The sequence below is a fragment of the Streptomyces solitudinis genome (assembly GCF_036323765.1).
Lineage (GTDB): Bacteria > Actinomycetota > Actinomycetes > Streptomycetales > Streptomycetaceae > Streptomyces.
In genome coordinates this window covers 1-115343 of sequence record NZ_JAZDCW010000011.1, presented here as the reverse complement: position 1 = coordinate 115343, position 115343 = coordinate 1, and the positions used below count along the sequence as shown (strand labels likewise).

The window sequence follows — 115343 nt, the reverse complement described above, 5'->3', positions numbered from 1 at the left end:
GCCCTGCCGTCCCGGCCGTCACAGTCGGTCGCGGAGGTGGCGTGATGAACGCACAACGAGCACTCGGACGCTACGGCGAGGACCTGGCCGCCCGGCGGCTGCGGGAGGCCGGGATGGCGGTCCTGGAACGCAACTGGCGCTGCCGGGACGGCGAGATCGACATCGTCGCCCGGCACGGCGACGCCCTGGTGGTCTGCGAGGTCAAGACACGCAGCGCCGGAGCCTACGAACACCCGATGGCGGCCGTGACGCCCCGCAAGGCCGCCCGGCTGCGGCGGCTGGCCGCGTGCTGGCTCAGCGAACGGTGGCTGGTCCGCTACGGGCGGCCCCCGGCCGGCGGGGTGCGCATCGACGTGGTGGGTGTGCTGCTGCCCCGGCGCGGCGCCCCGCAGGTCCAGCACGTGCGCGGGGTGGCCTGAGATGGCCTTCGCCCGCACCTGCTCGGTCGCGCTCGTCGGGGTGGAGGGCGTGCCGGTCGAGGTCCAGGCCGACCTCGAACCCGGCGTCGCCACCTTCACCCTGATCGGGCTCCCCGACAAGTCCCTCGTCGAGAGCCGCGACCGGGTCCGCGCCGCGGTGGTCAACTCCGGGGTGGACTGGCCGCAGCGCAAGCTCACCGTCGGCCTCAGCCCGGCCTCCGTCCCCAAGAGCGGTTCCGGCTTCGACATCGCCGTGGCCAGCGCGGTGCTCGGCGCCGCGGAACGGATCGACCCGCGGCGGCTGAGCGGCGTCATGATGATCGGCGAACTGGGCCTGGACGGACGGGTGCGCCCGGTGCGCGGCGTGCTGCCCGCCGTGCTCGCCGCCGCCGACGCGGGCTACCGCCGGGTCATCGTCCCCGAGCAGACGGCCGCCGAGGCGCGGCTCGTGCCCGGCGTCGACGTCCTGGGCGTGCGCACCCTGCGCCAACTCATCGCCGTGCTCGCGGGCGAGCCGGAGCCCGAGGAACCGGCCGACGAGGCGGGCGGCGGCCCGGACCTGACGTCGCCCGGCCTCGCGCTGCCCGGCACCGCCCTCGCCGGGTCCGCCCGTACGGGCGTCCGTCCGGCCGATCTCGCGGAGGTGGCTGGCCAGGCGGCGGCCCGTCGCGCGCTGGAGGTGGCCGCCGCCGGGCGGCACCACCTGTTCCTCAAGGGCCCGCCCGGAGCGGGCAAGACCATGCTCGCCGAACGGCTGCCGGGGCTGCTGCCCCCGCTCACCCCGCAGGAGTCGCTGGAGGCCACCGCCGTGCACTCGGTGGCCGGGGCCCTGCCACCGGGGCAGCCCCTGGTCTCCCGGGCGCCCTACTGCGCCCCGCACCACTCCGCGAGCATGGCCTCGCTCGTCGGCGGCGGCACCGGACTGCCGCGCCCCGGCGCCGTCTCGATGGCCCACCACGGCGTTCTCTTCCTCGACGAGGCCGCCGAATGCAGCGGACGCGTGCTGGACGCCCTGCGGCAGCCGCTGGAGTCCGGGCAGGTGGTGGTGGCCAGGGCGCAGGGCATGATGCGCATGCCGGCCCGCATCCTCCTCGTCCTCGCCGCGAACCCGTGCCCCTGCGGCCGGCACGGGACGCCCGCGGGCGGATGCGAGTGCCGTCCCTCCTCCGTCCGCCGCTACCGCGCCCGGCTCTCCGGACCACTGCTGGACCGGGTGGACCTGCGGGTCACGGTGGAGCCCGTCGCCCGCGCGGAGCTGCTGGCCACCGGCCGGAACGCCGAGGACAGCGCCACCGTGGCCGCCCGGGTGCTGGCCGCCAGGGAACGGGCCGCCGCCCGCTACGCCGACACCCCCTGGCAGACGAACAGCGAGGTGCCGGGCCACGAACTGCGCACCCGCTGGCAGGTGACACCCGGAGCGCTCGTGCGGGCCGAGGCCGACATGGAACGGGGTCTGCTGACCGCGCGCGGGCTGGACCGGGTACTGCGGGTCGCCTGGACGGTCGCCGACCTGGCCGGACACGGCAGGCCGCACACGGAGGACGTCGACTGCGCGCTCCAGCTGCGCACCGGCGTCAGCCGCGGTGCCCGGAGCACCGGAGTCCCGGCGTGACACGGGCCGACGACGAGGAGCGGCTGGCCAGGGCCGCGCTCAGCCGGACGCTGGAGCCGGGCGACGAGCTGGGCGGGGGCTGGCTGGAGAGCCACGGGGCGGTGGCCACCGTGCGGGCGCTCGCCGAGGACCGCCCGCTGCCCGGGGCGGACCCGCAGCGCTGGGCCGGACTGCGGCTGCGGGCCGCCGCCGCCCGGCCCGGCGAGGACCTCGCCCGGGCAGCGGAGGCGGGCGGCCGGTTCCTGTGCCCGGGCGATGCGGAGTGGCCCGGACAGCTCGACGACCTGGGCCCGGCCCGGCCGGTGGGGCTGTGGGTGCGGGGCACTGCGTCGCTGCGGCTGGCGGCGCTGCGGTCCGTCGCCGTGGTCGGCGCCCGCGCCTGCACGGAGTACGGCGCCCACATGGCCTCCGTCCTCGGCGCCGGGCTGGCCGAACGCGGCTGGACGGTGGTCTCCGGCGCCGCCTACGGGGTGGACGGCGCCGCCCACCGCGGGGCACTCGCGGTGGGCGGAGCGACGGTGGCGGTGCTCGCCTGCGGGGTGGACGTGGCCTACCCGCCGGGCCACCGGGAGCTGATCGCACGCGTGGCCGAACAGGGCCTGTTGGTCGCCGAACTGGCACCGGGCGACCACCCGACACGGCCCCGGTTCCTGCTCCGCAACCGGGTCATCGCCGCCCTCACCCGCGGCACCGTCGTCGTGGAGGCCGAAACGCGCAGCGGTTCCCTGGTCACCGCCCGCTGGGCGACGCGGCTGGGGCGGCAGCCCATGGGCGTGCCGGGGCCGGTCACCTCCGGGCTCTCGGCGGGCGTGCACCGGATGCTGCGCGACGGCGCGGGGCTCGTGACGGATCCGGCCGACGTCGTCGAACTGGTCGGCCGCATGGGGGAGCTGGCCCCGGAACCGGCCACGCCCGTCCTGCCGCGCGATCTGCTGCACCCGGACACCGCCCGGGTCCTGGAGGCGCTTCCCGCCCGGCGCGCGGTGACCGTCGACTGGCTCGCCCGCGCCTCCGGCACGCCCCCGGAGCCCGTGCGAGCCCGGCTGCACGAGCTGCGCGCCCTCGGCTTCGTCGACTGCGTCCGAGGCCACTGGCAATTGTCAGCGGGGTCCCACTGACACCCCAACAGGTGATCTCTGGGTGCTTGACCTGGGGCGACGGAGTGAAAGGGTGAGGCCATGCGAGCGACACGGCAGATACCGCGGGGCGGCGCCGGGCGATGAGGCGGCGCCGGTGTCCCACCGGCGTGCGGTCTGAGGAACGTATCTGCGCATGCCGCGTCGAACGCTGATCGCGCACTGCGACTCCGCGGTCACGCTACGCTCGCCAGACTCTTCCCGCACGGTCCCCGCCCCCACCCGTCCGCTTCCGATTCACGCCCCCCTCGATCACGGCAGAACGGCTCCAGGTAACGCATGCCCCACCACACGTCCGGGTCCTCCCGCACGGCCACGGCGCTGCCGGCCGCGGCCGCAGCGGCGGTCCGCCCCGTCGTGCCCAGCTCACTGGACCAGCTGTGGCGCTCGTACAAGGACACGGGTGACGAGAGGCTGCGCGAGCAGCTCATCCTGCACTACTCGCCTCTGGTGAAGTACGTGGCGGGACGCGTGAGCGTGGGGCTGCCCGCCAGCGTGGAGCAGTCCGACTTCGTCTCCTCCGGGGTCTTCGGGCTCATCGACGCCATCGAGAAGTTCGACCCCGCCCGTGCCATCAAGTTCGAGACGTACGCCATCACCCGCATCCGCGGCGCGATGATCGACGAACTGCGGGCGCTGGACTGGATTCCGCGGTCGGTGCGGCAGAAGGCCCGTGCGGTCGAGCGCTCCTACGCCTCCCTGGAGGCGGCCCTGCGCCGCACGCCCAGCGAGGCGGAGGTCGCCGCCGAGATGGGCATCGCCGTCGAGGAGCTGCACGCCGTCTTCAGCCAGCTCTCCCTGGCCAACGTCGTCGCGCTGGAGGAGCTGCTGCACGCCGGCGGTGAGGGCGGGGACCGGCTGAGCCTCCTGGACACGCTGGAGGACACGGCCGCCGACAACCCGGTGGAGGTCGCCGAGGACCGTGAGCTGCGCCGGCTGCTGGCCCGTGCCGTCAACACGCTCCCGGAGCGGGAGAAGACCGTCGTGACCCTCTACTACTACGAGGGGCTGACCCTCGCGGAGATCGGCGAGGTCCTGGGCGTCACCGAGAGCAGGGTCAGCCAGATCCACACCAAGTCGGTGCTGCAACTGCGGGCGAAGCTCGCCGAGGTCGGCCGCTGAATCGTCCCTCCCGGCCCACTGCCGCGTTGATCGGACAGGCCGTATCGTGGGGGCCGTGCCCAGGATTCGAGCGGCCACCGTGGCCGAGCACCGGACGATGCAGCGCCGCGCCCTGCTGGAGGCGGCCCGCGCCCTGCTCTCCGAAGGCGGCACCGAGGCGCTGACGTTCCCGGCGCTCGCCGAGCGCACCGGGCTCGCCCGTTCCTCCGTCTACGAGTACTTCCGCTCCCGCGCGGCGGTCGTCGAGGAGCTGTGCGCCGTCGACTTCCCCGTGTGGGCCGCCGAGGTGGAGGCGGCGATGACCGCCGCCGCCACGCCCGAGGGCCGCGTCGAGGCGTACGTACGGCGGCAGCTCGCCCTCGTGGGGGACCGCCGGCACCGCGCGGTGGTGGCCATCTCGGCCGGGGAGCTGGACGAGGGCGCGCGGGAGAAGATCCGCGCCGCGCACGGCGGGCTCGTCGCGCTGACCGTCGAGGCGCTGGAGCAGCTCGGGCACCAGCAGCCCCGGCTGACGGCGATGCTCCTCCAGGGTGTCGTGGACGCCGCCGTCCGCCGCATCGAGCTGGGTGCCGCCGAGGACCCCGGGCACATCACCGAGGCGGCCGTCGCCATGGCCCTCCACGGAGTCCGCCGCACCCCGTGACCGCACGGCGGCCGGCAGCTCCCCGGGCCCGCCCGGCCCGCCCGTGCGGCGCGGGAGTCACGGGGCCGGGGAGCCGTCCGCGACGCCCCGCGGGGGCCGGTTTCCGGCGGCGCAGGCGGTGGGCGGCCCACAGCGCGGTGACGGCCAGGACGCCGGGCAGCGCCAGGCCGGCCGGGCCGGTGCGGGCGGCGGCCGGCTGCCACGCGGGGGAGACCACCGGGTCCGCCGCCTCCTGCCCCGCCGTCGCTGCTGCCGTCGCCACCGCCGTCTCCGCCGGTGCGGGCGGAGCGCCGCCCGGGGCCGCGGTGCCCGGGAGCGGGACGCCGAAGACGGGCAGCAGCACCGGCGGGCCGGTGGCGAGCAGCGACAGCGGGTCCAGGTACCGCTCCCCCTGGCGCAGGCCCCAGTGGAGGCAGGCGCGCGGCGGGCAGTGCGAGCCGCCGGGTGTCAGCGTGCCGACCACCGCGCCCGCCGCCACCCGTTCGCCCACGCGCACCGACGCCCGCACCGGCTCGTACGTGACCCGCAGGGGCGGGGGCCCCGTACCGGCCAGCTCCACGGAGACGACGCCGCGTCCGGCCACCGGCCCGGCGTGCACGACGCGCCCGGCCGCCACCGTCCGCACCGGCTGCCCGGGGCGCCCCGCCAGGTCCACGCCGCGGTGCCCGGCCGCCCAGCGCACCGGCGGCGGCGCGAAGCCCCGTGCCACCTCGGGCTCCGGCAGCGGCCACGGGGGCGGGGGAGCGGGGCTCGCGGACGCGGGCAGGGCGAGCGCCGCGGCCGCACACAGGGAGAGCAACATGCGCGCAGCGTGACACCGGTCCGCCGACGGCGGGCCGGGCCCGGCCCGAGCTGTGGATTACTCGCCGGTTGTGGAAAACCCGGCGTGTCGCTCACCGTGCGGCAGGTCCCGTACACTTCTGCTGGCGACCCGGTCACCGGGTCGACTTCGCACGCCCCGCCGTCCTCCTTGGACGGCAGCGCATCTCGGTCCTCGGCACCGCTCTTCACCTGCGAAGCGAAGGCGGTCGGCAGGCACGACGCGTCGGGGCGTCAGGAGCGCCGGCCATCCGGCCGGCGCGTTAACCGAGAAAAACCGAGGAGTACGGCCATGGCCGTCGTCACGATGCGGGAGCTGCTGGAGAGCGGCGTCCACTTCGGGCACCAGACCCGCCGCTGGAACCCGAAGATGAAGCGCTTCATCTTCACCGAGCGCAACGGCATCTACATCATCGACCTGCTCCAGTCGCTGTCGTACATCGACCGCGCCTACGAGTTCGTCAAGGAGACGGTCGCCCACGGCGGCACCGTCATGTTCGTCGGCACCAAGAAGCAGGCCCAGGAGGCCATCGCCGAGCAGGCCACGCGCGTGGGCATGCCCTACGTCAACCAGCGCTGGCTCGGCGGCATGCTGACCAACTTCTCCACCGTCCACAAGCGGCTCCAGCGCCTCAAGGAGCTTGAGCAGATCGACTTCGAGGACGTGGCCGCCTCCGGCCTCACCAAGAAGGAGCTGCTGGTCCTCTCCCGCGAGAAGGCGAAGCTGGAGAAGACCCTCGGCGGCATCCGCGACATGCAGAAGGTGCCCAGCGCCGTCTGGATCGTGGACACCAAGAAGGAGCACATCGCCGTCGGTGAGGCGCGCAAGCTCAACATCCCGGTCGTCGCGATCCTGGACACCAACTGCGACCCCGACGAGGTCGACTACAAGATCCCGGGCAACGACGACGCGATCCGCTCCGTCACCCTGCTCACCCGCGTGATCGCCGACGGTGTCGCCGAGGGCCTGATCGCCCGTTCCGGTGCCGCCGAGGGCAAGGGCGGCGAGCAGGCGGCCCCGGCCGCGGCCGAGCCGCTGCCGGAGTGGGAGCGCGAGCTGCTGGCGGGCGACAAGGCCGCCGAGGGTGCCGAGGCCAAGGCCGAGGAGAAGCCGGCTGAGGAGCAGGCCGCCCCCGTCGAGGAGCAGGACGCTCCCGCCGAGGCGCCGGCCGAGGCCGCAGCCGAGACCCCGGCCGAGCAGCAGGGCTGACGCACCGGTTCGACAGCGCACCGCCCGAGCGCACCGAACGCACGGCGGGAGCAGCGCGCCAGCGCCGCCCCGCCGTGCGTTCCGCACCCTTTCCGCCCGGTCGGACGGCGTGGGGCGCGGGTCACCGGGCACATCGGACACCACCTCATCGACTTTCCGGGAAGAGATTCACCCCATGGCGAACTACACCGCCGCTGACGTCAAGAAGCTCCGGGAGCTCACCGGCGCCGGCATGATGGACTGCAAGAAGGCGCTCGACGAGGCCGACGGCAACGTCGACAAGGCCGTCGAGATCCTGCGCGTCAAGGGCCAGAAGGGTGTCGCCAAGCGCGAGTCCCGTACCGCCGAGAACGGCGCGGTCGCGGCCCTCATCGCCGGTGACAAGTCCTCCGGCGTGCTGGTCGAGCTGAAGTGCGAGACGGACTTCGTGGCCAAGGGCGACAAGTTCCAGGCCGCCGTCGCCGCCATCGCCGAGCACATCGCCGCCACCTCCCCGGCCGACGCCGCCACCCTCCTCGCCTCCGAGATCGAGGGCGGCAAGACCGTCCAGGCGTTCGTGGACGAGAAGAACGCCGAGCTGGGCGAGAAGATCGTGCTCGACCGCTTCGCGCAGTTCTCGGGCGGCTTCGTCGCCACCTACCTGCACCGCACGAACCCCGACCTGCCGCCGCAGGTCGGTGTCCTGGTGCAGCTCGACCAGGAGAACGCCGAGGTCGCCAAGGACGTCGCGCAGCACATCGCCGCCTTCGCGCCCAAGTACGTCTCCCGCGAGGACGTCCCGGCCGAGACGGTGGAGAACGAGCGCCGCGTCGCCGAGGCCACGGCCAAGGAGGAGGGCAAGCCGGAGGCCGCCCTCCCCAAGATCGTCGAGGGCCGCGTGAACGGCTTCTTCAAGGAGAACTGCCTCCTGGACCAGCCCTTCGCCAAGGACAACAAGAAGTCCGTCCAGAAGGTCCTGGACGAGGCCGGCGTCACGCTGAAGCGCTTCGCCCGCATCCGCGTCGGCGCCTGAGCCATTCGTACGTCCCGACGCCACGGGACGGCGTGACACGGGCGGCCGCTGGGGTCCGGCCCCGATAGGGTCGGGCACACGGCAGCTGAGACCAGCCGCAGACGAGGAGGCCATTGCCGCAGGGAACCATCCGTTCCGCGGGCAATGGCCTTCCTCGTATGTGCACGAGGAGACCTTCATGAGCAGGACTGCAACCGATACCGACATCCCCCGCCGCTTTCTGCTGAAGCTCTCCGGTGAAGCCTTCTCGGGCGGCGGTGGCCTCGGCGTCGACCCCGACATCGTCCACAAGATCGCCCGCGAGATCGCGGCGGTCGTCCGCGACGGCGCGCAGATCGCCGTCGTCATCGGTGGCGGCAACTTCTTCCGCGGTGCCGAACTGCAGCAGCGCGGCATGGACCGGGCGCGCTCCGACTACATGGGCATGCTCGGCACCGTCATGAACTGCCTCGCCCTCCAGGACTTCCTGGAGAAGGAGGGCATCGACTCCCGCGTGCAGACGGCCATCACCATGGGGCAGGTCGCCGAGCCCTACATTCCCCTGCGCGCGATCCGGCACCTGGAGAAGGGCCGTGTCGTGATCTTCGGCGCCGGCATGGGCATGCCCTACTTCTCCACCGACACCACGGCGGCCCAGCGCGCGCTGGAGATCCACGCCGAGGCGATGCTCATGGGCAAGAACGGCGTGGACGGGATCTACGACTCCGACCCGGCGAAGAACCCCGACGCGGTACGGTTCGACGCGCTCACCTACGACGAGGTCATCACCCGGGACCTGAAGGTCGCGGACATGACCGCCATCACCCTGTGCCGGGACAACAAACTGCCGATCCTCGTCTTCGAACTCCTCGCCGAGGGCAATATCGCGCGTGCCGTCCAGGGTGAGAAGATCGGCACACTGGTCGGCAGCCAGAGCAGCCGCGGCTGACCGCGCACCGGTGGACACGGGCCTGCCGGTCAGACACCGTGCAGGCACCAGGGCACACCCGTGTACGGCCGTACCCGGGGCCACCGCCCGAATCCGCTCATTCATCGAACCAGGAGTCACGTGGTGATCGAAGAGACCCTCCTCGAAGCCGAGGAGAAGATGGAGAAGGCGGTCGTCGTCGCCAAGGAGGACTTCGCCGCGATCCGCACCGGCCGTGCGCACCCGGCGATGTTCAACAAGATCGTGGCCGACTACTACGGGGCGCCGACGCCGATCAACCAGCTCGCGTCGTTCTCGGTGCCCGAGGCCCGCATGGCCGTGGTGACGCCGTTCGACAAGAGCGCCCTGCGCAACATCGAGCAGGCCATCCGCGACTCCGACCTCGGCGTCAACCCGTCGAACGACGGCAGCATCATCCGGGTGGTGTTCCCCGAGCTGACCCAGGAGCGCCGTAAGGAGTACATCAAGGTCGCCAAGGGCAAGGCCGAGGACGCCAAGATCTCCATCCGCAGCGTCCGCCGCAAGGCCAAGGAGGCCATCGACAAGGCCGTCAAGGACGGCGAGGTCGGCGAGGACGAGGGCCGTCGCGCCGAGAAGGAACTCGACGACACCACGTCCCGGTACGTCGGGCAGGTGGACGAGCTGCTCAAGCACAAGGAAGCCGAGCTGCTCGAGGTCTGACGGGGTCTTCCAGATAAGGGCTGCAATTCAGTGAACGACTCACCCTGGGGCACGACCCCGTCCGCCGGACCGGGCTTCCACCCCGGCCCCGGGCCGGGTCCGTCGGCGGGTCCCGCGCATGGTGTCCGCGATACGGCGCAGACTCGGCTCATGCCCATCGTGCCCGACGCCGGCGGCGGCGACCAGGAGGAGAGCGGCGACCGCCCGGGCCACCGGCCCGGCGGCACCCCGTCCGGCGGTCTGCCGGACGGTCCGCCGCCCGGCGGCCCTTCCGTCCCCGAGCCCGCTTCGCCGCTGCCCGGCGCGAAGCGGGCCGGCCGTGACCTGCGCGCGGCGATAGGGGTCGGCCTCGGCCTCGGGGCCGTCATCCTGGCCGCGCTGTTCCTGCTGAAGGACGTCTTCGTCGCGGTCATCGTGCTCGCCGTCGTGGTGGGCCTGTGGGAGCTGACGTCCCGGCTGGCCGAACGCAAGGGCATCCGCGCCCCGCTCGTCCCGCTCGCGGTGGGCGGCGCGGCGATGGTGGTCGCCGGATACGCGGGAGGTGCGCGAGCCGCCTGGGTGGCCATGGCGCTGACCTGCCTCGCGGTCCTGGTGTGGCGGATGGCGCAGCCGCCGCACGACTACCTGAAGGACGTCACGGCGGGCGTCTTCGCCGCGTTCTACGTGCCCTTCCTCGCCACCTTCGTGGCCCTCATGCTCGCCGCGGACGACGGCCCGCAGCGCGTGCTGACGTTCCTCCTGCTGACCGTCGTGTCCGACACGGGCGCCTACGCCGTCGGCTGGCGCTTCGGCCGCCGCAAGCTCGCGCCGCGCATCAGCCCGGGGAAGACCCGTGAGGGCCTGCTCGGCGCGGTGGGCTTCGCCGTGGTCGCCGGTGCCCTGTGCATGGAACTGCTCATCGACGGCGGCACCTGGTGGCAGGGGCTGCTGCTGGGCCTGGCGGTGGCCGTGAGCGCCACCCTGGGCGACCTGGGCGAGTCCATGATCAAGCGCGACCTGGGCATCAAGGACATGGGCCGCCTGCTGCCGGGCCACGGCGGCATCATGGACCGCCTCGACTCGCTCCTGCCCACGGCCCCGGTCGTCTGGCTCCTCCTGGTCCTCTGCGTCGGCACGGGCTGACCCCGCCCGTACCGCCGCCAGCACCGGCAACGCGACGGCCCGCCCGGCGCGGCGGTGGGTCCTGCGAGACGCGTCACCCGCCCGTCCGCCGGTTCCTCACGACCCAGGACCGTCGCCCCTGCGGCAACAACAATCGGTCCGCTCTCAACCTCGGGCATGCCGGTCGTTGAGCAACTGTGAGACGCGCTGGGGTGAGACTCCCAGGACGTGCGCGATGTCCCTGCCGGTCAGGCCGTGCTCGTCGAGCGCTGCCGCTGTGCGCCGCAGCTCCGCCGCGGCCGTCACTTGGGCCTTGTGTGCGTCGGCGGTGGCCTGCGTCGATGCCTTGACGCGTCGGTTGAGCTCGTCGCCGAGGTCGATTCTGAGCGCGGCCCCGTGCTCGGCTCCAGGCACTCCGCCTGCCTCCATGAGGACGCGTCCGCGCTCGACCGCGCCATCCAGACGCCGTACGTAGCTGGGCTCCGCTCCGTCCATGTGCAGCACCCAGCCATCGCCCGATCGACGGGCGAGAATCCGGGGCAGTTCCACCATCCGACCAGCGTCCATAACAACTCCGTTTTGTGGGCGTGGAGTTGGCAGTCCAGGTTCCCTAGTCGACAACATCTACAGGGACTAGACGGACGGGGATAAGAGGGTGCTGCCCTGCGAACCCGTCATCGGCACGGGTCGGGGGCTGCCGGGGTGGGGTGACCGAGGTCCCATGCGGGTGGCCCGGGTGGGGCTGGGCGATCTGCGACACTGGGGGCATCATGCCTGCGCCTGGAGAACTGACGTTTGTCGCGCCGCGGGGGGCCAAGAAGCCGCCGCGGCACCTTGCCGACCTCGATCCCGCCGAGCGCCGGGAGGCGGTGGCCGGGATCGGGGAGAAGCCGTTCCGGGCCAAGCAGCTGTCCCAGCACTACTTCGGGCGGTACGCGCACGAACCGGCGCAGTGGACGGACATCCCCGCCGCCGCCCGGGAGCGGCTGGCGGCGGAGCTGCTGCCGGAGCTGATGAGCGTGGTGCGGCACGTCACCTGCGACGACGGCGCCACCCGCAAGACGCTGTGGCGGCTGCACGACGGGACGCTGGTCGAGTCGGTGCTGATGCGCTACCCGGACCGCGTCACCATGTGCGTCTCCTCGCAGGCCGGTTGCGGCATGAACTGCCCGTTCTGCGCGACGGGGCAGGCGGGCCTGGACCGCAACCTGTCGACGGCCGAGATCGTGCACCAGATCGTGGACGGCATGCGGGCGCTGCGGGATGGGGACGTGACCGGTGGCCCGGCCCGGCTGTCCAACATCGTCTTCATGGGCATGGGGGAGCCGCTCGCCAACTACAACCGGGTCGTCGGCGCGATCCGGCGGCTCACCGATCCGGCGCCGGACGGGCTCGGGCTGTCGCAGCGGGGCATCACGGTCTCGACGGTCGGCCTGGTGCCCGCCATGCGCCGGTTCTCCGCCGAGGGGTTCAAGTGCCGTCTCGCGGTCTCGCTGCACGCGCCGGACGACGAGCTGCGGGACACCCTCGTGCCGGTCAACACCCGCTGGAAGGTGCGCGAGGTGCTGGACGCCGCGTGGGAGTACGCGGCGGTCTCCGGCCGCAGGATCTCGATCGAGTACGCCCTCATCCGGGACATCAACGACCAGGCGTGGCGCGGTGACCTGCTGGGCCGTCTCCTCAAGGGCAAGCGGGTGCACGTCAACCTCATCCCGCTCAACCCGACGCCCGGTTCCAAGTGGACGGCGTCCCGGCCGGAGGACGAGCGGGCGTTCGTCCTCGCGCTGGAGGCGCACGGGGTGCCGGTGACCGTGCGGGACACCCGGGGCCAGGAGATCGACGGGGCCTGCGGGCAGCTCGCCGCCGGGGAGCGCTGACGGCGTCCGGGCCGGGGCGCCGTGGGCGCCCCGCCCGGCACTGGTATCGTCCGAACATACGAATAGCCACCATCCGACAGGGGAGCGCGCAGCGCTGAGAGTGCGGTTCGTCCGCAGACCCTCGAACCTCGCCCAGGTCATGCTGGGTAGGAAGTTCGGAAGCACTCTCGTGCCGCACGCCTGCGCCCGTATCCGGAGGCAGCACGATGATGCGCACCACGACCACGTTCCGGGGCGTCCTCGCCGCCGCGCTGGGCACCGCCCTGCTCGCGGGCTGCGGGTCCGGCGGCGGGGACGGCACGTCCGAGACGGTCACCCTCGTCACCCACAACTCGTTCGCCGTCTCCGAGGAGGTGCTGGCGCGGTTCACCGAGGAGACGGGCTACACGGTGGAGGTCGTGCGCGGCGGTGACGCCGGCGTCACGGTCAACAAGGCCGTCCTCAGCGCCGGCAACCCCGAGGGCGACGTCCTGTTCGGCGTGGACAACACCATGCTCTCCAAGGCCCTCGACGCCGACGTCTTCACCCCCTACGAGGCCGAGGGCCTCGCGGAGGTGGACGAGGCGGTCCGGCTGGACGACCGCCACCGGGTGACGCCGGTGGACACCGGCGACGTCTGCGTCAACTACGACCGGGCCTGGTTCGAGGAGCGCGGCACCGAGCCGCCGCAGACGCTGGACGACCTCACCGATCCGGTCTACCGGGACCTCCTCGTCGTGCAGAACCCGGCGACGTCCTCGCCGGGGCTGGCCTTCCTGCTCGCCACCGTCGGCGCCTACGGGGAGGACGGCTGGCAGGAGTACTGGAAGGACCTCAAGGCCAACGGCGCCGAGCAGGTCGACGGCTGGGAGCAGGCGTACAACGACCGCTTCTCCGGCTCGTCGGCCGGCCGGGACGGCGACCGCCCGCTGGTCGTCTCCTACGCCTCCAGCCCGCCGGCCGAGGTGTACTACGGCGGTGACGCGCGCCCGGAGCAGGCACCGACGGGCGTCGCCACCGGCACCTGCTTCCAGCAGACCGAGTTCGCCGGGCTGCTGCGGGGCGCGGACAACACCGAGGGCGGCGAGGCGCTGCTGGACTTCCTGATCAGCCCCGCCTTCCAGGAGGACGTCCCGCTCCAGATGTTCGTGCGCCCGGTGCGCGGCGACGCGGAGCTGCCGGAGGTCTTCACCCGGTACGGGGCCACGGTCGAGGAGCCGCACCGCGTCGCGTCCGAGCGCATCGACGAGAACCGGGAGCAGTGGATCGAGCAGTGGTCCGCGCTGATGAGGTAGCCCGCCCGGCGGGAGCGGCCCGCCCGGCGGTCCCCACGCGGGCGCGGGACGCCTCCGCGCGGCGCCGCGCGCTGGCCGTGCGGCTCGCGCTGATGGCCGTGCCCCTGGCCTTCTTCGCGGTGTTCTTCGGCTACCCCGTGGCCGCCATCGTCGCCCGCGGCCTGCGCGAGGACGGCCGCTGGGACCTCGGCGGCGCCGCCGAGGTGCTGGGCGACCCGGTGACGGGGCAGGTCCTGGCGTTCACCGTCGGGCAGGCCGCGGCGTCCACCGCGCTGACCCTGGCGCTCGCCCTGCCCGGTGCCTACGTCTTCGCGCGGCTCGACTTCCCCGGCAAGCAGCTCCTGCGGGCCGTGGTGACGGTGCCGTTCGTGCTGCCGACCGTCGTCGCCGGGTCGGCGTTCCTCGCGCTGCTCGGCCGGGGCGGGGTGCTGGAGAACGCGTGGGGGATCCGGCTGGACACCAGCGTGTGGGCGATCCTGCTGGCGCACGTCTTCTTCAACTACGCCGTCGTCGTGCGCACCGTCGGCGGCCTGTGGTCGCAGCTCGACCCCGGGCAGGAGGAGGCCGCCAGGATGCTCGGCGCCTCCCGGTTCACCGCCTGGCGCCGGGTCACGCTGCCCGCGCTGACGCCCGCCGTGGCCGCCGCCGCCCTGATGGTCTTCCTGTTCACCTTCACCTCCTTCGGCGTCGTGCAGATCCTCGGCGGCGCCCGCTACACCACGCTGGAGGTGGAGATCTACCGCCAGACGGCGCAGTTCCTGAACCTGCCGACCGCCGCCGTGCTCACCTGCCTCCAGTTCGCCGCCGTCCTCGCGCTGCTGGCCGTGCACGCGCGCACGGTGCGTCGGCGGGAGAGCGCGCTGCGCCTGGTGGACGCCGCGCGCACGGCGCGCAGGCCGCGCGGCGCGGGGCAGTGGGCGCTGCTCGGCTCGCAGCTCGCCGTCATCGCGGTGCTGCTCGTGGCGCCACTGGCCGTGCTGGTCGAGCGGTCCTTCGCCACGTCCGACGGCTACGCGCTGACGTTCTACCGCGCTCTGGCGCAGGTCCCCGACAGCTCCAGCACCTTCGCGGTGCCCGCGCTGCACGCCGTCGGCAACTCGCTCGCCTACGCCGCCGTCGCCACCGCCATCGCCGTCGTGGTCGGCGCCCTGGCCGCCGCGGCGCTGACCCGGCGGGCCGGGCGGCTGGTGCGCGGTTTCGACGCGCTGCTGATGCTGCCGCTGGGCACCTCGGCGGTCACCGTCGGCTTCGGGTTCCTCATCGCGCTGGACGAGCCGCCGCTCGACCTGCGCTCCGCCTGGCTGCTGGTGCCGCTGGCGCAGGCGCTCGTGGGCGTGCCGTTCGTGGTGCGCACGATGCTGCCCGTGCTGCGCGCCGTCGACGACCGGCTGCGGGAGGCCGCCGCCGTGCTCGGCGCCTCCCCGCTGCGGGCCTGGCGCGAGGTGGACCTGCCGCTGGTGCGCCGCGCGCTGGCCGTCGCCGCCGGGTTCGCCTTCGCCGTGTCGCTCGGCGAGTTCGGCGCGACCGTCTTCCTCGCCCGTGCCGACGCGCCGACCCTGCCGGTGGCCGTCGAACGGTTCCTCGGCCGGGCCGGTGAGCTGAACTACGGGCAGGCCATGGCGCTGAGCACCATCCTCATGCTCGTGTGCGCGGCCAGCCTGCTGGCGCTGGAGCGCGTGCGCACCGACCGCTTCGGAGAGTTCTAGATGGCGTCCCTGGACGTGGAGTCCCTCACCGTCCGCTTCGGCGAGCGTACCGTGCTCGACGCCGTCGGCCTCGCGGTGCGGCCGCACGAGACGGTGTGCGTGCTGGGTCCCAGCGGCAGCGGCAAGTCGACCCTGCTGCGTGCCGTGGCCGGGCTCCAGAGCGCGGAGTCGGGGCGGGTGCTGCTGGCGGGCGAGGACCTGTCCGGGGTGCCGCCGCACCGGCGCGGCCTGGGCCTGATGTTCCAGGACCACCAGCTCTTCCCGCAGCGGGACGTGGCGGGCAACGTGGCGTTCGGGCTGCGGGTGCGGGGCGTGGACCGGCGGCGGGCGGCGGCGCGGGTGTCCGAGCTGCTGGAACTGGTCGGGCTGCCCGGAGCCGGACGGCGGGCGGTGGCCTCGCTCTCCGGCGGGGAGCAGCAGCGGGTGGCGCTCGCCCGCGCGCTGGCGCCGCAGCCGCGGCTGCTCATGCTGGACGAGCCGCTGGGCCAGCTCGACCGGGGCCTGCGGGAGCGGCTGGTGGTGGAGCTGCGCCAGCTCTTCGACCGGCTCGGCACGACGGTGCTGGCCGTCACCCACGACCAGGGCGAGGCGTTCGCGCTGGCCGACCGGGTGGTGGTCATGTCCGACGGCCGCGTGGCGCAGAGCGGCACGCCCGTGGACGTGTGGGAGCGGCCCGCCTCCCCGTTCGTGGCGCGCTTCCTCGGCTTCGCCAACGTGGTGTCCGGCACCGTGCGGGGGAGCCGGGCGCGGACACCGTGGGGCGCGGTGCCGGTGCCGCCGGGCACGCCGCAGGGGCCGTGCGCGCTGCTCGTCCGCCCCACGGGGGTGCGCCTCGCGGGCGCCGGGGAGGTGGAGGGGCTGCGCGGCACGGTCGCGGCCCGCACCTTCCGCGGTGACCACGTCGTGGTGCTGCTCGACGTGGAACGGGGCCCGCGCCTGGAGGCCGCCTGCCCGCTGCGCGAGGCGCCCGCCACGGGCGCCTCCGTGACGGTGACGTTCGCCGAGGAGGACGTCGTCCGGCTGCCGCCCGGCGACGGGGAACGCTGAGCCGTCGCCGTCGCCGTCCGGGCCGCAGAGGACGGCAGCCGCTGGCCCTCACGGTGGCGGGGGCCGCCAGACACCCGCCCGCTCGCGCCGCCCGAGGTGGACGAAGCTCTCGGTGGAGCGGACGCCGGGCAGCGTCCTGACGCGCTGGGTGAGCAGGCGGAGCAGGTGCTCGTCGTCCGTGACGGCGATCTCCGCCAGGAGGTCGAACGGGCCCGCCGTGACCACGACGCTGCCGACCTCCGCCAGCTCGGCCAGCGCCTCGGCGACCGGTACGGGGTCACCCTCGACGGTGATCCCGACCGTGGCCTGCCGCAGCAGGCCGACGCCACGGGGGTCGGTGACGGCGGCGATCCGTATGGCGCCCTGGTCGAGCAGCTTCTGGACGCGCTGCCGCACGGCGGCCTCGGACAGGCCCACGGCCTTGCCGATGGCGGCGTACGGGCGGCGGCCGTCCTCCTGGAGCTGCTCGATGATCGCCAGGGAGACGGCGTCGGCCACCGCGCCGCCGTTCGTCCTCTTCCCCGCACGCACCCCGTCATTCTCAGCCACGGCCTCACTGTGCAGGAGGGGTGCTCCGTCACGCAAGCACGGAACGATGGAATCCATCGCTGACTGGGCTATTGGCAACTGAATCCACGGGTACCGAGTGGCGGCCCTGTTGATTGCGTGAGCGCGGCGGTTAGGGTGGATGTCTCACCCATCGCACACGAGGAAGCAGGAGGGTGCTGACGTGACCACCGAACCGCGCCGGCTGCGCAACTACATCGACGGTGAGTTCCGGGACGCCGCGGACGGGCGGACCACCGAGGTGCTCGATCCGGCGACGGGCGAGGCGTACGCCCAGGGGGCGCTGTCGTCCGCGGCCGACGTCGACGCGGCCATGGCCGCCGCCGCTGCCGCCTTCCCGGGCTGGCGGGACGCGACCCCCGGCACCCGGCAGCTCGCCCTGCTGCGGATCGCCGACGCCCTGGAGTCCCGTGCGGACGAGCTGCTCGCCGTCGAGTGCAAGGACACCGGCAAGCCGCTGGAGCTGACCCGGCAGGAGGAGCTGCCGATGATGCTCGACCAGATCCGGTTCTTCGCGGGCGCCGCCCGGATGCTGGAGGGCCGGTCCGCGGGCGAGTACATGGAGGGGATGACGTCCTTCGTCCGGCGGGAGCCGGTCGGCGTCTGCGCCCAGGTCGCGCCGTGGAACTACCCGATGATGATGGCCGTGTGGAAGTTCGCCCCGGCCATCGCCGCGGGCAACACGGTCGTGCTCAAGCCCGCCGACACCACCCCCGCCTCCGCCGTGTTCCTCGCCGAGGTGCTGGGCCAGATCCTGCCCAAAGGCGTGTTCAACGTCGTCTGCGGCGACCGGGACACCGGACGCCTCATGGTCGAGCACCCGACCCCGGCCATGGCCTCGATCACCGGTTCGGTGCGGGCGGGCGTCGAGGTGGCGACGAGCGCGGCCCGGGACGTCAAGCGCGTCCACCTGGAGCTGGGCGGCAAGGCACCGGTCGTCGTCTTCGGCGACGCGGACGTCCCCGCGGCCGTCGAGGGCATCCGGGACGCCGGTTTCTTCAACGCGGGACAGGACTGCACCGCCGCCACCCGGGTGCTCGTCCACGCGTCCGTGCACGACGAGTTCGTCGCCGCCCTCGCCAAGGCGGCCGCCGAGATCAAGACGGGCGACCTGTCCGACGAGGACTGCTTCTACGGGCCGCTCAACAACCCCGTCCACCTGGAGAAGGTGCAGGGCTTCATCGACCGGCTGCCCGCGCACGCCAAGGTGGAGACCGGCGGCGAGCGCGTCGGCGACCGGGGCTACTTCTTCGCTCCGACCGTCGTGTCCGGGCTGAGGCAGGACGACGAGATCATCCAGAACGAGGTGTTCGGGCCGGTCATCACGGTGCAGCGGTTCGCCGACGACGAGCAGGCCGTCGAGTGGGCCAACGGCGTCGAGTACGCCCTCGCCTCGTCCGTGTGGACGACCGACCACGCGCGCGCCATGCGGCTGTCGAAGACGCTGGACTTCGGCTGCGTGTGGATCAACACGCACATCCCGCTCGTCGCGGAGATGCCGCACGGCGGGTTCAAGAAGTCCGGTTACGGCAAGGACCTGTCCGCCTACGGCTTCGACGACTACACCCGCGTCAAGCACGTGATGACGGCCCTGTAGGGCCACCACGCGGGCGGCGGGGCGGCGGGGCGCCGGGAGGGCCGGGTGCGGGGCCGGCCGCCCCGCCGCCCCGACGCTCCGCCCGGCTCAGCGGGCGGACAGGTGGGCGGCGAGGTAGGCGTCGATCTCGCCGTTCAGCGCCGCCTTGGCGGGGGCCTCCAGGAACGACGCCTCCACCCCGTTCCGCGCCAGTGCCGCTATCCCGGCCGCGTCCAGGTCCAGCAGGCGGGCCGCGATCGCGTACTCGGTGTTCAGGTCGGTGCCGAACATCGGCGGGTCGTCACTCCCGATGGTGACGGGCACCCCGGCCCGTACCATCTCGCGCACCGGGTGCGCGGCCAGGTCGGGCACCGCACGCGTGGCGACGTTCGACGTCGGGCAGACCTCCAGCGCGATGCGCCGCTCGGCCAGGTACTCCAGCAGCCGGGGGTCCTGCGGCGCGCTCGTGCCGTGCCCGATCCGCTCGGCGCGCAGGTACGTCAGCGCGTCCCAGACCGAGCCGGGGCCTGTCGTCTCGCCCGCGTGCGGCACGCTGTGCAGCCCCTCGGCGACGGCGCGGTCGAAGTAGGGCTTGAACTGGGGCTTGGGCACCCCGATCTCCGGGCCGCCGAGGCCGAAGGACACCAGCCCCTCCGGCCGCAGACCGCAGGCCATCCGGGTGGTCTCCTCGGCCGCTTCGAGCCCCGCCTCACCGGGGATGTCGAAGCACCAGCGCAGCGACACGCCCAGCTCGGCGGCCGCCGCCTTCCGGGCGTCCTCGATGGCCTCCATGAACGCGATGTCGGGAATGCCGCGCCGCGTCGAGCTGAACGGGGTGACGGTCAGCTCCGCGTAGCGGATGTTCTGCCCGGCCATCTCCCGCGCGATCTCGTAGGTCAGCAGCCGAACGTCCTCGGCGTCGCGGACGAGGTCCACGACGGAGAGGTAGATCTCCAGGAAGTGCGCGAAGTCGCGGAAGGTGAAGAACTCGGCCAGCGCCGCCACGTCGGCGGGGACGGCGGAGTCGGGGTGCCGCGCCGCCAGTTCGGCGACGATGCGGGGCGAGGCGGAGCCGACGTGGTGCACGTGCAGCTCCACCTTGGGCAGCCCCGCGACGAAGCCGGTCAGGTCGGCGGCGTCCGTGAAGTGGGTGGACTCGGGCAGGTCGGGCAGGTCGGGCACGGGTGAACCTCCGGTGGCAGCGGCCCGTCGGGCGCCCGCCATCGTATGCGGGACGCCGCATACGATGGCGGGGGTATCCGACCGGGAGGGGTTCATGGCACAGGACGCAGCCGAGCAGGGGCCGGGGGACGGCGCGCCCCCGTCCGCCTGGGCGCCTCCCCAGGAGGCGGTGCGGCTGGACAAGCCCGCCGCAGTCCCGTCGTCCGCCCCGCCGTCGTCCGCCGAAGCGCCGCCCGCGTCGTCCCTCCCCGGTCCGCCGACCCCGGCCGTGCCCCGGCCCCAGGGCCCGCCGCCGGGGTCCGCGCCCGGCCCGGCGTCCGGCACGTCCGGCGTCCCCCCGGTGCCGCAGGCCCCCTCCCCGCCCCCGGCACCCCCGGTGCCGTTCCCCGGCCCGCCCTACGGCCACCCGGGCCCGCAGCCCGGTTACGGCTACGGCCACGGGCCCGGGTACGGCCACGCCGGGCAGCCGCCGTACGGCTACAACCCCGGCATGCCGTGGCAGCCGCCGGCCCCGCCGCCGAAGACGAGCGGCATCTGCACGGCCGCCATGGTGATCGGCATCATCGGCACCTCGCTGACCCTCACCATCTGGGGCTCCTTCGTCGCCATCCTGCTCGGCCCGCTCGCGCTGGGCCTCGGCATCACCGCCCGCCGCCGCGTCGCCCGCGGCGAGGCCCACGGGTCGGCTCAGGCGACCACCGGTTTCGTGCTGGGCATCGTGTGCACCGCGCTCTCCGCGCTCTTCGTGGCGATCCTGGTCATCGCCATCAGCGCCGAGTCCGCCGAGGACGACCCGGACATCTACTACGAGGACTACCCCTACGACGCCCGCGTCGTCGGCACCGCCCCCCTGACGCCGCCCGGCACGTAGCGCGGGGCGCCCCAGGCGCGCCCCGGCTCCGGCACGCCGGTCCGTGCCCCCGCGGGTGCGGATGTCGCCGGGGCGGCCCCGGCCGCCGCCCGCAGGTGATTCCCCTGATACCCGCTTCGGGGAGTCCGGCTTCAATCGGCGGCAACCGGCTGCGGAACGCCGTTCCGTGACCGGGATCAGGCACCCCTCGCGCAACCGACACAGCGCCGTGCCGACGCACGCCCCGGGCGCGGCCAGAAGGGATCTCAGGCATGTCGTCTCACCTCAGCCGGCGTCTGCGGGTACTGGGCGCAGCGGTCACCGGCTTCGTGGCCCTGGGCGCACTCGGCGCCGTCACGACCCCCGCCTCCGCCGCCACGCCGGTCTACAGCGAGGACTTCTCCGACGGGCTCGGCTCCTTCACCGCCACCGGCTCCGTCAGGACCGGTACGTACGGCGCCCGGTTGGGCGGCTCACCGTTCTCCGACCCGTCCATGACCTCCGCGCCCATCGACCTGGCCGGGTACGGCGGCGTCACGGTGTCGTACACCCGGGCGGCCGTCGGACTCGACCTCGGTGAGAGCTTCACCGTGGCCTACTCGGTCGGCGGCGGCTCGTTCACCACGCTGGAGTCGGGGCGCACCGCCACCGGCCCGGCGTCGTTCCGCCTGCCCGCGTCCGTCGACGGCCGCGCCGTGCGGCTGCGGTTCGCCCTGGACGCCAACAGCGCCCTGGAGACGCTGACCGTCGACGACGTGCTCGTCAACGCCGACAGCGGCGGGGACCCGGCCGACCCGCCGTCCGGTTCGCTGCCCCCGGTGGACGACGTCACCGCACCGGGACCGTACGCCGTGACCATCGACCGTTCCGCGGGCCCCGGCGGCGACGGGTGGCTGGCGTACCCGGCGGACGCGGGGCAGGGCGGCGTGGACCACCCCGTCTTCGTCTGGGGCCCGGGAGCCGGGTCCACGCCGGCCGACTACGAGGACATGCTGCGCCAGTGGGCCTCGCACGGGTTCGTCGTCTACAGCGAGGTCTCCTCCAGCCGCGGCGACTACATGGTCGAGGCCCTCGACTGGCTGGAGGACCAGAACGCCAGTCCGCGCAGCCCGCTGTACCAGGATCTCGACATCTCCGAGGTCGCCTTCGGCGGCCATTCCCGCGGGTCGATCGGAACGTTCGACGTGGCCGACGAGCGGCGGCTGGAGACCACGATCCACGTGGCCGGCGGCTCCTTCGACGGCAACGGCCCGGACAACCTCCGCAACCCGGCCCTCTACATCGGCGGTGACGAGGACTTCGCCACCGCGAACATGGAACGGGACTACACCACCACGGACGTGCCGGTGTGGTTCACCGTCCTCGACGACACCGACCACATCTACGCCACCCGCAACGGCCAGCACATCATCACCGCCTGGCTGCGGTGGCACCTGGCCGACGAGGAGTCCCGACGCACGGCGGACTTCCTGCGCTCCGGCTGCGCCTTCTGCGGCCTCGGCGACGTCCGGTACAAGAACTGGTGACCCCCGCACCCCGGTGACCTGACCCGCCGGAGCCGCCCCGCCCCCGGGCCGGGCGGCTCCACCCCGCCGCACGGCCGGGTCGCCGTGTCCGCGAGGGAAGGCGGTCACCGGCCCGGTGGGGCCCCGGCGGCTCCGCGGGGGCGGGTGGGGCGAGGGCCGGGCCGGGCGGCGGTGTGGAGGGCGAGCAGGAGCAGGCCGCCCAGGCAGCAGCTCCCCACCACGTCCAGCGGCCAGTGGTAGCCGCGTCGCACCAGGCCCGCGCCGACGCCCAGGACCAGCAGCGCGGCCACCGCCGCGACGCCGCACCGGGCGGGCCGGGAGCGCAGCCGGGACGCCAGCACCAGCGCGGCCGTGCCGTAGGCGACGACGGCCGTGGCGGTGTGCCCCGACGGGTAGTACCCGGTGCCGCCCGTCGGCCCGGGGCGGTCCAGCAGGGCCTTCAGCGGTGCCACGAGGAGCGGCACGGCGGCCATGGCGGCGCCCGCCGCCGCGAGCCGGGCGAGCCGACGGCCGTACGGCCGGGCGAGCACGAGCGCGGCCAGCAGCACGGGGACGGCCACGTACCAGTGGCCGAGGTCGGCGAAGAACTCGGCGGGGGAGGCCGTGGCGTCCGGCGCGGCCGGGTCGGGCTGCCGCCACGCCCGCGACAGGGCCTCGTCGGCGTCACGCAGCGGGCCGTGCGCGGCCACCTGCCAGGTGACCACGCCGAACAGCCCCGCCAGGAGGAGGGCGAGCACGCGCCGGAGTCCGGGCAGCGCGAACGGCCGTCCGGGAACAGGGGGGAGTGTTCCCGGACGGCCGTGGCGACCGGTCACCGCACGCCCCGGGGGGTATGGGGCGGGCGGCGGTCCGGTCGGAGGGCCCGTGCCGAAGCGCGGCCGGGCCCGTGCGGGCGGGCTGCGTCGTACATCCGCATCGCACCGCACCGTACGCCACGCCCACGCCCGCCGGGGCACCGGCGACCGAACGGCCATCGGCCTCCCACAACTCCTTCACCACTGTGGAGCGCCGGGGGCCGGTGGACACGCTCTCCGTCGCGGACGCCGCCCGGCAGCCCGACGTGGCCCCCTGCCACGTGGCCTTCGGACCTCAAGACCCGCGCCGGGTGCGAGCAGGGACGCTGCCCGGGGCTGGACGGCGAGGCGCCCTTGCTGCCCGGCTTCGCGCTGTGCCACGGTCTCGCCCATGGAACCCGCACAGTTCGGCGGCTACGTCCGCCGGGGGCCGGTGGACACGCTCTCCGTCGCGGACGCCGCCCGGCAGCTCGAAACGATCGTCCGCTACGTGGCCCAGACCCGGGACGACCTCGCCGAGCGCGAGAAGGACGGGGACCCGCCGGCCGTGGACGCGGAGAAGGCGCTGGCCTTCGTCCACGAGGCCAAGGCGCTGTCGCTGACCGACGCCACCGGGGAGACCCTCGCGGTGGTCATCTCCCCGGCCGTCCTGGAGGTACTGGAAGACGCCCTCGGGCTGCTCCAGGGAGCGCTGGACAGGCAGCGCGGCACCGCCGCCCCGGCGACCACCGAGGAACTGCGGAACGCGCTGAAGGGGCGGATGACCTCTTGAGCCAGGTCATGTGGGAACGGGCTGCCAAGAACGCCCTGACCCGGTACAGCAAAGACGACCCGGCCGGTGTCGACCAGGTCCTCGACAGCGTCAACCTGCTGCCGGGCGACCCCCGCCCCACAGGCGCACTGGACTGCGGCGGCGGCAAGTACCGCATCCACGCCGGCCGCTACCGCGTCTGGTACACGATCCGGCAGAACAAGCCGGTCGTCATCGCCGTCGACCTCGTCGGCCGCGCCCGCTGACCCGCCCGTCCACTTCGCCCGCATTCCGTCAGGAACGCCTCTCTCAGCACCGGTGAACAACGGCCCGGTGCCTTCCGTGCGCGGGGTCTGCCCGGCTGTCCCGCACGGGCACAGGCGGTGAACCCCAGCGGTGGGTGACCACCGCTGGGGTGCTGTGCCCGGCGTCCCGCCGTGAGCGCTCCCGGACGTCACGGCTCTCGCCACCGCGGACTGTCCACCGCGGGCGCGCCGCTGAAGGAACCCACGGGGACGATCCGTGGGCGGCGGGAGCCGCAGCGCCGCCGTGGGTCACGCCAGCTCGGCCAGCGCGTTCTCCAGGACGTCGAGGCCCTCGTTCAGCAGGTCCTCGCCGATGACCAGCGGCGGCAGGAAGCGCACGACGTTGCCGTAGGTGCCGCAGGTCAGGATCAGCAGACCGGCCTGGTGGCAGGCGGTGGCGAGCGCGGCGGTGAGCTGCGGGTCCGGGTCCTTGGTGCCCGGCCTGACCAGCTCGATCGCGATCATCGCGCCGCGGCCCCGGACGTCCCCGATCACCGGGTGGCGCTCCGCGAGCTTGCCCAGCCGCTCCTTCATGATCTCCTCGATGCGGCGGGCCCTGGCGTTCAGGTCCAGTTCGCGCATCGTCTCGATGGCGCCGAGCGCGGCGGCGCAGGCCACCGGGTTGCCGCCGTAGGTGCCGCCGAGGCCGCCCGCGTGCGCGGCGTCCATGATCTCCGCGCGCCCGGTGACGGCGGCCAGCGGCAGACCGCCCGCGATGCCCTTGGCGGTGGTGATGAGGTCGGGCACGATGCCCTCGTCCTCGCAGGCGAACCACTGGCCGGTGCGGCAGAATCCGGACTGGATCTCGTCCGCGACGAAGACGATGCCGTTCTCCCGGGCGAACTCCGCGATGCGCGGCAGGAACCCCTTGGCGGGTTCGATGAAGCCGCCCTCGCCGAGGACGGGCTCGATCACGACGGCCGCGACGTTCTCCGCGCCGACCTGCTTGGCGATCTGGTCGAGCGCCTGGGCGGCGGCCTCCTCGCCGCAGTGCTCCGGGCCGGTCGGCCAGCGGTAGCCGTAGGCGACCGGAACGCGGTAGACCTCGGGCGCGAACGGTCCGAAGCCGTTCTTGTAGGGCATGTTCTTCGCGGTCAGCGCCATGGTGAGGTTCGTGCGTCCGTGGTAGCCGTGGTCGAAGACGACGACCGCCTGGCGCCTGGTGTACGCCCGCGCGATCTTCACCGCGTTCTCGACGGCCTCCGCGCCCGAGTTGAACAGCGCGGACTTCTTGGCGTGGTCGCCGGGCGTGAGCTCCGCCAGTTCCTCGGCGACGGCCACGTAGCCCTCGTAGGGGGTCACCATGAAGCAGGTGTGCGTGAAGTCGGCGAGCTGGGCGACCGAGCGCCGCACCACGGCCTCGGCGCTGTTGCCGACCGAGGTCACGGCGATGCCCGAGCCGAAGTCGATGAGCGAGTTCCCGTCGACGTCCTCGACGACGCCGCCTCCCGCGCGCCGCACGTACACCGGGAGCACGTTGCCGACGCCGTCGGCCACCGCCGCCTGCTTGCGCGCGGCCAGCTCCTGGGACTTCGGGCCGGGGATCGCGGTGCGGACGCGCCGCTCCTGCGGGAGGGCCGGGCCGCCGGACGATGCGGCCGGGGTGGTAGCGGTCATGGCGCTCTCCTTGGGTGACGAAGCGGGCACGACGGCGACGGGGACCCGGAGGAACCGGGCAGAAGGTGTGCTCGCTCCTCGCAGGCTAGGGGCACCCCGACGGGCGGGACATGCACCGCTGAGGAAAATTCCGCCGGGTGTGTTGGCCACGGCGGACAGGTCCCGCGCGTCCCGCCTCCGCACCGGCCGAGGAGTGCCCGCGGCCGCCCGCCGCCGGGCGCCTCACCTGCGGCGCCGACGCCGGAGCGCGCGGCGCGGGGGAAGCGGCGCCCGGGATTCCGCGCCGTGCGGGCGGCGGGGTCTACATTGGGTGCGCGACACACCCGAGTGGGCCAAGTGCAGGGGGCGGGACGGCAGATGAACGCGGGCGGCAGCAACGAGTGGCAGGCCACCGGCGGACCGTCGGCCACCCCGGCGCCCCCGCCCGTCCCGCCGCCCCTTCCCCCGTACGCGCCGCCCGCCGCGCCGCCCGCCCCGCGCCAGCCGCCGGCCGCGCCGCTCACCCCGCTGGTCGCCTGGCTGCGCACCCCCCGGCCCGAGGCGCCGCCCGGTGTCTGGCGGCACGGGTTCCGGCCCCGGGCCGAGGAGGAACCGCAGGACCTGCCCGGACGCCAGCTCCTCGGCGGCGCCCTGCTCGCCCTGCTGTGCGCCCTGTCCGCCGGGTCCCTGATCGTGAACGGGTACCTCCCCTTCGTCGGCTGGGTGTACGCCGTCCTGCCGGAGCCGTGGCTGTACGGCGGCGGCTCGGCGTTCCTCGCGGCGCTCGTCTCCTACGCGGTGTACGCCCTGGTGCTCGGACCGGTGGTGTGGCTGGCCGGACGGCTGGGCCGCTGGCCGCAGGTGTGGCAGCGGCACGCCCCCGGACCGTGGCGGCGGGGCGGTGAGCGGGCCGCCGCCGTCCTCGCGCCCCTGCGCGCCGGCCGCCGGGCGCTGCTCGCGCTCCTGGCCGGAGCCCTGGTGTGGGTCCTCAGCTTCGCCGAGGGCGGCTGGACGTTCTGGCTCGCCCCGCTGGACTGGCTGACGCCGCGCAGCTGGCGGGAGCCGGAGCAGAGCACGCCCTACGTCGTCGCCTACAACACCTACTACGTCCTCTACACGCTCCTCCTGCTCGCCCTCACCGCGCGGGCCGGCGGCTTGCGCCTGCCGGGGCGCCGCCGGGCCGCCGCGCGGGAGCGGGCGCGGGGCGGCACCCAGCCGTGGGCCCCGGTGCCCGAGCGGGCCCCCGACGCGCGCCTGGACCAGTGGCCCGAACTGCGGGCCGCCGGGCTCACCGCGGCGGCGGACCGGCTCACCGGCGACGTGCACGCGGGACGGGCCACCGACCTGGACTACGTCCGGGTGGAACGCGTCTGGCGCCAGGTGCGCTCGCGCGCCGACGCGCTGCCCGCCTTCGCCCGCGCCGCCGAGGAGCAGGGCGCCGCCGCGTTCGCGCACCCCTCCGGGGCCCGCGACCTGTCCGTGCGCACGGCCGTCCACGACCTGCTCACCGGCCAGGTCCGCATCGGCGCGGCCCTGGAGGACCGGCGCAACCCCTACCGGCACCGCGGCTGCCCGCTGGCCCTGGACCCGTCCCTGCTGGCCACCTCGCTGGTCGCCGTCGGGCCGCCCGGCTCCGGCAAGACGGGCCGCGTCGTGCGCCCCGCCGTGGAGGCGCTGTGCCTCCAGGCCCTCGCCGGGCAGGCCGCCGTGGTCGCCGTCGGCACCGCGCGCGCGGCCCTCGCCCCCGACGACGCCTTCGACGTCGTCGTCCGGCTCGGGGACCCGCGCTCCACCCACGACCTCGACCCCTACGGCGGCACCACCGACCCCGACGAGGCCGCCGCCCTGCTGACCGAGGCGCTGCTCGGCCCGGAGGCCGCCGACGCCGCGGTGCGGCGCGCCGCCATGGCCGCGCTCGCCCAGCTCCTGGGCCCCCACCAGGCCGCGCACCGGCGCTTCCCGGCGCTGCGGGAGCTGCGTGACCTGCTCGACGGGGACCAGGTCGCCGTCGCCGCCCTGCGCGAGGCCCTCGACGCCGCCGGGGAGTTCGGGCAGCAGCGGGAACTGGACGCGCGAGCCCGGAACGCGGCCCGCCCCGACGACGTCGGCGCGCTGCTGGCCGACCGCATCGCGGTGCTCCTGCGCCCCGCCTTCGACGGCTTCTTCGGCTCGGGCGGCGCGGGCGGCCAGGGCGCCGGACGGGCCCGCACCCACGGGCCGCGCCCCTTCTCGCTGCGGGCGCTGGAACACCCGGTGCGGGTGCGGGTGGACCTGCCCGAGCGGGGGCACGCGGAAGCCTCGCGCATCCTGGCCCGCCTGGTGCTGGCGCAGTTCACCGCCGCCGTCGCCGCGCGGACCGACCGTTCCCTGTTCGCCTGCCTGGTCCTGGACGACGCCGAGCACACGATCACACCGGACGCGGTGCGCGGTCTGCGCCGGCTGCGTTCGGCGGGCGCGGGCGCCGTGCTGACCCTGCGCACCCTGGACGACGTGCCCGAGGCGCTGCGGGCCGCGCTGATCGGCACGGTGGGCTGCAAGGTCGCGCTGTCGGGGGTGACGACCTGGGACGGCGAGGTCTTCGCCAGGGCGTGGGGCCAGGACTGGGTGGAGACGGAGGACGTCACCCGCAATCCCGACTTCTCCGGCGGCACCCTGCGGCGCGGCGTGCGGGCGGTGCGGACGGCGTTCACCGGCGTGCGGGCCACCACCACCTCGGTGACCGTCCGCCGGGTGCAGCGGGAGCGCTGGTCGGCCTCCGACCTGGCGCACCGGGTGCCGCCGGGGCACGCGGTGCTGTCGCTGACCTCCGTCAGCGGCGAGGCGGGCCCGCCGCTGCTGACCCGCCTCGGCGGCTGACCTCCGTGGATGGCGGCCCCGGCGGCTGACCCCGGCGGGCCGCCGCCTGTACGCTGAGGCGGAATCGGACACCCTCCGCACTCCCGTACGGCTCACGACGACGCCCACCCCCCGCAGCCGGAAGCAGCCGACGCCGCCATGCAGCCCACCCTCGCCTCGCTCGTCCAGCACTCGGCCCTGAAGCTCACCGTGCTCGCCGGTGCGGACCGCCTCGACGTGCCGGTGCGCTGGGCGCAGGTCAGCGAGCTGACCGACCCGGTGCCGTACCTGGACGGCGGCGAACTGCTGCTCGTCACGGCGATGAAGCTGGACGCCGAGGACGCCGGGGCGATGCGCCACTACGTCGGCCGGCTGGCCGGGGCGGGCGTGGTCGGCCTCGGTTTCGCGGCCGGCGTCAACTACGAGCAGGTTCCGCGGGCCCTGGTGGACGCGTGCCGGGAGCGCGGCTTCCCGCTGCTGGAGGTGCCCCGGCGCACCCCGTTCATCGCCATCACCAAGGCGGTGTCCGCCGCCATCGCCGCCGAGCAGTACCGCTCGGTGACGGCGGGGTTCGAGGCCCAGCGGGAGCTGACCCGCGCGGCCCTGTCCGCCGAGGGGCCCACCGCGCTGCTGTCCCGGCTCGTGGCGCACGTCGGCGGCTGGGCCGCCCTGTTCGACGCCTCCGGCGCGCTGGTCGCCGCCGCCCCCGCCTGGGCCGCCCGCCGCGCGGCCCGCCTCACCGGCGACGTGGAGCGGCTGCGTGACCGGCCCGCGCCGGCCAGCGCCGTCGTCAGCGCCGAGGGGGAGGACCGGGTGGAGCTCCAGTCCGTCGGCACCGGACGGCGCATCCGCGCCGTGCTGGCCGTCGGCACCGGCGGGCCCCCCGGCACGGCGGAGCGCTACGCGGTCAACTCCGCCGTCGCCCTGCTCACCCTGACGACCGAGCGGTCCCGGGCGCTGCACGAGGCCGAACAGCGCCTGGGCGGCGCGGTGCTGCGGATGCTCATGTCGGGGGAGGCCGAGCACGCCCGCGCGGTGGCGGGTTCGCTGTACGGGGGGCTGCTGGACGCGCCGCTGCGCGTGGTGCTCGCCGAGGAGGTGCCGGGCGCGGAGCCCGCGCAGCCGGGCGGGCCGGGGGCGCTGGAGCTGCTGGCCGAGGCGGTGGAGGCGGGCGCGTCCCGCAGCGGGGAGGCGGTGCTCGCCGTGCCGGACGGCGTCCGGCTGGTGGTGCTGGCCGCGGACGGCGGCGCGGCGGTGCGGGCCGCCGCCGACCACGCCGCGGCGGCCGGGGACGGGGTGCTGGCCGCCGGTATCTCGGCGCCGACCGGCATCGCGGCGGCCGGGACCGCGTACAAGCAGGCCGCCCAGGCGCTGTCCGTAGCCCGGCGGCGCGGGGCCGCGGTGGTCGAGCACGAGGACATGGCGGCCGGTTCGGTGCTGCCGCTGCTCGCCGACGAGGCGGTGCGGGCCTTCGCCGACGGCGTCCTGCGTCCGCTGCGCGAGCACGACGCGAGCGGCCGGGGCGATCTGGTGGCCTCCCTGCGGGCCTGGCTCTCCCGGCACGGTCAGTGGGACGCGGCGGCGGCCGACCTGGGCGTGCACCGGCACACGCTGCGCTACCGGATGCGGCGGGTGGAGGAGATACTCGGCCGTTCGCTGGACGACCCGGATGTGCGGATGGAGCTGTGGCTCGCGCTCAAGGCCACCCACACGGGTGACGGAGTGCCGCTCCCGGGCGGCGGACGGCGGTGACGTCCGCCCCGCCGCCCGGGAGCCGTTCAGCGTGTCGTGCCCGTGGTCACGCGGAGCAGTACTGACCCGCCTTGCCGATCGACCGGTACATGCAGTCCGCGTTCTCCAGCAGGATCAGCATGGCCTCGCGGTTGCGGGCGGTCTCGCGCGGGATGACGCTGCCCGGCGGGTAGAAGCCGCCCCCGCTGCTGGAGCGCGGGTACATCTCGAAGGTGTACGAGAAGATGCCGTGGTCGGCCCACATCGTGTCGTTGATGCTGCCGTCGGTGATGTACAGGTCACTCGACTGCTGCGGCGTGTAGCCGTTGCTGCGCGCCATCTGCGTGCCGACCGCCGCGAACGCGTTCCGGGCGTCCTGGTTGAGCCCGGGCGCGGTGTCGTTGTAGGTGTAGCCGAAGGGCCACAGGATCAGCTCGCTGTAGGTGTGCCAGTCGATGTGCGCGGTGATCTGCTGCTGGCCGCCGACGACGCGGCTGCGGACGAAGTCGAGGAGGACGCGCGTCTCGGTCGCCGACGCCGGGCCGGTGCCCCGGTAGGTGTCGCTGGAGGGGCTGCCGGAGGAGCCGCCGCAGCAGCCCCACTTGTAGGGGAAGTTGCGGTTGAGGTCGGTGCCGGTGGCCCAGCTCGCGGGCTGGCGGTTCTTGCGCCACATCCGGAACTGGCCGGAGTCCATGTCGTAGACCTTGCCGTCCGGGTTGAGGACGGGCAGCACCCACAGTTCGCGCGAGTCGAGCATGCGGGTGACGCGCTGGTCGCGGCCGTACTGGGAGCCCAGCTCGCCCAGCGCGTAGATGGCCATCTCGGCCGTCAGGTGCTCGCGGGCGTGGATGTTGTGGGTGAACATCACCTCCGGCTCGTTCTCGTCGGCGCGCACGTTGGCGCTGACCTTGACGGCGACGATGTCGCGGCCCTGGTAGGACCGTCCGATGACGTGCTTGCTCATCAGGTTCGGGTACTGCCGGACGTAGCGGTCCACGGCGGCCATGGTCTCGGCGTAGCTGTGGTAGTCGGACGGCGCGGCGGCGCGCACGCCGCCGTCCTCGCCCTGCTGCCGGGCGTCCGGTCCGGACGGCGCGGGCAGTGCCGTGATGCGGTAACCGTGGGCGCGCAGCCGCGCGGCCTCGGCGGCGTCGGCCGTCACGACGACGGAGCGCTCGCGCACCTCGTCGATCGCGGTGCCCAGCCGGGTCACCTCGGTGCGCTGGACGGCGGTGGTCACGCCGCTGATCTCGTACTGCCGGTCGGCGTACTGCCGGTCGGCCTGCTGCCCGGCGGCTGCCTGCCGCTCCGCGGCGGTTCCGCTGCCGGCGGGCGAGGCCGTCGCCTGGGTGCCGAGCGGCACGGCCAGGGCGAGGGCGAGAAGGACGGCGGCGGATGTGGTCCGCCTGCCGGTTCGGTTGAGGCGCATCGAATCTCCTGGGGTGTCCAGATGAGACGGTGGGGGTAGCGCAGTGCGGGCGCCATCCTGTCCTGCTGACATGTCTTCGTCAATCACTCGGATGTGTCCCTGCCGAACCGGCGCGGCGCGGTCGGCCAGTACGCCGCGCCGGACAAGACACCTCCCGGCGTCCCGGCCCTACGGTGGGCGGAAACGCCCCACCCACGACCCTCGGAAGGCCGGTACTCGCAGTGACTGAAGCGACGTCCACGCACGCGTTCTGGCTCGCCGGCCGACAGGCGACCGGTGACGACACCCTTGAGGTGACCTGCCCCTTCGACGGCCGCACGGTGGGCCGGGCCAGCGTTCCCACGGACGCCCAGGTCGAGGAGGCGGTGGCCGCGGCCACCGCCGTGACCGACGCGTTCGCCGCCACCCCCGCGCACGTGCGGGCCGCGGCGCTCGACCACGTCGTGCGGCGGCTCGGCGAACGCGCCGAGGAGATCGCGCGACTCATCTCCGCCGAGAACGGCAAGCCGGTCAAGTGGGCCCGCGGTGAGGTCGGCCGCTGCGTCTCCGTCTTCCGCTGGGCGGCCGACGAGGCCCGCCGCTTCAACGGCGGCGAGGCACAGCGCCTGGACTCCGACGCGGGCGGCACCGGCCGCCTCGCCCTCACCCGGCGCTTCCCGCGCGGCCCCGTCCTCGGGATCGCGCCGTTCAACTTCCCGCTCAACCTGTGCGCGCACAAGGTCGCCCCGGCCATCGCCGTCGGCGCCCCGATCATCCTCAAGCCCGCCCCGGCCACCCCGCTCTCCGCGCTCCTGCTCGGCGAACTGCTGGCCGAGACGGAGCTGCCGGCCGGCTCCTGGTCGGTACTGCCCGTCCCGAACGAGAAGATGCCCGCCCTCGTGCGCGACGAGCGGCTGCCGGTCGTCTCCTTCACCGGCTCGGAGCCGGTGGGCTGGTCCATCCTGGACTCCGTGCCGCGCAAGCGCGTCACCCTGGAACTGGGCGGCAACGGCGCGGCCGTCGTCCTGGCCGACTACTCCTCCGACGCCGACCTGGACTGGGCGGCCCAGCGGATCGCCACCTTCTCCAACTACCAGGGCGGCCAGTCCTGCATCTCCGTGCAGCGGGTCATCGCCGACGCCGCCGTCTACGACCGGCTGGTGCCGCGCGTCGTCGCCGCCGTGGAAGCACTGCGCACCGGGGACCCCTCCGACGACGCCACCGACGTCGGTCCGCTGGTCAGCGAGGACGCCGCCCGGCGCGTCGAGACCTGGGTCCAGGAGGCCGTCGACGGCGGCGCCCGGCTGCTGACCGGCGGCAAGCGCGACGGCGCCACCTACGCGCCCACCGTCCTGGAGGGCGTCCCCGGCGGCACCCGGCTCGCCTGCGAGGAGGTCTTCGGCCCCGTCATGAGCCTCACCCGGGTGGAGGGCGAGGAGGCCGCCTTCGCCGCGGCGAACGACTCCCGGTACGGCCTCCAGGCGGGCGTCTTCACGCACGACGTGCAGGCCGCCTTCCGCGCCCACCGCGCTCTGGAGGTCGGCGGCGTGATCATCGGCGACGTCCCCTCCTACCGCGCCGACCAGATGCCCTACGGCGGCGCCAAGCAGTCCGGCGTCGGCCGCGAGGGCGTCCGCTTCGCGATGGAGGACTACACCTACGAGCGCGTCCTCGTCCTGACCGGCCTCCCGCTCTGACCAGCCGCCCGCCGCCTGCCCGGCACCGCCCGCCGCCGTCCGTCTCCGTCCGCCCCGCCCCCTGGGCAGGGCGGGCGGGTTCAGATGAGGTGCAGCCGGGCGAGGCGGGCCGGGCCGCGGAGGGTGACGTGGACGTCGTGGACTCCGGTCGGGCGGTGGGCGAGGACGGCGGTGCGCGTGGCGTACGCGTAGCGGTCGCCGGTGGGGCGGACGGCGACGGACGCCAGTTCGGTGCCGTCGGCCAGGCGCAGTTCCACCCGGGCCTCGGCGTCCCCGTCGAGCGCCGCCTCGACGGTGGCCGTGAGCGGACCCCTGGCGCCGAAGTCGCAGGCTGAGAAGACCAGGTGGCCCGGCCCGGTACCGCGCGGGGTGACGGCGTCGCCGTTCTCGCGGGTGAGGTCGACCAGCTCGGTTCCCGTCTGGGCGTCGAACGCGGCGGCGGGCAGGTCCCCCGGGTTGCGCCGCACGGGGTCCTCCCCGTCCACGCGCAGGGCGGTCACCGCGCGGATGTCGGTGCTGGAGGCGCCGACGTGGAACTCGTAGCGCCCGCCCGGCACCGTCCAGCGGCCGCGCACCACGTCGTAGTGGCCGAGCGCGGACAGCGGCACGCGGAAGACGAGTTCCGTGTGCTCGCCCCCGGACAGCTCCACGCGGCGGTGGGCCACCAGGGCGCGGTGCGGGCGGGGCACGGCGGCGTCGGCGGCCCGCGCGTAGAGCTGGACGACCTCGGCGCCCGGCATGCCCGCGGCGTGGGCCACGGTGCAGCGCACCTCCACGGTGTCGCCCCGCTGCGCGGCGGTGAGCCCGGTGTGGGAGAACTCCGCGTAGGACAGGCCGTGCCCGAACGGGTAGAGCGGCGTGCCGTCGAAGTACAGGTACGTGCTGCGGGAGCCGATGATGTCGTAGTCCGTGGGCTCCGGCAGGTCGGCGTCGCGCGCGTACCACGTCTGGGGCAGCCGTCCCGAGGGGCAGACGTCGCCGCACAGGACGCGGGCCAGCGCCGTGCCCGCCGCCTGGCCGCCGTGCGCCGTCCACAGCAGCGCGGGCAGCCGGTCGTGGGCCTCGCCGACGGCGTACGGGTAGGAGGAGACGAGCACCAGCGCCGTGCGCGGGTTGGCCTCCCGCGCGGCCCGCCACAGCCGCTCCTGCTGCGCGGGCAGCGCGAGCGTGCGGCGGTCCTCGGTCTCGCGGCCGTTGATGTGCGGGTCGTTGCCCGCGACCACGATGACGACATCGGCGCCGGCCGCCGCATGCGCCACCGCCCGCGCGCCGTCCTCGACGACCTCCAGCGCGAACGGCACGTCCTCGGCGGAGGTCTTCAGCTTCCCGCCGGACAGGCCCACGCGGCTGCGGCTGCCCAGGTGGACGAGGACGTGCGCGCCGTCGTGCGGCTCCAGGCGGAACGTCTCGTTCACCACCCAGCCGCCCGGCTCCGGCGCGGAGGCGCGCACGTACCCGTCCTCGGCCACGGACAGGTGGCGGCCGTCCGGGGCGCGCAGGGTCAGCACGCCGTCGCCCCAGTCCAGCAGCGCGAACTCCGTCGGCCGCGGGCCGACGGTCAGCGGAGGCAGGTCGGTGCGCCCGGCGCGCAGGGCGGGGTCGAACAGCGGCTCGGCGCCGTCGTCGTGCGGCGCGTCCCGGTCGGCTTCCGGTCCCGCCTCCGGCACCTGGACGTAGCCGTCCGCGCAGCGAAGCCGCACCCGGTCGGCGCCCTCCGCGAACGTGACCGCACCGGCGCCGAGGCGGTCGAGCAGCCCGTCCAGCGGGGTGACGCGGTGCAGCAGCTCACCGCTGTACCAGTCGAGCTTGCAGGCGTCGGCCAGCGGTCCGACGACCGCGACGCGGGCGGGGGAGCGCAGCGGCAGCAGCCCGTCGTTCTTCAGCAGCACGACCGCCCGCTCGGCGGTGGTCAGGGCGAGCGCGCGGTGGGCGGGCGTGTCGAAGCCGCCGGCGCGGTCGATGCCCGCGTACGGGTCGTGCGCGGGGTCCAGTTCGCCGAGCGCGATGCGCATCCGCAGCAGGCGCCGCACCGCCGTGTCCACGTCGTCCGTGGTGATCAGCCCGCGCTCCAGCGCGCGCCGCAGCCGCCCCAGCGTGACGGCGGAGTCCTCGCCGTGGTCGGTGAAGCTGTCCACCCCGGCGCGCAGGGCGGCGGCCAGCCCCTCGTCGTGGCCGGGGTGGTACGCCTGGCTGCCCGCGATGTTCGTGGGGGCGCCCGCGTCCGAGCAGACGACCAGTTCCGCCGCCGTCCAGGCGCGCAACTGCGCGTTCAGCAGCGGCGAGAGATGGTTGGGCCGGCCGTTGACGAGGTTGTACGCGGGCATCACCCCCGCGACGGCACCGGCCTCGACCGCGCCGCGGAAGGCGGGGAGTTCGTACTCGTGCAGCACCCGGGCCGGTACGGACGTCGAGGCCGTGTCGCGCGCCTCCTCGTGCCGGTGCGCCAGCCAGTGCTTGAGCACCGGGGCGGTGCGCCAGTAGACCGGGTCGTCCCCGCGCAGGCCCCGGGTGTAGGCGGTGGCCAGGGCGCCGGTGAGACAGGCGTCCTCGGCGTACCCCTCCTCGTTGCGGCCCCACAGCGGATGGCTCAGCAGGTTCACCGTCGGCGACCAGACGTTGAGCCCGATGCGGGGGTCGTCCCCGCGCATGGCGCGCACCTCGGTGGAGACGGCCTCGCCCACCTGCCGCACCAGCTCCTCGTCCCAGGTCGCCCCGAGTCCGACGGCCTGCGGGAAGACGGTGGCCGGTCCGCGCCAGGCGACGCCGTGCAGCGCCTCCTGGCCCGTGGTGAACGCGCCGAGCCCCAGCCGTTCCACGGGCGGCGCGAACTGGTGCAGCATCGCCAGCTTCTCGTCCGGGGTGAGCCGGTGGAGCAGGTCGTCGGCGCGCTCGGCGACCGGCAGCGCGGGATCGCGGAAGGGGGGCTGATCGGTGGGCACGGGAAGCGTCCCTTTCGACGGTGCGGACGGCGTGCGGACGGCGGACGGCGTGCGGGTGCGGACGGTGCGCGGTGCGGCGTGCGGGCGGCGCGGCGTGCGGGCGGGCCCGGATGGACGGGTGCGCGGGGCGGCGGCGCGGCCCGCGCCGCGCGGCCCGGGCGGTCCGCCCTCTGCCACCGCGCCGTGCGGCAGGCCCGCGGGCTGGTCCAGGACGGTGGTGGCGAGCGGACGGCGCCCGCACGCGGACACCTCCGCTTCGAAGCGCTTCGATGCTGCTGCCGCGAGGGCTGTCCTGTCAAGGCATCCCACCGCAGTAGACCGGTCTAGCCCAGTCAGCCCATGGTTGCCGAAGTGCCCTGCGCCATCTCGGAATGTTTCGGCGCGAGTCTTGCGTGCCCCGTGGCACGCCCTTAGCCTCAGCGCAACATCGAAGCGCTTCAACCGACGTTATCGCCGTACGGAAGGGCCGCCGTCATGCCGCACACCCCGGAAACCAGTCGCCGACGCTTCCTGGGGCAGGCCGCACTCGTCGCGGCGGCCGCGGGTTCGCTGCCCGCGCTGTCCGCCTGCTCCTCGTCGGGCGGAGCCCCGGCCCGCAAGGAGGGCACGACCAGCGGCGAGGACCTGCGCAGGCTGCTGCCCGACCACGTGCCCTCCAGCGTCGTCGAGCCCGACATCCCCAGCGAGAACGGTTCGCGCCCCGGGTTCCACCGCCCGGCCGCCCCGTACGCCGAACTGCCCGCCTCCGTGCCCGAACCGCTGGGCAAGGGCGGTTCCGTCACCGTCACGAGCCCCTTCTGGGGCACCCCGCCCAAGGACGGCAACGCCTACTACCAGGCCGTGGACGAGGCCGCCGGCGTCACGGTGAACTGGCAGACGCAGGACGGCAACACCTACGGCGAGAAGCTGGGCGCCGTCCTCGCGGGCGGCGGCATACCCGACATCACGGTGATCCCCAGCTGGGAGATGCAGGGCAAGATCCGCAGCGCCATCCAGAGCCGGTTCGCCGACCTCGGCCCCTACCTGTCCGGCGAGAAGGTGCGCCGCTACCCCAACCTCGCGGCCATCCCCACCGCCGCCTGGCAGATGTCCGTCTTCGGCGGCAGGCTCCTCGGCCTGCCCGTCTCCTCCGGCGCGGTGGACATCATCATCCCCTACTACCGGCAGGACCTCTTCGAGGAGAAGGGCTGGCAGCCGCCCACCAGCGCCCAGGAGTTCATGGACCTCGCCAAGGAGATCACCGCGCCGCGCGCGAAGGTGTGGGCCTGCGAGGACATGAAGTGGACCGCCTTCAACGTCTTCGGCTGCCTGCCGGAGAAGCCGTACTGCTGGTCGCGGCAGGGCGGCAAGCTCGTCCACCGCATCGAGCACGACAACTACCTGGAGGCCCTGGAGTGGACGCGCAGCCTGTACCAGGCGGGCGTCGTCCACCCCGACGCGATGGCCGTCACCGGCGACGCGGGGACCCGCTTCACCGCGGGCCAGTCGCTCATGTTCAACGACGGCAACGCCAAGTGGTACGGCTACACCAGCGAACAGTCCCAGCAGAACCCCGGCTTCCGCATCCAGGGCATGGACATCTTCGGCCACGACGGCGGCGACCCCGTCCTGTACTTCGCCAACCCGGCCGGCATCTGGTCCTTCATCAGCAAGAAGGCGTCCCGCGAGACGATCGAGGAGTGCCTGGCCCTGGCCAACTTCGCCGCCGCGCCCTACGGCACCAGGGAGGCCCGCCTCGTCAAGTACGGCGTCGAGGGCGTCCACCACGAGCTGCGCGACGGCATCCCGGTCAAGAACAAGAAGGGCGAGGCCGAGGCCCAGGACACCTACTACTTCATCGCGGCCGGTGAGGCGGTCTCCGCGACGCCCGACCACCCGCACGTCGCCCAGGACTGGTGCGCCTGGCAGCAGCGCATGGGCGCGCACATGCGCAAGCCGCTGCTGTACGGCATGCAGGTGCGCGAGCCGTCGAAGTGGGCCAACCTCAGCGACCGCTTCGAGCTGCTGGAGGACGACATCGTGCGCGGCCGCAAGAAGGTCTCCGACATGCAGCAGGCCGTCTCCGAGTGGCGCCGCAGCGGCGGCGACGAACTGCGCGACTGGTACGCCAAGCTCATCGACGAGGCCGGGGAGAGCGCCTCCTGATGGCCCTCCAGACGGACACCACGCGCCGCCGGGGCCCCGGAGCGGACCCGCCGCCCGCCGCCGGGAAGGGCGGCGAGCCCGCCGCCCGGCCCGGCGGGATCACCCTGCGGCACCGGCTGCGCCGCGACCGCCCGCTGATCCTCATGACGCTGCCCGCGGTGCTCCTGCTGCTGGTCTTCCAGTACGTGCCGCTGCTGGGCAACGTCGTCGCGTTCAAGGAGTACGACCCCTACCTCGGCGAGGGCTTCTTCGACTCCTTCGCCCTCAGCCCGTGGGTGGGCACCGCCAACTTCGCGGAGATGTGGTCGGATCCCTACTTCTGGGACGCGGTACAGAACACGCTGGTCATCTTCCTCGTCCAGCTCGTGTTCTTCTTCCCCGTGCCCATCGCGCTCGCCCTGGTCGTCAACAGCGTCCTGCGCCCGCGCGTGCGGGCCTGGGCCCAGGCCGTGCTCTACCTGCCGCACTTCTTCTCCTGGGTGCTGGTCATCACCGTCTTCCAGCAGATCATCGGCGGTGCGGGCATCATCTCCCAGAAGCTGCGCGAGAACGGCTACAGCGGCATCGACGTGATGACCGACGGCGACTTCTTCCCCTTCCTCCTCACCCTGGAGACCATCTGGAAGGACGCCGGCTGGGGCATCATCGTCTTCCTCGCCGCGCTGGCCTCCGTCAACCAGGACCTCTACGAGGCCGCCGCCATGGACGGCTCCGGGCGGTGGCGGCGGATGTGGCACGTGACGCTGCCCGCCCTGCGACCGGTGATCGCCCTGCTGCTCGTCCTCCAGGTGGGCAACGCCCTCACCGTCGGCTTCGAGCAGATCCTCCTCCAGCGCGACGCCGTGGGCGCGGACGCGGCCGAGGTGCTGGACACCTACGTCTGGTTCAAGGGCCTGGAGAACGGCGACTTCGGATACGCCGCCGCCGTCGGCATCGTCAAGGGCGTCTTCGGACTGTGCCTGGTCCTCGCCGCGAACAAGGTCGCCCACCTGATGGGCGAGCAGGGGGTGTACCGCAAGTGAGCAGCGTCCTGACCGAGGACCGCAGCGAGGAGCGCGTCACCCGCCCCGTCTGGGAGGAGGCCCCGCACCCGGCCGGGCTCGCCGCCAAGGGCGCCATCCTGGTCCTCGCCTGCCTGGCCGTGCTCTTCCCGCTGTGGATCGTCGTCGTCACCAGCCTCTCGGACGCCGGGACGATCACCGAGGCCGGCGGGCTCGTCATCGTCCCCGACGGCATCACCTTCCGTTCCTACCAGGAGCTGCTCAGCGGCGGCCAGGTGACCCGCGCGACCCTCGTCAGCCTCGGCGTGACCGGCTTCGGCACCCTCTTCTCGATGACGGTGTCCATCCTGTGCGCCTACGGCCTGTCCCGGCCGGGCTCGCTCGGCCACCGGCCGATGCTCATGTTCCTGCTGGCCACGATGTTCTTCGGCGCCGGACTCATCCCCACCTACCTGCTGGTGCAGTCGCTCGGCCTCATCGACAGCTACCTGGCGCTGATCCTGCCGAGCGCGGTCAGCGTCTTCAACATCCTGGTGCTGCGCGCGTTCTTCATGGGCACCGCGCCCGAACTCATCGACAGCGCCCGCATCGACGGCGCGGGCGAGCTGCGCATCCTGCTCCAGATCGTGCTGCCGCTCTCCCGTGCCGTCATCGCCGTCATCGCCCTCTTCTACGCCGTCGGCTACTGGAACGCCTGGTTCAACGCGTCGATCTACCTCAACGACCAGGACATGATGCCGCTCCAGAACGTGCTCAACCAGCTCGTCATCAAGGGCGAACGGCCCACGGGGCTCGCGCAGACCATCAACACCGGCGAGATCAACACCCTCTCCATCCAGATGGCCGTCATGGTGCTGGCGCTCATCCCCGTCGCCGTGCTCTCGCCCTTCGTCCAGAAGCACTTCAAGAAGGGCATGCTCATCGGGGCCATCAAGGGCTGAGCCCCGCCCCGTTCGGCCCCCGACCCCGCCGTGGTCCCCGGCCCCGCCGTGGGTCCCGGCCCCGGCTCCGGCCCGTGCCGGGCCCCGACCCGAGGAGCGTCATTGCCCGCACTCGCCGACGCCGCACGCGGCCGCCTCCTGTACGGCGGCGACTACAACCCCGAGCAGTGGCCCCGCCACGTCTGGCGCGAGGACGTGCGCCTCATGCGCGAGGCCGGCGTCAACCTCGCCACCGTCGGCGTCTTCTCCTGGGCCCGCATCGAACCGCAGCCCGGCGTGCGCGACTTCGGGTGGCTCGACGAGGTGCTGGACCTGCTGCACGAGGGCGGCATCGGGGTGTGCCTGGCCACCCCCACCGCCTCGCCCCCGCCGTGGATGGGCGCCCGCCACCCCGAGACGCTGCCGCGCGACGCCGCCGGGCACACGCTCTGGTACGGCTCGCGCAACCAGTACTGCCCCTCCTCGCCCGTCTACCGCGCACACGCCCTGCGGCTGGCCACCGACCTCGCCGAACGCTACGGCGACCACCCGGCGCTGCGGCTGTGGCACGTCGGCAACGAGTACGGCACCGCCTGCTGGTGCGACACCAGCGCCGCGCACTTCCGCCGCTGGCTGCGGCAGCGCTACGGCACCCTGGAGGCGCTCAACTCCGCGTGGGGCACCGCCTTCTGGAGCCAGGGCTACGGCGACTGGGCGGAGGTGCTGCCGCCGCGCACCGCCCCGTACCTGGTCAACCCCACGCAGCAGCTCGACTTCCGGCGCTTCACCAGCGACGCCCTGCTGGAGTGCTTCACCGCCGAACGCGACGCCCTCGCGGCCCGCACCCCGCACACCCCGGTGACCACCAACTTCATGCCGCTGTTCGCCGGGCAGGACGGGTGGCGCTGGGCGCGGGAGGAGGACGTCGTCAGCGTGGACCTCTACCCGGACCCGGCCAAGGGCCCGGAGGCCGGCGCGTACGGCGCCCTCGTGCAGGACCTCACCCGCTCCCAGGCCGGCGGCGGGCCCTGGCTGCTCATGGAGCAGGCGAGCGGCGCCGTCAACTGGCGGGGTGTGAACCGGCCGAAGCCGGAGGGGCTGCTGCGGCTGTGGTCGTGGCAGGCGGTGGCGCGCGGCGCCGACGGCCTGTGCTTCTTCCAGTGGCGGGCCTCCCGGCAGGGCAGCGAGAAGTTCCACTCGGCGATGCTCGGACACGCGGGGGAGACCGGCCGCCACCACCGCCGGGTGCGGGAACTGGGCGCCGAGCTGGACCGGATGGCGGAGGTGACCGGCACCCGGGTGCGTGCCGAAGCCGCCGTGCTGCACGACTGGGACGCCTGGTGGGCCTCCGGCCAGGACGGCCGCCCCTCCGCGCTGCCCGACCACGCCGAACTGCTCGGCGCCTGGCACCGCGCGCTGTGGGAGGCCCACCTGACCGCCGACCTGGCGCACCCCGAGACGCCGCTCGACGGCTACCGGCTGGTGTGCGTGCCGCAGCTCTACCTGCTGACCGACGCCGCCATCGACAACCTCACCCGCTTCGTGCACGGCGGCGGCACCCTGGTCACCGGGTTCTTCACCGGCGTCGCCGACGCCGACGACCGGGTCCGCGAGGGCGGCGTCGACGCCCGGCTGCGCGCCCTGCTGGGGCTGCGCACCGTGCACGAGTGGTGGCCGCTCGCGGACGGCGAGCGCGTCGCGCTGTCCGACGGCACCCACGGCACGCTGTGGAGCGAGGACCTGGAGACGGAGCCCGGCTGCGCGGTACCGCTGCGGTACGCCGGCGGGGAACTGGCCGGCCGTCCCGCGGTGACCCGCAACGCGGCGGGCGCGGGCACGGCCCGCTACGTCTCCACGCTGCCGGAGCCCGCGGCCCTGCGGGCACTGCTCGCCGGCGCCGCCGCGGAGGCCGGGGTGCGGCCCGCGCTGGAGGGGCTGCCCGGCGGGGTGGAGGCGGTGCGCCGGGGCGAGCTGCTGTTCGTGCTGAACCACGGGCGCGAACCGGTCACGGTGCCGCTGCCGGCCCCGCACACGGACCGGCTCACCGGCGACCGCCACACCTCCGCCCTCGCCCTGCCCGCCTACGGTGTGGCCGCGCTGCGCCGTGACTGACGGCGGCCTCCTCCCGGCCCGCGGGCCGGGAGGAGGCCGCCGTCAGTCACCGGGCCCGCCGGCGCCGCCCCGTCAGGCGGGGACGCCGACGGGCCCGGGGATCAGGCCCGGACCGGCAGGTCCGCGTCGTCGCGCAGGAAGAGGGGGATGCGGTCCAGCGGGGCCGGGACGGTGACCGTGCCGCCGCCCTCGTACGTGTCACCCGTCCACGCGTCCGTCCACCGCGCCCCCGCGGGCAGGTGCACCGCCCGCTGCCGGGCGCCGGCCTCCAGCACCGGGGCCACCAGCAGGTCGGGCCCCAGCAGGTAGGCGTCGGCCACGTGCCAGGACGGTTCGTCCTCGGGGAACTCCAGGAACAGCGGTCGCATCGGGGGCAGCCCTTCCTCGTGGGCACAGCGCATCTGCTCCAGCACGTACGGGGCCAGGCGCTCGCGCAGCCGCAGGTACGCGGCCATGACGGCGCCCGCCTCCTCGCCGTAGCTCCACACCTCGTTCGGGCCGCCCGTCATCCCGGGACCGAGCGGCATCCCCGGGTCGCGGAAGCCGTGCAGCCGCATGAGCGGGGAGAGGGCGCCGAACTGGAACCAGCGCACCATCACCTCGCGGTAGGCCGGGTCGTCCGGGTCGCCGCCGTGGAAGCCGCCGATGTCGGTGTGCCACCAGGGGATGCCGCTGAGCGCCGTGTTGAGCCCGGCGGCGAGCTGGCGGCGCAGGGTGGCGAAGTCCGTGCCGATGTCACCGGACCACAGGGCGGCCCCGTAGCGCTGCGAACCCGCCCACGCCGAGCGGTTGAGGGTGATGACCTCCTCCTGGCCGGCCGCCAGCAGTCCCTCGTGGAAGGCGCGCGCGTTCTCCCGGGGGTAGAGGTTGCCCACCTCCAGGCCCGGACCGGCGTGGTAGCGCAGGTTCGCGGAGAAGCCGGGCTTCAGCTCGGGCTCGCAGGCGTCCAGCCAGAACGTGGTGATGCCGTAGGGGGCGAGATAGTTGTCGCGGACCCGGGAGAAGACGAACTCGCGGGCCTCGGGGTGGGTGGCGTCGTAGAAGGCCACCTGCACCGGCTCGGCGACCTCCTTGTCCGGCCAGTCGGCGTGCGCCATCGGCCCGTACTCGGTGCCGATGAACCAGCCGCGCTGCTCCATGAGGGAGTGGTTCTCGCTCAGCGGTGAGACCGACGGCCACACCGAGACGACCAGCCGCACCCCCAGCTCGTCCAGCTCGCGCACCATGGCCGCCGGGTCGGGCCACTCGGCCGGGTCGAACCGCCACTCGCCCAGGTGCGTCCAGTGGAAGAAGTCGCAGACGATGGCGGCCAGCGGCAGCCCCCGCGCGTGGTACTGGCGGGCGACGGACAGCAGCTCCTCCTGCGTGCGGTACCGCAGCTTGGACTGCCAGAACCCGGCCGCCCAGGCGGGCAGCATCGGGGTGCGCCCGGTGACGGCGGTGTAGCTGCGCTGCGCCGCGGCCGGGTCGCCCGCGGTGATCCAGTAGTCGATCTGGCGCGCGGCGTCGGCGACCCAGCGGGTGCCGGTGGCCGCCAGTTCCACCCGGCCGATGGCCGGGTTGTTCCACAGCAGGGTGTAGCCGCGGCTGGAGGTCAGCAGGGGTATCGTCACCTCGGCGTTGCGCTGGACGAGGTCGACGACGGCCCCCTTCTGGTCGAAGAGGCCGTGCTGGTGCTGCCCGAGCCCGTACAGCCGCTCGCCCTCGTAGGCGCGGAAGCGCTGTTCGAGCCGGTGCGTGCCACCGCCCACCGGCGTGTACAGGCGCGCACCGGGCCACCAGAAGTGCGCGCGCTCCTCGGCCAGCAGCTCCGTGCCGTCGGCGGTGCGCAGGAAGCGCAGCTCCCCCGTGGACGTCATCTCGGCGGTGACGGCGCCGTTGACGAGCGTCGCGGTGCCGTCACCCGTCCTGACGGCGGCGGTGGGCGCGGGCGGCGGTGCCTGCTCCAGCGCGCCGGGCAGGTCGTCGAGGAGCGGCCCGCCGAGGCGGGCGCGCACCCGCACGGCGTCGGGACCCCACGGTTCGACGCGGACGGTCTCCTGGCGGCCCCGCCATTCCAGCGCGCCGCCGCTCTCGCGGAAGGTGCCTTCGGTGGGGGAGGACTGGGCGAGCGAGACGGACGGCTGGTTCACGGCACTCCCGTGGGCGGCTCGGCGGTGATCGGCGGGGCGGCAGGTCAGGGGGCGGCGGGGTCGGGGGCAACGGGTCAGGGGGCGGTGGGGCGGGGACGGCAGGGTCGGCGGGCGGCAGGCAGGCAGGGGGCAGCGGGGTGCAGGCGGGGCGGGCGCGGTGCGTCAGCCGGGGGACGGCGCGGGGGCGGGCCCGGAGCTGGCGCGCACGGTGAGCGTCGGGGCCAGCAGGTCCACCTGCGGCGCGGCGGCCGCGAGGCCGTCCGCACCGCCGGGCCGGGCCTTGGCCATGACCAGTTCCACGGCCCGGCGGCCCATCTCCAGGGCCGGTATGGCCACCGACGTCAGCGGCACCGCCGCCTGCACGGCCACCTGCTCCGGGCAGACGGCCACCACCGAGACGTCCTCGGGCACGGCCCGGCCCTGCCGCCGCAGCAGGGACAGCAGGGGGTCGACGGCGGACTCGTTCTGCACGATGAAGGCGGTGGTGCGGGGGCGCTCGTCCTGGATGCGGTCCAAGGTGGCGGTCAGGGAGGCGTAACCGCCCTCGCAGGGCCGGTGCAGCACCCGCACCCCCAGCTCCCCGGCGCGGCGCAGCAGCCCCTCCATCGTCCGTTCGGCGAATCCGGTGCGCCGCTCGTAGACGGCGGCGGCCTCGCCGACGACGGCGATGTCGCGGTGGCCGAGCCCGGCCAGGTGCTCCACGCACAGCGCGCCGGTCGCCGCGAAGTCCAGGTCGACGCAGGTGAAGCCCGCCGGCTCGGCGGGGACGCCGATCAGCGCCGCCGGACGCCCGGTCTGGGCCAGCAGCGGGAGCCGGGCGTCCTCCAGCTCGACGTCCATGAGGATCAGCGCGTCGGCGAGCCCGCTCGCCCCCACCCGGCGGACCGCCTCCGGGCCCTCCTCGCCGGTGAGCAGCAGCACGTCCTGGCCGTGGGAGCGGGCCGTGGTGGCCACGGCGAGGGCGATCTCCATCATGACCGGCACGTACATGTCGGTGCGCAGCGGCATCATCAGGGCGATGATGTCGGAGCGGCTGCTCGCCAGGGCCCGTGCACCGGCGTTCGGGTGGTAGCCGAGCCGCCGGATGGCCTCCTCCACGCGCTCCCGGGTGGGGCCGGAGATGGAACGCTTGCCGCTCAGCACGTAGCTCACGGTGCTGGCGGAGACCCCGGCCTGCCGGGCGACGTCGGCGAGCGTGACCATCTGCTGCTCCAGGGCGCTGGGGAATGTGTGCGGAAGCGCTTCGATTGAAGGCGTACCGAGACCCTAGACCGGTGCACGAAGGCTGTCCAGACGTTCGTTGAAGCGCTTCAACGGAGTGGTCACGCAGCAGCCGTCCCCGCGTTCCCCCGTCCCCGGCGTGCACCGCCGGACGTGTCACCCGCCCGTGCCGCCCGCACCCCGTGCGGGTGACGGCACCGGCCCGCCGTGCATGCCGCCGCCAGGCCCGGGCACAAGCGCTCCAGCGCACGACAACTCAAGCTTCGGAGAAGGGAACACCGTGGAGATCTCCGGGATACTCACCGCGATCCTCATCGGCATCGTGATCGGCGTGCTGGGGCGGCTCGTCCTGCCCGGACGCCAGCGCATCGGCATCCTGCTGACCATCGGCGTCGGCATCCTCGCCGCGCTCCTCGGTACCGCGCTGGCGGCCGCCTTCGGCGTCGCCGACTCCGACGGCATCGACTGGATCGAGCTGGCCATCCAGGTGGTGCTGGCCGCGGTGGGTGTCGCGGCGGTCGACCGCATGAAGGGGGGCCGCTGACGGCGCCCCGCCGTCCGGAGCACGGCCGGACGGCGCCGCCCCGGCCGTGCTCCGGCTGACCCGGGCGGCGCCCGGCGGGCCGAACGCGGCGGGCGCCCGGCGGGGGAGCCCGCCGGGCGCCCGCACTGCGCGGTGCTCAGTGGCCGAAGACGGCCTTCTGCACCTTGTCGGGGCCGTCGAAGCTGTTCTCCTTCAGGCCGGCGAGCTGGTCCACCAGGCCCTTGCCGGCCCCGTTGTCCTTCGCCCTCTTCACCAGGTCGTCCTTCGAGGACGGGTACTCGGCGCCCTTGAGCGCCTTCTGGAGTTCGATGGGGTTGGTCTCAGCCATGAGCGTCTCCGTTCCTCCGCCGTCGGCCGGGCGGACGGCGGAGGCGGGTACCCGGCGGGTGCGGCGGAAAACGGTGACTGGGCCAGGCGGGTCAGCGGGGTCCGCGGCCGGGAAACGCCGGAGGCCGGGGCCCGCACCGATCGGTGCGGGCCCCGGCCTCGTGTCGGCTGGCTGCCGGGTCAGGCAGGCACGATGTTCTCGGCCTGCGGGCCCTTCTGGCCCTGGGTGACGTCGAACGACACCTTCTGGCCCTCGTGCAGCTCGCGGAAGCCCTGGGCGGCGATGTTCGAGTAGTGGGCGAAGACGTCGGCGCCGCCGCCGTCCTGCTCGATGAAGCCGAAGCCCTTTTCCGCGTTGAACCACTTCACGGTACCGGTGGCCATGATGATCTCCTTCACAGGTGGCCGATCCGGGACGCACACCTCGCGCGTCCCGCGTCGCCGCATTGAGCCCACCCGGAAGACCGGTAAAACAAAAACGCGCCCAAAGGGTTACATCCCGTCAGGCGCGCACAACGTTCATGGGTACCAAAACTGCAACAACAAAAACGTAGCACACCGGCCCGGCGGAGGGAAGCTCCGGCGGCGCCGGGGCCGCGCCATGCGGGGCCGGCCCGGCGGAGGGGCTCCCGGGCCCCGGCGCGGGGCGCCAGGCGCACGCCCGGGGCGCTCCGCAGGGGGCCGTTCGTCCCCTCCCGGTGAACGGACACAATGGGGGCATGACGCAGACGCTCGCTGACCCGCGTGTCAGCTACCCGGTGGGGGACGGTCCGCACGGCGGGCCGCGGGACGTGGTGATCCTGGGGTCCACGGGCTCGATCGGCACCCAGGCGGTCGACGTGGTCCTGGCCAACCCGGACCGCTTCCGGGTGACCGCGCTCGCCGCGAGCGGCGGGCGCATCGGGCTGCTGGCCGGGCAGGCGCACCGGCTCCAGGTGCGGGCGGTCGCCGTCGCGCAGGCGGACAAGGCGCCCGGGCTGCGGCAGGCGCTGCGGGCGGAGTACGGGCCCGGGGAGCCGATCCCGGAGGTGCTGGCCGGCCCCGACGCCGCCACGGAGCTGGCCGGTTCCCCGTGCCACACCGTGCTGAACGGCATCACCGGCTCCATCGGGCTGCGTCCGACCCTGGCCGCGCTGCGCGCCGGACGGGTGCTCGCGCTCGCCAACAAGGAGTCGCTGATCGTGGGCGGGCCGCTGGTGAAGGCGCTGGCCGGGCCCGGCCAGATCGTGCCGGTGGACTCCGAGCACTCCGCGCTGTTCCAGGCGCTCATGGGCGGCACCAGGGCGGAGGTCCGCAAGCTGCTGGTGACGGCGTCCGGCGGCCCCTTCCGCGGCCGGACGCGGGCCGGGCTCGCGGGCGTCACCCCGAAGGAGGCGCTGGCCCACCCGACCTGGGCCATGGGCCCGGTCATCACCGTCAACTCGGCGACGCTCGTCAACAAGGGCCTGGAGGTCATCGAGGCGCACCTCCTGTACGACGTGCCCTTCGAACGCATCGAGGTCGTCGTCCACCCGCAGTCCGCGATCCACTCGATGGTGGAGTTCACCGACGGTTCGACCCTCGCCCAGTGCGGGCCGCCGGACATGCGGCTGCCGATCGCCCTCGGGCTCGGCTGGCCCGAGCGGGTCCCGGACGCCGGCCCGGTCTTCGACTGGACGAAGGCGATGAGCTGGGACTTCTTCCCACTGGACGGCGAGGCGTTCCCGGCCGTGCCGCTCGCCTGCCACGTGGGCGCGCTGGGCGGCACCGCGCCGGCCGTCTACAACGCGGCGAACGAGGAGTGCGTCGGTGCGTTCCTCGCGGGCCGGCTGCCGTTCACGTCGATCCTGGATACGGTGGCCGCTGTGGTCGAGGAACACGGCCGGCCGCAGGGCGAGGACCTGACGCTGGACGCCGTACTCGACGCGGAGACGTGGGCGCGCGCACGCGCCCGCGAGCTGGCGGCACAAGCCGACACCACAGCAGCGGAGGCCCGCGCATGACGATCGCCCTCATGACCGCCCTGGGGATAGTGGTCTTCGCGGTCGGCCTGCTGTTCTCCATCGCCTGGCACGAACTGGGCCACCTGAGCACGGCCAAGATGTTCGGCATCCGCGTGCCGCAGTACATGGTGGGCTTCGGGCCGACCGTCTGGTCCCGCCGGAAGGGCGAGACGGAGTACGGGATCAAGGCCATTCCGCTGGGCGGCTACATCCGCATGATCGGCATGTTCCCGCCCGGTGACGACGGCCGGGTGCGCCAGCGCTCCACCTCGCCGTTCCGCGGCATGATCGAGGACGCGCGGGCAGCGGCCTACGAGGAGCTCCAGCCCGGCGACGACAAGCGGCTGTTCTACACCCGCAAGCCGTGGAAGCGCGTCATCGTCATGTTCGCCGGCCCCTTCATGAACCTGGTGCTGGCCGTGGTGATCTTCCTCGGCGTGCTGATGACCTTCGGCATCAACACCACGACGACGACCGTGGCGGCCGTCAACGAGTGCGTGGTCTCCGCCGACGCGGCCACCGACTCGTGCCCGAAGGACGCGCCGCCGACCCCGGCCAACGCGGCCGGGCTGCGCGCGGGCGACACCATCGTCGCCTTCGACGGCGCGGAGATCACCGAGTGGGGCGAGCTCCAGACGCGCATCCGGGAGGCGACGGGCCCGGTCACCCTCACCGTCGAGCGGGACGGTGAGCTGCGCACCCTGCGGGCCGACCCGATCCGCAACAAGGTCACCAGGATCGACGGGGACGGCGCGTACGTGCCCGGCGAGTACGTCACCGCGGGCTTCCTCGGCTTCGCCCCGGCCACCGGCGTGGTGCGGCAGTCCTTCCCCGAGGCCGTGGACCGCATGGGCGAGATCATGACGAACGGCTTCGAGGCGCTGCTCGCCGTGCCGTCCAAGGTGCCGGGCCTGTGGGAGGCGGCCTTCAACGGCGGCGAGCGGGCCGAGGACTCCCCGGTGGGCGTGGTCGGTGCCGCCCGGGTGAGCGGCGAGATCATCGCCCTGGAGATCCCGGCGAGCCAGCGGGTGGCGACGATGCTGTTCCTGGTCGCCGGTTTCAACCTGTCCCTGTTCCTGTTCAACATGCTCCCGCTGCTCCCGCTGGACGGCGGGCACATCGCCGGGGCGCTGTGGGAGTCGGTGCGCCGGTTCTTCGCGAAGGTGTTCCGGCGTCCGGACCCGGGACCGTTCGACGTGGCCAAGCTCATGCCCGTGGCCTACGTGGTGGCCGGGGCCTTCATCTGCTTCACGCTGCTGGTGCTGGTCGCGGACGTGGTCAACCCCGTACGCCTGGCGGGCTAGCCAGGGGCGGAACCGATCATTCCTGGTCGGGTCCCGTATCCGGGCGGAGCAAAGCCGGGCTCGATGTGCTCCGCCCGGGTGGGGTGTCGTAACCTCGGCACCGGAGCCCGCCGATCTCGGGACCAGAACCACACCTTGGGGTTGCGCCACATGACAGCCATCGCGCTGGGAATGCCGTCCGTGCCGATCAAACTCGCCGAGCGCCGCGCCAGCCGGCAGATCCAGGTCGGTTCCGTCGCCGTCGGCGGTGACGCTCCGGTGTCCGTGCAGTCGATGACCACGACCCGCACCTCGGACATCGGCGCGACCCTCCAGCAGATCGCCGAGCTGACCGCCTCCGGCTGCCAGATCGTGCGCGTCGCCTGCCCCACGCAGGACGACGCCGACGCGCTGTCCGTCATCGCGCGCAAGTCCCAGATCCCGGTCATCGCGGACATCCACTTCCAGCCGAAGTACGTGTTCGCCGCCATCGACGCGGGCTGCGCGGCCGTCCGGGTGAACCCCGGCAACATCAAGCAGTTCGACGACAAGGTGCGCGAGATCGCCGCCGCGGCCTCCGCCGCCGGCACGCCCATCCGGATCGGCGTCAACGCCGGCTCGCTGGACAAGCGGCTCCTGCGCAAGTACGGCAGGGCCACGCCCGAGGCGCTGGTGGAGTCCGCGCTGTGGGAGTGCTCCCTGTTCGAGGAGCACGGCTTCCGCGACATCAAGATCTCCGTGAAGCACAACGACCCCGTGGTCATGGTCAACGCCTACCGGCAGCTCGCCGAGCGCTGCGACTACCCGCTGCACCTCGGCGTCACCGAGGCCGGACCGGCCTTCCAGGGCACGATCAAGTCGGCCGTCGCCTTCGGAGCGCTGCTCAGCGAGGGCATCGGCGACACGATCCGGGTCTCGCTGTCCGCGCCGCCCGTGGAGGAGGTCAAGGTCGGCGCCCAGATCCTGGAGTCGCTCGGCCTGCGCGAGCGCGGCCTGGAGATCGTCTCCTGCCCGTCGTGCGGGCGGGCCCAGGTGGACGTCTACAAGCTGGCCGAGGAGGTCACGGCCGGGCTGACGGGCATGGAGGTGCCGCTGCGCGTCGCCGTCATGGGCTGCGTCGTGAACGGCCCCGGCGAGGCCAGGGAAGCGGACCTGGGCGTGGCCTCCGGCAACGGCAAGGGCCAGATCTTCGTCAAGGGGGAGGTCATCAAGACCGTGCCCGAGTCGAAGATCGTGGAGACCCTCATCGAGGAGGCGATGAAGATCGCCGAGCAGATGGAGAAGGACGGCGTGATGTCGGGTGAACCCGAGGTGGCCGTCAGCTGACCCCGCCTTCCGGCGGGCGGAGGTCTGAGGACTTCGCCCGGGGGTAGAGTGCGGAGAATCGCTTTTTCGTGGGGAACGTCCCCGTTCCCCACCCCGCACGGTGAGGCTCCCTTCCTACGTGTTGACGACGACTTCCACCCGGCTGCTGGCGCCGGACGACCTGGACGACGCGCTGGCCGTGCTGGACCGGGAGCCGGTCACCAACGCGTTCGTCGCCGCCCGGGTGCGGGCCTCCGGCCTCGACCCGTGGCGGCTCGGCGGCGAGATGTGGGGCTGGTTCTCCGGCGGACGGCTGGAGGCGCTGTGCTACGCGGGCGCCAACCTCGTACCGGTGGGCGCGGGCCCCGAGGCCGTCGCCGCCTTCGCCGGACGGGCGCGCCGCCAGGGCCGGCGCTGCTCCTCGATCGTCGGCCCGGCGGACGCGACGGCCGCCCTGTGGCGGGGGCTGGAGCCGCACTGGGGCCCGGCCCGTGACGTGCGTCCGCGGCAGCCGCTGATGGCCACCGGCACCCCGGCCGCGGACGTCACCCCCGACCCGTACGTCCGCCGGGTGCGCAAGGACGAGCTGGAGACGGTACTGCCCGCCTGCGTGGCCATGTTCACCGAGGAGGTCGGCGTCTCGCCGCTGGCCGGGGACGGCGGCCTGGTGTACCAGGCCCGCGTCGCGGAACTCGTCGGCGCGGGACGCGCGTTCGCCCGCTTCGAGGACGGCAGGGTGGTCTTCAAGGCGGAGATCGGCGCCGTCACCCCGCACGCCTGCCAGATCCAGGGCGTGTGGGTCGACCCGGAGCGGCGCGGGGAGCGGCTGTCCGTGACCGGCATGGCGGCCGTGCTGCGTCACGCCCTCGCCGAGTTCGCCCCCGTGGCGAGCCTCTACGTGAACGACTTCAACAGCCCGGCGCGGGCCGCCTACCGGCGGGTCGGCTTCCGCGAGGTCGGCTCCTTCATGTCCGTCCTGTTCTGAGGCCGCGCCCCCGCCGTACGACGGCCCCGCGCCGCCCGCCGGCCCGTCCCCGTCACAGCAGGCGCCGGATGTCCCCGCGTACCCGGTAGAAGCCGCCGGCGGCCGTGTGGACGGCGTCCACCACGTAGCGGGCGCCCGGCTCGCGGAAGTGGCGCGGGAACTGGACGTTCCACGAGGGTTCGTAGCCCGCGGAGACGACGTGCACCCGCAGCCGCGGGCCGTCCTGCACGCACTCGACCACGACGCCGCCGGGCTCCGGCACGGATACCGTCTCGACGGCCGCCGCCCGCGTCGCGGGGACGTAGGTCGGCACCGCCGCGGCGAGCTTGACGTCCCGGGCCACCGGCACGCTGCCCTGCTGCGCGGCCGTGACGGCGGCCTCGGAGGCGTCCACGCACACCAGCGAGCCGTCCGTGGTGACCAGGTACAGCCGTTCGTCCGCGTACTGCATCGACAGCGCGGAGCCGCCGCCGGTGCTCAGCTTCCACAGCCGCGTGCCGTCCTGGTCGAAGCAGTACACCGACGAGGCGGCGTCGCCCGCGAACACGTACCGGCCGCCCGGGGAGGTGGCGCACGAGTACACCGCGCTGTCGCACCGGTACTCCGCCTCGACGGCGCCCGACGCCTTCGACAGCCGCTGCACCACGCGGTGCGCGGTGCCCGCGTAGACGGCGTCCTCCTCCTGCCAGCCGAACAGCACCCCGCCCCGCGTCGGGGTGTGCCACAGCTCCCCGCTGCCGTCGGGGGCGTAGGCCGTCACGCCCCGGCTGTGCCCGTGGTACACGGCGCGGTCGTCGGCGCGGACCATCCAGGCGTGCTCGCCGCTGCTGCGCCGCGACCACTGGTGCTCGTCCTCGTGGTCCACGGAGGTCAGCCCGCCGGAGCGGTCGGCGACGCTGAGGACGCCCTCGTGGATGTCCAGCCAGAAGATGTCCACGTCGGCCGCGATGTCGTAGGCGGCGAAGGGCAGCTTCCCCGAGAGGTCGTAGACCCGGCCGTCGTCGCATCCGGCGTAGATCCAGAAGTCGTCGGCGACCAGGCACTTCACCCCGTCGGGCAGGGAGTAGCGGGCCAGCACCTCACCGGTGTGGGCGAGCGTGTAGACGTCGCCCGCCTGGTTGCCCGCCCAGACGCGGTCCGCGTCGACGTGGATGCCGAACGCGGACGAGCCGGTGCGGAAGCGCCACAGCACCGGGGCGACCGCGCGGGCCGTCGAGGGCGCGGAGGAGACCTGGCGCCGGGTGACCGGGCGCGGCGCGCGCTGGCCCTCGACGGCCGGGGCGTAGCCCTTGCGGACCTTCTCGCCGACCTTCCGCTCGGCCGCCGCCCGCGCCTTCTGCGGCGTGGGGAAGCTCGTCGTCTGCGTCTGGCCCGGGGCGCCGATGCGCCCGTAGCGGACCGTCACCACCGTGCCGTCCACGGTCACTTCGTAGAACTTGTGCGCCCCGCCGCCGTCCTGCGACAGCTCCAGGTACGTCCGCGTGCTCGTGCTCGTCGGCATGGCAGTGCCCTCCCCATACGGAACCCGCGGCCGCCCGGCGAACGACCCGGCCGCTCCTCACTGCCGGTGACACTAGCGCCAGCTGCTGACACCACCGCCGCACGGGAGCGGCCCGCCGCACGGACGCGGGGCGTCCGTCCGGCGGGCCGGCCGCCCGCACGTGACCGTGCTAGAAACTGGGGGCTGCCGACGGGGCCTTGAGGCTGCCCAGGAAGGGGTGCCACAGGTGCGTCGGGTCCTCCTCGACGGCCTTGACGATCTCGCGCATCGCCGCGAGCGCCTTCGGCTCCTCGTCGTCGTAGACGTCGCCCTGGAGCAGCTTGAGCACGTCGAGCCGGTAGCGGTCGTCCTGCACGAACGCCGTGAACAGGATGTTCAGCCGGTAGTAGATGGAGATGAACTCGTACCAGTTCTTCACGCCGCGGCGCAGCTTGCGCTCGTAGGCGGCGAAGCGCTCGCGGCCGAAGTCCCCGGCCTCGGCGGCGGCGATGATGTCCTCGCAGGCGATGCGGGCGCTGTTGAGGGCGACGCTCACACCGCTGGAGAAGATCGGGTCCACGAACCGGGCCGCGTCACCGATGAGCAGGAACTTGTCGCCGGCGATCTGCTTCATGCCGTAGCTGTAGTCGCCCTCGGTCTTGAACTCCTTGACCTGGTCGGCGTTCTTCAGCACGTCCAGCAGCTCGGGGCGGCTGGCGACGGTCTCCCAGAAGAACTTCTCCCGGTCGCCGTCGAACTCCTTGAACCGCGTCTTCTGGCTCACGACGCCGATCGAGGTGATCGTGTCGGTGATCGGGATCTGCCACACCCAGGTGTCGGAGACCGGCAGGAAGTGGATGAAGATGTAGTCGGCCTGGTCCTTGTTGACGGCCAGCGCCTTGCGGTCGAGGTTGTCGAACCAGGTGTGCACCGCGTACTGGTTGAACACCGGGTCCGGCACCTTGAACTTGAGCTGGCTGCCCAGGTGGGTGCGCCGCCCGCTGGCGTCCACCACCATGCGGACCGGCACGCCGACCTTCTGCCCGCCGATCTTCGCCTCGATCACGGGGTGCTCCCCGTCGAAGTCCACCTTGCCGACGCGCACGCCCTGGAAGACCTTCGCGCCCAGCGACTCGGCGTGCTTGAGCAGGATCTGGTCGAACTTGGCGCGGTCCACGTGGAAGGTGTAGTCGCGGTCGACGCCGGCCTGGTCGCGCTCGCTGAAGAGGACCTCGGCGGCGCGGAAGTCGTGTTCGAGGCCGCGGAAGCCGTTGTGGTCGATGTCCCGGTCCTCGGCGGAGGTCCAGGCGGCGCCGTACTTCTTGGGGAAGTTCGCCGCCTCGACCTTCTCCATGGCGCCGATCTCCAGCAGCACCGGGGTGGTGGCGGGCACCAGCGACTCGCCGACGTGCTCGCGGGGGAAGTTGTCGGCCTCGAAGACGGCGACCTTCAGACCCGCCTTGGCGAGGTAGGAGGCAGCCGTCGAACCCGCAGGCCCGCCGCCGATGATGCCGATGTCGAACTCTGCGTCCACGACGCACTCCGTTTCTGTTCGGTGACTCGTGCTCGTGCTGCTGTTCAGGCGGGCTGGAGGGAGAGCTCGTGGACCATGTCGGTGATGGTCGTCAGCGTCTTGAAGTGCTTGCCGGTGATGTGCGTGGGGGGAACGGTCACCCCCAGCTCCTTCCTGATGTAGGTGAGGAGGAGCGAGGTGTTCATCGAGGTCAGCACCCCCCATTCGAGCAGCGGGGTGTCCGGCTCCAGCTCGGACACCCCGCTCTCGCCGAGGAACTGCTCCTGGATGTAGCCGCTGATCTTCTCGTAGATCGCGTCACGGTCGAGTGCCGTCACTTGATGCCTCCGTGCTGCGGTGTGTGCGGGGCCGGGTAGGCCCGCCGAGCGGTCTCGCCCGGCCGTGCCGACGACAATGGGCGGGCCCGCTGGAAACCGACTCGCCTCCCACTGGGTCCGCGTTCGGGCCCGCCGGGACACGGTCGCCGCGGCGGGGTCCGGGTGCGGCCGGGCGCGGGGCGGGTGCGGGCCGGGAGAGGCCCCAGCGGCGTGCGGCGGACGTGTCAGCTCGTCGACCGTTGAGTTCCGGTCGAGGATGAATTGACGGAGCGATGAATTCCCCGCACTGTCCGTCGGGCGATGGCGCAGGTGGGCGGTGGTGGGCTTAGAGTGAAGCGACGTCGGACGTGGGTGTGGCTGTGCGGGAGGTGGGCAGCGTGTCGGCTCCGCGGGGAGTTGAGGGTGCCGGTGGTGTCACCGAGGACGGCGTGACGGGGCGCAAGCGCACCGGCCGCAGGCCCGGCATCACGCTGAGCCGGCAGGCGATCCTCCAGGCGGCCCAGGCCCGTTTCGCCGAGTACGGCTACGAGGGCGCCTCCATCCGGGGCATCGCCCAGGACGCCGGGGTGGACGCGGCGCTCATCCACCACTTCTTCCTCTCCAAGGAAGGGCTGTTCGCCGCGTCGATACACGACGCGCTGCACCCGGAGGCCGTGGTGGAGGCCGTCCTGTCGGTGAAGAGCGTGCGCGGAACGGGGGAGCGGCTGCTGCGGACGTTCCTCGGGCTGTGGGAGGCCGAGCAGACGGGCCGGCAGATGCGCAGCATCCTGCGCTCGGCCGTCTCCCACGAGGCCGCCGCGCGGATGCTGCGCGAGTTCATCACGCAGGAGGTGCTGGTGCCCGTCGCCGAGGCGACGGGGAAGACGCACCCGGGCGTGCGCGCCTCCCTGGCCGCCTCCCAGCTCGTGGGGCTGGCGATGACGCGGTACATCGTCGCCGTGGAGCCGCTGGCGGGCATGGACAGGGACGACGTCGTCGCCGCCGTCGCCCCCACCCTCCAGCGCTACCTGACCGGCGCGCTGCCCGAGCCGTTCGACCGCTGACCGCCGGGGTGCCGGAGGCCGGGCCGCTGACCGTCCGTGCGCTGACCGCCCGGCCGCCGGACGGCCGGGCGGCGGACGGCCGTGCGCGGGCCCCGGGGCGTCCCCCGGGGCCGTCCGCCGGACTCAGGGGGCGGGGGCGGCGGGCGCGGCGGCGCCGGTCAGGGCCGCGCAGAGCGCCCGCAGGAACGGCGGCCCGGTGACGAAGAAGTGGCCGCCGGGCAGCAGCGCGAGCTGGAACGGTCCCGAGGTCTCCTTCTGCCAGGCCAGCAGCCCGGCCGGGTCGGTGAGCACGTCCCCGCGCCCGCCGAAGGCCGCGACCGGCACGTCCAGCGGCGGCCCGGGGGCCCGTACGTAGGTCTCCACGAGGCGCAGGTCGCAGCGGAGCGCGGGCAGGTACATGCGCAGCACCTCCGGCTGCTCCATCAGGATGTCCGGCAGCCCGCCCATGCGGTGCACGGCCGCGACGAACCGGTCGTCGGGCAGTGTGTGCAGCGGGCGGTGCGACAGCGGCTCACCCGGCCCGTTCCGGCCCGCTGCCAGCAGGGCCGCCGGGGGCGTGCCCCGGGCGGACAGCCGCCGCGCCGCCTCGAAGCCGAGCAGCGCCCCGAAGCTGTGCCCGAACAGGGCGAAGGGGCCCTCCTCGGGCCGCACCCGTTCCAGCACCTCCGCGACGGCCGCCTCCAGGTCCGTCAGCAGCGGTTCGCGCAGCCGGGAGCCGTGCCCCGGCAGTTCCAGGGGCTCCACGCGCACCCCCGGTGGCAGCGCGGCCGACCACCGGGCGTACGGCAGGGCGCTGCCGCCCGCGTGGGCCAGGCAGTACAGCGTGCGGACCGGCGTGCCCGCGGCCTCCTCCTCGCGGCCCTCCACGGGTTCCCGCCCGGACTCCTGCCCGGGCCACGCGGCGGTCCTCCCGCCGTCCGTCCGGGCGGGCGGCCCGGCCGCCTCCTCGACGGTGGTGCCGTGCGGTGACGTCATCCGGACCCCTCCTCGTCAGTGACCGCGCCACCGGGCTCCCTTCGAGCCGGGCGCGAGCTATCTGGACGACCTTTGGCTGGAACGTACCGCCGAGCGTACCCGAAGTCAGCGGGCAATGAATTACGGGAGTGAGTGCATGTCCGAGCCGTTCACCAGCTCAGATCCCCGGCCCGAGGACGCCCAGGCCATCGCCGTCGTCGGGGCGGGCTGCCGGTTCCCCGGGGGGGTGCGCGACCTGGACGGCCTGTGGCGGGTGCTGGCCGACGAGGTCGACGTGATCGGGGACGTCCCGCCGGACCGCTGGGACGACACGTTCCACGACAGCGACCGCAAGGCCCCGGGCACCACCTACTGCCGCGAGGGCGGGTTCCTGGCCGACATCGACCGCTTCGACGCCGAGCACTTCGGCATCTCACCGCGCGACGCCCGGGAGATGGACCCACAGCAGCGGCTGCTGCTGGAGGTCACGGCCGAGGCGCTGGAGGACGCGGGCGGACCGCGCGAGCGCTGGGCGGGCACCCGCACCAGCGTCCACGTCGGCATCCTCGGCTCGGACTACCTGCTGCTGCACGCCAAGACGGCGGGCATCGGCGAGGTCGGCCCGCACTTCGCGGCGGGCAAGGAGTTCAGCTTCGCCGCCGGACGCATCGCCTACCTCTTCGGCCTGCACGGCCCGGCCATGTGCGTCAACACCGCCTGCTCCTCCTCGCTGGTCGCCGTCCACCTCGCCTGCCAGGCGCTGCGGACCGGCGAGGCCGACACCGCCGTCGCGGCCGGGGTCAACGCCATCCTCACCCCCGAACTCACCGTCTTCATGGGCAAGGTGCAGGCGCTCTCGCCCACCGGGCGGTGCAAGCCGTTCGACGCGCGCGCCGACGGCATCGTGCGCGGCGAGGGGTGCGGCGTCGTCGTGCTCAAGCGGTACGCCGACGCCCTGCGCGACGGCGACCGCATCCACGGCGTCATCCGGGGCAGCGCCGTGAACCAGGACGGCTACAGCGCCGGGCTCATGGCCCCCAACGCCGTCGCCCAGCAGGCCCTGCTGCGCCAGGCGCTCGACCGCGCGGGGCTGCCGCCCGAAGCGGTCTCCTACGTGGAGGCCCACGGGACCGGCACGCCACTGGGCGACCCGCTGGAGATCTCCGCGCTCACCGACGTCCTCGGGCAGGGCAGGCCCGACAGCCACCGGCTCGTCGTCGGATCGCACAAGGCGAACTTCGGGCACATGGACTCGGCGGCGGGCATCGCGGGGCTCCTCAAGGCGCTCCTCGTCCTGCGGCACCGCACCGCGCCGCCGCAGCTCCACCACGTAAGCCCCTCACCGCTCGTGGACTGGGAGCGCTCCGGCATCACCGTGCCCACCGCGCTGACGCCGCTGCCCGTGCGCGAGGGCGCCGAACCGGTCGCCGGGGTCAGCGCGTTCGGGCTCTCGGGCACGAACGCGCACGTGCTGCTGACCGGGCCGCCCGCCACCGCGCCGCGGCCACCGCGCGAACCCGGCACGGGCCCGCGCACGCTGGTGCTCTCGGCGGGCGGCGAGGCCGGACTGCGGGAACTGGCCGGGGACTACGCGGACACCGTCGACGCGGCCGGCGACGACCCGCACCGGCTCGACGCCGTCACCGCGACGTCCGCCGTGCGGCGCACCCCGCTGCGGCACCGGCTCGCCGTGGTGGGCGGTGACGCGGCGGAGCTGACCGAGGCGCTGCGCGCCCACCGCGCGGGCACGGCCCACCCCGGGGCGCTCGCCGGTACCGCCGCCGACGAGGCGCTCCCCGTCGTCTTCGTCTTCTCCGGGCAGGGCTCCCAGTGGCCCGGCATGGGACTCGACCTCCACGCGGCCGAACCGGTGTTCCGGGAGCGGCTGGACGCCTGCGCCGAGCTGATCCGCGAGCACGCGGGCTGGTCGCTGGCGGACGCCCTGGCCGACCCCGATCCGGAGCGGCTGCGCGCCACCGGTGTCGCCCAGCCCGCCGTGTTCGCCCTCCAGGTGGCGCTCGCGGAGCTGCTGCGCTCCCAGGGCATCACCCCCGACGCGGTGATCGGGCACAGCATGGGGGAGGTCGCCGCCGCCTGCGTCGCGGGCGCCCTGGACCTGCCCGACGCCGTCCGGCTCATCGTGCGCCGCGGCCAGATCATGCAGCGGGCCTCCGGCACGGGCCGCATGGTCTCCGTGGAACTGGACCCGGACGCGGTGCGGGAAGCGCTCGCGGACCACCCCGGGGTGTGCGTCGCCACCGTCAACGGGCCCCGCTCGGTGGTCGTCGCCGGAGCCCCTGGACCGGTGGAACGGGCGGTGGCCGACCTGGACGCCCGGGGCGCCACGACCGTGCCGCTCCCCGTGGACTACGCCTTCCACAGCCCGCTCATGCGCCCCTACGCCGACGAACTCGCCGACGCGCTGGCCGGGCTCGCGCCGCAGGCCCCGCGGGTGCCGTTCCGCTCCACGGTCACCCCCGGCCGGACGGTCGTGCCGGACGCCGCCTACTGGGCCGCGAACGTCCGCGAACCGGTGCTGCTGTGGCCCGCGGTCGACGCCGAACTGGCCGGGTCGGACGCGGCGTTCGTGGAGATCGGCGCCCACCCCGTGCTGGGCAGGCCGCTGCGTGCGGCTCTCGCCCACCGGGACCGGACCGGACCGGTGACGGGCACCTGTGCCCGGGACCGGGACGCGGTGCGGGAACTGGCGCTCACCCGGGCCCGGCTGCACGTGGGCGGGGCCCGCGTGGACTGGGCGGCGGCCCACCCGGAACCGGGACCGCCGGTCACGCTGCCGCCGCCGCGCTGGTCGGACGAGCGCTACTGGCTGCCCGGGGTGGAGCGGGGCCGCCAGGGCGGCGTCGCACAGCCGGACGCGGCCGGCGGACCGGGTGGCGCGGACGACGCCGCCCCGGCGCCGGCGGCCACCGCGGCGCCGGGTGCCGCCGGGCTGCGCGCCGAACTGCGGCTGTACGACGACCGCAACCGGCTGGTCGGGGAACTGACCGGCGACGTGGCCGCCCGGCTGGCCGGCGCCGGGTCCGCGGTGGCCCCGGCGGCCGCCCCCGCGCCGGAGGCCGCCCCCGCCCCGACGGCCGCCCCCGCGATGGAGGGTGCGCCCGCGCCGGAGGCCGCCCCCGCCGGGCCCGCGCCCGCGGCGGAGGCGGGGTCCGCGGGACGGGGCACCGTCGCGGAGACCGTCCACCGCATCGTCGCGGAGGTGCTCGGCCACGACGCCGGGAAGCGGCTGCCGCGCTCGCGCGGGTTCTTCGAACTGGGCCTGGACTCCGTGTCCGTCGCCGAACTGGCCCGGCGCGTCACCGAGACGCTCGGCTGCGCGCTGGACGCCGCCGACGTCCTGACGCACGCCAGCATCGACGCGCTCACCGCACACGTCCTGAGCCTCACGCCCGAGCCGCCGCCAGGGCCCGGCGCGAGTCCCGTGCCGGAGCCCGCCCCCCAGCCCTCCGCCGCCACACCGCCCGCCGCGACGCCCGGACCGCACGCCGTCGGGCCGGAGCCCGCAGCGCCGCGCGGGCCCGAGCCCGTCGCCGTCGTCGGCATCGGCTGCCGGCTGCCCGGCGGCGTCCACGACCCGCAGGACTTCTGGCGGCTGCTGACCGCCCGCACCGACGCCACCGGCGACGTCCCCGCCGACCGCTGGGACGCGGGCGCGCTGCACGCCGAGGGCGAGGGCGGCTCGGCGGAACCGGGCACCGTCGTCACCCGGCGGGGCGCCTTCCTCGACGCCGTCGACGGCTTCGACCACGGCTTCTTCCGGGTCTCCCCGCGCGAGACCCGCAGCATGGACCCGCAGCAGCGGCTGCTCCTGGAGGTGGCCTGGGAGGCGCTGGAGGACGCCGGAATGCCCGTGCCGGGGCTCCGCGGCAGCCGCACCGGCGTCTTCGTCGGCCTCAACACCACCGACTACCAGCAGCTCGTGACCCGGCAGAACACGGACATCGACCTGTACTACGGCACCGGCAACTCCTTCAGCGGCGCCGCCGGGCGGCTCTCGTACTTCCTCGGCACCCGCGGGCCGAGCATGGCCGTGGACACCGCCTGCTCGTCCTCGCTGACGGCCGTCCACCTCGCCTGCCAGAGCCTGCGCGCCGGGGAGAGCGAGGTGGCCATCGCGGCCGGTGCCAACGTCATGTCCACCCCGACCGTCTTCCTGGCCATGTCGGCGGCCGGGGCGCTCGCCCCGGACGGCCGCTGCAAGACGTTCGACGACCTGGCCGACGGGTACGGACGCGGCGAGGGCGCCGGTGCAGTCATCCTCAAGCCCCTTTCCAGCGCGCTCCGCGACGGTGACCGCGTGTACGCAGTCATCCGCGGCAGCGCGGTCAACCAGGACGGGGCGAGCGGCGGGCTCACCGTCCCCAGCGGCGAGGCGCAGCAGGAGGTCGTCCGCGCCGCCCTGGACCAGGCCCGGATCGCCCCGCGCGACGTCGGCTACGTGGAGGCCCACGGCACCGGCACCCGGCTCGGCGACGCCATCGAGGTGCGCGCCCTGGCCGCCTCCCTCGGCGCGGACCGTCCCGCCGACGCGCCGCTGCTGGTCGGTTCGGTCAAGACCAACGTCGGCCACCTGGAGGCCGCAGCCGGGATCACCGGTCTCATCAAGGTGGCGCTCTCCCTCGGCCACGAGGAGATCCCCGCGCACCTGCACGTGGACACCCCCACGCGGCAGCTCGACTGGGACCGGCTGCCGGTGCGCGTGACCCGCGAGCCCGTGGCCTGGCCGCGGACGGACCGGCCGCGCGTCGCGGGCGTCAGCGCCTTCGGCTTCACCGGCACCAACGCGCACGTGCTGCTCGAAGAGGCCCCCGCCGCCCCCGTCCGCCCGGCCGCGCCCGGCGGCCCGGCGGCGCCTAACCGCCCCCACCTGCTCACCGTGTCCGCCGCCACCCGCGAGGCGCTGCTCGCGACCGCCGCCCGGCTGGGCGAGCGCCTCGCCGGCGCGGACGGGGCGGAGCTGGCCGACGTGTGCTGGACGGCCGGCGCGCGGCGCACCCACCACGCCCACCGGCTCACGGTCGTCGGCCGGAGCGCCGAGGAGATGGTCGGCAGGCTGGCGGCCGTCCGCGCGGACGAGAGCGCGCCGGGCACGCGGCTGGGCACCGCGCGCCCCGGTGAACCGGGCACGCTCGCCTTCGTCCACGGCACCACCGCCCCCGACCTGCCGTGGGGCAGGCTGCTCGCCGCCGGGACCGCGCGGCAGGACGACCCGCTGGCCGCGACGCTCCTCGGGGACCCCGAGGCGTACCGCGCCTTCACCGCCGCCGTCACCGGGGCCGACGCCGCTCTCCGGCGCCACCTGGGCTTCTCGCCGGTGCAGGTGTGGGAGGGCGCGGCCCCGCCGCCCCCGTCCGGCTCCCCCGAAGAGGCGGCGCTGACCTGGGCGGGCCAGCTCGCCATGGGCGCCGTGTGGGCGGGGCTGGGGGTGACACCCGACGCGGTGATCGGCACGGGGGTGGGCGAGCTGAGCGCCGCCTGCACCGCCGGGGAACTGGACGTGGAGGCGGCGGCCCGGCTGCTGGCCGCCGGGGCCCAGGCGCCCGCTCCCGGGAAGACCGGCGCGGTACCCCGCTACTCCGCCGGGGCGGGCTGGCCCGCGCTCGCCGGGCAACTGGCCGGGGACGGCGTCGAGGTCGTGCTCGACCTGGGCACCGGCAGCCCCGCCGCCCAGCTCCTGGCCGCCGCCCTGGAGGGCCGGGGGGCGGGCACGGCCGTCCTCAGCACTCCGCTGCACCGGCGGCCCGCCGGGGACCAGCGCTCCACGCCGGACGCCGCCGACCTGCTCGACCTGGCCGGTGCGCTCCACGTGCGGGGCTGCACCGTCGACTTCACCCGCCTCGCGGGCGGGGCACGCCGCGTCGTGCCGCTGCCCGGGTACGCCTGGCAGCGCCGCAGCCACTGGATCACCCCGCTCCCGGCCGCCGAAGCCCCGGCGGCTCCGGCGGCCCGGACCCCGGCGGCTCCTGCGGCTCCGGCCACCCCGGCCCCGGCGTCCCAGGCCCCGGCGTCCCAGGCCCCGGCGGCTCCGGCCACCCCGGCCGTTCCCGTGCGGCCCGCCCCCGCAGCGCCCGAGCCCGCGCGGCCCGAACCCGTCCCCGCGACCGGCCCAGACGTCCCGCCGCTGGTCGCCGAGGTCACCGCGCTGCCGCCGGAACGCCGCACCGAACGGCTGCTGGACGCCGTCCTGGCCTGGGCGGACGAGGTACTGGGCGGGGCCGACGACATCGGTCCGGAGCAGGGCTTCTTCGAGCTGGGCATGGACTCCGTCCTGTCCCAGCAGCTCAAGCGGCGCGCCGAACGGGAACTGGGCCGCGCGCTGCCCGGCACGGTGATGTTCGAGTGCCCCAACGCGCTCGCCTTCGCCCGCTTCATCGCCGACGAGCTCGCCCCCGGAGCCCCCGGAACCGCCTCCGCCCCCGACACCGTGACCGCCCCCGACGCCGCCGCGCCGCAGGCGGAGTCCGCCCCCGGCGCGGGGACGGCACCGCCCGGCGACCTGGACGACCTGGACGACCTCAGCGACGACGCCCTCATGGCCCGCGCCCTGTCCGTGCTCGCCAGCTCCGAAGCCATGCTCACCGAGGGAGACCGCTCATGACCACGCAGGCGAGCCGCCCCGCGCAGGAGGACTACCGCGCGCGTCTCGTCGACGCGCTGCGCACCATCGAACGCCTCCAGACCCGGCTGCACCAGGCCGACACCGAGCCCAGGCCGCTGGACGAACCGGTCGCCGTCATCGGCCTCGGCTGCCGGCTGCCCGGTGGCGCCGACACCCCCGAGGAGTTCTGGCAGCTCCTGCGCAACGGCACCGACACCACCTCCGAGTTCCCCGCGGACCGCGGTGACGCCGCCGCGCTCTACGACCCGGACCCGGACACCCCGGGGCGGGCCTACACGATCCGCGGCGCGTTCCTCGACCGCGTCGACCGGTTCGAGCCCGAGGCGTTCGGCATCACCCCGCGCGAGGCGCGCGGCATGGACCCGCAGCAGCGCATCCTGCTGGAGGTCGCCTGGCAGGCCCTGGAGCGCGCCGGGTACGCGCCGGACGCGCTGAGCGGCTCGGCGACCGGCGTCTACGCGGGCGTCAGCACCACCGACTACGCCCGGCTGCGGCAGTCCGAGGGCGACATCGAGGACGTGGACGCCTACCAGCTCGTCGGCGAGCCCAGCTTCGCGGCGGGCCGCATCTCCTACACCCTCGGCCTCCAGGGGCCGTGCAAGGTCATCGACACCACCTGCTCGTCCTCGCTGGTCGCGCTGCACGAGGCGTGCCAGGCGCTGCGCCTGGGGGAGTGCGACATGGCGCTGGCGGGCGGCGTCAACCTGATGCTGTCGCCGTACGGGTTCGTGATGATGAGCAAGTTCCGCGGGCTCTCGCCGGACGGCCGCTGCGCGACGTTCGACGCGAGTGCCAACGGCTACGCACGGGGCGAGGGCGCCGTGATGGTGGTGCTCAAGCGGTACGCCGACGCGGTGCGCGACGGGGACCCGATCGCCGCCGTCGTGCGCGGTTCGGCCGTCAACCACGACGGCCGCAGCAGCGGTCTGACGGTGCCCAACCCGGCGGCCCAGCAGCGCGTCATCCAGGCGGCGCTGGAGCACGCCGGCGTCCGCCCCGGCGACGTCGAGTACGTCGAGGCGCACGGCACCGGCACCTCGCTGGGCGACCCGATCGAGCTGCGGGCCCTCGAGGCCGTCATCGGACGCCACCGGCCCGCCGGGTCGCCGCTGCTCGTCGGCTCGGTGAAGACGAACATCGGCCACCTGGAGTCCGCCGCGGGCGCGGCCGGGCTGCTCAAGCTGGTGCTGGCCGTCCAGCACGCCGAGATCCCGCCGCACCTGCACTTCACCGAACCCAACCCGGAGGCGGGCTGGGACCGGCTGCACATCGAGGTCACCGCCGACGGGCGCCCCTGGCCGCAGACGGACCGGCCCCGCATCGGCGCCGTGAGCAGCTTCGGCGCCAGCGGCACCAACGCCCACGCCGTCATCAGCTCGCCCCCCGCGCCGCAGACGCCCCCGGGGGCCGGACCGGAGCACCCCGCACAGGACGGCCCCGGCGTGCTCGTCCTGTCCGCGCACTCCGAGGCCGCGCTCGGCGACATCGCCGCCGCGCACGCCCGCCACCTGCGCCGCACCCCGGAGCTGACCGCCGCCGACGCCTGCTGGACCAGCCAGGTCGGGCGCGCCCGGCAGGCGCACGCCCTCGCCGTCGTGGGCGAGAGCGCCGACGAGCTGGCCGACGCGCTGGACGCCCACGTGCGCGGCGCGCGCGACCCGCGGGTGCTGACCACCGCGCTGCCGGTCCACAAGTACCGCAAGACGGCCTGGCTGTTCACCGGGCAGGGCGCCCAGTACGCGGGCATGGCCCGGGAGCTGGCGGACGAGCCCGCCTTCCGCACCGCCTTCGACGAGTGCGCCGCCCTCTTCGACGCCCAGGGCATCGGCGACGGCCGCCCGCTGGCCTCGGTCGTGTGGCCCGGCGACGACGGGGACACGCCCCTGGACGACACCCGCTGGACCCAGCCCGCCCTGTTCGCCGTCGAGTACGCGCTCGCCCGCATGTGGCAGTCCTGGGGCGTGACGCCCACCGCGCTGCTCGGCCACAGCATCGGGGAGATCGCCGCCGCCTGCGTCGCCGGGGTGTTCGGCCTTCCCGACGCGGTACGCCTGGTCGCCGCCCGGGCCTCCCTGATGGCCGGCCTCCCCGCGGGCGGCGCCATGGCGGCCGTGCTCTGCGACGAGGAGACCGCCCGCGCGGCCCTGGCCCGCCACTCGGGCACCGTGGCGCTGGCCGCCGTCAACGGCCCGCGCAGCCTCACCCTTTCCGGTGCCGAGGCCGACCTGGAGGCCGTGCTGGCCGCGCTGGCCGAACAGGGCGTGCGCAGCCGCCGCCTCACGGTCTCGCACGCCTTCCACTCGCCGCTGCTGGCCCCGATGCTGGACGCCTTCCGCGAGGTCGCCGCGTCCCTCACCTACCAGCCGCCCGCCATCCCGCTGTACTCCAACGTCACCGGCGCCCTGTGGACCGCCGACGAACTGGGCCCCGACTACTGGGTGCGGCACGCCGCGAGCGCCGTCCGCTTCCACGACGGGCTGCGGGCCCTGCACGCCTCCGGGGTGCGCACGTTCCTGGAGATCGGCCCCGCCCCCGTACTGCTGGGCCTGGGCAAGGCGGCGCTGGAGGACCCCGACGCCGTGTGGCTGCCCTCCGTGCGCCGCCCCGGCAAGGGCTCCGGCCCCGGCGACCGGCTGACCGTCCGCCAGGCCCTCGGCGCGCTGCACCTGCGCGGCGCGCAGGTGGACTGGCGGGCCGTCCACGCGGGGACGCGGCCGCGGCGGGTGCCGCTGCCGCCGACCGTCTGGCGGGGTGAGCCGTACTGGTTCCCGCAGCCGGGCGCCACGGCCGGGGCCGCCGCCAGCACCGCCGGGGCCGCTACCGGCGGTGACGCCACCACGGGAAGCGCCACCGCCGCCCCCGCGGCCACCGGGACCGAGGTGCCCGGCGCCGGACTGCGGCTGCCCGGCGCGGTGCCCACCTACGAGGTGCGCCTGGACGACTCCCGCTGGGACCGCTACACCCGCACCGGCCACGACGGACGCCGCTACCTGCCGCTGGGCGCGCTGGCCGACGTCACCAAGACCGCCGCCACGGACGCGGCGGGCGGCCGCTGGTCCTGCCTGGAGGACCTCGACATCACCGAGCGCATCCCCATGGAGGACGAGGGCCGCGTCCTGCACGTCACCTTCTCCCCGCACCCCGAGGACGGCCACGTCTCCTTCGCCTGGCACAGCCTCTCCCCGACCGAGGAGGCGGCGGGCGCGCCCTGGCGGGAGCACGCGCGCGGCATGCTGCGCCGCCGCCGCACCGGCCGGCGCCACACCCCGCCGCCGGTGACCGGACTCCAGACCGAGCGGTACGGCGAGCCCGTCAGCTACGAGTCGTCCTCGCTCTCGGCGGCCCTGGTGGGCGCCGTCACCGGTGCCCACCGGGGCGGCGGGGGCGTGCTGGTGGCCCTCGCGCCGCAGCAGGGCGACGAGGAGATCCAGCCGCTCGTGGAGGTGCTGGACGCCGCGGTGGCCGCGCTCTCCTGGGACGCCGCCCCCGACCGTCCCGGCAACCCGGCCGGATTCGGACTGCGGCTGGCGGACGCCGCCTGCGACGTGCCCGAGCGCGTCCGCTACGTGCGGGCGACCGCCCACCACCACGCGGAGTCCGCGAACGGCACCGGAACCGGCACCATCACCGGCGAGGTGGAGTTCTTCGCCGAGGACGGCTCGGTGATCGGCGGCATCCGGGAGCTGACGGTCATGGACCCGGCCGCCTCCGGTCCCGGCGCGGCCCCCTGGCGCCACCCCGGCGAGCTGCTGCTGCGCGTGGAGTGGGACCGCACCGGCGCCCCGGCCGGACCGGCGGACCTCAGCGGCGAATCCGTGCTGCTGCTGCCCGACCGCACCGGCACCGCCGACGCGCTCGCCGCCGAACTGCGGCGGCGCGGCGCCCACTGCCTGGTCGCCGGGGCGGACGAGGCCCGCGCCGACCGCCGTGCCGCCGCGGCCCTGCTGGACCGCTGGCGGGCGGAGACCGACCCGGCCGTGCCGGGCCGGATCGTACTCCTCACCGGGCTGGACGCGCCGCGCGCCGGAGAGGCCGCCCCGGCGACGCTGACCGCCTTCCGCGACCGCACCGAACTGGCCGCCGTCGCCCTGGTGCAGGAACTGCTGGAGCGGCCCGAGTGCGCCCGCACCCCGCTCGCCCTGGTGACGCGCGGCACCGTCCCGGCCGGCGGCGGGACGGCCGACGGCGCGGGCGCCCCCGTGGTCACCGAGCCGTTCGGGCACACGCTGTGGGGCCTGGGCCGCGTCATCGCGCTGGAACACCCCGACCACTGGGGCGGCAACGTGGACCTGGACCCCTCCCCGGCCGGGGACCGGGCGGCCGAGGCCCGGGACCTGCTGGCCGCCCTGTGGGACGCGCCGGGCGAGGACCAGCAGGCGCTGCGCTCCGACGGCCGGTACGTCGCCCGGGTGCGCCGCCGCGGCCTCGCACCGCAGGAACTGCGCCGCACCCCGCCCGTGCACCCGGACGGCAGCTACCTGATCACCGGCGCCTTCGGCGGCATCGGGCAGGCCGTCGCGCACTGGCTCGCCGACCACGGCGCGGGCCGCCTGGTGCTGCTGGGCCGCACCCCGCTGCCGCCGCGCCAGAACTGGGACCTGCCGGGCCACGCCCCGGCCGTGCGGGAGCGCATCGCCGCCGTCCGCGCGCTGGAGGCCACCGGGGTGCGGGTCGAGGTGGTCGCCGCCGACGTGTGCGACGCCGACCAGCTCCACGCCGTCCTGGACCACGTCCCCACTCCCGAGCACCCGCTGCGCGGCATCGTGCACGCGGCGGGCGTCTCCGAACCGCAGTTCCTGCGCGACATCCCCGTCACCGCGCCGCGCGACTACGACGCGGTGTGGCGGCCCAAGGTCGTCGGCGGCTGGCTGCTGCACCGCCTCACCGAGCACCTGCGGCTGGACTTCTTCCTCGGCTTCTCCTCCATCGCCGCCACCTGGGGCTCCCAGCACCTCACCAGCTACTCGGCCGCCAACGCCTTCCTGGACGGGCTGGCCGAGTACCGCAGGTCACGGGGCGACGCCGCGCTGACGGTGAGCTGGGGGCCGTGGGAGCTGGCCTCCAACCTCTTCGGCGAGGATGTCCTGGCGTTCCTCACCTCGACCGGGCTGCGCACCCTGTCCGCGCCGCAGTGCCTGAAGCTGCTCGGGGCGCTGCTCGCGGGCGACGACCCGCAGGCCGTGGTGTGCGCCGCCGACTGGTCCCGCTACAAGCCGGTCATGGAGGCCCGGCTGGAGCGCCCGATGCTGCGCGAACTCGACCCCGATGACGACGCCGACGCCGCCGACGGCGCGGACGGCGCGGGCTCCCCGCTGCTCACCGAGCTGGCGGCCGCGCCGCCCGAGCAGCGCACGGCCCGCCTCGTCGGGGTGCTGCGCGAGGTGCTGGGCGAGATCGTGTCCGTCGACCCGGAGCGCATCGACCCGCACGCCGACGTCATGTCGCACGGTCTGGACTCGCTGATGGTCATGGACGTCGTCAAGCGCTGCAAGCAGGAGCTGCGCGTCAGCCTGCGGCCCAGCGCCCTGTTCGAACGCTCGACGCTGGAGGAGTGGGCCGAACTGCTGGCGGGCGAGGTCGGCCCCGCCGCGGCCGGGGACGACGCCGGACAGGCGCCCGCACCGGCCGCGCCCGAGGCACCGTTCACCGACCCGGCGCGCATCGCCGAGGACGTCACCCTCGACCCGGCCATCCGGCCCCGGGGACCGCTGCGGGAGGGCTACACCGATCCGCAGCACGTCCTGCTCACCGGCGCCACCGGCTTCGTCGGCGCCTACCTGCTGGACGAGCTGCTGGCCACCACCTCCGCCACCGTGCACTGCCTGGTGCGCTGTGCGGACGAGGCGGAGGGGCTGGCCCGTATCCGGGCCAACGCCGAGCGGTACCTGGCCTGGCGGCCGGACGCCGACGCCCGCATCGCCGTCGTCCCCGGGGACCTGGAGAAGCCGCTGCTGGGGCTCGACGCCGGGCGGTTCGACGCCCTGGGCGAACGGCTGGACGCGATCTACCACAACGGCGCCCGGGTGAACTTCTCCTACACCTACGAGCAGCTCCGGGCGGCGAACCTGACCGGCTGCGCGGAGATCCTGCGGCTGGCCTGCACCGGGCCGCTCACCCCCGTCAGCCACGTGTCCACCTACGGCATCTGGGGCCTGCCCGCCGACGGCCGCACCGTCATCGCCGAAGACGACGACATCGCGGGCGCGGGCAAGCTCGTCACCGGCTACGTGCAGACCAAGTGGGCGGCCGAGCGGCTGATGGACCTGGCCCGCGAACGCGGCATCCCGGTGGACGTGCACCGCCCCGGCCGGGTGCTGGGCGACTCGCGCACCGGCGCCTGCCTGACCACCCACTTCACCACCCGCGTCATCAAGGGCTGCCTCCAGCTGGGCCTGGCGCCCGCGCTGGACCTGGAGGTGGAGATGACGCCCGTCGACTACGTCGCCTCGGCGCTCGTGCGCGTCTCCCGCTCGCCGCACACCTTCGGACGCACCTACCACCTGATCAACCGGGCGAAGCTCGGCTTCCCCGAGCTGCTCGCGGCGATGTCCGGCTACGGCTGGCGGTTCGCCACCGTGCCGGTGGAGCGGTGGTGGCAGGCACTCCAGGACGCCTACGGCGAGCGGGACAACGAACTGCACCCCGTCATGGAGGTGGTGGAGGAGTTCATCGTCGGCGGCGAGGAGGCCATCGACTACTCCGCCGCCCACACCGAGGCGGCGCTCGACGGCACCGCCATCACCTGCCCCGCGCTCGACGCGGACCTGCTGCGCACCTACTTCGACTGGATGGTCGCCGGCGGCTACCTGCCGGCGCCCGCACCCGCCACGCCCTGAAGCCGGACGACCACACGCCACAGCCCGGGGCAGCACCCGAGCACCCACAGCACCGAGGACAGCGAGGAGAACCACCCATGGCCCCCAGCCGCAGCACCACCCCTTCCGACACCGCGGGGCAGCCCGCGCCCGGCAGCCGGCCGCAGTACGACGTGGCCATCCTCGGCTCCGGACTGGCCGGGTCCACCCTGGCCGCCTGCCTGGCCAAGAACGGCGCGAAGGTGCTGATCCTGGACGCCGGATCGCACCCGCGCTTCGCCATCGGCGAGTCCACGATCCCCTACACGTCCATGATGATGCGCCTGGTCAGCGAGCGGTACGGGGTGCCGGAGATCAAGTGGCTGACCACCTTCGAAGCCACCCAGGCCAAGATCTCCACCAACTGCGGGGTCAAGCGGAACTTCGGATTCCTCTACCACCGCGAGGGCGCCAAGCAGAACCCGCTGGAGACCAGTGAGTTCCCCATCCCGAAGATCACCCACACCGAGAACCACTTCTACCGGCAGGACACCGACGCCTGGATGCTGAGCGTCGCCGTCAAGTACGGCGCCCACGTCATGCAGCAGACCAAGGTGAGCGACGTCGACATCGACGACGACGGGGTCAGCGTCATCCCCGACAACGGCGACCCGGTGCGGGTGAAGTTCGTCGTGGACGCCAGCGGCTTCCGCTCCCCGATCGCGCAGAAGTTCGGCCTGCGCGAGGAGCCCAGCCGGCTGCGCCACCACTCGCGGTCCCTGTTCACGCACATGATCGGCGTCAAGCCGTACGAGGGCACGGTGCCCAAGGGCGTGCACCACAACCCGAGCCCGTGGAGCGAGGGGACCCTGCACCACCTCTTCGACGGCGGATGGATGTGGGTCATCCCCTTCGACAACCACCCGCGCGCCACCAACCCGCTGTGCAGCGTCGGCCTCAACCTCGACCCGCGCATCCACCCCAAGCCGGACTGCTCCCCCGAGGAGGAGTTCCGCCGCTTCATCGCCAAGTACCCCGACATCGAGCCGCAGTTCCGCGACGCCCGGGCGGTGCGCGACTGGGTCAGCACCGGACGGCTCCAGTACTCCTCCAAGCAGACCGTCGGCTACCGCTGGTGCCTGACCTCGCACGCCGCCGGGTTCGTGGACGCCCTGTTCTCCCGGGGCCTGTCCAACACGATGGAGATCATCCACGCCCTCGGCTGGCGCCTGCTGGACGCCATCAAGGACGACGACTTCTCGGTGGAGCGCTTCGCCTACGTGCAGGAGCTGGAGCAGGGGCTGCTCGACTTCAACGACGACCTCGTCGCCAACGCCTACACCTCCTTCGGCAGCTGGCAGCTGTGGAACGCCTGGTTCCGGATCTGGTCGCTGGGACAGATCCTCGCCACCTTCGAGATCAACCGGGCCTACGCCCGCTTCCTGGACAACCACGACCCGGCCGTCCTCGCCCGGCTGGAACGCCAGGCGCCCGACGGGGCCATCCCCGACTACGCGCCGGTGCGCGAGATGCTCAAGCGGGTCAGCGAACTGACCCAGTCCGTGCACGCCGGCGACCTGGACGCCCGCGTCGCCGCCGACGAGTTGATGGAGATCCTGCGCGCCGCGGACTTCGTCCCGCCCGCCTTCGGCCTGGCCGACCCGGACAACCACTGGACCGACGCCACCACGCTCAAGATCATCGACACGCTCAAGTGGGCCAAGCGCAGCGCCCCCGTCGAGATCGGCGAGCTGGTCCACGAAGGGCTCACCCTCTTCATCCGCAAGCGGTTCGACCGCGAGGAGTTCGACCTCGCCGAGGAGCTGAAGCACATCGTCGCGCGCTGGCCGGTCATCGGTAAGCCGCTGCGGGTGCCGCTGCCCAAGTGAGACGGCATCCCGCCGCACGCCACCCACACCGATCCGGACGGCACCAAGGAGAACTCGAAGTGCACGACACGCCGACACCCGACTCCCGGACCCTCTACGACGTCGCCATCCTCGGCTCCGGCATCGCCGGCTCCATGCTGGGCGCGATCCTCGCCCGCAACGGCGCCAAGGTGCTGCTCATCGACGCCGCGGCCCACCCCAAGTTCGCCATCGGCGAATCGACCATCCCCTACACGCTGGTCGCGCTGCGCACGATCGCCGAGCGCTACGACGTGCCCGAGATCAAGACGCTGGCCACCTTCACCAACTCCACCAAGGTGCTCGGCCCCAAGTTCGGGGTGAAGAAGCACTTCGGCTTCCTGCTGCACCACGAGGGCCGCCCGCAGGACCCGCGCGAGGTCAACCAGTTCGACACACCGGGCCTGCTGCACGAGGCCAGCCACCTCTACCGCCAGGACACCGACGCGTACATGTACCACGCGGCGGTCAAGTACGGTTGCACGCCGCGGCAGAACTTCCGCGTCGCCGACGTGGACTTCGACGACAGCGGCGTCACCCTCAGCTCCGCGGCCGGGGAGCAGTACCGGGCCCGCTACATCGTGGACGCCAGCGGCTACCGCTCCCCGCTGGCTGAGAAGTTCAAGCTGCGCGAGGAGAACTGCCGCTTCAAGCACCACTCGCGCTCGATCTGGAACCACATGGTCGGCGTGCCGCCCACCGACACCCTCTTCCAGCACTCGCCCGAGAACACCCCGCCGGTGCCCTGGTACGAGGGGACCGTGCACCACATGTTCAAGCGCGGCTGGTTCTGGGTGATCGGCTTCGACAACCACCCGTGGTCGAAGAACCCGCTGTGCAGCGTCGGCCTCACCCTGGACCCGCGCCAGTACCCCAAGGCCGCCGACCTCACGCCCGAGGAGGAGTTCCACCACTACGCGAGCCGCTACCCGGACATCGCCCGCCAGTTCGAGGGCGCCCGCCCGATGCGCGAGTGGGTCTCCACCGAGCGGCTCCAGTACTCCTCCACGCGCTGCGCGGGCGACCGCTGGTTCCTGCTCTCGCACGCCGCCGGCTTCATCGACCCGCTGTTCTCCCGGGGCCTGTCCAACACCGCCGAGGCGATCAACACGCTTTCCTGGCGGCTGCTGGACGCCATCCGCGACGACGACTTCTCCCAGGAGCGCTTCGACTACGTCGACCGGCTCCAGCAGGGCCTGTTCGACTACAACGACACCCTGGTCAACTCGGCCTACATCTCCTTCGACGACTACGACCTGTGGACGGCCGTGTTCCGCATCTGGGCCTGGGGCGCCAACGCGGGCACCTTCCACCTCCAGTCGGCGCTCACCAAGTACCTCAAGGACGGCCGCGACGAGCACTTCAAGCACGCCGAGGACGTTCCGCACCTCGGGCTGTACTGGCCCAACCACGAGGGCTACAAGAACCTCTACGACGACATGGTCGAGCAGTGCGAGGCGTTCGAGGCGGGCAAGGTCACCGCACGCGAGGCCGCCGACGCCCTGTACGACCACATGGCGCGGGCCCCGTACGTGCCCAAGCACTTCGGCTTCGCCGAACGCGACCAGCGCTTCCTGCACCCCACGCCCAAGGTCCTGTCCCGGACGATCCGCTGGGCCCGCAAGGAGGGCGACCCCGCCGTCCGGCGGCTGATGTTCAGCACCGGCAAGGAGGCGCTGAAGGCCAAGGCCAAGGGTCGACGGATCTTCTAGCGCCCCGGCGCACACTCACGCGCACGGCCGCGCGTACCGCCGCGGCGAAGGAAGGAAACCACCATGACCCTGTCCACGGGGGCCGAACGTCCGGCCCCTCTCCCGGACGCCGGCGGCGCCCCGGGTACGACCGAGGCGGCGGCCGGTCCGGGCCTGCCCGGCCGCTGGCTCGTCCTCGTCATCGTGCTGTCCGCGGTGTTCATGCAGTTCCTGGACACCACCATCACCATCGTCGCCATCCCGTCGATGCAAGCGGACCTGAACGCGTCTTTCGCCGACGTGCAGCTCGTCGTCGCCGTCTACGCGCTCGCCTTCGCCTGCATGCTCATCACGGGCGGCCGGCTCGGTGACATCTACGGCCGCAAGCGCATGTTCCTCATCGGCATGCTGGGATTCACCGCCGCGTCCGTGATGTGCGGCGCGGCGCCCAGCGCCGACTTCCTGGTCCTGTCGCGGGTGCTCCAGGGCCTGTTCTCCGGCCTGATGTTCCCGCAGGTGCTCTCCATCATCCAGGTCACCTTCGGCGAGCGGGAGAAGCCCAAGGCGCTCGCCTTCTACGGGGCGACCATCGGACTGGCCACCGTACTCGGACCGGTGCTCGGCGGCTGGCTCGTCGAGCTGGACATCGCGGGCAGCGACTGGCGCTCGATCTTCTACGTCAACGTGCCCGTCGGCCTGCTCGCCCTGGCCCTCGGGGCGCTGCGCATCCGGGAGTCCGCCGCCGAGACCGCCACCCGGGTGGACCTGACGGGTGTCGTCATCGTCACGGCCGGGCTGTTCCTGCTGATCCTGCCGCTGGTCATCGGCCGGGAGCACGACTGGCCCGCCTGGAGCCTGGCGATGATCGCGGCGAGCCCGTTCGTGCTCGCCTGGTTCTGGCTCGTGGAGAAGCGGAAGACGGCCAGGCCCGACGGGTCGCCGCTGGTGCCCACCACGCTCTTCCGCGACCGCTCGTTCACCGTCGGCCTGGTGATCAGCCTGGTGTTCTTCACCGGCATCCCGTCGTTCTTCATGACGCTGTTCATCACCCTCCAGATCGGGTTCGCCTACAGCGCCGTCTCCGCGGGCGCCGTCACGCTGGCGTTCGCACTGCTCATCGCCATCGGCTCGGCGCGCTCGGCCGAGGTCGTCAAGCGGCTGGGCACCTGGACACTGGCGCTGGGCACCGGACTGCTCGTCCTGGGCATGGGCGGGGTCATCCTCACCCTGAGCTGGGCGGGCACCGACCTGCGCGGCTGGTACCTCGTCCCCGCCCTCATGGTCGGCGGCGCGGGCACCGGCCTGGTCGTCGCACCGATCACGGGCATCATCCTGGAGGGCATCAAGTCCGGTGACGCGGGCTCGGCCTCCGGCGTGATCGCCACGGCCCAGCAGGTCGGCATCGCCATCGGCATCGCGGTCATCGGCATCATCTTCTCCACGCTGGTCGCCTCCAACTCCCAGGCGTCCGTGGAGCAGGTGCTGCCGCAGCTGCGCCAGGACCTCGCCGCGGCGGGGCTGCCGGCGGAGCGCTCCGGGCAGGTGATCGCCGGGTTCGAGACCTGCTTCCACGACCGCACCCACCAGAAGGACCTCACCGCCGTCCCGGCCAGCTGCGCCGAGATCGAGCGGCGCGCCGCCGGCCTGCCCCTGCCGGCGCAGGTCAAGGAGGACGTCCGCACCGCCGTGCTGGACACCGCCGCACCCGAGGCGCGCAAGGAGAACTTCAGCAGCAGCTTCCAGGGCGCGCTGCTGTGGCAGCTCGGCGTGTTCACGCTGTGCTGCCTGCTCGTCCTCGCGCTCCCGAAGGTCAAGCCGACACGGGTGCTGCCCGGCGGCGCGTGAGCCGCACCGCCCCCGGCCGGGTGCCCGGTGCGACGAGCACCGGGCACCCGGACACCGACCCGCCACCGCCCCGGCCAACGCCGTCCGGGGCGGTGGCCGCGTTCCGAGCCGGCATCAAGGCCCGTTTGAGCCGGGCTCCCTACCGTGCCGGTGGGTCCCGCCCTGTGCGCGCGGGACGCCCCGCACCACCCGCCGTATCCGCACCACCGTCACCACCGCACGCCGCCAGGCCGGAAGGACACAGGCGATGACACCTGCACCCACCACCGACGCCGACCGCCGTCCCGCACGCGCCGCCGACCCGGCCGAGCTGTACGACGTCGCCGTGCTCGGCTCCACCCTGGCCGCCGGACTGCTCGGCGCCGTCCTGGCCCGGCAGGGCGTGCGCGTCCTGCTCGTCGAGGCCGCGCAGGACCGCACCGCGCCGTCGGGGGAGACCACCGTCCCCTACACCGCCGAGGTCTTCCTGCTGCTGGCCAAGCGGTTCGACGTGCCCGAGATCGCCGCCTTCGGGCTGTTCCCCGACCTCCCGGCGGCCGTGCGCCGCACCAGCGGGGTCAAGAAGAGCCTCGGGTTCCTCTACCACCACGAGAACCTGCGCCACGACCCGGCCGAGGCCGTGCAGTTCAACGTGCCCGGCGAGCACGCCGAATGGCACCTGTACCGGCCGGACGTCGACGCCTACGCCCGCCGCCTCGCCGGCCGCTACGGCGCCGCGCTCACCCCGCAGGGCGTCACCGTCACCGACGCCGAGGCCACCGGGGACGGCGGCGAGGTGCGCACCTCCAACGGGCGCACCTACCGCGCCCGCTACCTGGTGGACTGCTCGGGCGGCGACTCGCCCCTGCTGCGCCGGGCCGGCGGGGACGATCCCGAGCCCCGGCTCACCCACCGCTCGACCGTCTACAGCGCCCACCTGCTCGGCGTCACACCCTTCGAGGAGGTCGTCCCCCTGGAGCGGCACCCGAAGGCCACCGCCTGGTCGGAGGGCACCGTGCACCACCTGTTCGACGGCGGCTGGCTCCAGCTCGTCCGCTTCGGCAACCACCGGGCGGGCGAGAACCCGCTCACCTCCGCCACCCTCAGCGTGGACCCCGAGGTCGCCGCCCAGCTGCCCGACGACCCGGAGAAGGCGTTCCGCACCGTCGTCGAGCGCTACCCCGACCTCGCCCGGCAGTTCGACGCGGCCACCCCCGCGACGCCCTGGACGGCCCAGCGGCAGTGCCAGCGCACCGCCCGGCTCACCCGCGGGGAGCGCTGGTTCGCCCTGGAGCGCACCGCGGCCCGCACCGACCTGTTCCTCTCCCGCGACGTGACGACCGCCGCCGAACTGGTCCACGCGCTCGCCGCCGCCCTCATCCCGGCCGTGCGCCGCGACGACTTCGACCCCGCGCCCTTCGACCGGGTGGCCCGCTTCCAGGAGGAGCTGGGTGCCTGGAACGACCGGCTGCTGGCCGCCGCCCGCACCGCCTGCCGCGACTTCCGGCTGTGGAACGCCTTCTCCCGGGTGTGGCTGCTGTGGCAGATCCTCGCGGACCTCTCGCTCAAGCGCGCCCGGCTGGACTGCGAACTGGGCGGCGACTGGGCGCCCGTCGAGCGCTTCGAGCTGGGCGGCATCTGGTTCCACGCCCCCGAGGGGCTGCGCGACCTCGTCCAGCGCTCCCTGGAGCGCATCGGCCGGGTGCGTGAGGGCACCCTCGACGCGGGTCCGGCGGCCGACGCCATCTTCACCGACCTGCGCCGGGCACCGTTCGTGCCGCCGCTGTACGCCTTCGGCGACCCGGAGGCCCGCGTCTACCACTTCACCTTCCCCAAGCGGCTGCGGATGCTGCTGTGGGTCAAGACGAAGGCCCCCGCCGACTTCCGCCGGCTGCTGACCCGGGACAACGTCACCTCCGTCACCTCGGCCACCAGCCGCTGACCCGCCACCCCCCACACCGAAGAGAAGGGGCCGATCCCCGATGGCCGTATCGCTGACCCACGGCTCGACCACCGTGCTCTACCACGAGACGGGGGGCCTGCTGCTGCGGGCCGGCCTGGTGCCGCTCGGGGACGGCCGGGCCCTCGCGTTCCAGCTCGGCTACACCGGGCACGGGCGGATCACGCTCGACGTCGCCGCCCCCGGCGGCCCGCCCGCCCCGGTCACCCTCCACGGCGGCGAATCCGCCGCCGCGGCCGACTGGACTTCCGTGACCCCCCTGCCAGCCGGCGCCCCGGTGGACCTCACCTGCACCGTGCTGGGCCAGCCCGGCGACGACGACCCCCTGCGCGGACGCCTGGACTGCCGCGTCACCGGCACCCCGGCCCGGCTCACCGCCAGCACCACCATGGGCATCTGCCTCGACGCCGTCCCCGCCCTCCCGTGACCACGACCGAAGGGACCGGTCCCATGACCCAACCGCCCCCCGCCCCCGCCGAGATCACCGCGGAGTCCGTGCGGGACTGGCTGGCCGCCAGCATCGCCGCGCGGCTCGGTGTCCCCGCCGGACAGGTGCGGGCCGACCGGTACGTCGACGAGCTGAACCTCGACTCCGTGGACGCCGTGCTCGTCGCCCGGGACCTGGAGGCGTGGCTCGGCGAGGAACTGGGCCGGGAGGTGCTGCGCCGCCGGGCCACCCTGGAGGAACTCGGCGCGTACCTCGCCCGCCGCCACGCGCTCGCCGCGCACCGCGGGGGGCTCTGAGCCCCGCGCCCCGCTCCCTGACGCACGAGGAGGGCGCCACCCCTGACGGGTGGCGCCCTCCTGTGGTGTCCGGCTCCGGTGCCCCGGTGTTACGCCGGGACGGGCTTGCGCGCGGCGGACTGGAGCAGCCGGGCGTAACCGCCCCGCCAGTACGTCAGCGGCAGCCGGTCCTGCTCGGTGCCGCCCCCGACGACGCGGCCCAGCAGCAGGACGTGGTCCCCGGCCGGGACGGTCCGCTCCAGCTCGCACTCCGCGTACGCCACCGTGCCGCGCAGCAGCGGCATGCCCGAGGCCGTGCCCGGCTCCCAGCGCACCCGCTCGAACTTGTCGCGGGCGCCCGAGGCGAACAGCTGGGAGACGGCCTGGCCCTGCGAGCCGAGCATGTTCACCGCGAACCGGCCGCGCGCGGTGATCGCCTCCAGCGTGCCGCTGCGGCTGGCGACGCTGTTGAGCAGCAGCGGCGGGTCGACGGAGACGCTGCAGAAGGCCGAGCAGGTCAGCCCGCGCGGCTGGCCCTCGTCGTCCAGCGTGGTCACGATGGTGATGCCGCTGGCGAAGGAACCCATCACCTGGCGGAACGTCTGGAGGTCCACGGACGGCAGCACCCCGGTCACCGGCATCTCCTGCACCTCTGCGGTCATCGCGCCTCACTCCCCACGAGGGCGGCGGACAGCTCCGCCCGGTCCAGCTTCCCGTTGGCGGTCCTCGGAAGATCGTTCCGCACGTGCAACTTGTCGATGATCATGTAGGTCGGCAACCTTTCCGCGCAGCAGCGCTTGATCGTGAGCAGGGAGGGCGGGCCGCCGGGCGCGGGCACCACGACGGCGTGCAGTTCGGCTTCCAGACCGGTTCCGGCCACCAGCACGGCCACGTCGGCGACCGTCTCCAGCGCACCGATGGCCGCTTCGATCTCACCCAGCTCGATGCGGTGGCCGCGGATCTTCACCATCTGGTCCCGGCGGCCGACGTAGTGGAGCTGCCCCTCGGCGTCCCGGCGGGCGAGGTCACCGGTGCGGTACGGGCCCGTGTGCGGCTCGCGCCCCCAGTAGCCGAGCATCACGGTGGGGCCGCTCACCACGATCTCGCCCTCCTCGGCGTCCGGCGGGTCCAGCGCCACCTCGTCGCCCGAGCAGGCGGTGCCGATGGGCAGCGGTCCCGTGCGCCCCAGGTCCGCGTCGCCCACCTCGTAGGAGGTGCACACGTTCGTCTCCGTCGGCCCGTACCAGTTCAGCAGGCGCACCTTCGGCCACCGGGCGCGCAGCGCGTGCACGTGGTGGATGGCGAACGGCTCCCCGGCGAACACGCAGGCCCGCAGCGCGGCCGGCGGCTCACCGTCGAGCAGGCCGCCCTCGCGGATCATCAGGGCGAGCGCGGAGGGCACCGAGTACCAGACGGTGATCTCCCGCTCCCGCAGGAAGGTGACGAGCTGCGCGGGCGCGTACGCCATCTCCTGCGGTACCAGGTGCACGGCGGCACCGGCGTGGAAGGCGGCGTACAGGTCGAAGACGGACAGGTCGAAGTTGAACGGCGCGTGGTTGGCCAGCCGGTCGCCCGGCCCCACGCCCAGTTCCCCGGCGGCCCACTCCACGAACGCCAGGGCGTTGCGGTGGCTGACGCACACGCCCTTCGGTTCGCCGGTGGAGCCGGAGGTGTACAGGATGTACGCCGGGTCACCGGGCGCACTCGGGTGCGGCTCGTGGCGCGCCCCCTCGGGCGCCGCCTCCAGCAGCTCCGCGAAGGTGGCCAGCGGTGCCGCGTCCCAGCCGGGGCGGGCCCGCTCCGCGCCCTCCTCGTCGGTGACCACCAGGGCGGGCGCGGCACCGGCGGCGATGCGGCCGAGCCGGGCCGGCGGGTTGGAGCCGGTCACCGGCACGTAGACGGCACCGGCGCGCAGCGCGGCCTGCATGACCGCGACAGTGGCGACGCTCTTGTGGCTCCACACGACCACCCGGTCGCCGGGGCGCACCCCGCGGGCGGCCAGCGCGGCGGCGTACCGGTCGGCGAGCGCGTCCAGCTCGGCGTAGCCGACCGGCCCGTCCGGTCCGTGCACGGCGGTCCGGTGCGGGTGGCTGCGGGCCGACGCGGCCAGCAGGGCGTGCAGGGTCGCCGCCCCGTCCCGCGCGGTGTCGTGTTCCGCACTCGCGGGTTTCACAGTCCCAGCTCCCTTGCGATGAGTTGCCGCTGGATGTCGGAGGTGCCGGAGAAGATGACGGACGGCACCGCGTCGCGCAGCGCCGCCTCGATGCCGTCGGCGCGCAGGTAGCCGCGTCCGCCGAACAGCCGCACGGCGTCCAGCGCCGTGCTGAGCACGCCCTCGGAGACGGCCAGCTTGGACAGCGCGATCGACAGCGTGGCGGGGCGGCCCTCGTCCATCTCCCAGCACGCCCGGTACAGCAGCAGACGTGCCGCCTCGGTGCGCAGCGCCATGTCGGCGAGCCGGTGCGAGACGGCCTGGAAGTCGGCGATGCGCTTGCCGAACTGGCGCCGTTCGCGCACCTGCCGCGTGCACACCTCGATCAGCCGGTCGGCCAGGCCGACGTACCCGGCGAACAGGCAGGCCCGCTCCCAGCCCATCGAGTGCTGGAAGATCATCCCGCCCTGCCCCGGCTCGCCCAGCACGGCCGAGTCCGGCACGAAGCACTCGGTGAAGCGCACCGAGCCGGCCGGGCACTGGGACAGCCCCATCTTGTCCATCGGCTCGCCCGGGTGGACGCCCGGCGCGGCGCGGTCCACCACGAACCCGGTGACGCCCAGGTGCCCGGCGCCCGGGTCCGTCGTGGCGTAGGTGACGAAGACGTCGGCCGCGGGGCCGTTGCTGACGAAGCTCTTCTCGCCGTTCAGCACCCAGCCGCCCGCGGCGCGGCGGGCCGTGACCGCGAGCCGCGAGACGTCGGAGCCGGCCTCGTCCTCCGTCATCGCGTTGCCCGCGATCAGCTCTCCGGAGCACATGCCGGGCAGGATCCGCCGCCGCAGCTCCTCGGTGCCGAAGTCCACGACCGGCATCGCGCAGGCGAACAGGTGCGCGCTCGCCCCGAAGACGAGCCCGGTGCGCGCGCAGCCCCGGCCCAGCGCCTCCACCTGGTGCGCGGTGTCCAGCGCGCCGAGCCCGGCGCCGCCGAACCGGGCGGGGACGGACAGCCCCAGCAGACCGAGCTGCCCGAGCAGCAGCCAGTCCTTGCGGTCGTAGTACGTGCCGGGTGCGGCGCTCCCGCCGGCCGGCGCGCTCTCGTCGTCCGGGAACGCCGCGCGCACCGCGTCCAGCGTCTGCCCGTAGCGGGCGCGTTGCGCCTCGGTCCAGTCGAACTCCACGGTCTCTCTCCTTGGCTGCCGGTCAGTGCGTGCGCTGGGATTTCGACGCGGTGCTGCCGACGAGGGCGTCGGCACCGTCCGCGTCCGCGGCCTGGGGGGCGGCGGCCGGAGACGTCACGGGGCCGGTGCCCCGGGCGGCGGCGCCCTCGGCGCCTCCGGCCTCGTGCAGGCCCCGCCGCAGCAGCCAGGACAGCAGCGGAGCGGTCATGGCGGTGGTGACCAGCGCCATCATCACCAGGGCCGTGAACAGTTCGGTGCTCAGCAGGCCCAGGCCGAGTCCGACGTTGAGGATCACCAGCTCCGTCAGGCCGCGGGTGTTCATCAGCAGGCCGAGCACCGTCGACTCCCGCCAGCCCATGCCGTTCAGCCGGGCGGACACCAGCACGCCGCCGAGCTTGCCCACACAGGCCACGACGATGATCAGCGCCATGTGCAGGGCGCCGGTGGCGCTCAGCGCGGTGAGGTCGACCGACAGGCCGGTGACGACGAAGAACAGCGGCAGCAGCATCCGGCTCAGGTGCTCGATCGGGACGAGCGCCCCGCGCCGCAGCAGCTCGTGCGGGTCCCGGCGCGGCATCACGAGGCCGAAGAAGAACGCGCCGAAGATGGCGTGCAGTCCGATCTCGGAGGTGACGTACGCGGAGGCGAGCGCGCCGGCGGCGGCGAGCGCCGCCAGCCACGGCGTCGTGGCGGAGGTGGCCCGCGCCGCGAGGGCGGCCAGCACCGGGCGGACGACGGCCAGCATCACGATCACGTACACCGCGCCCCAGCCGATGACGCCGAGGAAGCCGGCGGCTCCCGAGGCGGTGACCAGGGCGACGACGACGGCCAGCAGGCACCACGCCAGCACGTCGTCCAGGGCGGCCAGGGCCAGCGCCAGGCTCCCGACCCGGCTCAGGTGCAGCCGTTTGTCGGTGATGATGCGGGCGAGCACCGGGAACGCCGCGATGGACATGGCGGTGCCGAGGAAGAGGGCGAAGTCGAGGAAGTCGATGTCCCGTCCGCCCACGGTGCCGTAGGTGCCGAAGAGGAGCGCGGCCAGGCCGACGCCCAGCAGCATGGGAGTGACGGCGGCGCTCAGCCACACCGTCCCGGTGGTGCGGCGCCGTCCGCGCAGCGAGGTGTGGTCGAACTCCCAGCCGATGGTGAACATGAACAGCAGCAGCCCCACCTGGGCGACGACGCCGAGGTAGGGCCGCACCTCCAGCGGGAAGAAGAGGCCCGGCAGGTCGCCGGGCAGCAGGCCCAGCAGACTCGGCCCCAGGCAGATGCCCGCGGTGATCTCTCCGATCACCGCGGGCTGCCCGAGCCGCCGGGCCAGAGCGGCGAAGGCCGCGCCGACCACCAGGACGAGGGCGATGCCCCCGATGGCGGTGACGACGACCCACTCCGCGTGTTCCGGATTGCTCACTGCGTCCCCCGTCGTGAGGCGTGGTGCGAGACGTGAGCAGCGTGGGCGCCTCCGCTCGAACCCGGGTCAAACGACGGTGCAGCGTTCCGCCGGGCCCGCGCGCGGCCGCTTCACCAGCGGGGCGGCGCGGGCACGGGGCCGGACGGGTTCACTGGCCGTTGCGGCGGGGAGCCGTCAGCTCGCGGCGGCCCGCCCAGACGGCCGCGGCCAGGCCCAGCAGGGCGAAGGCCACCGCCCAGGCCCACTGCCCGCCGGTGTAGCCGCCGGTGAACTCGTGGAGCACGGGGTTGCCCCACTCGAACACCCGGGACGGCGGCCACCACTCGGCGATCGTGCGGGCCAGCGGCGGCATGCCGGGCACGCTGACGAAGCCGCCGCCGACGAAGAACGTGGCGATGGCGATGAGGATGACCGGCGGCTGGATCGCCCGGTGCTGCCGCAGCACCTGGGCCAGCAGCACGCCCAGGCCGGACGCGGCGACCAGCAGCGGCAGCATGAACACCGCGACCAGTCCCAGCGCGCCCGCGTCCGGCCGGAAGCCGAACAGCAGCAGCCCGGTGAGCAGGGTCGGCAGGGCCGTGGCGTAGGCCAGCAGCGTGGAGGTGAGCACGGCCCCCACCGCGGCGGCGGGCGCGCCCACCGGTGACATCAGGATCTCCTTGCCGGTGCGGCCCTCCTCCTCGACCGCGAAGACGTTGGCGGCCAGCAGCATCGCGCCCAGCAGCAGGGCCAGGAACAGCACGCCGCCCGCGATGAACGCGGAGCGGGTGACGTCCTTCTCGGCGACCGTCTGGAGGTCCACCGTCGCCGGCAGGGCACCGCGGGCCTGGTCGTGGATGTTGAGCGCGTCGTCCACCCGGAAGCGCAGGTTCTTCGTCGCGTCCGTGTTGACGTTGTACGTGGCGATGTCGATCTCGCCCGTCCGCGCGACGTCCTCGGGGATGGTGATCACCAGTTGCAGCCGGCCGTCCTCCAGCATCCGCGCCGCCTGCTCGGGGTCCTCCTCGATGACCTCGAAGTAGGGCTCGACGTTCGAGCGGGCCTCGCCGAGCGAGTCGGTGATAGCCGCGGACTGCTCGTTCTTCGCCTTGTCCACCACGGCCACCGGCCAGCTGTCGCCCCAGGAGCCGAAGAGGATGGCGCACAGCACCAGCACCACCAGGGGCACCAGCACGCCCTGTGCCACGAGGTCGGGGCGGCGGCGCAGCAGTCGCAGGTTGCGGCGGTGCGTGGCCAGCACCGCGCGGGTCTTCTCGTTCATCACAGCCTCCGTCGTCCCTCTCACTGGCCCTGCGTGAAGCGGAGCTGGCGCCGCATCCGGATGGCGGCGACCGCGGTGAGCAGCACCGCGATCCCGGCCGTCCCGGCCAGCGCCCCCCAGCCGGTGCCGCCGTCACCGAGTCCGGTGGCGTCCAGCCGGAGCTGCTGGGTCAGCCCCGCGACCGGCCACCAGTGCGTGGCCTGCCACAGCCACTCGATCGCGCCTCCGTGCGCGAAGCCGCGCATGTACGACTCGTAGCCGTTGAGGAAGAAGTGGGTGATGGCCAGCACGACGCACAGCGGCACCAGCGGCAGTGAGCGGCGCAGCGTCACCCCCAGCAGCGAGCCGAGGGCGCTGCCGTAGCAGAACAGGAGCAGCAGGCCGAGCCAGCTGCGCGGTCCGAGCGAGAGGGCGGGGAAGTCCAGCAGCCAGTGCAGCCCGGCCAGGACGAGCACGACGCCGATCAGTGTCTGCACACTCGCGCTGATCCACTTCCCCGTCAGGAACGGGGTGTTGCCGATGGGGGAGAGGACCAGCGGTTTCGCCGTGCGTTCCTCCCACTCCCTGGCCACCAGGGTGCCGGTGTTGACCATCGAGGCGTACAGCACGGCGAACATCAGCAGCGCGGTCCCCAGGTAGGCGGAGGTGCGCATGTCCTGGTCGAAGTGCATCGTCTCGTTGACGGAGGTGAGGGCCACCCCGCCGGACGGCGGGGACCCGGCGGCGAACTCCCGCACGGCGTGCTCGGCGCGCAGTTCGAAGTTCTTGGTGCCGTCGGCGTTGATGTTGAAGACGCGCAGCGGCAGCTGGGCGGGCTGCCCCGCGCTGACGCGCTGGTCGAAGTCGCGGGGGATGGTCAGGACGGCGCCGACCTCGCCCGCGTCGAACATCTCGCGGGCTTCCCGAGGGTCGGTCGTGCGGATCTCGAACAGTTCACCATCGGTGTTGCGCATGGTGCGCAGGACCTCGACCAGTCGGGCCGTGTGCGGTCCCTCGCCTTCCTGGGCGACGACGACGGGCTGGGTGGTGGAGACCTTGACCAGGAGCGCGTACAGCGTCACGAAGACGAGCGGCACGAGCACGGTGATGATGACGAAAGTGGGGCTCCTGCGAGTGATGGTGAGGTCCTTGCGGACCATCGCGCGGATTGAACTCCACATGGCTTCCTCCGGAGGGGTCGGGCGGCGGTGGTCTGCGGCGGGGTCAGTCGCGCAGGTCGCGGCCGGTGAAGTGGAGGAAGACGTCCTGGAGGCTCGGTTCGGTGAACTGGAAGCCGGAGAGTCCGGGGCTGCCGTCCAGCCGGTCCAGCACCGCCCGGGAGAACGCCACCTGTTCGGTGCCGCCGCCGTCCGCCGCCTCCTCGGGCACCTCGACGAGCAGGTCGCGGCCCGAGGTCTCCGTCCGGTACCCGCCGCCGAGCTGCGAGCGGGCGGCTTCCGCCGACTCCTCGGTGTCGAAGGCGAGTTCCAGGCGGCGGCGCTGGGCCTGCGCCTTCAGCTCGGCGGGGGAGCCGACGACCACGCGGCGTCCGTGGTCGATGATGCACACCCGCTGTCCGAGCCGCTCGGCCTCCTCCATGTAGTTGGTGGTGAGCAGCACCGTGCGTCCCTCGGCGGCGAGTTGCTGGATGCGGTTCCAGATGGCCTCGCGGGACTGCACGTCCACGCCGAGGGTCGGCTCGTCCAGGAACAGCAGGTCCGGTTCGGTCAGCAGCGCCCTGGCGAGGGCCAGGCGGCGCTGCATGCCGCCGGAGAAGGTGCCCACGCGGTGCCCGGCGCGCTCGCTGAGCGAGACGAGGTCCAGCATCGTGTCGATCCGTCCGGGCGCCTCCGCCTTGCGCACGCCGTAGTAGGCGGCGTGGAACTGGAGGTTCTCGCGGGCGGTGAGGTCGGGGTAGAGGGCGGTCTCCTGCGGGGTGAGCGCGATGCGGCGCAGGATCGCGCTGCGCTCGCGCGACGGGTTCATGCCCAGCACCCGGATGGTGCCCCTCGTGGGGGAGAGCAGGCCGCTGAGCAGGTTGACGGCGGTCGTCTTGCCGGAGCCGTTCGGGCCCAGCAGGCAGAAGACGGTGCCGCGTTCGATGCGGAAGCTCAGGTCGGTGATGGCCTGGAAGGGTTCGGCGCCGCGGCGGCTGAAGACCAGGTCGACCTGGTCCATCTCCGCGACGGCGGTGTCCGCGGCGGGTTCCGCCGATCCGGGGCTGGGGGTGGTGGCCGTGCTCATGGGGCTCTCCTCTTCCGGCGCCGTGTACGGGCGAGCGGTGTGCTGTCTGTAGGCCGCCGCACCGCCCGTACGGCACGAAGGTGCGCGCGGACGGCCCCCGCCCGGGTGGTCGTTCCGGCCGGGTTCCGGCGACTGTTGTCGCAGGAACTCTACAACTGTAGAGTTCATTACGTGATGAGTTCCCATGGTCGGGCAACCGGGGGCTCAGTTCAAGAGAGGGGTGCCCCGTGACCACAGGACGTGCGTACGAGGTCGTCATCGCAGGTGCAGGCCCCACAGGTCTGTGTCTCGCCGGCGAGCTGGCGCTCGCCGGAATCCGCTGCAGGGTCGTCGAGCGCCGTGACCACCGCACCCAGGAATCCCGTGCGCTGGGCCTGCACGGCAGGACCATGGAGGTCCTGCGCATGCGCGGCGTGGCCGACGCGGTGCTGAAGCGGGCCAACCCGGTGAAGCAGGTCCGCGTCAGCCTCGGCGGCTCGCTGCTGGACCTGCGCAAACTGCCCAGCGACTACGGGCAGCTCACGATCATCCCCCAGGGCGAGACGGAGGAGATCCTGGAGGAGCGGGCCCGCAAGCTCGGCGTCACCATCGAGCGCGGCGTCAAGCTCACCGGCTGCGAGCAGGACGGCGACGAGGTCGTCATGCGGCTGGAGTCGGGAGACCGCCAGTGGGAGGAGCGCACGCCCTGGCTGGTGGGCTGCGACGGCGCGTACAGCCGGGTGCGCGAGGCCATGGGCGCCGAGTTCGTGGGCGACGTGTACCCGTACACGATCATCGTCGCCGACGTGAAGCTCGGCGTGCCGCTGGACGAGCAGCTCCTCATCCACGTCGGCCGCGCCGGCCTGGTCGTGTGCACCGACTTCGGCAACGGCTGGTACCGCCTCGGCGTCATCGACCGCGGCAAGGAGTGGTCGGACGACCCCGTCACGCTGGACGAGGTGCGCGAGACCCTCCACAAGCTCTTCGGCAAGGACCTGCGGCCCAGCGAACCGCTGTGGACGTCCCGTTTCCGGATACAGGAGCGCCAGGCGTCCACGTACCGCAAGGGGCGCATGATCATCGCCGGGGACGCCGCGCACGTGCACTCGCCGCTCGGCGGCCAGGGCCTGAACCTGGGCATCCAGGACGCGATGAACCTCGGCTGGAAGCTCTCGGCCGTCGTCACCGGGCGCGGCTCGGACCGGCTCCTGGACACCTACCAGGAGGAACGCCGCCGCGTCTCGCAGGGCGTCATCAAGGTGACCGACATCGCCACCCGCATGATGACCTCCGACGCGCTGCCCGCCCGCGCGGCCCGCCTGATCGGCGTCTCCACCGCCACCCGGGTGCCGAAGAGCCACCTGGTGGCCGTCGGGCACCTGTCGGGCATCGCCACCGCCTACCCCACCACCGCCGACCGCCGCTGCCCCGACGGCACGTCCGGCCACCGCGTGCCGGACCTCGTGATGCGCACCGGCCCCGCCCGGGGCGAGCGGCTCTTCGAGGTCATGCGGAGCGGCACCTTCGTCCTCATCGACCAGAGCGGCGCCCAGCCGTCCGGGCTGCTGAAGCCGTGGGGCGGCCAGGTCATCGAACTGCGCGGCACGGTCGACGGCGCCAAGGGGCCGTGGACGGGCAGCGAGATGATCCTCGTCCGCCCCGACGGCTACTGCGCCTGGGCCGGATCGCGCGAGCGCGCCGCCACCGAACTGCCCGCCGCGATGCGCCGCTGGGCGGGCGCGCCGCCCGTGCCCGCCAGGGCGGGCGCCGAGTGACCGCCGCCGGGGCGCCGCCGCCGCGCGGCGCCCCGGCCGGTGAGTACGCTGCCCCCATGGCGCATGTGGAGGTGGGACCGCTCGACCTGTCCGCCCGGGTGGACGAGGCGCTGGCCGTGCAGGCCCTCGCCTTCGGCCTCACCGACGACGAGATCGCCATCCGCACGCCCATCGTGCGGCGCCACCTCACCGCGCCGGGAGCCCGCGCGCTGGGCGCCACCACCGGGGACGGGCGGCTCGTCGGCTTCGTCTACGGCATGCCCAACGACCGCGGCCACTGGTGGTCCACCGTCGTCGAGCCCTACCTGCGCCGGGAGGGCACCGCCGACTGGCTGGACGACGCCTTCACCATCACCGAGCTGCACGTGCACCCCGCGCACCAGCGGCGCGGCGTCGGCGTCCGCCTCATCACCGCACTGACGGACGCCGCCGCCGAGCCGCGCTCGATCCTGTCGGCCGTCGACACCGACAGCCCCGCGCGGACGCTCTACGGCCGCCTCGGCTACCGGGACCTCGCCCGCGGCGTCGCCTTCCCCGGCGCCCCGAGCCCGTACGCCGTCATGGGCGCCCCCCTGCCCCTGCGCCGACCCGGCCCCTGACGCGCGGCCCGGGCGCTCCGGCTCCGCCGCACCGGCCCCCGCCGCACCGGCGCGCGGCCCTACAGCCAGGCCGCGTACTCCAGCAGCAGCTCCCCGTCCTGCTGACGTCCCGTCAGCACGTGCCGCACCCCGGACTCGACGGCCCGGTACAGCGTCCAGCCGCGCAGCCGGTCCGCGTCCACGTCCAGGGAGCCGGCCAGCTTGTGCACCCGCCGCCGTGCGGCCGCGGCGGCGCCGGCGGAGGCCACCAGGTCGTGCAGCCGGTCCCTGGCGAGCCGCGCGAGGTCGAACGCGGGCTCGCCCACGAGGGGTTCCGGCCCGACCGCCAGCCACGGCGCCCGCTCCGCGTCCGACGCCAGGACCGCCCCCTGCCGGAAGTCCCCGTGCAGCAGCACCCCGTCCACGGCGTCCGCGAGCAGCTCCCCGCGCACCGCCAGGGCCGCGTCCACCAGCGGGCGCACGGCCCGCGGCGCCCGCTCCAGCACGTCGGCGACCTCCTCGGCCGTGTGCGCGGCCACCGTGGTGAACGGGTGGCCGGGCTCCGGCGGCACCCACAGCCGCCGCACCGCCGACACGGCCTCCAGCGTGGCCTTGGCCTCCGGCAGGGAACGCAGTGACACCTCGCCGTGCAGCCGCTCCAGGAGCAGCGCACCGGCGGCCGGGTCCGCGCGCAGCAGCCGCACCGCGCCCAGGCCGTCCCAGTGCGTGAGCGCGGCGGCCTCCACCGCGGCGCCCTGCGTCCCGCTCGCGGAGGCCGGCGCGCACAGCTTCAGCGCGGCCGGTGTCCCGTCCCCCCGGCGCACCAGCAGCACCACGCTGTCCCGGCCGCCCGGCAGCACGGTGCGCTCGGCCGTCAGCTCCCACCGCCCCAGCACCTCGTCGGCCAGGGCCGGGAGCCCGGCCAGCCAGGGGTGCCCGGCGCCCAGGGCGCGGGCCAGCCGCTGCGGTGGTTCCGGACGGAGCGCGGAGGCCATGTGCTCGGCGGTGCCTTTCCCTCGTGGTCCCTCGTGGTCCCTCGTACGGCGGCGTACGCGGTGGTGCGCCGGACCTGCGGTCAGCGGCCGCCGTGCGGACGGTCAGCGGCCGGGGGAACCGGCCTCCGCCCCCTCCGCGCGTTCGGCGAGCCCAGGGAAGGCTACGCCGCTGCCCCGCCACCGTGCCGAGCGGAGTGCCGCTTCGCGCAGGGCCTCCGCCGCCTCCACGCGCCGCTCCCCGGTGGCCGCCCGCACCAGGTCGGCGTACACGCCCGCCACCCGGTCCTCCAGGTCGGCGGCGAGGCGGGCCGCCGCGGCGGCGTCCGGGACGGCGTAGGGGAGCGCGTAGGCCGCGAGCGCCGGCTCCGGGCGGCCGCCCAGCTCCCGCACCGTCCGCACCAGCGCGTTCCGCCGCGCGCGGTGCGCGGTGAGCGCCTCCCGCGCGGCGGCCCGCCCCCGCTCACCGGCCCGCGCGCCCACCACGCCGTAGCCGTAGACGGCCGCGTGCTCGGCGGCGAGCGCCGCCCGCGCGGCCGCGAGCACCCCGGCGGCGTCCGTGCCGTCCGCCATGTCAGGAACCCCCTCACCCGGCTGTCCGCCGGGCTCGCCGTCCAGCCGGAACGCGTGGACCTCGCCGGCCGCCGCCACCGAGGCCAGCAGCCGGGCCAGCTCCGGCTCCGCACCGGCCAGCGCCCGCGTCCTGGCCCTGGCCGTGCTCCGCTCGGCCGCGGCCAGCGCCCGCAGTGCCTCCGCCCGCCCGTCCGGCACCCCGGGGGACGGCTGCGGGGAAGCGGAGCCCTCGGCCGCCGGGCGGGCCGACGGGCCGGAGCCGGACGGGCCTGGGCCGGACGGCGCGGGGCCGGACGGGCCGGGGCCGCCGCCGAAGGCGTCCAGGTGCCGCACGACGTCCGCGCGCAGCGGTGCGAGCAGCGCGGCGGTACCGGGGTGGGCGGCGGCCGTCGCGTCGTAGCGCTCCAGCAGTGCCGCGCTCGCGGCTGCCGCCTCCCGCCGCAGCCGCTCGCCGGCCCCGGCCGCCCGGCCGCGCTCCGGGCCGCTCGCGGCCCCGCCGTCGTCGCCCGAGCACCCGGCCGCCAGCGCGGCCAGCACGCCCGCGGCACCGGCCGCCAGCACGCCGCGCCGGCGTGGCGCGGCGGACGGATACGAGGACACGGGCACTCCACGGGCGGGCGGTCGGTCGGCAGGAGGAGCGGGAACAGAACTGGTGATCACCGCCCGGTGAGCGTACCCGGCGCCCCCGGGCCGCGCCCCGCGACGTCCGCCGTCCGGCGCGCACGGCACCCGACCGGCGCCGCCGGTGCGCCCGGCCGGCGGCACGGGTCGGCGCGGCCGGTGCGAGGCGCTAGGCTGTCCCCGGAGACGCCCGAGACGTGCCGCCCCCGCGCGCGCCGTCCCGCACCGCGTCCGACAACTGCCCCTGACAACAGCACACGCGGCCGAGGAGTCACCCGGATGAGCACCACCCAGATCGACCGGCTGCGCGGGCTGCTGGAACCGCTTGTCGCCGAGCGGGGGCTGGATCTCGAAGAACTCACCGTCACCCCCGCGGGCAAGCGCCGCGTGCTGCGGGTCGTGGTGGACTCCGACGAGGGCGTGCAGCTCGACGCCTGCGCGGAACTCAGCCGGGCGCTCTCCGCCGCCCTCGACGCGGACGACCCCATGGGCTCCGCCCCCTACGTGCTGGAAGTGACCTCGCCGGGCGCCGACCGTCCGCTGACCGAGCAGCGGCACTACCGCCGCGCCGTCGGCCGCCTCGTCGCCCTCCGCCTCCACGAGGGCGGCGACCTCACCGCCCGCCTGCTGTCCGTGGACGAGGAGGGGCTCGACCTGGAGGTGCCGGGCGTCAAGGGCCGCAAGCCCACCCGCCGCCGGGTGGAGTTCGCCCAGATCGCCAGGGCCCGCGTGGAGATCGAGTTCAACCGCCCCAAGGCGTCCGGCGACGGCCCGGCGGAGGGGACCGGCGGCCCCGCGGCGCACCACCAGGACACCGAGCACGACGAGAACGAAGAGGAGGCGTAGCCGTGGACATCGACATGAGTGCCCTGCGGGGACTCGTCCGGGAGAAGGAGATCTCCTTCGATCTGCTGGTCGGGGCGATCGAGGCGGCGCTCCTCATCGCCTACCACCGCACCGAGGGCAGCCGCAGGCACGCGCGCGTCAAGCTGGACCGCGACAGCGGCCACGTGACGGTGTGGGCCACCGAGGACCGGGCCGACCTCGCCGAGGGCCAGGAGCCGCGCGAGTTCGACGACACCCCCTCCGGCTTCGGGCGCATCGCCGCCACCACAGCCAAGCAGGTCATCCTGCAACGGCTGCGGGACGCCGAGGAGGAGGTCACCTTCGGCGAGTACGCGGGCCGCGAGGGCGACATCGTCACCGGCGTCGTGCAGCAGGGCAAGGACCCCAGGAGCGTGCTCGTGGACATCGGCAAGATGGAGGCCATCCTGCCGCCCCAGGAGCAGGTGCCCGGCGAGGACTACCGCCACGGCACCCGGCTGCGCTCGTACGTCGTCCGGGTCGCCAAGGGCGTGCGGGGCGCCTCCGTCACCCTCTCGCGCACCCACCCCAACCTCGTGCGCAAGCTGTTCGCCCTGGAGGTGCCGGAGATCGCGGACGGTTCGGTGGAGATCGCCGCCATCGCCCGCGAGGCGGGCCACCGCACGAAGATCGCGGTGCGCTCCAACCGCTCCGGCCTCAACGCCAAGGGCGCGTGCATCGGCCCGATGGGCGGGCGGGTACGCAACGTGATGGCCGAGCTGCACGGCGAGAAGATCGACATCGTCGACTGGTCCGACGATCCCGCCCAGCTCGTGGCCAACGCGCTGTCCCCGGCCCGGGTGAGCAAGGTGGAGGTCGTGGACGAGGCCGCCCGCTCGGCCCGCGTCACCGTGCCCGACTACCAGCTCTCGCTGGCCATCGGCAAGGAGGGTCAGAACGCCCGGCTCGCCGCCCGGCTCACCGGCTGGCGCATCGACATCCGTCCCGACCAGGAGCCCGGCGACGGCCCGCAGGGCTCCGCCGCCGCTCCCGCGGAGGACTGAGGCCCGCCCGGCCCGCCGCGCGGAGGGCCTCCCCGCGGAGGCCGCCGGGAAGCCGTGGCGGAATACGCGGTGCCGGTCGCGGCGTTGCGAAGGCACCGGCCACCACGGCCCCCGCCCGTACCCGGCGGCAGCCCCCCGCCGCCGGGGGATCACCGTCCGTATCTGTCATCGTGCCGTCACCCCCCGCCAGGGAGACCGCGGCGCGGGGAGGTAGACTGAAGAGTGTCTGGCTGGACGCGTATCCCCGCCTGCCCCGAGCGCACCTGCGTGGGGTGCCGGGAGCGCTCGGCCAAGGCCGGTCTGCTGCGTGTGGTGTTGGTCGAGGGTGAATGCGTCCCCGATCTTCGCGGTACGCTGCCCGGCCGGGGTGCGTACGTGCACCCCCGCCCTGCCTGCCTCGATCTGGCGGTCCGCCGCCGGGCGTTCCAGCGGGCCTTCCGCGGCAAGGGAGGCCCGGGACCGCTCGGAACGGAGGAACTGCGCCAGCGCGTGCAGCAGGCAGCACCGTAAGAAAGCCGCACGGAAGCCGTGCGGCGTGAGGTACCTCGCGAGTCGGAAGTAGGTCGAGATTGCGATGAGCACTCGATGAGTACGCGATGAGTACGCCCATGCACAAGTAGCGAAGGTCCGGCGGACGACCACCTCCGGACCGTCTAAGGAGCGAAGTGGCTAAGGTCCGGGTATACGAGCTCGCCAAGGAGCTTGGAGTGGAAAGCAAGGTCGTCATGGCCAAGCTCCAAGAACTCGGTGAATTCGTCCGTTCGGCGTCCTCGACGATCGAGGCGCCGGTTGTTCGCAAGCTGACCGACGCGTTCGACGCGGGCGGTTCCGGCGCGAAGAACGCCAGGAGCACGTCGGCGAAGCCGGCCGCCAGGCCGGCGGCCCCCCAGAATTCCGCGGCACCCCGTCCGGGTGCCCCCAAGCCGGGCGCGGCGCGGCCCGCCGCCCCGAAGCCGGGCGCACCCGCCCCGCGTCCCTCGGCCGCGGCGCCCAAGCCCGGCCCCGAGGCCGCGCGGCCCGCCGCGCCCAAACCCCCGTCGGCGCCCAAGCCGCCGGCCGCGCCCGGTGGCGGTTCGGCCGCCCGTCCCGGCGCGCCCAAGCCCGCACCGGCCCGTCCCGAGTTCACCGCGCCGCCGGCCGGTCAGTCCGGCCAGGCCGGTCAGGGCGGCCAGCAGGGTCAGGGCGGCCAGGGCGGCCAGTCCGCTCAGGGTGGCCAGGGCGGCCAGGCCGGTCAGTCCGCGCCCAGGCCCGGTGGCGCCCGTCCCGGTGCCCCCAAGCCCGGTGCCCCCGCCCCCAAGCCCGCGGCGGGCCCGAAGCCCGGCGGCCGTTCCGGCCCGCGTCCGGGCAACAACCCGTTCACGTCCGGCAGCGCCACCGGCATGGCCCGTCCCCAGGCTCCGCGCCCGGGCGGCGCGCCCAAGCCGGGCGGCGCCCGTCCCGGCCCCGGCGGCCAGGCCGGTCCGCGGCCGCAGGCCCCCGGCGGCGGCCGCGCCACCCCGGGCAACATGCCGCGTCCGCAGGGCGGCGGCCAGGGCGGCCCCCGTCCCGGCGGCGGCCCCGGCGGCCCGCGTCCGAACCCGGGCATGATGCCGCAGCGTCCCGCCGCGGGCCCGCGCCCCGGCCCCGGCCGCGGTGGTCCCGGTGGCGGCCGTCCCGGCGGTCCCGGCGGCCGTCCCGGCGGTCCCGGTGGCCGTCCCGGCGGCGGTGGCGGTTTCGCCGGCCGTCCCGGTGGCGGCGGTGGCGGTGGCGGTTTCGCCGGCCGTCCCGGTGGCGGCGGTGGCCGTCCCGGCTTCGCGGGCCGTCCCGGCGGTCCCGGTGGCCGCGGTGGCACCCAGGGTGCGTTCGGCCGTCCCGGCGGTCCCGCGCGCCGTGGCCGCAAGTCGAAGCGGCAGAGGCGCCAGGAGTACGAGCAGATGCAGGCGCCGTCCATCGGCGGCGTGATGCTGCCGCGCGGCAAGGGCGAGACCGTCCGGCTGTCGCGCGGTGCCTCCCTCACCGACTTCGCGGAGAAGATCAACGCCAACCCGGCGTCGCTGGTCCAGGTGATGTTCAACCTGGGCGAGATGGTCACCGCCACGCAGTCGGTCGCGGACGAGACGCTCAACCTCCTCGGCGAGGAGATGAACTACGTCGTCCAGATCGTCAGCCCGGAGGAGGAGGACCGCGAGCTGCTCGAGTCCTTCGACATCGAGTTCGGCGAGGACGAGGGCGGCGAGGAGGCCCTGGTCTCCCGCCCGCCGGTGGTGACGGTCATGGGTCACGTCGACCACGGCAAGACGCGCCTGCTGGACGCGATCCGCAAGACCAACGTCATCGAGGGCGAGGCCGGCGGCATCACCCAGCACATCGGCGCCTACCAGGCGGCGACGGAGGTCAACGGCGAGGACCGCCGCATCACCTTCATCGACACCCCCGGTCACGAGGCGTTCACCGCCATGCGTGCCCGCGGTGCCAAGTCGACGGACATCGCGATCCTCGTGGTCGCGGCCAACGACGGCGTGATGCCGCAGACGGTCGAGGCGCTCAACCACGCCAAGGCCGCCGAGGTGCCGATCGTCGTCGCGGTCAACAAGATCGACGTCGAGGGCGCCGACCCGACCAAGGTGCGCGGCCAGCTCACCGAGTACGGGCTCGTCGCCGAGGAGTACGGCGGCGACACCATGTTCGTCGACATCTCCGCCAAGCAGGGCCTGCACATCGACTCCCTGCTGGAGGCCGTCGTCCTCACCGCGGACGCCTCGCTCGACCTGCGCGCCAACCCCGAGCAGGACGCCCAGGGCATCGCCATCGAGGCCCACCTCGACCGCGGCCGCGGTGCCGTGGCGACAGTGCTCGTCCAGCGCGGCACCCTGCGCGTGGGCGACACGATGGTCGTCGGCGACGCCTACGGCCGCGTGCGCGCCATGCTCGACGACAAGGGCAACAACGTCCAGGAAGCCGGGCCCTCCATGCCGGCCCTGGTGCTGGGCCTGACCAACGTCCCCGGCGCGGGCGACAACTTCCTGGTGGTGGACGAGGACCGCACGGCCCGTCAGATCGCCGAGAAGCGCGCCGCCCGCGAGCGCAACGCCGCGTTCGCCAAGCGCACCCGCAGGGTCTCCCTGGAGGACCTGGACAAGGTGCTCAAGGCGGGCGAGGTCGAGCAGCTCAACCTCATCATCAAGGGTGACGCCTCCGGTTCCGTCGAGGCCCTGGAGTCGTCCCTGCTCCAGCTCGACGTGGGCGAGGAGGTCGACATCCGGGTGCTGCACCGCGGCGTCGGTGCGGTCACCGAGTCGGACATCAACCTCGCGTCCGGCTCCGACGCCATCGTCATCGGCTTCAACGTCCGTGCCGAGGGCCGCGCCACCCAGATGGCCGAGCGCGAAGGCGTGGACGTCCGGTACTACTCGGTCATCTACCAGGCGATCGAGGAGATCGAGGCGGCCCTGAAGGGCATGCTGAAGCCGGAGTACGAGGAGGTCGAGCTGGGCACCGCGGAGATCCGCGAGGTCTTCCGCAGCTCCAAGCTGGGCAACATCGCGGGTGTCCTCATCCGCTCCGGCGAGGTCAGGCGGAACACCAAGGCCCGCCTGCTGCGCGACGGCAAGGTGGTCGCGGAGAACCTCAACATCGAGGGCCTGCGCCGGTTCAAGGACGACGTCACCGAGATCCGCGAGGGCTTCGAGGGCGGTATCAACCTCGGCAGCTACAACGACATCAAGGTGGACGACGTCATCGCCACCTACGAGATGCGGGAGAAGCCGCGCGCCTGACGCGCCGCACCACCCGGCCCGGGGCCGCGCCCGCCGAGCAGCACGCTCGGCGGGCCGGTCCCGGGCTCGCTGCTGCCCGCCCCGCACCCCGGTCCCCGCGTGCGCGCCGCACCGCCCACGGGCGAATATGCGTCGATCGGACCGCGGCGGTGCGTGTACGGTTTCAGGTGTTCACCACGGACCGTTGTGACCAACGGATGAGGCCCCCGGGTCGGCTTGACCCGCACCGCATGTATGTAGGGACGCTCTCCTTCGACCTGCTGCTCGGCGACGTGCGCTCGCTCAAGCAGAAGCGCTCCGTCGTCCGCCCGATCATCGCGGAGCTGCAGCGCCGTCACACCGTCAGCGTCGCGGAGGTCGGCGATCCGGACCTCCACCGCAGGGCCCGCGTCGGGCTGGCGGTGGTCTCCGGGGACGCCGCCCACGCGAACGAGGTGCTCGACCGCTGCGAACGCCTGGTGGCCGCCCGCCCGGAGGTGGAACTCCTCTCGGTCCGGCGGCGCTTCCACGGCGAGGACGACGACTAGGACCGGCCGGTGCCCGACGGCACCGGCCCTGCCCCACCACTGACCGGAACAGAAAGAGTGAGCACATGACCGACACCGCGCGGGCCCGCAAGCTGGCCGACCGCATCCGGGTCGTGGTCGCGGAGACGCTCCAGCGACGGATCAAGGACCCGCGGCTCGGCTATGTGACGATCACCGACACCTGGGTCACCGGAGACCTGCGGGAGGCGACCGTCTTCTACACCGTCTACGGCGACGACGACGAGCGCGCGGCCTCCGCCGCGGCCCTGGAATCGGCCAAGGGCGTCCTGCGCACGGAGGTCGGGCGGCAGACCGGCGTGCGCTTCACCCCGAGCCTGACCTTCGTCCCCGACGCCCTGCCGGAGAACGCCCGCACCATCGACGACCTCCTCGCCCGCGCCCGGGAGTCCGACGCGCAGGTCAGGGCCGCCGCCACCGGGGCCGACTACGCGGGCGGCGCGGACCCCTACCGCAAGCCCGTGGACGAGGACGCGGACCAGGACGCGGACGCGGAAGAGGACGCGGACTCCGGCAGCGGTGCCGGCGCCGGGGACGCCCGGGACGCCGACGGCAAGGACGCCTGAGCCGTGGCCGAGCACCCCTGCACGGAACAGCCCGCCGACCGCCCCGCGCCGCCGCCGGACGGGCTCGTCATCGTGGACAAGCCCGCCGGTTTCACCTCGCACGACGTCGTCGCCAAGATGCGCGGCATCGCCCGCACCCGCCGCGTCGGGCACGCGGGCACGCTGGACCCGATGGCCACCGGCGTGCTCGTCCTCGGCCTCGGCAAGGCGACGCGGCTGCTCGGCCACCTCGCGCTGACCGAGAAGGAGTACGTCGCCACCATCCGGCTCGGCCAGTCCACCGTGACCGACGACGCCGAGGGCGAGATCACCGCGTCCACCCCGGCCGACGCGATCACCCGCGAGGCGCTCGACGCAGCGGTCGCCCAGCAGACCGGGCCCATCCAGCAGGTCCCGTCCCAGGTCAGCGCGGTCAAGGTGAACGGCAAGCGGTCCTACGCCCGCGTCCGGCAGGGCGAGGAGGTGGAACTCGCGGCGCGCCCGGTCACCGTCTCCTCCTTCGACGTCCACGACGTGCGTGAGGAGACCGCCGGGGACGGCACCCCCGTGCGGGACGTCCTCGTCTCCCTCGTGTGCTCCTCGGGCACCTACGTACGGGCCATCGCCCGGGACATCGGCGCCGGGCTCGCCGTCGGCGGCCACCTGACGGCGCTGCGCCGCACCCGGGTCGGCCCGTACGCGGTCGCGGCCGCCCGCACACTGGAGCACCACCAGGAGGCGCTGACCGTCCTGCCCATCGGCGAGGCGGCCGCCCAGGCGTTCCCCCGGTGGAACGTGGGGGAGCGGCAGGCGAAGCTGCTGAGCAACGGCGTGCAGCTCGACATGCCCGCGCTGCCGCCGGGCCCCGTCGCCGTCTTCGGGCCCGGCGGGCGGTTCCTGGCCCTCGTGGAGGAGCGCAAGGGGAAGGCCAGGAGCCTGGCCGTCTTCGCCTGAGCGCCGCCCGGGCCGTGCCCGTCCCGCGCTGGAGACCCGCGGGCACGCCCGCCGCGCGTTCGCCTGACCGCGCCTTGAGGCACGCTTGACCGTGCCGGGCAGCGGCCCGAGCGGGGCGCATGGCACCCTTGGACCCGGCAGGTAATCGACAGACCCATCGCACTCGGCGAGGAGCGGGCACAGTGCAGCGCTGGCGTGGCTTGGCGGACATCCCCGAGAACTGGGGGCGCAGCGTCGTCACCATCGGCTCGTACGACGGCGTCCACCGGGGACACCAGCTCATCATCGACAGGGCCGTGGCGCACGCCAGGGAGCTGGGCGTCCCCGCGGTCGTCGTCACGTTCGACCCGCACCCCCGCGAGGTGATCCGGCCCGGCAGCCATCCTCCGCTGCTCGCCCCGCACCACCGCCGGGCCGACCTGATGGAGGGCCTCGGCGTGGACGCGGTGCTGGTGCTGCCGTTCACGGCCGAGTTCTCCAAGCTCCCGCCGGCCGAGTTCGTGGTCAAGGTCCTGGTGGACCGGCTGCACGCGCGCACCGTCGTCGAGGGCCCCACCTTCCGCTTCGGCCACCGGGCCGCCGGGGACGTGGCGCTGCTGACGGAGCTGGGCAGGAGCTACGACTACGACGTCATGGTGGTCGACCTCCACGAGTGCGGTGAGGCGGGCGGCGGCGAGCCGTTCTCCTCGACACTGACCCGGCGCCTGGTCACCGAGGGCGACGTGACCGGTGCCGCCGAGGTGCTGGGCCGCCCGCACCGGGTGGAGGGCGTCGTCGTGCGCGGCGCCCGGCGCGGGCGGGAACTGGGCTACCCGACGGCGAACATCGAGACCGTCCCCTACACCGCGATCCCGGCCGACGGCGTCTACGCGGGCTGGCTGAACGCGGCGGACGAGGTGATGCCCGCGGCCGTCTCCGTCGGGACGAACCCGCAGTTCGCCGGGGTGGACCGCACGGTGGAGGCGTACGCGATCGACCGCGAGGGCCTGGACCTGTACGGGCAGCACGTCTCGGTCGACTTCCTCGCCTACCTGCGCGGGCAGGAGACGTTCCCGTCCCTGGACGCGTTCCTCGCCCAGATGGCCGAGGACGTCCGGCGCTGCCGGAGCCTCCTCGCGGCCACCCCCGCCGCCCCGGCCGCTCCCTGACACCCGGCGCCGCCGCCCCGCGCGGGCGGGCGGCGGCGGGCGCGGCGGCTAGGAGCCGTACCAGTGTCCGCCGGGCCCCGGCTGGCCCGGCTGCCCGGGGTACCCGTAGGCGCCCGGCCGGGGCGGCTGCCCCGGGTGTCCCGGCCCGCCCTGGCCCGGCATCGGCGGGGCCGTCTGCGGCGGCGGGCCGCCCGAACCGCTCTGCGTCCACAGCCCGTGCGACTGCTGGTGCCGCGTGATGTCCTCGGCGATCAGCGCGGCGAGGTGGAAGTACGCCTCCCGCGTCCTCGGCCGCATCATGTCGAGGTCCAGCTCGGCACCGGCGGCCAGGTGCTCGTCGAACGGCACCACGACCACGTCCCGGCAGCGCGTCTTGAAGTGACCGACGATGTCCTCGACCCGGATCGTCTTGCCCGTCTCCCGCACGCCGGAGATGACGGTGAGGCTGCGCTGCACCAGGTCGCCGTAGCCGTGCGCCGCCAGCCAGTCCAGCGTGGTGCTGGCGCTGCTCGCACCGTCCACCGAGGGGGTGGAGATGACGATGAGCTGGTCGGCGAGGTCGAGCACCCCGCGCATCGCGGAGTAGAGCAGGCCCGTGCCGGAGTCGGTGAGGATGAGCGGGTACTGCTTGCCCAGCACGTCGATGACGCGGCGGTAGTCCTCGTCGTTGAAGGTCGTGGAGACGGCCGGGTCCACGTCGTTGGCCAGGATCTCCAGTCCGGAGGGCGCCTGGGAGGTGAACCGGCGGATGTCCATGTAGCTGTGGAGGTGCGGGATGGCGGTGACCAGGTCTCGGATCGTCGCGCCCGTCTCGCGCCGCACGCGGCGGCCCAGCGTGCCCGCGTCCGGGTTCGCGTCGATGGCGATGACCTTGTCCTGCCGCTCGGTGGCCAGCGTGGCGCCCAGCGCCGTCGTGGTCGTCGTCTTGCCGACGCCGCCCTTGAGGCTGATGACGGCGATGCGGTAGCAGGACAGTACCGGGGTGCGGATCAGCTCCAGCTTGCGCTGCCGCTCCGCCTCCTCCTTGCGGGCGCCGAACCGGAACCGCGAGCCGGGCCGGTTGCTGCTCTGCGGGCGCGGCTTGCGCTTCTGGTTGAGCAGCCGGTCCGAGGACAGCTCGACGGAGGCGGTGTAGCCGAGGGAGCCGGGCTGGGCCTGGGGCTGCCGGGGCTCGGGCCAGGCGGTGCCGGCCCGCGGGTCGCCCGGTGCCGCCTGCTGCGGCGGCTGGGGGGCCTGGGGGGCCTGGGGGTGCGGGGCGTGCGGGTGCTGGGCCTGGGGGTGCGGCGGCTGGGGCGGGGCTTGCTGGGGCTGCCGGTGCGGCGCCGGGGCCTGCGGACGGGCGCCCTGCTGCGGGAAGCCGTAGCCTCCGGGGCCGGGCTGACCCGCTGGCACGCCGCCTCCGGGCTGCGGGTAGCCGTAGGCGCCGGGGTGGGCCGGGGGCCGCGGAGGCCCCGGTTGCGGGGCGGGCGGGGGCGGCGCGGGTGCGGTGCCCTCCGGCCACGGGGTTCCGGGCGGCGGCGTGCCCGGCTGCTGCACGGGCGGCTGCGGCGGGCCCGCCGGGCGGTACTGCGGCGGCAGCGGCGGCAGGGGGGCGGCCCCCGCGCCCTGGGCGCCGGGGTGCTGGGGCCACGGCTGCTGCGGCGGAGCACCCTGCGGTTCCGGAGCGCCCGGCGGGGGCGTGGGAGTGGAGGCGGGAGCCGCCGGAAGCCGGTGCCCGGCCGGTTCCCCGGCGGCCCGGCCCGCCTGTGCGTCCCGCTCGGCGAACTCGCGGCGGAGGGCCGCCGCCGAGATGCGCATCGTCTGCCCGCTGAGGGGCTCCTCCTCCGGCCCGTCGTCCGGCGCGGACTCCGGCGCGCCCTCCGGCGCGTCCGCCGGGCGGACGGGCGCGGGCGGTTCGCCGGACGGCGACGCGTCCGCCGGTTCCGCCGTGTCCTGCGGCTCGTGGGGCGCGGACGCGGGCTCGTCCGGGGCCGGGGGCTCCGGGCCGTCCGCGGCCGGACCCACCGGCTCCGGCTGCACGGACGCCGCCTCCGGTCCCGGCAGCGACGCCGCCTCCGGTTCCGCGTGCCCCTCCGCCTCCGGCTCCGGCGCGGGCCGCGGTTCCGGCTGGCCCCGTTCCTCAGCGGACCGCGGCCGCGGCCGGCCCGGGTCCGGGAACGCCGGGGGCCAGGCGGGAGGAGCGGGCGGGACCGGCGGCGCGTCGGCGGGCGGCGCCGCCGGGGCGGCGGGCGCCCCGGGCGGCGTCTGTCCGTGACCGGCGGGGGGCGGCGTCTGCCCGGGCGCGGGAGCCGGGTCCGGCGCCTGCGGGGCCGCGGCGGCCGACGCCGCGCTGTTCTGCGTGTACCAGGCCGGCGGGGTGTAGTCGATGGTGAACTCGCCCGTCGTCTCCAGGTCGGACTCGGGCTCGTCGCCGGGGGCGGCCCCGTCGCCGCGGCTCTCGTCCCGGTCGCTGCTCACAGTGCCTCCCGCTGATCTGGTCGCTCCCCGGTCCCCCGGGCGGCCCTCCCGCCCGTGAGCCGCACGCGCCGCCCAGCCTAGACGGCCTGCGCGGTCCTACGGGGCAGGGCGGGCGGTCCCGGCTCCGTTACCCGGTCGCCGGGGCGTACGTTGGGCCGGGAAGAGCGCGCCGCACCGGCCGCCCCCACCCCTCACACCGGAGTACCACATCGTGACTGTTCCCGTACGCCGTCTTCGCACCGCCGTCCTCGTCGCGGCCCTGCTCGCCGGTGGCGTCGGCTGCGCGGGCGCCGGTGACGAGCCGGAGTCCGGCGGCCCGACGGGCTCCGGCGCGGCCGGCTCCGCGGCGCGTGCGCTGATCAACGAGGCGAACGCGGCGATGCGCGGCACGAGTTTCTCCTCGACCGGTACCACCACGGCCTTCGCCGACGGCAGCCAGGAGACCACGTGGGACCCGGCGAAGGGGCTGCGCACGGTCGCCTCCGGCGAGGCGTCGGGCGCGATGTACTGCAAGGACGGCCGCAACTACCTGAGTGCGGAACTGCTCGCCGCCTCCCTCGCCCAGGCCGGGCAGCAGCTGGACGTCCCGCCGGAGCTGGACGGCCACTACGTGTACACCGAGACCGGCCAGGACTGCTCCACGCTCTTCGAGATCGCCGGCACCGGCGAGCTGACGCCGGAGAAGGACACCGACGTCGACGGGCGTGCGGCGAAGGCCATCACCGTCACGAGCGGCACCGCCGAGGACGTCTACTACGTCGCCGCGTCCGGAACGCCGTACCTGCTCAGGATGGACTCGGCGCGGGACGGCCGCACCAGCACCACCACCTACCGGGCGTTCGGGGAACCCACGGACGTCACCCTGCCGCCGCAGGAACGGACCCTCTCCCTGGAGGAGTTCCGCGCCCGCACCGACGCGTCCGGGTAGGCGGTGCGGGCCGGTCAGCCGCCCGGCGGGAAATATCCGCGTTCGGCCACCGGCTCCCGCGCCCGCCCTATGCTGGTCCGGGGCCGTACACCGCCGCGGGAAGGGCTCCGGACACATCACCGTGCCCGTGGAAAGGGATAGGGCTAATGGCTACGGAGCAGGAAAAGGAAGAGCTGTACGCCATGGACATCTCGGGGGTCGAGTGGCTGAGCGCGCCGGACAGCCCCGCCGAGGAACGGGTGGAGATCGCGCACCTGCCCGGGGGCGGGGTCGCCATGCGCAACTCCGCCGAACCGGACACCGTCCTGCGGTACACCGCCGCGGAGTGGCGGGCCTTCGTGCTGGGGGCCCGTGACGGGGAGTTCGACCTGCGCAGCTGAGGCGGACGGCGACGGGCGGAAAGGGGGCTGCGGGCGGCGGGAGCCTCCTCGCGGACAGCCGCGGTCCCCGGCGGTCCCGGACGGCCACCGGCCTCCACCGTACGGCCCGGTCCGTGACCAGCGGGTGAGCTGGTGTAGGCTACGGGGCGGCCGTTCGTGCGCGCAGCCGTCGGAACGATCTGTTCCGGCCACCCCGCGCGACGACGGCGCACGATGACAGACCGCAGTCAGGTCATTCAGCCAGATCCCGTCAGATCCACAGCCTCCCGAGTCACGGAAGCTCCCCTGTGAAGTGGACCAGGGGCACTCGGCGGCCCTGCCCCGGCAGGAAAGCACACCCAAGGAGTACGCGTGTCCTCTCTCGACGCCGCGACGAAGAAGCAGATCATGACCGACTACGCCACCAAGGAGGGCGACACCGGCTCCCCCGAGGTCCAGGTCGCGCTGCTCACCCAGCGCATCAAGGACCTGACCGAGCACCTGAAGACGCACAAGCACGACCACCACTCGCGCCGTGGTCTGCTGCTGCTGGTCGGCCAGCGCCGCCGCCTGCTCCAGTACCTGGCGAAGAAGGACATCCAGCGCTTCCGCGCCCTGGTCGACCGCCTCGGCATCCGCCGCGGTGCGGCCGGCGGCGCCCGCTGAGTCGTGCGGAGGGAGCGGTTCCCCGACCGGGAGCCGCTCCCTTCGGCTATGCGCGTGCCGCGTCGCCCGGGCAGCCGGACGGAAGCCCGCCGAACGGGTGAGCGGCACACCCTCGCGTACCGGTGGCGTCACGCTGAGGTAGCGCGAGAGCTCTCGTGGGACGGCGAATCTTTGTAGGCTGGTCCCACACAACGATCACCACACGACCAACGAGGCGGGGCGCGCCCGCCCGAAGCCGGTCCTCGGTAGTGGCCCCCGGACGAGCAGCGTCCGGGAGCTTCGATCGAAGACCGGCCCGCACAGGGAGCGCTCCGCCCACCACAGTCCGCCGCGCAGGTGCGCAGCGGACGCGTACGAGGAGATTCCCCTGGTGGAGAACGAAACCCACTACGCCGAGGCCGTCATCGACAACGGCGCCTTCGGCACCCGCACCATCCGCTTCGAGACCGGCCGCCTCGCCCGGCAGGCCGCCGGCTCCGCCGTGGCCTACCTGGACGACGACACCATGGTGCTGTCGGCCACCAGCGCCTCGAAGCACCCCAAGGACCAGCTCGACTTCTTCCCCCTGACGGTGGACGTCGAGGAGCGCATGTACGCCGCGGGCAAGATCCCCGGCTCCTTCTTCCGCCGCGAGGGCCGCCCGTCCGAGGACGCCATCCTCACCTGCCGCCTCATCGACCGGCCGCTGCGCCCCTCCTTCCGGAAGGGCCTGCGCAACGAGATCCAGATCGTCGAGACGATCATGGCGCTCAACCCCGACCACCTCTACGACGTGGTCGCCATCAACGCCGCCTCCTGCTCCACGCAGCTCGCGGGCCTGCCCTTCTCCGGCCCGATCGGCGGCACCCGCGTCGCCCTCATCAAGGGCCAGTGGGTTGCCTTCCCGACGCACTCCGAGCTGGAGGACGCCGCCTTCGACATGGTCGTGGCCGGCCGTGTCCTGCCCGACGGCGACGTGGCGATCATGATGGTCGAGGCGGAGGCCACCGAGAAGACGGTCGAGCTGGTCAAGGGCGGTGTGCAGGCCCCCACCGAGGAGGTCGTCGCCGCCGGCCTGGAGGCCGCCAAGCCGTTCATCAAGGTCCTGTGCAGGGCGCAGTCGGACCTCGCCGCCAAGGCCGCCAAGCCCACCGGCGAGTTCCCGGTCTTCCTGGACTACCAGGACGACGTCTTCGAGGCGCTGAACTCCGCCGTGCGCGACGAGCTGGCCCAGGCGCTGACGATCGCTGGCAAGCAGGAGCGCGAGGGCGAGCTGGACCGCGTCAAGGCGCTGGCCGCCGAGAAGCTGCTCCCGCAGTTCGAGGGCCGCGAGAAGGAGATCTCCGCCGCCTACCGGTCCCTGACCAAGCAGCTGGTCCGCGAGCGCGTCATCAAGGAGAAGAAGCGCATCGACGGCCGCGGGGTCACCGAGATCCGCACCCTGGCCGCCGAGGTCGAGGCCATCCCGCGGGTCCACGGCTCGGCGCTGTTCGAGCGCGGCGAGACGCAGATCCTCGGCGTCACCACCCTCAACATGCTCCGCATGGAGCAGCAGCTCGACACGCTGTCCCCGGTGACGCGCAAGCGCTACATGCACAACTACAACTTCCCGCCCTACTCCACCGGTGAGACGGGCCGGGTCGGCTCCCCCAAGCGCCGCGAGATCGGCCACGGCGCCCTCGCCGAGCGCGCGCTGGTGCCCGTCCTGCCCACGCGTGAGGAGTTCCCCTACGCCATCCGGCAGGTCTCCGAGGCGCTGAGCTCCAACGGCTCCACGTCCATGGGCTCCGTCTGCGCCTCGACGATGTCCCTGCTCAACGCCGGCGTGCCGCTCAAGGCGCCCGTCGCTGGCATCGCCATGGGCCTGATCTCCCAGGAGATCGAGGGCGAGACGCACTACGTCACCCTCACCGACATCCTCGGTGCGGAGGACGCCTTCGGCGACATGGACTTCAAGGTCGCCGGCACCCGCGAGTTCGTCACCGCGCTCCAGCTCGACACCAAGCTCGACGGCATCCCCGCCTCCGTGCTGGCCGCGGCCCTCAAGCAGGCCCGCGACGCCCGGCTGCACATCCTGGACGTCATGGGCGAGGCCATCGACGTGCCGGACGAGATGTCCCCGAACGCCCCGCGGATCATCACCGTGAAGATCCCCGTGGACAAGATCGGCGAGGTCATCGGCCCCAAGGGCAAGATGATCAACCAGATCCAGGAGGACACCGGCGCCGACATCACGATCGAGGACGACGGCACCATCTACATCGGTGCCGCCGACGGCCCGGCCGCCGAGGCCGCCCGCGCCACGATCAACGGCATCGCCAACCCGACGATGCCCGAGGTCGGCGAGCGCTACCTCGGCACCGTCGTGAAGACGACGACCTTCGGCGCGTTCGTCTCCCTCCTCCCCGGCAAGGACGGTCTGCTGCACATCTCGCAGATCCGCAAGCTCGCCGGCGGCAAGCGCGTGGAGAACGTCGAGGACGTCCTCGGCGTCGGCCAGAAGGTGCAGGTCGAGATCGCCGAGATCGACCAGCGCGGCAAGCTCTCCCTCATCCCCGTCATGGACGAGGAAGAGGGCGCCGCCGACGGCAAGGACACCGGCGACCAGGCCGAGGCTGCGGACGCCAAGTGACGCGAAGCCCCAGCGCGACGGCCCGCCCCTCCCACGCGGAGGGGCGGGCCGTCGCCCGTACCGCCACGCCCCCGCGCGGTGGGAACGGTGCGGGCACCGTCCGCAGAACGGTCCTGCCCGGCGGCCTGCGCGTCGTCACCGAGGCGCTGCCCACCGTCCGCTCCGTCACCTTCGGCATCTGGGCCCACGTCGGCTCCCGGGACGAGACGCCGTCGCTCGGCGGCGCCACCCACTACCTCGAACACCTGCTGTTCAAGGGCACCGCGCGGCGCAGCGCCCTGGACATCTCCGCCGCGCTCGACGCGGTCGGCGGCGAGATGAACGCGTTCACGGCCAAGGAGTACACCTGCTACTACGCGCGGGTGCTCGACAGCGACCTGCCGCTGGCCGTCGACGTCGTCTGCGACATGCTCACCGGATCGCTGATCCGCTCCGAGGACGTGGACGCCGAACGCGGCGTCGTCCTGGAGGAGATCGCCATGACGGAGGACGACCCCGGCGACTGCGTCCACGACGTCTTCGCCCGCACGCTCTTCGGCGACACCCCGCTCGGCCGTCCCGTGCTCGGCACCGTGGAGACCGTCGAAGGGCTCACCCGCGACCGCGTGGCCCGCTTCTACCGCAGGCACTACGACCCGACCCGCCTCGTCGTGGCCGCCGCGGGGAACCTCGACCACGAGGACGTCGTCCGGCAGGTCGGCGCCGCCTTCGAACGCACCGGAGCCCTGCGGGACACCGGCGCCGTGCCGCAGGCACCGCGCGGCGGCACGCGCCGCCTGACCACGGCCGGCCGCGTCGACCTGGTGCGCCGCCGCACCGAGCAGGCCCACGTCGTCCTCGGCATGCCCGGTGTCGCCCGCACCGACGAACGCCGCTGGGCCCTCGGCGTCCTCAACGCCGCGCTCGGCGGCGGCATGAGCAGCCGCCTGTTCCAGGAGGTGCGGGAGAAGCGGGGCCTGGCCTACGCGGTGTACTCCCACACCTCCGGCTACGCCGACTGCGGCCTGTTCGGCGTCTACGCCGGCTGCCGCCCCGGCCAGGTCCACGACGTCCTTGCCATCTGCCGCGAGGAGCTGGCCAAGGTCGCCGAGCACGGCCTGCCCGAGGAGGAGGTGCGGCGCGCCATCGGCCAGCTCGCGGGCTCCACCGTCCTCGGCCTGGAGGACACCGGCGCGCTCATGCACCGCATCGGCAAGAGCGAGCTGTGCTGGGGGCAGCAGCTGTCCGTGGACGACCTGCTCGCCCGCATCTCCGCCGTCACCCCCGACGACGTGCGCGCCGTCGCCGCGGACGTCCTCGGCCGACGGCCCTCGCTGGCCGTGATCGGGCCGCTCACCGACAAGCAGGCCGCCCGGCTCGACGACGCCGTCGCCTGACCGAGGGCCACCACCACCGACCGCACCCGGACCGCAAAGGAACCCCGACGATGAGCAAGCTCCGCGTGGCCGTGATCGGCGCGAAGGGCCGCATGGGCGCCGAAGCCGTGCAGGCCGTCGAGGCCGCCGACGACCTGGAACTGGTCGCGGCCCTCGGCCGCGGCGACGGGCTTCAGGCCCTGACCGACGCCGGCGCCCAGGTCGCCGTCGAGCTGACCCACCCCGACTCCGTCATGGCCAACGTCGAGTTCTGCGTGCGCCACGGCGTGCACGCCGTCGTCGGCACCACGGGCTGGACCGACGAGCGCCTCGCCGAGCTGCGCGGCTGGCTCGCCGCCTCGCCCGAGACGGGCGTCCTCATCGCGCCGAACTTCGGCATCGGCGCCGTCCTCACCATGCGCTTCGCGCAGCAGGCCGCCCGGTTCTTCGAGTCCGCCGAGGTCGTCGAGCTGCACCACCCGGGCAAGGCCGACGCCCCCAGCGGCACCGCCGTGCGCACCGCTCAGCTCATCGCGGACGCCCGGCGCGACGCCGGCTGCCCGCCGCAGCCCGACGCGACCACCAGCGCCCTGGAAGGCGCCCGGGGCGCGGACGTGGACGGCGTCCCCGTACACGCCGTCCGGCTGCGCGGGCTGGTCGCCCACCAGGAGGTGCTGCTCGGCGGCGAGGGCGAGACGCTCACCCTCCGGCACGACTCGATGCACCGCTCGTCCTTCATGCCCGGCGTGCTCCTCGGCGTCCGCCGCGTGCCCACCGCTCCGGGGCTCACCTTCGGCCTGGAGCACTTCCTCGACCTGGACGGCTAGGAGGCCCGGCTCATGCGGGCGAAACTCACCTACTTCGCGCTGGCGGCGGTCCTCGTCGTCTACTTCGTGCTCGTCGGCAGCCGCGGCGTGCTCCTGATCCGGCAGGGCACCGCCGTCACCGTCGCCTTCGGCGTCGCCGTGCTCGTGCTGCCGCTCATCGGCCTGTGGTTCCTGTGGCACAGCACCCGCTTCGCCCACCGGGCCGGCCGCCTGGCCAGGGAACTGGAAGCCGAGGGCGGGCTGCCGCCGGACGAGCTGGAGCGCCTCCCCAGCGGCCGCGTCGACCGGGCGTCGGCCGACGCCGTGTTCGCCCGCCGCAAGGCCGAGACCGAGGAGGACCCCGGGGACTGGCGCAGGTGGTTCCGCCTCGCCGTCGCCTACCACGACGCCGGGGACACGCCCCGGGCCCGCAAGGCGATGCAGCGCGCCATCGCCCTGCACCGCGCGGAGCGCCGGGACGCTCAGCCGCGGCCGTCCCGGTAGTCCTCGGCCCACGCCTCCAGCACGTCGGCGGCCCGCTCGAACGCCTCGGGCTTGCCGAGGAAGTCCGCGCTGCGGTCGCTCAGCAGCGTGCGCAGCGCCGTGCCGTGACCGCGTTCGATGACGAGCGCCTGGCCCTGCACGGTGCGGGGCAGCCCCAGCCAGCGCACCGGCTGCTGCGCCGTGCGCACAGCCGTGACGCGCGGCCAGGCGACGGTGACGGTGCGCAGGAGGTGCACCTGCCGCACGCCGTGCGAGCTGACCCACACCCCCACCCGCAGCACCCGCAGCGCCGCGCCGAGCAGCACCACCGCGCCCACCAGGCACGCACCGGCACCCGCCAGCGTGCCGACGAGCGTGATGACGACGGCCGAGATCAGCAGGTAGGCCGAGAGCAGGAGCAGCACCGCGGCGCCGCCGACGCGCCAGGGGCCCGGCCGGTAGGGCCGCCGCCAGCGACCCCGGTCCGCGTACGGAAGGGGCTCGGCGGACGCCTGTGAAGGGGCTGCCGACGGATGGTCGGCCGTCAGGAAGGGCAGGGGCACGACGGGTCCTCGCTCGCGGTCCGGGGCTGTGCGGCAGGGCGGCGTCCGCACCCTGTGACCGGTGAGGTTATCGGGGAAGCCCACCGGTGGTCACCCCAGGGGCACGCCACCGGCGCGCCCGGCGTACGTCACCGCTCCTGGACGGCCTCCTGGCGCTGCCCCTGCTCGTCCAGCCGGACGTCCAGCGCGGGCCACGCCAGCAGCAGCGAACCGACGAGCCCGGCCACGACGACCAGGGTCAGCAGCGCCCGCCCGGCCAGCTCCCCGGCCGTCGCCCGCTCCCGCGGCGGCGGCTCGACGTTGCTGCGGAACCGGTCGGCGTCGGCGACGAAGGCGAACGGCACGGGCTCTCCGCGGCGGGACATAACAGGTGACTCCTCCTGGCTTCGGCGGATACCCGGACAACGTCCGGCCGACCGCCTTCGTGCCCGATATCTACGGCTTGCTCAAACATGTGGACGACTCACGCCGGTCTGGGGTTGCTTGTGCCCACCGTGGCGTGGCCGATGCCACCCCCGCCGGGCGGGCTACGCTGGGCGCCGCCCCGGCCGACAGACCTGGAAGGACCCCGGTGACCGACAACCCCCGCTTCCGCAGCGACATGACCGTCGAGCTGGTCAAGCACAGCGCAGCCGACACGGACGTCCTGTGGGCGGCCCGGGTGTCCACGGCCGGCGAGCAGTCGCTGGAGGAGCTGACCCGGGACCCGGAGCGGTCCAAGGGCCTCATCAACTACCTGATGCGGGACCGCCACGGCAGCCCCTTCGAGCACAACTCCATGACGTTCTTCATCAGCGCCCCCCTCTTCGTCTTCCGCGAGTTCCACCGCCACCGGGTCGGCTGGAGCTACAACGAGGAGAGCGGCCGCTACCGCGAGCTGGAGCCGGTGTTCTACGTGCCGGACGCCGACCGCGCGCTCGTGCAGCGCGGACGCCCGGGGAAGTACGACTTCGTCGCGGGGACCGAGGAGCAGCAGCGCGTCGTCCACGAGGCGATGACGGACTCCTACCGGCGGGCCTACGCCGCCTACCAGGAGATGCTGGCGGCCGGGGTGGCCCGCGAGGTCGCCCGCGCGACGCTGCCGGTCGGCCTGTACTCGTCCATGTACGCCACCTGCAACGCCCGCTCCCTGATGCACTTCCTCGGGCTGCGCACCCGGCACGAGCTGGCCCGGGTGCCGTCGTTCCCGCAGCGCGAGATCGAGATGGTGGGGGAGGGCATGGAGGCCGAGTGGAAGCGGCTCATGCCGCTCACCCACGCGGCGTTCAACGCGGGCGGACGGGTCGCTCCCTGACCACCGTGTCGGCGGTGTCCGGATTGCGGCACTTCGTGAAGTTCATCTAGGCTGAATGTACGGACCCGGCACTGCCTGAACCCCCGAGCAGGCAGTGCCGGGTTCCCCCTCCGCGTCACCCGAGGGCGCACGGGGCCGCGGGCTGCGAGTAGCGTGGACCCCATGGCTCCGACCTCCACACCGCAGACGCCCTTCGGGCGGGTCCTCACCGCCATGGTCACACCGTTCACCCCGGACGGCGCACTCGACCTCGACGGTGCCCAGCGCCTGGCCGCCCACCTGGTGGACGCCGGCAACGACGGCATCGTCGTGAACGGCACCACGGGCGAGTCGCCGACGACCAGCGACGCGGAGAAAGCCCAGATCGTGCGGGCCGTGGTGGAGGCCGTGGGAGACCGCGCCCACGTCGTGGCCGGAGCCAGCACGAACAACACCGCGCACAGCGTCGAGCTGGCCCGCGCCGCCGAGCAGGCGGGAGCCCACGGCCTCCTGGCCGTCACCCCGTACTACAGCAAGCCGCCGCAGGAGGGCCTGTACCGGCACTTCCGCGCCATCGCGGACGGCACCGGACTGCCGGTCATGCTCTATGACATCCCCGGCCGGTCCGGTGTGCCGATCAACACGGAGACGATCGTCCGCCTCGCCGAGCACCCGCGCATCGTCGCCAACAAGGACGCCAAGGGCGACCTCGGCCGCGCCAGCTGGGCCATCGCGGCGTCCGGTCTCGCCTGGTACTCCGGCGACGACATGCTGAACCTGCCGCTGCTGTCGGTCGGCGCCGTCGGCTTCGTCTCCGTGGTGGGACACGTCGTCTCGCCGGAGCTGCGGGCCATGCTCGACGCCTACTCCAGCGGCGACGTCACCAAGGCGACCGAGATCCACCAGAAGCTGCTGCCCGTCTTCACCGGCATGTTCCGCACCCAGGGCGTCATCACGACGAAGGCCGCCCTCGCCCGGCGGGGCCTGCCCGGCGGGCCCCTGCGGCTGCCGCTGGTCGAGCTGACGCACGAGGAAGCCGAACAGCTCAGGCGCGATCTCGCCGCCGGCGGGGTACAGCTGTAACCACCACGGACTTCATAACTGCATACCGCCACACAACTGAACCCGCACGACCAACGCGCGCGCCGCGTGCCCCGCCGGGCGCGTGGCGCGCGTGGTTAAGGAGAGTTTCTTGAGCCATCCACACCCCGAACTCGCCCCGCCGCCCGCGCTCCCCGACGGCGGCCTGCGCGTGACGCCGCTCGGCGGCCTCGGCGAGATCGGCCGCAACATGACCGTCTTCGAGTACGGCGGCCGCCTGCTGATCGTCGACTGCGGCGTCCTGTTCCCCGAGGAGGAGCAGCCCGGCATCGACCTGATCCTGCCGGACTTCAGCTCCATCAGGAACCGCCTGGACGACATCGACGGCATCGTCCTCACCCACGGGCACGAGGACCACATCGGCGGCGTCCCGTTCCTGCTGCGCGAGAAGCCCGACATCCCGCTGATCGGCTCCAAGCTGACCCTCGCCCTGATCGAGGCGAAGCTCCAGGAGCACCGCATCCGCCCGTACACCCTGGAGGTGCGCGAGGGCGAGCGGGAACGGATCGGACCGTTCGACTGCCAGTTCGTCGCCGTCAACCACTCCATCCCCGACGCGCTGGCCGTCGCCATCCGCACCCCCGCGGGGCTCGTGGTGCACACCGGCGACTTCAAGATGGACCAGCTTCCGCTGGACGGCCGCCTCACCGACCTGCGCGCCTTCGCCCGGCTGGGCGAAGAGGGCATCGACCTGCTCCTGTCGGACTCCACCAACGCGGAGGTGCCCGGCTTCGTCCCGCCGGAGCGCGACATCTCGCAGGTGCTGCGCCAGGTCTTCGCCCGTGCCCAGCGGCGGATCATCGTGGCGAGCTTCGCCAGCCACGTGCACCGCATCCAGCAGATCCTGGACGCCGCGCACGAGTACGGGCGGCGCGTCGCCTTCGTCGGCCGCTCGATGGTCCGCAACATGGGCATCGCCAGGGAGCTGGGATACCTCAAGGTCCCGGCCGGTCTCGTCGTGGACGTCAAGACGCTCGACGACCTGCCCGACGAGAAGGTGGTGCTCGTCTGCACCGGCTCCCAGGGCGAGCCGATGGCGGCGCTGTCCCGGATGGCCAACCGCGACCACCAGATCCGCATCGTGCCCGGCGACACCGTGATCCTGGCGTCCTCCCTCATCCCGGGGAACGAGAACGCGGTCTACCGCGTGATCAACGGACTCACCAGATGGGGTGCCAACGTCGTCCACAAGGGCAACGCCAAGGTGCACGTCTCGGGACACGCCTCGGCGGGCGAACTGCTGTACTTCTACAACATCTGCCAGCCGCGCAACCTGATGCCGGTCCACGGGGAATGGCGGCACCTGCGCGCCAACGCGGAGCTGGGCGCCCAGACCGGCGTCCCGCACGACCGGGTCGTGATCGCCGAGGACGGCGTGGTCGTCGACCTGGTGCGGGGCAAGGCCAACATCGTCGGCAAGGTGCAGGCCGGGTACGTGTACGTGGACGGCCTCTCGGTCGGCGACGTCACCGACGCCGCGCTCAAGGACCGCCGCATCCTCGGCGAGGAGGGCATCATCTCGGTCTTCGTCGTGGTGGACAGCACGACGGGGAAGATCGTCGGTGGTCCGCACATCCAGGCCAGGGGCTCGGGCATCGACGACGCGGACTTCAGCTCCGTGCTCCCCAAGATGGACGAGGCGCTGGCCAAGGCCGCCCAGGACGGCGTCGCCGAGGTGCGCCAGCTCCAGCAGCTCGTCCGGCGGACCGTCGGCAAGTGGGTCTCCGACACCTACCGGCGCCGCCCGATGATCCTCCCGGTCGTCGTGGAGGTCTGATGGCGCGGGGACGGGGCGCCCGATTTGCATCCGGGCGTCCCGCTCCAGTACGTTGACTGCTCCACCCCACCGGAACCAGTGGCGCCGCGTTGCGTCCCGGGACACCGGCGGAGGGGGGAAAGCCCGGCTCAGGAAACCTGATAAAGTCGGGCGTCGCCGAAAGGCAAAGGGATTCGACTCCCGCAGAGGAAAACCGGAGCGGTAAACGAGCCGGAAAGAGTCTGGTAAAGTCGGAGAC

At 74.1% G+C, this 115343-nt stretch carries 88 protein-coding genes; 60 read left to right on the top strand and 28 right to left on the bottom strand.

Annotated features, from left to right (window positions below):
* Positions 1-44: 44 nt before the first annotated feature.
* The 5 genes from V1J52_RS23620 (at position 45) to V1J52_RS23600 (ending at position 4932) form a co-directional block, all read left to right on the top strand.
* Positions 45-419 carry a YraN family protein gene (locus tag V1J52_RS23620; RefSeq protein ID WP_330141983.1) on the top strand — a complete coding sequence of 125 codons (375 nt, stop codon included), beginning with the start codon at positions 45-47 and terminating at the stop codon, positions 417-419.
* 1 nt (position 420) lies between these two features.
* Positions 421-2031 carry a YifB family Mg chelatase-like AAA ATPase gene (locus tag V1J52_RS23615; protein WP_330141982.1) on the top strand — a complete coding sequence of 537 codons (1611 nt, stop codon included), beginning with the start codon at positions 421-423 and terminating at the stop codon, positions 2029-2031.
* Positions 2028-3149: a DNA-processing protein DprA gene (gene dprA / locus V1J52_RS23610; protein WP_330141981.1), complete on the top strand. Its 1122-nt coding sequence runs from the start codon at positions 2028-2030 to the stop codon at positions 3147-3149. Before V1J52_RS23615 ends, dprA begins: the two co-directional genes overlap by 4 nt.
* Positions 3150-3446: 297 nt before the next feature.
* Positions 3447-4289 carry an RNA polymerase sigma factor WhiG gene (gene whiG, locus V1J52_RS23605; RefSeq protein ID WP_330141980.1) on the top strand — a complete coding sequence of 281 codons (843 nt, stop codon included), beginning with the start codon at positions 3447-3449 and terminating at the stop codon, positions 4287-4289.
* Between the two features lie 79 nt (positions 4290-4368).
* On the top strand, positions 4369-4932 hold the full coding sequence (locus tag V1J52_RS23600) for a TetR/AcrR family transcriptional regulator (protein ID WP_330142041.1): 564 nt from the start codon (positions 4369-4371) through the stop codon (positions 4930-4932).
* Here the strand turns inward: V1J52_RS23600 and V1J52_RS23595 are convergent.
* Positions 4880-5734, bottom strand: a complete 855-nt coding sequence (locus V1J52_RS23595) for a murein hydrolase activator EnvC family protein (RefSeq protein WP_330141979.1) — start codon at positions 5732-5734, stop codon at positions 4880-4882. The genes V1J52_RS23600 and V1J52_RS23595 overlap by 53 nt on opposite strands.
* Before the next feature lie 309 nt (positions 5735-6043).
* Between V1J52_RS23595 and rpsB the strand changes: the two genes are divergently transcribed.
* The 5 genes from rpsB to V1J52_RS23570 all read left to right on the top strand — a co-directional run bounded on the left by rpsB (position 6044) and on the right by V1J52_RS23570 (position 10704).
* The gene (gene rpsB / locus V1J52_RS23590) at positions 6044-6961 is read left to right on the top strand and encodes a 30S ribosomal protein S2 (protein ID WP_330141978.1); all 918 of its coding nucleotides are present in this window, start codon (positions 6044-6046) and stop codon (positions 6959-6961) included.
* Between the two features lie 175 nt (positions 6962-7136).
* Positions 7137-7973, top strand: a complete 837-nt coding sequence (gene tsf, locus V1J52_RS23585) for a translation elongation factor Ts (RefSeq protein WP_330141977.1) — start codon at positions 7137-7139, stop codon at positions 7971-7973.
* A gap of 178 nt (positions 7974-8151) precedes the next feature.
* Positions 8152-8901, top strand: coding sequence for a UMP kinase (gene pyrH, locus V1J52_RS23580; protein WP_330141976.1), 750 nt, complete (start codon positions 8152-8154; stop codon positions 8899-8901).
* Positions 8902-9024: 123 nt separating this feature from the next.
* Positions 9025-9582 carry a ribosome recycling factor gene (frr, locus tag V1J52_RS23575; protein ID WP_330141975.1) on the top strand — a complete coding sequence of 186 codons (558 nt, stop codon included), beginning with the start codon at positions 9025-9027 and terminating at the stop codon, positions 9580-9582.
* Between the two features lie 30 nt (positions 9583-9612).
* Complete coding sequence (locus V1J52_RS23570; RefSeq protein WP_443075907.1) at positions 9613-10704, top strand: phosphatidate cytidylyltransferase; 1092 nt, start codon at positions 9613-9615, stop codon at positions 10702-10704.
* 144 nt (positions 10705-10848) lie between these two features.
* On the opposite strand, the gene V1J52_RS23565 is transcribed toward V1J52_RS23570, so the two are convergent.
* On the bottom strand, positions 10849-11235 hold the full coding sequence (locus V1J52_RS23565) for a hypothetical protein (RefSeq protein ID WP_330141974.1): 387 nt from the start codon (positions 11233-11235) through the stop codon (positions 10849-10851).
* A gap of 218 nt (positions 11236-11453) precedes the next feature.
* Here V1J52_RS23565 and rlmN point away from each other — a divergent pair, with 218 nt between their 5' ends.
* From rlmN to V1J52_RS23545, 4 genes are all read left to right on the top strand, one after another.
* The gene (gene rlmN / locus V1J52_RS23560) at positions 11454-12560 is read left to right on the top strand and encodes a dual-specificity RNA methyltransferase RlmN (protein ID WP_330141973.1); all 1107 of its coding nucleotides are present in this window, start codon (positions 11454-11456) and stop codon (positions 12558-12560) included.
* Positions 12561-12769: 209 nt separating this feature from the next.
* Entirely contained in the window at positions 12770-13834 is a 1065-nt protein-coding gene (locus V1J52_RS23555) for a thiamine ABC transporter substrate-binding protein (protein ID WP_330142040.1), read from the top strand.
* Positions 13835-13911: 77 nt separating this feature from the next.
* Positions 13912-15540, top strand: a complete 1629-nt coding sequence (locus V1J52_RS23550) for an ABC transporter permease (protein WP_443075909.1) — start codon at positions 13912-13914, stop codon at positions 15538-15540.
* Positions 15541-16587: an ABC transporter ATP-binding protein gene (locus tag V1J52_RS23545; RefSeq protein ID WP_330141972.1), complete on the top strand. Its 1047-nt coding sequence runs from the start codon at positions 15541-15543 to the stop codon at positions 16585-16587.
* A gap of 48 nt (positions 16588-16635) precedes the next feature.
* Here the strand turns inward: V1J52_RS23545 and V1J52_RS23540 are convergent, their stop codons facing one another.
* Positions 16636-17151 (bottom strand): Lrp/AsnC family transcriptional regulator, encoded by a 516-nt coding sequence (locus V1J52_RS23540; protein WP_443075908.1) that lies wholly within the window; start codon positions 17149-17151, stop codon positions 16636-16638.
* A gap of 166 nt (positions 17152-17317) precedes the next feature.
* Here V1J52_RS23540 and V1J52_RS23535 point away from each other — a divergent pair, with 166 nt between their 5' ends.
* A complete protein-coding gene (locus V1J52_RS23535) occupies positions 17318-18751 on the top strand; it encodes a gamma-aminobutyraldehyde dehydrogenase (RefSeq protein WP_330141970.1) in 1434 nt (477 codons plus the stop codon).
* A gap of 87 nt (positions 18752-18838) precedes the next feature.
* Here V1J52_RS23535 and V1J52_RS23530 read toward each other — a convergent pair whose 3' ends face one another.
* Positions 18839-19954: an adenosine deaminase gene (locus V1J52_RS23530; protein WP_443075905.1), complete on the bottom strand. Its 1116-nt coding sequence runs from the start codon at positions 19952-19954 to the stop codon at positions 18839-18841.
* Between the two features lie 52 nt (positions 19955-20006).
* Between V1J52_RS23530 and V1J52_RS23525 the strand changes: the two genes are divergently transcribed.
* Both V1J52_RS23525 and V1J52_RS23520 read left to right on the top strand, forming a co-directional pair.
* Positions 20007-20783 (top strand): DUF4190 domain-containing protein, encoded by a 777-nt coding sequence (locus V1J52_RS23525; RefSeq protein ID WP_330141968.1) that lies wholly within the window; start codon positions 20007-20009, stop codon positions 20781-20783.
* 251 nt (positions 20784-21034) lie between these two features.
* A complete protein-coding gene (locus V1J52_RS23520; RefSeq protein WP_330141967.1) occupies positions 21035-22288 on the top strand; it encodes a poly(ethylene terephthalate) hydrolase family protein in 1254 nt (417 codons plus the stop codon).
* Positions 22289-22392: 104 nt separating this feature from the next.
* On the opposite strand, the gene V1J52_RS23515 is transcribed toward V1J52_RS23520, so the two are convergent.
* A complete protein-coding gene (locus V1J52_RS23515; RefSeq protein ID WP_330141966.1) occupies positions 22393-23025 on the bottom strand; it encodes a phosphatase PAP2 family protein in 633 nt (210 codons plus the stop codon).
* Positions 23026-23473: 448 nt separating this feature from the next.
* Here V1J52_RS23515 and V1J52_RS23510 point away from each other — a divergent pair, with 448 nt between their 5' ends.
* Entirely contained in the window at positions 23474-23854 is a 381-nt protein-coding gene (locus V1J52_RS23510) for a hypothetical protein (protein WP_330141965.1), read from the top strand.
* Positions 23851-24099: a type II toxin-antitoxin system RelE family toxin gene (locus V1J52_RS23505; RefSeq protein ID WP_330141964.1), complete on the top strand. Its 249-nt coding sequence runs from the start codon at positions 23851-23853 to the stop codon at positions 24097-24099. The genes V1J52_RS23510 and V1J52_RS23505 overlap by 4 nt, the downstream gene beginning before the upstream one ends.
* Positions 24100-24387: 288 nt before the next feature.
* Here the strand turns inward: V1J52_RS23505 and gabT are convergent, their stop codons facing one another.
* Positions 24388-25755 carry a 4-aminobutyrate--2-oxoglutarate transaminase gene (gene gabT / locus V1J52_RS23500; RefSeq protein WP_330141963.1) on the bottom strand — a complete coding sequence of 456 codons (1368 nt, stop codon included), beginning with the start codon at positions 25753-25755 and terminating at the stop codon, positions 24388-24390.
* Between the two features lie 357 nt (positions 25756-26112).
* Here gabT and V1J52_RS23495 point away from each other — a divergent pair, with 357 nt between their 5' ends.
* Positions 26113-28590 (top strand): ATP-binding protein, encoded by a 2478-nt coding sequence (locus V1J52_RS23495; RefSeq protein ID WP_330141962.1) that lies wholly within the window; start codon positions 26113-26115, stop codon positions 28588-28590.
* Positions 28591-28728: 138 nt separating this feature from the next.
* A complete protein-coding gene (locus V1J52_RS23490) occupies positions 28729-30321 on the top strand; it encodes a PucR family transcriptional regulator (protein WP_330141961.1) in 1593 nt (530 codons plus the stop codon).
* Positions 30322-30367: 46 nt separating this feature from the next.
* Here the strand turns inward: V1J52_RS23490 and V1J52_RS23485 are convergent, their stop codons facing one another.
* Positions 30368-31729: a M14 family metallopeptidase gene (locus tag V1J52_RS23485; protein WP_330141960.1), complete on the bottom strand. Its 1362-nt coding sequence runs from the start codon at positions 31727-31729 to the stop codon at positions 30368-30370.
* 221 nt (positions 31730-31950) lie between these two features.
* Here V1J52_RS23485 and V1J52_RS23480 point away from each other — a divergent pair, with 221 nt between their 5' ends.
* Positions 31951-33405 (top strand): aldehyde dehydrogenase family protein, encoded by a 1455-nt coding sequence (locus tag V1J52_RS23480; RefSeq protein WP_330141959.1) that lies wholly within the window; start codon positions 31951-31953, stop codon positions 33403-33405.
* An 80-nt stretch (positions 33406-33485) separates the two neighbouring features.
* On the opposite strand, the gene V1J52_RS23475 is transcribed toward V1J52_RS23480, so the two are convergent.
* Positions 33486-36344, bottom strand: coding sequence for a glycoside hydrolase family 3 C-terminal domain-containing protein (locus V1J52_RS23475; protein WP_330141958.1), 2859 nt, complete (start codon positions 36342-36344; stop codon positions 33486-33488).
* 474 nt (positions 36345-36818) lie between these two features.
* On the opposite strand from V1J52_RS23475, the gene V1J52_RS23470 reads away from it, so the two are divergent.
* The 4 genes from V1J52_RS23470 to V1J52_RS23455 all read left to right on the top strand — a co-directional run bounded on the left by V1J52_RS23470 (position 36819) and on the right by V1J52_RS23455 (position 42522).
* Positions 36819-38489 (top strand): extracellular solute-binding protein, encoded by a 1671-nt coding sequence (locus V1J52_RS23470; RefSeq protein ID WP_330141957.1) that lies wholly within the window; start codon positions 36819-36821, stop codon positions 38487-38489.
* On the top strand, positions 38489-39511 hold the full coding sequence (locus V1J52_RS23465) for an ABC transporter permease (RefSeq protein WP_330141956.1): 1023 nt from the start codon (positions 38489-38491) through the stop codon (positions 39509-39511). Before V1J52_RS23470 ends, V1J52_RS23465 begins: the two co-directional genes overlap by 1 nt.
* A complete protein-coding gene (locus V1J52_RS23460) occupies positions 39508-40431 on the top strand; it encodes a carbohydrate ABC transporter permease (protein ID WP_330141955.1) in 924 nt (307 codons plus the stop codon). The genes V1J52_RS23465 and V1J52_RS23460 overlap by 4 nt, the downstream gene beginning before the upstream one ends.
* Before the next feature lie 102 nt (positions 40432-40533).
* The gene (locus tag V1J52_RS23455) at positions 40534-42522 is read left to right on the top strand and encodes a beta-galactosidase (RefSeq protein ID WP_330141954.1); all 1989 of its coding nucleotides are present in this window, start codon (positions 40534-40536) and stop codon (positions 42520-42522) included.
* A 101-nt stretch (positions 42523-42623) separates the two neighbouring features.
* On the opposite strand, the gene V1J52_RS23450 is transcribed toward V1J52_RS23455, so the two are convergent.
* The gene (locus tag V1J52_RS23450) at positions 42624-44654 is read right to left on the bottom strand and encodes a glycoside hydrolase family 31 protein (RefSeq protein WP_330141953.1); all 2031 of its coding nucleotides are present in this window, start codon (positions 44652-44654) and stop codon (positions 42624-42626) included.
* A 162-nt stretch (positions 44655-44816) separates the two neighbouring features.
* The gene (locus V1J52_RS23445) at positions 44817-45869 is read right to left on the bottom strand and encodes a LacI family DNA-binding transcriptional regulator (protein ID WP_330142038.1); all 1053 of its coding nucleotides are present in this window, start codon (positions 45867-45869) and stop codon (positions 44817-44819) included.
* A gap of 286 nt (positions 45870-46155) precedes the next feature.
* On the opposite strand from V1J52_RS23445, the gene V1J52_RS23440 reads away from it, so the two are divergent.
* The gene (locus V1J52_RS23440) at positions 46156-46419 is read left to right on the top strand and encodes a GlsB/YeaQ/YmgE family stress response membrane protein (RefSeq protein WP_330141952.1); all 264 of its coding nucleotides are present in this window, start codon (positions 46156-46158) and stop codon (positions 46417-46419) included.
* Between the two features lie 136 nt (positions 46420-46555).
* On the opposite strand, the gene V1J52_RS23435 is transcribed toward V1J52_RS23440, so the two are convergent.
* Positions 46556-46747: a DUF2795 domain-containing protein gene (locus V1J52_RS23435; protein WP_330141951.1), complete on the bottom strand. Its 192-nt coding sequence runs from the start codon at positions 46745-46747 to the stop codon at positions 46556-46558.
* Positions 46748-46926: 179 nt separating this feature from the next.
* A complete protein-coding gene (locus tag V1J52_RS23430; RefSeq protein ID WP_014179498.1) occupies positions 46927-47130 on the bottom strand; it encodes a cold-shock protein in 204 nt (67 codons plus the stop codon).
* A 335-nt stretch (positions 47131-47465) separates the two neighbouring features.
* Between V1J52_RS23430 and dxr the strand changes: the two genes are divergently transcribed.
* The 4 genes from dxr to V1J52_RS23410 all read left to right on the top strand — a co-directional run bounded on the left by dxr (position 47466) and on the right by V1J52_RS23410 (position 52301).
* Positions 47466-48728, top strand: a complete 1263-nt coding sequence (gene dxr / locus V1J52_RS23425) for a 1-deoxy-D-xylulose-5-phosphate reductoisomerase (RefSeq protein ID WP_330141950.1) — start codon at positions 47466-47468, stop codon at positions 48726-48728.
* Complete coding sequence (locus V1J52_RS23420) at positions 48725-50032, top strand: M50 family metallopeptidase (protein ID WP_330141949.1); 1308 nt, start codon at positions 48725-48727, stop codon at positions 50030-50032. The genes dxr and V1J52_RS23420 overlap by 4 nt, the downstream gene beginning before the upstream one ends.
* A 150-nt stretch (positions 50033-50182) precedes the next feature.
* Positions 50183-51337, top strand: coding sequence for a flavodoxin-dependent (E)-4-hydroxy-3-methylbut-2-enyl-diphosphate synthase (gene ispG, locus V1J52_RS23415; protein ID WP_330141948.1), 1155 nt, complete (start codon positions 50183-50185; stop codon positions 51335-51337).
* A 118-nt stretch (positions 51338-51455) separates the two neighbouring features.
* Entirely contained in the window at positions 51456-52301 is an 846-nt protein-coding gene (locus V1J52_RS23410; RefSeq protein WP_330141947.1) for a GNAT family N-acetyltransferase, read from the top strand.
* A gap of 52 nt (positions 52302-52353) precedes the next feature.
* Here V1J52_RS23410 and V1J52_RS23405 read toward each other — a convergent pair whose 3' ends face one another.
* The 3 genes from V1J52_RS23405 to V1J52_RS23395 form a co-directional block, all read right to left on the bottom strand.
* Positions 52354-53802 (bottom strand): WGR domain-containing protein, encoded by a 1449-nt coding sequence (locus V1J52_RS23405; protein ID WP_330141946.1) that lies wholly within the window; start codon positions 53800-53802, stop codon positions 52354-52356.
* Between the two features lie 169 nt (positions 53803-53971).
* A complete protein-coding gene (locus V1J52_RS23400; protein WP_330141945.1) occupies positions 53972-55315 on the bottom strand; it encodes an NAD(P)/FAD-dependent oxidoreductase in 1344 nt (447 codons plus the stop codon).
* A gap of 44 nt (positions 55316-55359) precedes the next feature.
* Positions 55360-55632, bottom strand: coding sequence for a phosphopantetheine-binding protein (locus V1J52_RS23395; protein ID WP_330141944.1), 273 nt, complete (start codon positions 55630-55632; stop codon positions 55360-55362).
* 377 nt (positions 55633-56009) lie between these two features.
* Here V1J52_RS23395 and V1J52_RS23390 point away from each other — a divergent pair, with 377 nt between their 5' ends.
* Positions 56010-56675 (top strand): TetR/AcrR family transcriptional regulator, encoded by a 666-nt coding sequence (locus V1J52_RS23390; RefSeq protein WP_330141943.1) that lies wholly within the window; start codon positions 56010-56012, stop codon positions 56673-56675.
* Positions 56676-56798: 123 nt separating this feature from the next.
* Here V1J52_RS23390 and V1J52_RS23385 read toward each other — a convergent pair whose 3' ends face one another.
* On the bottom strand, positions 56799-57650 hold the full coding sequence (locus V1J52_RS23385) for a thioesterase II family protein (protein ID WP_330141942.1): 852 nt from the start codon (positions 57648-57650) through the stop codon (positions 56799-56801).
* Positions 57651-57786: 136 nt separating this feature from the next.
* Between V1J52_RS23385 and V1J52_RS23380 the strand changes: the two genes are divergently transcribed.
* From V1J52_RS23380 to V1J52_RS23345, 8 genes are all read left to right on the top strand, one after another.
* Complete coding sequence (locus V1J52_RS23380; RefSeq protein WP_330141941.1) at positions 57787-64248, top strand: type I polyketide synthase; 6462 nt, start codon at positions 57787-57789, stop codon at positions 64246-64248.
* Complete coding sequence (locus tag V1J52_RS23375) at positions 64245-71105, top strand: thioester reductase domain-containing protein (protein ID WP_330141940.1); 6861 nt, start codon at positions 64245-64247, stop codon at positions 71103-71105. Before V1J52_RS23380 ends, V1J52_RS23375 begins: the two co-directional genes overlap by 4 nt.
* 77 nt (positions 71106-71182) lie before the next feature.
* On the top strand, positions 71183-72952 hold the full coding sequence (locus V1J52_RS23370) for an NAD(P)/FAD-dependent oxidoreductase (RefSeq protein ID WP_330141939.1): 1770 nt from the start codon (positions 71183-71185) through the stop codon (positions 72950-72952).
* Positions 72953-73011: 59 nt separating this feature from the next.
* A complete protein-coding gene (locus V1J52_RS23365) occupies positions 73012-74682 on the top strand; it encodes an NAD(P)/FAD-dependent oxidoreductase (protein ID WP_330141938.1) in 1671 nt (556 codons plus the stop codon).
* Positions 74683-74745: 63 nt separating this feature from the next.
* Positions 74746-76506, top strand: a complete 1761-nt coding sequence (locus tag V1J52_RS23360) for an MFS transporter (protein ID WP_330141937.1) — start codon at positions 74746-74748, stop codon at positions 76504-76506.
* Positions 76507-76753: 247 nt separating this feature from the next.
* Positions 76754-78427: a hypothetical protein gene (locus V1J52_RS23355; RefSeq protein WP_330141936.1), complete on the top strand. Its 1674-nt coding sequence runs from the start codon at positions 76754-76756 to the stop codon at positions 78425-78427.
* A 40-nt stretch (positions 78428-78467) separates the two neighbouring features.
* Positions 78468-78872: a hypothetical protein gene (locus tag V1J52_RS23350; protein ID WP_330141935.1), complete on the top strand. Its 405-nt coding sequence runs from the start codon at positions 78468-78470 to the stop codon at positions 78870-78872.
* Between the two features lie 23 nt (positions 78873-78895).
* Positions 78896-79189, top strand: coding sequence for an acyl carrier protein (locus V1J52_RS23345; RefSeq protein ID WP_330141934.1), 294 nt, complete (start codon positions 78896-78898; stop codon positions 79187-79189).
* An 89-nt stretch (positions 79190-79278) separates the two neighbouring features.
* Here the strand turns inward: V1J52_RS23345 and V1J52_RS23340 are convergent, their stop codons facing one another.
* The 7 genes from V1J52_RS23340 to V1J52_RS23310 all read right to left on the bottom strand — a co-directional run bounded on the left by V1J52_RS23340 (position 79279) and on the right by V1J52_RS23310 (position 87393).
* Positions 79279-79830, bottom strand: coding sequence for a flavin reductase family protein (locus V1J52_RS23340; RefSeq protein ID WP_330141933.1), 552 nt, complete (start codon positions 79828-79830; stop codon positions 79279-79281).
* Positions 79827-81341, bottom strand: coding sequence for an amino acid adenylation domain-containing protein (locus V1J52_RS23335; protein ID WP_330141932.1), 1515 nt, complete (start codon positions 81339-81341; stop codon positions 79827-79829). The genes V1J52_RS23340 and V1J52_RS23335 overlap by 4 nt, the downstream gene beginning before the upstream one ends.
* Complete coding sequence (locus V1J52_RS23330; protein WP_330141931.1) at positions 81338-82498, bottom strand: acyl-CoA dehydrogenase family protein; 1161 nt, start codon at positions 82496-82498, stop codon at positions 81338-81340. Before V1J52_RS23330 ends, V1J52_RS23335 begins: the two co-directional genes overlap by 4 nt.
* 22 nt (positions 82499-82520) lie before the next feature.
* Positions 82521-83909: a cation:proton antiporter gene (locus V1J52_RS23325; protein ID WP_330141930.1), complete on the bottom strand. Its 1389-nt coding sequence runs from the start codon at positions 83907-83909 to the stop codon at positions 82521-82523.
* Positions 83910-84057: 148 nt separating this feature from the next.
* Positions 84058-85170 carry an ABC transporter permease gene (locus V1J52_RS23320; RefSeq protein WP_330141929.1) on the bottom strand — a complete coding sequence of 371 codons (1113 nt, stop codon included), beginning with the start codon at positions 85168-85170 and terminating at the stop codon, positions 84058-84060.
* A gap of 20 nt (positions 85171-85190) precedes the next feature.
* The gene (locus V1J52_RS23315) at positions 85191-86330 is read right to left on the bottom strand and encodes an ABC transporter permease (RefSeq protein WP_330141928.1); all 1140 of its coding nucleotides are present in this window, start codon (positions 86328-86330) and stop codon (positions 85191-85193) included.
* A gap of 43 nt (positions 86331-86373) precedes the next feature.
* On the bottom strand, positions 86374-87393 hold the full coding sequence (locus tag V1J52_RS23310; protein WP_330141927.1) for an ABC transporter ATP-binding protein: 1020 nt from the start codon (positions 87391-87393) through the stop codon (positions 86374-86376).
* 227 nt (positions 87394-87620) lie between these two features.
* On the opposite strand from V1J52_RS23310, the gene V1J52_RS23305 reads away from it, so the two are divergent.
* Positions 87621-89147: an FAD-dependent monooxygenase gene (locus V1J52_RS23305; RefSeq protein WP_330141926.1), complete on the top strand. Its 1527-nt coding sequence runs from the start codon at positions 87621-87623 to the stop codon at positions 89145-89147.
* A gap of 56 nt (positions 89148-89203) precedes the next feature.
* Complete coding sequence (locus V1J52_RS23300; protein WP_330141925.1) at positions 89204-89746, top strand: GNAT family N-acetyltransferase; 543 nt, start codon at positions 89204-89206, stop codon at positions 89744-89746.
* Between the two features lie 59 nt (positions 89747-89805).
* On the opposite strand, the gene V1J52_RS23295 is transcribed toward V1J52_RS23300, so the two are convergent.
* Together V1J52_RS23295 and V1J52_RS23290 are read right to left on the bottom strand one after the other, a co-directional pair.
* Positions 89806-90720 (bottom strand): aminoglycoside phosphotransferase family protein, encoded by a 915-nt coding sequence (locus tag V1J52_RS23295; protein WP_330141924.1) that lies wholly within the window; start codon positions 90718-90720, stop codon positions 89806-89808.
* Positions 90721-90822: 102 nt separating this feature from the next.
* On the bottom strand, positions 90823-91290 hold the full coding sequence (locus V1J52_RS23290) for a DUF4439 domain-containing protein (protein WP_330142037.1): 468 nt from the start codon (positions 91288-91290) through the stop codon (positions 90823-90825).
* A gap of 900 nt (positions 91291-92190) precedes the next feature.
* On the opposite strand from V1J52_RS23290, the gene rimP reads away from it, so the two are divergent.
* The 8 genes from rimP (at position 92191) to V1J52_RS23250 (ending at position 100726) form a co-directional block, all read left to right on the top strand.
* Positions 92191-92757: a ribosome maturation factor RimP gene (rimP, locus tag V1J52_RS23285; protein WP_330141923.1), complete on the top strand. Its 567-nt coding sequence runs from the start codon at positions 92191-92193 to the stop codon at positions 92755-92757.
* Between the two features lie 2 nt (positions 92758-92759).
* Complete coding sequence (nusA, locus tag V1J52_RS23280; protein WP_330141922.1) at positions 92760-93779, top strand: transcription termination factor NusA; 1020 nt, start codon at positions 92760-92762, stop codon at positions 93777-93779.
* A 222-nt stretch (positions 93780-94001) separates the two neighbouring features.
* Positions 94002-94289 (top strand): YlxR family protein, encoded by a 288-nt coding sequence (locus V1J52_RS23275; RefSeq protein WP_330141921.1) that lies wholly within the window; start codon positions 94002-94004, stop codon positions 94287-94289.
* A gap of 155 nt (positions 94290-94444) precedes the next feature.
* Positions 94445-97534: a translation initiation factor IF-2 gene (gene infB / locus V1J52_RS23270; RefSeq protein WP_330141920.1), complete on the top strand. Its 3090-nt coding sequence runs from the start codon at positions 94445-94447 to the stop codon at positions 97532-97534.
* Between the two features lie 230 nt (positions 97535-97764).
* Entirely contained in the window at positions 97765-98061 is a 297-nt protein-coding gene (locus V1J52_RS23265; protein ID WP_330141919.1) for a DUF503 domain-containing protein, read from the top strand.
* A 65-nt stretch (positions 98062-98126) separates the two neighbouring features.
* Positions 98127-98645, top strand: coding sequence for a 30S ribosome-binding factor RbfA (rbfA, locus tag V1J52_RS23260; RefSeq protein ID WP_330141918.1), 519 nt, complete (start codon positions 98127-98129; stop codon positions 98643-98645).
* Positions 98646-98648: 3 nt separating this feature from the next.
* Positions 98649-99578, top strand: coding sequence for a tRNA pseudouridine(55) synthase TruB (truB, locus tag V1J52_RS23255; RefSeq protein WP_330141917.1), 930 nt, complete (start codon positions 98649-98651; stop codon positions 99576-99578).
* 182 nt (positions 99579-99760) lie between these two features.
* Entirely contained in the window at positions 99761-100726 is a 966-nt protein-coding gene (locus tag V1J52_RS23250) for a bifunctional riboflavin kinase/FAD synthetase (RefSeq protein WP_330141916.1), read from the top strand.
* Between the two features lie 48 nt (positions 100727-100774).
* On the opposite strand, the gene V1J52_RS23245 is transcribed toward V1J52_RS23250, so the two are convergent.
* The gene (locus tag V1J52_RS23245) at positions 100775-103183 is read right to left on the bottom strand and encodes an SCO5717 family growth-regulating ATPase (protein ID WP_330141915.1); all 2409 of its coding nucleotides are present in this window, start codon (positions 103181-103183) and stop codon (positions 100775-100777) included.
* A 211-nt stretch (positions 103184-103394) separates the two neighbouring features.
* On the opposite strand from V1J52_RS23245, the gene V1J52_RS23240 reads away from it, so the two are divergent.
* The 7 genes from V1J52_RS23240 to V1J52_RS23210 all read left to right on the top strand — a co-directional run bounded on the left by V1J52_RS23240 (position 103395) and on the right by V1J52_RS23210 (position 110412).
* A complete protein-coding gene (locus tag V1J52_RS23240) occupies positions 103395-104111 on the top strand; it encodes a hypothetical protein (RefSeq protein ID WP_330141914.1) in 717 nt (238 codons plus the stop codon).
* Positions 104112-104257: 146 nt separating this feature from the next.
* Complete coding sequence (locus V1J52_RS23235) at positions 104258-104491, top strand: DUF397 domain-containing protein (protein ID WP_330141913.1); 234 nt, start codon at positions 104258-104260, stop codon at positions 104489-104491.
* Positions 104492-104842: 351 nt separating this feature from the next.
* Positions 104843-105136 carry a 30S ribosomal protein S15 gene (rpsO, locus tag V1J52_RS23230; protein WP_330141911.1) on the top strand — a complete coding sequence of 98 codons (294 nt, stop codon included), beginning with the start codon at positions 104843-104845 and terminating at the stop codon, positions 105134-105136.
* A gap of 370 nt (positions 105137-105506) precedes the next feature.
* Entirely contained in the window at positions 105507-107747 is a 2241-nt protein-coding gene (locus V1J52_RS23225; protein ID WP_330141910.1) for a polyribonucleotide nucleotidyltransferase, read from the top strand.
* Positions 107744-109123, top strand: a complete 1380-nt coding sequence (locus tag V1J52_RS23220; RefSeq protein WP_330141909.1) for a M16 family metallopeptidase — start codon at positions 107744-107746, stop codon at positions 109121-109123. The genes V1J52_RS23225 and V1J52_RS23220 overlap by 4 nt, the downstream gene beginning before the upstream one ends.
* A gap of 50 nt (positions 109124-109173) precedes the next feature.
* Positions 109174-109929, top strand: coding sequence for a 4-hydroxy-tetrahydrodipicolinate reductase (dapB, locus tag V1J52_RS23215; RefSeq protein ID WP_330141908.1), 756 nt, complete (start codon positions 109174-109176; stop codon positions 109927-109929).
* 12 nt (positions 109930-109941) lie between these two features.
* A complete protein-coding gene (locus V1J52_RS23210; RefSeq protein WP_330141907.1) occupies positions 109942-110412 on the top strand; it encodes a tetratricopeptide repeat protein in 471 nt (156 codons plus the stop codon).
* Here the strand turns inward: V1J52_RS23210 and V1J52_RS23205 are convergent.
* The gene (locus V1J52_RS23205; RefSeq protein WP_330141906.1) at positions 110391-110954 is read right to left on the bottom strand and encodes an SCO5741 family PH domain-containing membrane protein; all 564 of its coding nucleotides are present in this window, start codon (positions 110952-110954) and stop codon (positions 110391-110393) included. The two genes, V1J52_RS23210 and V1J52_RS23205, sit on opposite strands and share 22 nt — an antisense overlap.
* 128 nt (positions 110955-111082) lie before the next feature.
* Positions 111083-111319, bottom strand: coding sequence for a hypothetical protein (locus tag V1J52_RS23200; RefSeq protein ID WP_330141905.1), 237 nt, complete (start codon positions 111317-111319; stop codon positions 111083-111085).
* Between the two features lie 236 nt (positions 111320-111555).
* Between V1J52_RS23200 and thyX the strand changes: the two genes are divergently transcribed.
* From thyX to V1J52_RS23185, 3 genes are all read left to right on the top strand, one after another.
* Complete coding sequence (thyX, locus tag V1J52_RS23195) at positions 111556-112248, top strand: FAD-dependent thymidylate synthase (RefSeq protein ID WP_330142036.1); 693 nt, start codon at positions 111556-111558, stop codon at positions 112246-112248.
* Positions 112249-112410: 162 nt separating this feature from the next.
* Positions 112411-113310 (top strand): 4-hydroxy-tetrahydrodipicolinate synthase, encoded by a 900-nt coding sequence (gene dapA, locus V1J52_RS23190; protein WP_330141904.1) that lies wholly within the window; start codon positions 112411-112413, stop codon positions 113308-113310.
* Positions 113311-113419: 109 nt separating this feature from the next.
* On the top strand, positions 113420-115105 hold the full coding sequence (locus tag V1J52_RS23185) for a ribonuclease J (RefSeq protein WP_330141903.1): 1686 nt from the start codon (positions 113420-113422) through the stop codon (positions 115103-115105).
* The last annotated feature ends 238 nt before the right edge of the window (positions 115106-115343 follow it).

Excerpts from the sequence above, each read along its gene's own strand:
- V1J52_RS23420 (WP_330141949.1), top strand. The coding sequence starts at position 48,725 with ATGACGATCGCCCTCATGACCGCCCTGGGGATAGTGGTCTTCGCGGTC.
- V1J52_RS23510 (WP_330141965.1), top strand. The coding sequence starts at position 23,474 with ATGGAACCCGCACAGTTCGGCGGCTACGTCCGCCGGGGGCCGGTGGAC.
- V1J52_RS23385 (WP_330141942.1), bottom strand. The coding sequence starts at position 57,650 with ATGACGTCACCGCACGGCACCACCGTCGAGGAGGCGGCCGGGCCGCCC.
- V1J52_RS23435 (WP_330141951.1), bottom strand. The coding sequence starts at position 46,747 with ATGGCTGAGACCAACCCCATCGAACTCCAGAAGGCGCTCAAGGGCGCC.
- V1J52_RS23370 (WP_330141939.1), top strand. The coding sequence starts at position 71,183 with ATGGCCCCCAGCCGCAGCACCACCCCTTCCGACACCGCGGGGCAGCCC.
- gabT (WP_330141963.1), bottom strand. The coding sequence starts at position 25,755 with ATGACCGCTACCACCCCGGCCGCATCGTCCGGCGGCCCGGCCCTCCCG.
- V1J52_RS23290 (WP_330142037.1), bottom strand. The coding sequence starts at position 91,290 with ATGGCGGACGGCACGGACGCCGCCGGGGTGCTCGCGGCCGCGCGGGCG.
- V1J52_RS23355 (WP_330141936.1), top strand. The coding sequence starts at position 76,754 with ATGACACCTGCACCCACCACCGACGCCGACCGCCGTCCCGCACGCGCC.
- V1J52_RS23380 (WP_330141941.1), top strand. The coding sequence starts at position 57,787 with ATGTCCGAGCCGTTCACCAGCTCAGATCCCCGGCCCGAGGACGCCCAG.
- V1J52_RS23315 (WP_330141928.1), bottom strand. The coding sequence starts at position 86,330 with ATGTGGAGTTCAATCCGCGCGATGGTCCGCAAGGACCTCACCATCACT.
- pyrH (WP_330141976.1), top strand. The coding sequence starts at position 8,152 with ATGAGCAGGACTGCAACCGATACCGACATCCCCCGCCGCTTTCTGCTG.
- ispG (WP_330141948.1), top strand. The coding sequence starts at position 50,183 with ATGACAGCCATCGCGCTGGGAATGCCGTCCGTGCCGATCAAACTCGCC.
- rlmN (WP_330141973.1), top strand. The coding sequence starts at position 11,454 with ATGCCTGCGCCTGGAGAACTGACGTTTGTCGCGCCGCGGGGGGCCAAG.
- V1J52_RS23375 (WP_330141940.1), top strand. The coding sequence starts at position 64,245 with ATGACCACGCAGGCGAGCCGCCCCGCGCAGGAGGACTACCGCGCGCGT.
- V1J52_RS23235 (WP_330141913.1), top strand. The coding sequence starts at position 104,258 with ATGGCTACGGAGCAGGAAAAGGAAGAGCTGTACGCCATGGACATCTCG.
- V1J52_RS23555 (WP_330142040.1), top strand. The coding sequence starts at position 12,770 with ATGCGCACCACGACCACGTTCCGGGGCGTCCTCGCCGCCGCGCTGGGC.
- dxr (WP_330141950.1), top strand. The coding sequence starts at position 47,466 with ATGACGCAGACGCTCGCTGACCCGCGTGTCAGCTACCCGGTGGGGGAC.
- V1J52_RS23200 (WP_330141905.1), bottom strand. The coding sequence starts at position 111,319 with ATGTCCCGCCGCGGAGAGCCCGTGCCGTTCGCCTTCGTCGCCGACGCC.
- rimP (WP_330141923.1), top strand. The coding sequence starts at position 92,191 with ATGAGCACCACCCAGATCGACCGGCTGCGCGGGCTGCTGGAACCGCTT.
- V1J52_RS23345 (WP_330141934.1), top strand. The coding sequence starts at position 78,896 with ATGACCCAACCGCCCCCCGCCCCCGCCGAGATCACCGCGGAGTCCGTG.
- V1J52_RS23485 (WP_330141960.1), bottom strand. The coding sequence starts at position 31,729 with ATGCGCCTCAACCGAACCGGCAGGCGGACCACATCCGCCGCCGTCCTT.
- rpsB (WP_330141978.1), top strand. The coding sequence starts at position 6,044 with ATGGCCGTCGTCACGATGCGGGAGCTGCTGGAGAGCGGCGTCCACTTC.
- dapA (WP_330141904.1), top strand. The coding sequence starts at position 112,411 with ATGGCTCCGACCTCCACACCGCAGACGCCCTTCGGGCGGGTCCTCACC.
- V1J52_RS23350 (WP_330141935.1), top strand. The coding sequence starts at position 78,468 with ATGGCCGTATCGCTGACCCACGGCTCGACCACCGTGCTCTACCACGAG.
- V1J52_RS23300 (WP_330141925.1), top strand. The coding sequence starts at position 89,204 with ATGGCGCATGTGGAGGTGGGACCGCTCGACCTGTCCGCCCGGGTGGAC.
- V1J52_RS23495 (WP_330141962.1), top strand. The coding sequence starts at position 26,113 with ATGAACGCGGGCGGCAGCAACGAGTGGCAGGCCACCGGCGGACCGTCG.
- V1J52_RS23430 (WP_014179498.1), bottom strand. The coding sequence starts at position 47,130 with ATGGCCACCGGTACCGTGAAGTGGTTCAACGCGGAAAAGGGCTTCGGC.
- dapB (WP_330141908.1), top strand. The coding sequence starts at position 109,174 with ATGAGCAAGCTCCGCGTGGCCGTGATCGGCGCGAAGGGCCGCATGGGC.
- V1J52_RS23520 (WP_330141967.1), top strand. The coding sequence starts at position 21,035 with ATGTCGTCTCACCTCAGCCGGCGTCTGCGGGTACTGGGCGCAGCGGTC.
- thyX (WP_330142036.1), top strand. The coding sequence starts at position 111,556 with ATGACCGTCGAGCTGGTCAAGCACAGCGCAGCCGACACGGACGTCCTG.
- V1J52_RS23620 (WP_330141983.1), top strand. The coding sequence starts at position 45 with ATGAACGCACAACGAGCACTCGGACGCTACGGCGAGGACCTGGCCGCC.
- V1J52_RS23360 (WP_330141937.1), top strand. The coding sequence starts at position 74,746 with ATGACCCTGTCCACGGGGGCCGAACGTCCGGCCCCTCTCCCGGACGCC.
- tsf (WP_330141977.1), top strand. The coding sequence starts at position 7,137 with ATGGCGAACTACACCGCCGCTGACGTCAAGAAGCTCCGGGAGCTCACC.
- V1J52_RS23340 (WP_330141933.1), bottom strand. The coding sequence starts at position 79,830 with ATGACCGCAGAGGTGCAGGAGATGCCGGTGACCGGGGTGCTGCCGTCC.
- V1J52_RS23490 (WP_330141961.1), top strand. The coding sequence starts at position 28,729 with ATGCAGCCCACCCTCGCCTCGCTCGTCCAGCACTCGGCCCTGAAGCTC.
- V1J52_RS23210 (WP_330141907.1), top strand. The coding sequence starts at position 109,942 with ATGCGGGCGAAACTCACCTACTTCGCGCTGGCGGCGGTCCTCGTCGTC.
- V1J52_RS23595 (WP_330141979.1), bottom strand. The coding sequence starts at position 5,734 with ATGTTGCTCTCCCTGTGTGCGGCCGCGGCGCTCGCCCTGCCCGCGTCC.
- V1J52_RS23295 (WP_330141924.1), bottom strand. The coding sequence starts at position 90,720 with ATGGCCTCCGCGCTCCGTCCGGAACCACCGCAGCGGCTGGCCCGCGCC.
- V1J52_RS23265 (WP_330141919.1), top strand. The coding sequence starts at position 97,765 with ATGTATGTAGGGACGCTCTCCTTCGACCTGCTGCTCGGCGACGTGCGC.
- rbfA (WP_330141918.1), top strand. The coding sequence starts at position 98,127 with ATGACCGACACCGCGCGGGCCCGCAAGCTGGCCGACCGCATCCGGGTC.
- V1J52_RS23320 (WP_330141929.1), bottom strand. The coding sequence starts at position 85,170 with ATGAACGAGAAGACCCGCGCGGTGCTGGCCACGCACCGCCGCAACCTG.
- V1J52_RS23405 (WP_330141946.1), bottom strand. The coding sequence starts at position 53,802 with ATGCCGACGAGCACGAGCACGCGGACGTACCTGGAGCTGTCGCAGGAC.
- whiG (WP_330141980.1), top strand. The coding sequence starts at position 3,447 with ATGCCCCACCACACGTCCGGGTCCTCCCGCACGGCCACGGCGCTGCCG.
- V1J52_RS23565 (WP_330141974.1), bottom strand. The coding sequence starts at position 11,235 with ATGGTGGAACTGCCCCGGATTCTCGCCCGTCGATCGGGCGATGGCTGG.
- V1J52_RS23310 (WP_330141927.1), bottom strand. The coding sequence starts at position 87,393 with ATGAGCACGGCCACCACCCCCAGCCCCGGATCGGCGGAACCCGCCGCG.
- V1J52_RS23470 (WP_330141957.1), top strand. The coding sequence starts at position 36,819 with ATGCCGCACACCCCGGAAACCAGTCGCCGACGCTTCCTGGGGCAGGCC.
- V1J52_RS23545 (WP_330141972.1), top strand. The coding sequence starts at position 15,541 with ATGGCGTCCCTGGACGTGGAGTCCCTCACCGTCCGCTTCGGCGAGCGT.
- V1J52_RS23530 (WP_443075905.1), bottom strand. The coding sequence starts at position 19,954 with ATGGCGGGCGCCCGACGGGCCGCTGCCACCGGAGGTTCACCCGTGCCC.
- V1J52_RS23465 (WP_330141956.1), top strand. The coding sequence starts at position 38,489 with ATGGCCCTCCAGACGGACACCACGCGCCGCCGGGGCCCCGGAGCGGAC.
- V1J52_RS23525 (WP_330141968.1), top strand. The coding sequence starts at position 20,007 with ATGGCACAGGACGCAGCCGAGCAGGGGCCGGGGGACGGCGCGCCCCCG.
- V1J52_RS23615 (WP_330141982.1), top strand. The coding sequence starts at position 421 with ATGGCCTTCGCCCGCACCTGCTCGGTCGCGCTCGTCGGGGTGGAGGGC.